Source organism: bacterium (assembly GCA_023150945.1).
Classification (GTDB): domain Bacteria; phylum Zhuqueibacterota; class Zhuqueibacteria; order Zhuqueibacterales; family Zhuqueibacteraceae; genus Coneutiohabitans.
Genome location: JAKLJX010000001.1, coordinates 784378 through 899720, shown reverse-complemented (window position 1 = coordinate 899720; position 115343 = coordinate 784378). Strand labels below are relative to the sequence as shown.

General features: G+C 58.0%; 76 protein-coding genes and 1 pseudogene (2 of these 77 only partly in view). 33 read left to right on the top strand and 44 right to left on the bottom strand.

Features of this window, described 5'->3' with window-relative positions; all coding sequences use genetic code 11:
* Window positions 1-717, top strand: partial view of a hypothetical protein gene (locus L6R21_03310; GenBank protein ID MCK6558203.1) — the 3' portion only. Its footprint begins 195 nt before the window's first position; the window shows 717 of its 912 coding nt (coding positions 196-912); the start codon falls outside the window, past its left edge; it ends in the stop codon at window positions 715-717.
* A 258-nt stretch (window positions 718-975) separates the two neighbouring features.
* On the opposite strand, the gene L6R21_03305 is transcribed toward L6R21_03310, so the two are convergent.
* Together L6R21_03305 and L6R21_03300 are read right to left on the bottom strand one after the other, a co-directional pair.
* Window positions 976-4755: an SBBP repeat-containing protein gene (locus tag L6R21_03305; GenBank protein MCK6558202.1), complete on the bottom strand. Its 3780-nt coding sequence runs from the start codon at window positions 4753-4755 to the stop codon at window positions 976-978.
* A 364-nt stretch (window positions 4756-5119) separates the two neighbouring features.
* Window positions 5120-5746: a response regulator transcription factor gene (locus L6R21_03300; protein ID MCK6558201.1), complete on the bottom strand. Its 627-nt coding sequence runs from the start codon at window positions 5744-5746 to the stop codon at window positions 5120-5122.
* Between the two features lie 231 nt (window positions 5747-5977).
* On the opposite strand from L6R21_03300, the gene L6R21_03295 reads away from it, so the two are divergent.
* Window positions 5978-6214, top strand: coding sequence for a DUF433 domain-containing protein (locus L6R21_03295; protein MCK6558200.1), 237 nt, complete (start codon window positions 5978-5980; stop codon window positions 6212-6214).
* A complete protein-coding gene (locus L6R21_03290) occupies window positions 6211-6567 on the top strand; it encodes a DUF5615 family PIN-like protein (protein MCK6558199.1) in 357 nt (118 codons plus the stop codon). Before L6R21_03295 ends, L6R21_03290 begins: the two co-directional genes overlap by 4 nt.
* 74 nt (window positions 6568-6641) lie before the next feature.
* Here L6R21_03290 and L6R21_03285 read toward each other — a convergent pair whose 3' ends face one another.
* On the bottom strand, window positions 6642-9731 hold the full coding sequence (locus L6R21_03285) for a histidine kinase (GenBank protein MCK6558198.1): 3090 nt from the start codon (window positions 9729-9731) through the stop codon (window positions 6642-6644).
* Window positions 9732-10149: 418 nt separating this feature from the next.
* Window positions 10150-11394 (bottom strand): MFS transporter, encoded by a 1245-nt coding sequence (locus L6R21_03280; GenBank protein ID MCK6558197.1) that lies wholly within the window; start codon window positions 11392-11394, stop codon window positions 10150-10152.
* Between the two features lie 247 nt (window positions 11395-11641).
* Between L6R21_03280 and aroC the strand changes: the two genes are divergently transcribed.
* From aroC to L6R21_03200, 16 genes and pseudogenes are all read left to right on the top strand, one after another.
* A complete protein-coding gene (gene aroC, locus L6R21_03275) occupies window positions 11642-12817 on the top strand; it encodes a chorismate synthase (GenBank protein MCK6558196.1) in 1176 nt (391 codons plus the stop codon).
* Window positions 12787-13332: a shikimate kinase gene (locus tag L6R21_03270; protein MCK6558195.1), complete on the top strand. Its 546-nt coding sequence runs from the start codon at window positions 12787-12789 to the stop codon at window positions 13330-13332. Before aroC ends, L6R21_03270 begins: the two co-directional genes overlap by 31 nt.
* A gap of 56 nt (window positions 13333-13388) precedes the next feature.
* Window positions 13389-13799, top strand: a pseudogene (gene aroQ / locus L6R21_03265) (type II 3-dehydroquinate dehydratase).
* Window positions 13773-14261: a GAF domain-containing protein gene (locus L6R21_03260; protein MCK6558194.1), complete on the top strand. Its 489-nt coding sequence runs from the start codon at window positions 13773-13775 to the stop codon at window positions 14259-14261. Before aroQ ends, L6R21_03260 begins: the two are co-directional and overlap by 27 nt.
* 277 nt (window positions 14262-14538) lie before the next feature.
* Complete coding sequence (lon, locus tag L6R21_03255; GenBank protein ID MCK6558193.1) at window positions 14539-16968, top strand: endopeptidase La; 2430 nt, start codon at window positions 14539-14541, stop codon at window positions 16966-16968.
* 165 nt (window positions 16969-17133) lie between these two features.
* Entirely contained in the window at window positions 17134-18576 is a 1443-nt protein-coding gene (locus L6R21_03250) for a glycoside hydrolase family 125 protein (protein MCK6558192.1), read from the top strand.
* Window positions 18577-18595: 19 nt separating this feature from the next.
* Window positions 18596-19540, top strand: coding sequence for a DUF3592 domain-containing protein (locus L6R21_03245; protein MCK6558191.1), 945 nt, complete (start codon window positions 18596-18598; stop codon window positions 19538-19540).
* A gap of 623 nt (window positions 19541-20163) precedes the next feature.
* The gene (locus L6R21_03240) at window positions 20164-21633 is read left to right on the top strand and encodes an amidohydrolase family protein (protein ID MCK6558190.1); all 1470 of its coding nucleotides are present in this window, start codon (window positions 20164-20166) and stop codon (window positions 21631-21633) included.
* 279 nt (window positions 21634-21912) lie between these two features.
* The gene (locus tag L6R21_03235) at window positions 21913-22635 is read left to right on the top strand and encodes a hypothetical protein (GenBank protein MCK6558189.1); all 723 of its coding nucleotides are present in this window, start codon (window positions 21913-21915) and stop codon (window positions 22633-22635) included.
* Window positions 22636-22645: 10 nt separating this feature from the next.
* Window positions 22646-23236 carry a phosphatase PAP2 family protein gene (locus tag L6R21_03230; GenBank protein MCK6558188.1) on the top strand — a complete coding sequence of 197 codons (591 nt, stop codon included), beginning with the start codon at window positions 22646-22648 and terminating at the stop codon, window positions 23234-23236.
* A gap of 17 nt (window positions 23237-23253) precedes the next feature.
* The gene (locus L6R21_03225; protein MCK6558187.1) at window positions 23254-24165 is read left to right on the top strand and encodes a bile acid:sodium symporter family protein; all 912 of its coding nucleotides are present in this window, start codon (window positions 23254-23256) and stop codon (window positions 24163-24165) included.
* Window positions 24166-24360: 195 nt separating this feature from the next.
* Window positions 24361-25329: an SDR family oxidoreductase gene (locus L6R21_03220; protein MCK6558186.1), complete on the top strand. Its 969-nt coding sequence runs from the start codon at window positions 24361-24363 to the stop codon at window positions 25327-25329.
* Window positions 25304-26113, top strand: coding sequence for an SDR family oxidoreductase (locus tag L6R21_03215; GenBank protein ID MCK6558185.1), 810 nt, complete (start codon window positions 25304-25306; stop codon window positions 26111-26113). Before L6R21_03220 ends, L6R21_03215 begins: the two co-directional genes overlap by 26 nt.
* 319 nt (window positions 26114-26432) lie before the next feature.
* Complete coding sequence (locus L6R21_03210) at window positions 26433-28595, top strand: S46 family peptidase (GenBank protein ID MCK6558184.1); 2163 nt, start codon at window positions 26433-26435, stop codon at window positions 28593-28595.
* 34 nt (window positions 28596-28629) lie between these two features.
* The gene (locus L6R21_03205) at window positions 28630-29979 is read left to right on the top strand and encodes a glycoside hydrolase (GenBank protein ID MCK6558183.1); all 1350 of its coding nucleotides are present in this window, start codon (window positions 28630-28632) and stop codon (window positions 29977-29979) included.
* A gap of 257 nt (window positions 29980-30236) precedes the next feature.
* The gene (locus L6R21_03200; GenBank protein MCK6558182.1) at window positions 30237-31415 is read left to right on the top strand and encodes a hypothetical protein; all 1179 of its coding nucleotides are present in this window, start codon (window positions 30237-30239) and stop codon (window positions 31413-31415) included.
* Between the two features lie 179 nt (window positions 31416-31594).
* On the opposite strand, the gene L6R21_03195 is transcribed toward L6R21_03200, so the two are convergent.
* Both L6R21_03195 and L6R21_03190 read right to left on the bottom strand, forming a co-directional pair.
* A complete protein-coding gene (locus L6R21_03195) occupies window positions 31595-32038 on the bottom strand; it encodes a hypothetical protein (GenBank protein MCK6558181.1) in 444 nt (147 codons plus the stop codon).
* Window positions 32038-34899, bottom strand: coding sequence for a S8 family serine peptidase (locus L6R21_03190; GenBank protein ID MCK6558180.1), 2862 nt, complete (start codon window positions 34897-34899; stop codon window positions 32038-32040). Before L6R21_03190 ends, L6R21_03195 begins: the two co-directional genes overlap by 1 nt.
* A 413-nt stretch (window positions 34900-35312) precedes the next feature.
* Here L6R21_03190 and L6R21_03185 point away from each other — a divergent pair, with 413 nt between their 5' ends.
* On the top strand, window positions 35313-35765 hold the full coding sequence (locus tag L6R21_03185) for an MOSC domain-containing protein (GenBank protein MCK6558179.1): 453 nt from the start codon (window positions 35313-35315) through the stop codon (window positions 35763-35765).
* Between the two features lie 23 nt (window positions 35766-35788).
* Here L6R21_03185 and L6R21_03180 read toward each other — a convergent pair whose 3' ends face one another.
* The 4 genes from L6R21_03180 to L6R21_03165 form a co-directional block, all read right to left on the bottom strand.
* Window positions 35789-36481, bottom strand: coding sequence for a methyltransferase domain-containing protein (locus L6R21_03180; GenBank protein ID MCK6558178.1), 693 nt, complete (start codon window positions 36479-36481; stop codon window positions 35789-35791).
* A gap of 60 nt (window positions 36482-36541) precedes the next feature.
* Window positions 36542-37861 carry a RagB/SusD family nutrient uptake outer membrane protein gene (locus L6R21_03175; protein ID MCK6558177.1) on the bottom strand — a complete coding sequence of 440 codons (1320 nt, stop codon included), beginning with the start codon at window positions 37859-37861 and terminating at the stop codon, window positions 36542-36544.
* A 161-nt stretch (window positions 37862-38022) separates the two neighbouring features.
* Window positions 38023-40986, bottom strand: a complete 2964-nt coding sequence (locus L6R21_03170) for a SusC/RagA family TonB-linked outer membrane protein (protein ID MCK6558176.1) — start codon at window positions 40984-40986, stop codon at window positions 38023-38025.
* Between the two features lie 155 nt (window positions 40987-41141).
* Entirely contained in the window at window positions 41142-41636 is a 495-nt protein-coding gene (locus L6R21_03165) for a ferritin (GenBank protein ID MCK6558175.1), read from the bottom strand.
* Between the two features lie 211 nt (window positions 41637-41847).
* Here L6R21_03165 and L6R21_03160 point away from each other — a divergent pair, with 211 nt between their 5' ends.
* The 13 genes from L6R21_03160 to L6R21_03100 all read left to right on the top strand — a co-directional run bounded on the left by L6R21_03160 (window position 41848) and on the right by L6R21_03100 (window position 59526).
* A complete protein-coding gene (locus L6R21_03160; GenBank protein MCK6558174.1) occupies window positions 41848-42552 on the top strand; it encodes a uracil-DNA glycosylase in 705 nt (234 codons plus the stop codon).
* Between the two features lie 108 nt (window positions 42553-42660).
* The gene (locus L6R21_03155; GenBank protein MCK6558173.1) at window positions 42661-43518 is read left to right on the top strand and encodes a DUF429 domain-containing protein; all 858 of its coding nucleotides are present in this window, start codon (window positions 42661-42663) and stop codon (window positions 43516-43518) included.
* Window positions 43519-43967: 449 nt separating this feature from the next.
* Window positions 43968-46523 (top strand): DUF3160 domain-containing protein, encoded by a 2556-nt coding sequence (locus L6R21_03150; GenBank protein ID MCK6558172.1) that lies wholly within the window; start codon window positions 43968-43970, stop codon window positions 46521-46523.
* Window positions 46524-46560: 37 nt separating this feature from the next.
* Window positions 46561-47991 carry a T9SS type A sorting domain-containing protein gene (locus L6R21_03145; GenBank protein ID MCK6558171.1) on the top strand — a complete coding sequence of 477 codons (1431 nt, stop codon included), beginning with the start codon at window positions 46561-46563 and terminating at the stop codon, window positions 47989-47991.
* A gap of 24 nt (window positions 47992-48015) precedes the next feature.
* A complete protein-coding gene (locus tag L6R21_03140) occupies window positions 48016-49440 on the top strand; it encodes a T9SS type A sorting domain-containing protein (protein ID MCK6558170.1) in 1425 nt (474 codons plus the stop codon).
* 166 nt (window positions 49441-49606) lie between these two features.
* On the top strand, window positions 49607-51403 hold the full coding sequence (locus L6R21_03135; protein MCK6558169.1) for a hypothetical protein: 1797 nt from the start codon (window positions 49607-49609) through the stop codon (window positions 51401-51403).
* A gap of 146 nt (window positions 51404-51549) precedes the next feature.
* On the top strand, window positions 51550-51978 hold the full coding sequence (locus L6R21_03130; protein ID MCK6558168.1) for a hypothetical protein: 429 nt from the start codon (window positions 51550-51552) through the stop codon (window positions 51976-51978).
* Window positions 51979-52004: 26 nt separating this feature from the next.
* Entirely contained in the window at window positions 52005-53225 is a 1221-nt protein-coding gene (locus tag L6R21_03125) for a serpin family protein (GenBank protein MCK6558167.1), read from the top strand.
* Between the two features lie 20 nt (window positions 53226-53245).
* Window positions 53246-54478, top strand: a complete 1233-nt coding sequence (locus tag L6R21_03120) for a T9SS type A sorting domain-containing protein (GenBank protein MCK6558166.1) — start codon at window positions 53246-53248, stop codon at window positions 54476-54478.
* Window positions 54479-54504: 26 nt separating this feature from the next.
* Entirely contained in the window at window positions 54505-55074 is a 570-nt protein-coding gene (locus L6R21_03115; GenBank protein ID MCK6558165.1) for a hypothetical protein, read from the top strand.
* Window positions 55075-55168: 94 nt separating this feature from the next.
* Window positions 55169-56290, top strand: a complete 1122-nt coding sequence (locus L6R21_03110) for a hypothetical protein (GenBank protein ID MCK6558164.1) — start codon at window positions 55169-55171, stop codon at window positions 56288-56290.
* Window positions 56291-56455: 165 nt separating this feature from the next.
* Window positions 56456-57550 (top strand): dipeptidase, encoded by a 1095-nt coding sequence (locus L6R21_03105; protein ID MCK6558163.1) that lies wholly within the window; start codon window positions 56456-56458, stop codon window positions 57548-57550.
* 191 nt (window positions 57551-57741) lie between these two features.
* Window positions 57742-59526, top strand: coding sequence for a hypothetical protein (locus L6R21_03100; GenBank protein MCK6558162.1), 1785 nt, complete (start codon window positions 57742-57744; stop codon window positions 59524-59526).
* A gap of 365 nt (window positions 59527-59891) precedes the next feature.
* Here L6R21_03100 and L6R21_03095 read toward each other — a convergent pair whose 3' ends face one another.
* From L6R21_03095 to L6R21_02930, 34 genes are all read right to left on the bottom strand, one after another.
* Window positions 59892-60236: a PIN domain-containing protein gene (locus L6R21_03095; protein MCK6558161.1), complete on the bottom strand. Its 345-nt coding sequence runs from the start codon at window positions 60234-60236 to the stop codon at window positions 59892-59894.
* The gene (locus L6R21_03090; protein ID MCK6558160.1) at window positions 60233-60475 is read right to left on the bottom strand and encodes a hypothetical protein; all 243 of its coding nucleotides are present in this window, start codon (window positions 60473-60475) and stop codon (window positions 60233-60235) included. The genes L6R21_03095 and L6R21_03090 overlap by 4 nt, the downstream gene beginning before the upstream one ends.
* Entirely contained in the window at window positions 60472-60684 is a 213-nt protein-coding gene (locus tag L6R21_03085) for a hypothetical protein (protein ID MCK6558159.1), read from the bottom strand. The genes L6R21_03090 and L6R21_03085 overlap by 4 nt, the downstream gene beginning before the upstream one ends.
* Window positions 60685-60787: 103 nt before the next feature.
* On the bottom strand, window positions 60788-62959 hold the full coding sequence (gene cadA / locus L6R21_03080) for a cadmium-translocating P-type ATPase (protein ID MCK6558158.1): 2172 nt from the start codon (window positions 62957-62959) through the stop codon (window positions 60788-60790).
* Between the two features lie 4 nt (window positions 62960-62963).
* Entirely contained in the window at window positions 62964-63380 is a 417-nt protein-coding gene (locus L6R21_03075; protein ID MCK6558157.1) for a metalloregulator ArsR/SmtB family transcription factor, read from the bottom strand.
* A 264-nt stretch (window positions 63381-63644) separates the two neighbouring features.
* Window positions 63645-68486 (bottom strand): DUF1939 domain-containing protein, encoded by a 4842-nt coding sequence (locus L6R21_03070; protein ID MCK6558156.1) that lies wholly within the window; start codon window positions 68484-68486, stop codon window positions 63645-63647.
* A 519-nt stretch (window positions 68487-69005) separates the two neighbouring features.
* Complete coding sequence (locus L6R21_03065) at window positions 69006-69386, bottom strand: hypothetical protein (protein MCK6558155.1); 381 nt, start codon at window positions 69384-69386, stop codon at window positions 69006-69008.
* 335 nt (window positions 69387-69721) lie between these two features.
* Complete coding sequence (locus L6R21_03060; protein MCK6558154.1) at window positions 69722-72271, bottom strand: protein kinase; 2550 nt, start codon at window positions 72269-72271, stop codon at window positions 69722-69724.
* 242 nt (window positions 72272-72513) lie between these two features.
* Window positions 72514-73680, bottom strand: coding sequence for a hypothetical protein (locus L6R21_03055; protein ID MCK6558153.1), 1167 nt, complete (start codon window positions 73678-73680; stop codon window positions 72514-72516).
* A 347-nt stretch (window positions 73681-74027) separates the two neighbouring features.
* A complete protein-coding gene (locus L6R21_03050) occupies window positions 74028-76025 on the bottom strand; it encodes a peptidoglycan DD-metalloendopeptidase family protein (GenBank protein ID MCK6558152.1) in 1998 nt (665 codons plus the stop codon).
* A 234-nt stretch (window positions 76026-76259) separates the two neighbouring features.
* On the bottom strand, window positions 76260-79487 hold the full coding sequence (locus L6R21_03045) for a T9SS type A sorting domain-containing protein (GenBank protein ID MCK6558151.1): 3228 nt from the start codon (window positions 79485-79487) through the stop codon (window positions 76260-76262).
* 273 nt (window positions 79488-79760) lie between these two features.
* The gene (locus L6R21_03040; protein ID MCK6558150.1) at window positions 79761-80261 is read right to left on the bottom strand and encodes a gluconokinase; all 501 of its coding nucleotides are present in this window, start codon (window positions 80259-80261) and stop codon (window positions 79761-79763) included.
* 140 nt (window positions 80262-80401) lie between these two features.
* Entirely contained in the window at window positions 80402-81664 is a 1263-nt protein-coding gene (locus L6R21_03035; GenBank protein ID MCK6558149.1) for a lactate racemase domain-containing protein, read from the bottom strand.
* Window positions 81665-81671: 7 nt separating this feature from the next.
* Window positions 81672-83123: a decarboxylating NADP(+)-dependent phosphogluconate dehydrogenase gene (gnd, locus tag L6R21_03030; GenBank protein MCK6558148.1), complete on the bottom strand. Its 1452-nt coding sequence runs from the start codon at window positions 83121-83123 to the stop codon at window positions 81672-81674.
* 237 nt (window positions 83124-83360) lie between these two features.
* A complete protein-coding gene (locus L6R21_03025; protein MCK6558147.1) occupies window positions 83361-84194 on the bottom strand; it encodes an SDR family oxidoreductase in 834 nt (277 codons plus the stop codon).
* 167 nt (window positions 84195-84361) lie between these two features.
* Entirely contained in the window at window positions 84362-85912 is a 1551-nt protein-coding gene (locus L6R21_03020) for a tagaturonate epimerase family protein (protein ID MCK6558146.1), read from the bottom strand.
* A gap of 51 nt (window positions 85913-85963) precedes the next feature.
* Window positions 85964-87385, bottom strand: a complete 1422-nt coding sequence (gene uxaC, locus L6R21_03015) for a glucuronate isomerase (protein ID MCK6558145.1) — start codon at window positions 87383-87385, stop codon at window positions 85964-85966.
* A gap of 2 nt (window positions 87386-87387) precedes the next feature.
* Window positions 87388-88680 (bottom strand): MFS transporter, encoded by a 1293-nt coding sequence (locus L6R21_03010; GenBank protein MCK6558144.1) that lies wholly within the window; start codon window positions 88678-88680, stop codon window positions 87388-87390.
* A gap of 145 nt (window positions 88681-88825) precedes the next feature.
* Window positions 88826-89587: a 2-dehydro-3-deoxy-D-gluconate 5-dehydrogenase KduD gene (kduD, locus tag L6R21_03005; protein MCK6558143.1), complete on the bottom strand. Its 762-nt coding sequence runs from the start codon at window positions 89585-89587 to the stop codon at window positions 88826-88828.
* A 101-nt stretch (window positions 89588-89688) separates the two neighbouring features.
* Entirely contained in the window at window positions 89689-90519 is an 831-nt protein-coding gene (gene kduI, locus L6R21_03000) for a 5-dehydro-4-deoxy-D-glucuronate isomerase (protein ID MCK6558142.1), read from the bottom strand.
* Window positions 90520-90671: 152 nt separating this feature from the next.
* Window positions 90672-91961 carry a DUF4861 domain-containing protein gene (locus L6R21_02995; GenBank protein ID MCK6558141.1) on the bottom strand — a complete coding sequence of 430 codons (1290 nt, stop codon included), beginning with the start codon at window positions 91959-91961 and terminating at the stop codon, window positions 90672-90674.
* Between the two features lie 427 nt (window positions 91962-92388).
* Window positions 92389-93426: a GHMP kinase gene (locus L6R21_02990; protein ID MCK6558140.1), complete on the bottom strand. Its 1038-nt coding sequence runs from the start codon at window positions 93424-93426 to the stop codon at window positions 92389-92391.
* Between the two features lie 519 nt (window positions 93427-93945).
* Window positions 93946-94950, bottom strand: coding sequence for a galactose-1-phosphate uridylyltransferase (gene galT, locus L6R21_02985; GenBank protein ID MCK6558139.1), 1005 nt, complete (start codon window positions 94948-94950; stop codon window positions 93946-93948).
* A gap of 131 nt (window positions 94951-95081) precedes the next feature.
* Entirely contained in the window at window positions 95082-96836 is a 1755-nt protein-coding gene (locus L6R21_02980) for a sodium:solute symporter (protein ID MCK6558138.1), read from the bottom strand.
* A 99-nt stretch (window positions 96837-96935) separates the two neighbouring features.
* On the bottom strand, window positions 96936-98162 hold the full coding sequence (locus L6R21_02975) for a glycoside hydrolase family 88 protein (GenBank protein ID MCK6558137.1): 1227 nt from the start codon (window positions 98160-98162) through the stop codon (window positions 96936-96938).
* 15 nt (window positions 98163-98177) lie between these two features.
* Window positions 98178-99869, bottom strand: coding sequence for a glycoside hydrolase family 28 protein (locus L6R21_02970; GenBank protein MCK6558136.1), 1692 nt, complete (start codon window positions 99867-99869; stop codon window positions 98178-98180).
* 117 nt (window positions 99870-99986) lie between these two features.
* Window positions 99987-101459 carry a right-handed parallel beta-helix repeat-containing protein gene (locus L6R21_02965; protein ID MCK6558135.1) on the bottom strand — a complete coding sequence of 491 codons (1473 nt, stop codon included), beginning with the start codon at window positions 101457-101459 and terminating at the stop codon, window positions 99987-99989.
* A 63-nt stretch (window positions 101460-101522) separates the two neighbouring features.
* On the bottom strand, window positions 101523-102548 hold the full coding sequence (locus L6R21_02960; GenBank protein MCK6558134.1) for a pectinesterase family protein: 1026 nt from the start codon (window positions 102546-102548) through the stop codon (window positions 101523-101525).
* 225 nt (window positions 102549-102773) lie between these two features.
* Window positions 102774-107036, bottom strand: coding sequence for a T9SS type A sorting domain-containing protein (locus tag L6R21_02955; protein MCK6558133.1), 4263 nt, complete (start codon window positions 107034-107036; stop codon window positions 102774-102776).
* 332 nt (window positions 107037-107368) lie between these two features.
* On the bottom strand, window positions 107369-109018 hold the full coding sequence (locus tag L6R21_02950; GenBank protein ID MCK6558132.1) for a T9SS type A sorting domain-containing protein: 1650 nt from the start codon (window positions 109016-109018) through the stop codon (window positions 107369-107371).
* On the bottom strand, window positions 108996-110462 hold the full coding sequence (locus L6R21_02945; GenBank protein ID MCK6558131.1) for a YjbH domain-containing protein: 1467 nt from the start codon (window positions 110460-110462) through the stop codon (window positions 108996-108998). Before L6R21_02945 ends, L6R21_02950 begins: the two co-directional genes overlap by 23 nt.
* Window positions 110463-110545: 83 nt before the next feature.
* The gene (locus tag L6R21_02940) at window positions 110546-111592 is read right to left on the bottom strand and encodes a PorV/PorQ family protein (protein MCK6558130.1); all 1047 of its coding nucleotides are present in this window, start codon (window positions 111590-111592) and stop codon (window positions 110546-110548) included.
* Window positions 111593-111731: 139 nt separating this feature from the next.
* A complete protein-coding gene (locus tag L6R21_02935; protein MCK6558129.1) occupies window positions 111732-113948 on the bottom strand; it encodes a T9SS C-terminal target domain-containing protein in 2217 nt (738 codons plus the stop codon).
* Between the two features lie 161 nt (window positions 113949-114109).
* Window positions 114110-115343 carry the 3' portion of a TonB-dependent receptor gene (locus tag L6R21_02930; GenBank protein ID MCK6558128.1) on the bottom strand. It continues 1709 nt past the right edge of the window, so only the last 1234 of its 2943 coding nucleotides appear in the window; its start codon lies off the right edge, out of view; its stop codon occupies window positions 114110-114112.

The window sequence follows — 115343 nt, the reverse complement described above, 5'->3', positions numbered from 1 at the left end:
GATTCCGGTGATAACAGCCGGCTGTTCGCGCTCAGCACCAACGGCAAGCATCTCGGCACCTTCACGCTCGCCGGCGTGACTGCGCGCGATTGGGAAGATCTCGCCCTCGGTCCGGGCCCGGTGCCGGGCGTGGATTACCTCTACATTGGCGATCTCGGCAACAACTATTCTCCGCATCCCCTCAAATACATTCATCGCATTCCCGAGCCGCGCGTGCGGCCGCAGCAGTCACCCCTCGATACCACCCTCACTGGCGTGGAAACGATCACGGTGCAATATCCCGACGGCAGCCGTGATGCGGAGACGCTCATGCTCGATCCGCTCACCAAAGATCTCTACCTCGTCTCCAAGCAAGACACCGTTGGTCAGGTATACCGCGCCGTGTATCCGCAGCCGACTTCGGGTACGCTCACCCTCGAGCACGTCGCGACCTTGCGTCTGGGCGGCGTGGTTGCCGGCGACATTTCGCCGTCCGGCGACGGCATTTTGATCAAAACCTACGTCGCGATTTACTTTTGGCCGCGGCAGCCGGATCAAAATCTGTGGCAGGCCTTCGCTCAACCGGCCACGCCCGTGCCCTACATTCTCGAACCGCAAGGCGAAGCGGTGGCCTGGCAGGCGCAGGGCAAAGGCTACTACACGCTGAGTGAATCGCTGCGCGGCCTGCCGGTGCATTTGTATTACTATCCCAAGCTCGGCACTTCGCCGCGGCCGTAAGCCGCAGTTCGCGCCTCCTCTCAAATCACCTCCGGCCAACGCCGACTGATACCGATTCTTCAATCCAGATGATCCCCGGCTCGCGCAGCCCTGAAACCCTCCCGCTGCGAGCGCTGCGCCGGCTGTCACTCCAGCCAAAACAAAAACGCCGCGCCGGCAGGAGGCCGGAAACACGGCGTTTCGGTTGGAGCATGTTGCGGGTTGAGTCGTTCGGCAACCTGAATGCAATTCGAGAGGCCGGTAATGCAGAAGCGGGCGCTATTTGAGCAAGGTCATGCGCTTGGTTTCGGTAAATGACACGGCGCCGGTTGCGTCACGCACCACCAGGCGATACAAATAGACGCCTGCGGCCACTTGTTCGCCGGCGGCGCTGCGGCCATCCCAATTCACATGGTGTTCGCCCGCGGCAAACTTGCTGCTGGCCACTTGCTTTACGAGTTGGCCGGCGGTATTGTAAATCTTCAGTGTCACCTCGCCCGCCTCGGGTAGTGCAAAACCAATCATTGTACTCGGATTGAAGGGGTTGGGGTAGTTTTGCGCCAAGGCAAATTGCGCAAGCACAGCGTTCTGTTTGGCAATTGAGGTTCGTTCATCTTCCTCGGTTTCATCTACAATCTTGCTTTCGATCTCTGCCACTTGGGCATTGGCCGCAACTACACTTGAAGCGGAATACTTGATCGTGACATAGTCCGCCTGGCCGTTGGCCGCAATGCTATAACCTGTCACGTAAGCGTCTCCGCCAGCATTAACGGCAATGTCTCTAACCTCATCAAGATTGTTGGCCTGGGCGTTAAACCGGGCAATCCATTGCTGCACACCGGTATTGTTGTACATAATCGTAGTGTAGTCCAGGCTGCCAGTTGAGCCAAAGCTGTGACCGGCCACGTAAACATTGCCGCTGCCATCGACAGCCAGATCACTGGCGATATCTTCACCATTGCCCGGTCCATTGTAACGCGCGCTCCACAGCTCAACTCCTGCACTGTTGTACTTCACGGTGAAGTAGTCATGATTCCAAATCACGCCAGGGCTGTAGCCGGTCACATAAACATTCTCGGCAGCGTCCACGGCAATGTCTCTTGCTTCGTCAGTGCTGTTGACCGGCGAATTATAGCGCGCCACCCATTGTTGCACTCCTGAGCTGCTATACTTGATCGTGGCAAAGTCTGGGCTGCCACTTGTGCCAATGCTATGACCGGTGATATAGACATTACTTGCGCCATCGAGAGCCATGGTGTTGGTAATGTCATCTCCATTGCCCGGCCCATTGTAGCGCTGAACCCATTGTTGCGTTCCACCACTATTGTATTTGATGGTCAAATAATCATGATTCCCTTTCGCCCCATAGCTCTGCCCGGTTACGTAAACATTGCCTGAGCCATCAACGACAATGTCCTTGCCTTCGTCGTGATTGTTGGCTGGTGCATTGTAACGCCTGATCCATTGTCTTGCGCCGGCGCTGTTGTACTTGATGGTGGCGAAATCCGCACTCCCGCCTGCGCCAAAGCTGTGCCCGGTGACATAGGCGTTGCTTGCACCGTCGACCGCCAAGGCATTGATTTTGTCATTACCATTGCCCGAGCCATTGTAGCGGACAGACCATTGCTTCATGCCACTGCTGTTGAATTTGATTATGAAATAATCCGGATTCCCTTTTGCCCCCACGCTGAATCCTGCGACCAGGATGTTGCCAGAAGCATCGACAGCAATGTCCCTGGCTTCGTCGATATTATTCACAGGCGTATTGAATCGGGCGACCCACTGCCGCTCGCCGTCAGAGTTGTATTTCAGCGTCAAAAAATCACGGTTGCTGCTGGAACCGAGACTAAAGCCGGTTACATACACGTTGCCGGCGCTGTCGAGCGCGAGGGCATTGGCTTCATCTGTGCCGTTGGCTGGGCCATCGTAGCGCACGACCCAGGCTTGCAATGAGGCAATCTTGAAGTTACCGGGGTTATCACCAAACACACCGGTATTCGCCACGGATTCCACACGAACACGGCACGTGCTCGAAGGCTTATCCGGTACGATCACGTTTTCGCTGCCGTCATTAGCGGTGTTTGAGGCAAGCGTAAATGGGAAAGTCACACCACCATTAGTCGAGAGTTTGATGTTCACATTCCCGCTGACACTATTCGAGTTCCATAGAATGGTTTTCGTTGAATCAACTGGCCACGTAGCTCCGGCTGCTGGCAGGGTCACAGTAAGAGTTGGGGGCGATACTATCGTAAAGCTTTGTTCTGGCGCAAATGCAGAACCTGCGAACGCATTATCAATCGCCTGCACACTCCAATAATACGTGCCTGGCGACAAATTCTTTATCGTCCAACTGTTCCGGTGATTTGTGTTGCCCAATTGGGGAACCTTCCGATAGGCCGTGGCCGTGTTTGACATTGGCGAAAGGATTTGTGCGCCTCCCGGAGTGTTTCCAATTCGTAAATTATAGGTCAAAGCATTTTGCGCCGTTTGGCTGTCAGTGGCTTTGTTCCAGTTGAACGTGACGGCATTGCCAGAGACAGAAGCATTAAGGTCGGCCGGAGCCGTAGGGGCAGTATTTGCAATGGTAGTATTGTTCCGATATACCCTTGCAATCGTACTATTTGAACCATTGGTGCCTGTAAGAAGAATATCAAGATCTCCATCGTCATCATAATCACCCCAGGCGACGGAACCACCTGACACACCAGGTAAGCCTGCATTTATATCAGTGAAACCATTGAGATCATTGCGATAGATTCTTGTGACGAATCCCTCATCTGAGTATCCCGTTAATAGAATATCCAAGTCTCCATCATTGTCATAGTCTCCCCACGCAGCCGCACTGCCCTCAACTCCTACCAGTCCGGCAGTTATCGGGCTAAAAATGCCATTTTGATTCTGATAGATTTCGGCAATTCGGTTTGTTCCTGTACTACCTGCAAGCAAAATATCCAAATCGCCGTCATTGTCGTAATCTCCCCAAATACATGGGCCAGTGACACCTGGTAGCCCGCTGAGTATGTCAACGAAGTTACCCTCATCGTTGCGATAGACAATGGTTATACGTACCTCACTCGAGGTTAGGCCAGTTGTTATGAGGTCTGAATCGCCATCATTGTCGTAGTCTCCCCACGCCGCGGAACTATGGTCAAGAGGTGTTAATCCAGCTACACTATCCACAAAATCTTCACCATCATTTCGAAAGATTTTTGCAGTGGGCTCGCCCGAATTGCCAGTTCCTGTGAGCAAAATATCTAAATCTCCATCATTGTCATAGTCATTCCAGGTTACAATGCCCGCTCTGACCGCTGCTAAAGAGGTATTGATTTCATTGAAATTAACTCCATCGTTACGGTAAATTTTCGTGACTCCCACCAAGCCGCCGAATGATAACTGTCCGGATAGCAAAATATCCAAGTCACCATCATTGTCATAATCACCCCAGGCCATGGAGCTTTGAGAAACATGAGTAAGGTCGAAACTAATTTGAAAGCTGGTACCCTCATTTCTGTATACGTTGCTCCTAAATCCTCCTAGCTGCAACGCAGTACCTGCGAGCAAAATATCCAGATCTCCATCATCATCATAGTCGCCCCAATCTCCTGACGAGTAATTGTCGTAAACTCCGATCAGATTCGTGGCAATGTCGGTAAATGGCTCAGTCGGCAAAGCAGAATTAATGGCATTGAGAGCGTCAGCCCTGCTGCTGCCGATTATAGGATCGAACCCGGCAGCCACCCCTTTCGACACACCCTCATTCATTCCTAGCAACAAGGGATTCTGCCCAGACGCATGCGTAGCTGTCATCTCTTTTTGCCCTGATATTTTTTGCCTGCCTGTCTGCTGGTGCCAATTTGGCCCACGATCTTCATCCTCCGGGCGATCGCCAAACCGGCCCGTGGGCAACCCCATTTCCGTTTGATTGCGCTCCTCTGCAACACCAGTAAAGAATACGTGGTCGCGTGTTCTCAAATTTTTCGTATCAGCCGTTTCTTGCGTTTGTGCAGGTGCAATGGTTAGCAGCGTTGCCAATAACAAGAGAGTCGCCAAATTTTTCATGATGTTTCTCCGTCTGATAAAATTCAAAGTTACAGATCTGGGCATCTGCTCCAAAGATCAACTTTTCTATCAATCGCGGTGAGACAAACTTATTGTTGTGGCCAAAACAGCCATTCATGTTATCAAACCTCGAAACGCCACTTACCCCCGGGACTTCAGTCGTGGCGTTTCGAGATGTGTCTATGGGTCACCCAACAACGCAGACCTGGTAAGGCGATCACCAAGATTCCCTGCGAAGTTGCTGGAGCAATGTAGTTGAAATCACGTGGAGATTCAATCACACGAAGGTTGTATTTTGGATCGGAGGGGAAAGCAGGGAGAGTTGAATTGGGTTTCAAGCGCCTGAAGGCGCGACTACGAACCCTCACTTCTGCAAGTATTTCAACACCGCTTCGGTGCGATTGTGCACGTGCAGCTTCTCGTAAATCTTGTGTAAGTGTGTGCGCACGGTTTCTATGCTGATGCCGAGAGTTGTTGCGATTTCTTTATATAAAAATCCCTTGGCGAGATAGCTCAGAATTTCCTGCTCGCGCCGGGAAAGATGTTCCATCTCTTTCGCCGGGGTTCGCATCTGTTGAAAAATTTGCACGACTCTGCGCGCAATCTGGCTGGACATGGGCGAGCCGCCGTTGTGCAAATCTTGAATCGCCTCCAACAGCCTGGCGGGTTGCGTCTTTTTCAGAATATAACCGCTGGCGCCGGCCATCAGCGAATCAAAGATTTTGTCGTCGTCTTCGTAAATCGTGAGCATCATGATCTGCAATTGGGGATAATCCGATTTCAGGCGGCGAATGCATTCGATGCCGGACATGCCGGGCAGCTCGATGTCCATTAAGACGACGTCTGCCTCCAGCGCCGCCAACTCCTCTAAAGCAGCTTCGGCGCTGCTGCATTTGACCACGCAACGAAAGCCCTCTGAGCCGTTGATGAGATAGGCCAGGCCGTTGCGAATGTCATCGATGTCTTCGACGATGGCGACGTTGATAGGCATATGACTTTATGAAATTGACAAATCAGACACGAATGACTGTGCCGGGTTGTTCAAAAATAAAAAGATTGTGCTGCCGATCAATCACACGAAAGTAGTAGGGCTCGAGCCACTTTTCCAACACTATACCCGATTCCATCGGCTGAGAGCAAATAAAAAGCTTGACCGGCGGTTTTACTGGTTTTATATTGGGCCATTCTTTTGGATCTATCGGTCATGGAATGGAGGTGAGAAATGAAAAATCAACTGATACAGTCTGATCCCAATGTTATGATGGGTAAGCCGGTTGTTGCAGGGACACGTATAACTGTCGAGTTGATCCTGGAAAAACTGGCTGCCGGTGAAACGATCGAGCAACTGATGGAAGCACACCCCCGTTTAACGAGGCCGGCGATACTTGCCGCTCTAGAGTTTGCAGCGTGCGCTCTCCGTGCTGATGTTCTTTATCCCATTGCCGAGCACGCCGCATGAACCTGTTGGCTGACGAGGGTGTTGACAGGCCGATTGTGGAGCAACTTCGACGAGATGGGCATGATGTTATTTATGTCGCAGAAATGGAGCCCGGCATCCCCGATGATATTGTGCTTCAGCAGGCAAATGAACATCAAGCCTTGCTTATCACGCAAGATAAAGATTACGGCGAGTTGGTGTATCGTCGAGGTTTGGCTCATCGGGGTGTTATTTTGATTCGTCTCGCTGGTCTGCCGCCACAAACGAAAGCTGCCATTGTTGCAAAGGTGCTTGCTGCGCGCCTAAACGAAATGCCCGGGGCTTTCAGTGTCATTTCACCGGGCATCGTTCGTATACGAAGCAAAAAGAAGTAGCCGCTTCGCACGAAAGATTTTTACAGAGACAACCCGTTTGTCGAGGAAATTCTCGCAACCGGCATCCGGATTGTCTAAACGCATTTGATCTTCGCCCAAATCCTCACCCGCGTTCCTCCGTTCGGCTGCGATTGAATCTCGAATTCGCCGCCGATATCTGCCATGCGCTTGCTCATGTTGCACAAGCCGTTGCCGCAGCCGTTGACGGTTTCCGGCACAAAGCCCTGCCCATTATCCCGAATTGAAATCTCCAGCGTATGATCGTAGGAGATGAGCTGCATCTCCGCTTCCGTTGCCCCGGCATGCTTGACGATGTTGTGAATGGCCTCTTTCACCACCAAAAAAACGTGACGCCGGAACTCCGCGGAAATCGAATGGCCGGGCACGGCCTCTGGAAAATGCAGACGGTAGTTTATCGCTGTCAGCTCGAAGCAATCCGCCGCACATTTGCGCAGATACGCCGCCAGATTGTCGAGCGAGTTGTTTTTCGGATTGATCGCCCAGATGATCTCACTCATGCTGTCGATGGTGGCGCGCGCGGTGGCGGAGATTTTTTGCAGGTCGCTGCGCAATTTTTGAGGATTGGCGAAATTTTGTTGCGCCAGCTCACCGAGAATGGCGATTTTGGTCAAATTCGCGCCCAACTCATCATGCATGTCTTTGGAGATGCGTTCGCGCTCGCGGCTCAATGCTTGCTGGCGCTCGATCGCTTCCAAACGCTGCTTGAATTTTCGCATGGAAACATACTTTGCCGCGGCGGCGACGGCGGCAAGCGTCGCTGCGACCGTCAAGATTTTGAACCACCACGTCATCCAAAATGGCGGTACGATGGCAATGCGGAGCGCCGCGCCCTGCGGGTTCCACACCCCGTCGTGATTCGTCCCCTTCACCCGAAAGGTGTAGTCACCGGGATCGAGATTGGTATAGCGCGCGAACCGGCGCGTGCCGCAATACACCCAGTCCTGGTCAAAACCCTCCAGCATGTAGGCGTATTGATTCTTCTCCGGATGGGTGTAATCCAATGCGGCAAATTCGAAGGAGAAGACATTCTCCTCATAATCGAGTTTGAGTTTGGTGGCATTGGCGATGTCGATGTCGAGCTTTACTGGCAGATCGAATTTTTTGAAATCCGTCAACACGATGGGCGGCAGAAACGAACTATCTTTCACCGAATCCGGATGAAAAAGATTGACGCCATTGATGCCGCCGAAAAACATTTCGCCGGTTCGTTTGCTGCGATGATACGCGCCGGTGTTGAACTCGCGTGATTGCAGGCCGTCCTTCAAGGCATAGTTGCGGAATTTTCCGGAGACGGGATCAAGTTTCGAAATGCCGCCATTGGTACTCAACCAGAGAATGCCGTGATCATCGCCGAGAATGCCGTAAATAAAGGTGTTGGGCAGCCCTTCTTTTTCGTGGTAGCGCGTAAACGTTTTTCTCCCGGGATCGAGCTTGTTCAAACCATCGGTTGTGCCAATCCAAAGATTGCCGTCGCGATCTTCAAAAATGCTTTTGATGTAGTCGTTGCTCAAGCTGCTCGGGTTGGCAGGATCGTGGAAGTAGTGCGTGAAGTTTTGACTGGCGCGATTGAATTTGTTCAAGCCGCGTTGCGTGCCGGCCCACAGAACACCCTGCCGGTCTTGATAAACAACGGTCACGGGTATGCTGCTCAGGCTGGTGGGATCATCCGGTTGGTGCTCGTAGGTAATGGTTTGCCGGGTTTGCTTGTCATACATGCTCAACGCGTTGCCGCCGACCCAAATCTTGCCCTCTTGATCTTGGCAGATCGCATCAGCACTATGCCGGGGCAGGGCCAGGCGCTTGCCTTCGTCGTTGAGCGGATTTGCAAAGGTTTCATGTTCACGATCGAGGCGATTCAAGCCCTGGCTTCCCAACCACAGGATTCCTTCACGATCTTCATAAATTGCCACGACGTCGGTCGCGTTTAGCGTCCGTGGATCGGCGGGATTATGCGAATAACGGGTGATTTCTCCGCTGCGGCGATTGACGCGGTTGACGCCGGAACTGATCATGCCGATCCACAAATCGCCTTCGCGATCTTCCCAGATCGCTTTCGGCAGGCCCAGACTGAGACTGTTGCGATTATCCGCCTCGTGTTTGAGGTGCGCGAATTTGGGCGGGCGCGGATCGAGTTTGCTCAAACCGCTGCCATCGGTAGCAAACCACATCAATCCCGAGCGGTCGCGATACATTCTGGTGCAATTGCCAAAACTGATGCTGGCAGGATTTTTAGGATCGTGGCGGAAGCGCAAGAATTTGCCGTTGGTGGGATCATGGCGGCTGACCCCGCCGCGGTCGGCCAGCCACAATGCGCCGGTAACATCTTCGCAAATCCCCACGACTTCATTATCCAGCAGCGACGTGGAATCGCGAGGGTCATGTTGAAAATGGTGCGTGACCTGCTCTTTATGGCGGTCGAAAATCATCAACCCACTGCGCGCCGTGCCCAACCAAAAAGTGCCACGACTGTCTTCGTGAAGCGCCACCACGCCATCGTTCGTCTTGCGCAGACCAAAATCATAACGCTTAAAAAAACCGGTGGCGCGATCGAACTTGTGCAATATCCACCCGGCAATAATCCAGAGCGTGCCCGCGCGATCTTCATAAATGCGCCGGACATAGGGATGGCTCAGACTCTGCGGATTCTGCGGATCGTGCCGGTAGCGAGCGAACGTCTGCGTTTCGGGATTGAAGGAATTCAAACCATCAAAGGTGCCGATCCAAAGCACGCCGTTGGCGTCAAGATTAAGACTAGAGATATGATCACTCGAAAGGCTGGAGGAATCGGCAGGATTATGCCGGTAACGCGTGAACGTGCCGCGCTGGCGATCGAATTTGTTGAGTCCTGCTTCAACCGTGCCGAACCACAGCATGCCGTCACGGTCTTCCACAATTGCCGAAACGTTGTTGTGCGAGAGGCTGTTGCTGTTGCCGGGATCGTGCTTGTAATGCTTGAAGCTGTAGCCATCGTAGCGGTTCAAACCGTCCGCGGTACCGAACCAGAGGAAGCCCTGGCGATCTTGAAAAATGGCACCCACCGTACATTGCGACAAACCCTGCTCGACGGAGACCTGCTCGAATCTGAAGTCGCGCGGCTGGGCGCGATTTGTCGCGACATTGCCGAGCAGCGCCGTGAAGATCAACCAGCAAGCTGCCCGGCTTGGCGGTGATTGGCATTTGCGAACCCGTGCAGAACGTATGACCATTTTCCACCCATGAAGCCCGAGGAGACACAAAAAACTCGCCGGCGAAGCAATAAGCCTGACAGCTCAGCGGGCAGGCTTGCGAAGGCAATCCGGCGCGACGGCGAATGCTGCCAAGGCGAATCCGGCACCGCGCAAGAAATCTCGATCTTTGAAATTTCTATGTGAGTTTGGAGAACCCCGTTGCAAGGCTGTGCTTGCAGCAGTGACTATACCGGCAAGGCCGGCATAGTGGCGAGAGAGGACTGGCCCAGAGCGGGGCAAGGCGAGTGTCACGTGCAATAGACAGGAAGAGGAGGAAAGCGCCGGATCAAAACCTCAGGCGCGAGAAGGAGATACCGGCACAGGCTGGCTGCATTCAACGGTTTGAGAAGCTCGCGGCCTTTTCGTGGCGGCGATCCCAAATCACCAGAATCAAAACCATTGCCATGGTCACGCCGGAGAGGCCGGGCACGGCCCAGCCGAGGTAGCCGAGCGTTTCCATGACATCGATGGCGAAAGCCGCGAGAATGGGACCGAACAGCGAGGCATAACCGTAGAGCATCGAGAAACGCGCGTTAGTCACCGGCAACTTGCCCGGCGGCGTGCGGTCGCCCAGAATCTTCAGGCTGACGGGATAGACGCCGCCGACGCCCACACCAATGCCGACGAACGCCAGCGTCGCCCAGATTTTTTCTCCGGCAAGGACTTTCTGACTCATGATCCCGGCTGCGAGGCAGCAGGCCATGCCGAATACACCGATGCCCGCCATGGTGCGTCGCACGCCGAATTTGTCCGCCAGCCAGCCGCAAATCGGCTGGGTGAATACCATGCCGAACGCGGTGAAGCCCACGATTTGCATGGTTTCACTGCGGCTCAAGCCCAGGCGCTGGCCCTCGACGGGATAGGTGCCGGCAATGGCCATGTCGAGCGCGCCGAAAACAATCGCGCCAAACAAACCCAGCCACAGGCTTTGCCAATCGATGCCGCCGGCGCTCTGCTGCTCGAAGTGGGATTCCAGCTTGGGCGCGGGCTGGCCAATCTCACCGCGCAAGCCCCACCAGGCCAGCGGCGCGATGAACAGCGCGGCCACCGCAACCAGTCCAAAACACCACAGGCCGACCCAATCATACGCCCAGTCGCTCACAAAAACGCCGGCGGTGAATCCGGAGGCCAGTGAGGCGCCGTAGGCCGCCATCACCCGGCCACGCACGTGAGCGGCAACGCCGCGCAGCAGCGAGACCTCGGCGGCGACGAAAGTCATGGTGGCGGCAGCACCCAGCGCAAAGCGGACGATAAACAGCGCCGGTTCGTAGAAGGCCAGCGCCATTCCCAATCCGGCGAAGCCGAGAGCCTGGCCAATCAAGCCCAGGAAGTTGATGCGTTGCGTGCCGTGGCGCTCGACCAGCCTGCCGACGCGCGTGCTCAGCAGAGCGACGGCAACCGCCAGCATGGCGGAAACACCGCCGGTGAAATACTCGCTGAAACCGCGCTGCTCCAGCAACGCCGAAACCAGCGGCGCGACCGCGCCAAAGCTGGTGCCCACGAGCAGCATGGAACTGATGAGCGCGATCACTTCCGCAGGGCGAAGAGGGGAGTCGGGAGAAGGCTGGAGGTTTGGCATGAGGTGATTCGGCAATTAGACCGCGAGAAACACGAACCAGGCGAGACCGGCGCGAAGCACGAAAAGGGGTTCAAGCGCTTTGGCGCAGCCTGCCGGTGGCGATGAAAAATTTTTGCCGCAATGTAATGCTGGCTCGGGCTGGAAAGCAAGGCCAGTCTTGATTTACAAACTGCAAATCGCTATTATGACTGCCGCTTGACCCAGAGATGACGCCCGTGTTTCATGACTTTCATTTCGCATGAGCCAGATTCGATATTTCACCGCCGGGGAGTCGCATGGCCAGGCCCTGGTGGGTATATTGGAAGGCATGCCCGCCGGCCTGGAGATCAGCGAGGCGGAAATCGCCCAACAGCTCCAGCGCCGCCAGCGCGGTCACGGCCGCGGCGGCCGCATGCGCATCGAACAGGATCACGCCCGCATTCTCAGCGGCGTGCGTTTCGGCAAGACGCTCGGCTCGCCGATTGCGTTGCAAATCGAAAATCGCGACTGGTCGAATTGGCAAACCCGCATGGCCGTGGCGCCGGCAACCGGGGAGGTCGCGCCGGTGGAGATTCCGCGGCCCGGGCATGCGGATTTGGCCGGCGGCATCAAGTATCAAACCGATGATTTACGCAATGTGCTGGAACGCGCGAGCGCACGCGAAACCGCGATGCGCGTGGCGCTGGCGGCGGTGGCGCGAAAATTCCTCGCGGCTTTCAGTATTCACATTCTCAGCCACGTGGTGCAAATTCAACAGGCGCGCAGCCGCTACACCTTTTTGGATATCGGACAAGCGGCTTTCGACATTCCTGTGGCGGAAATCGCTGACCGCACCGAGGCCTCGCTGGTGCGCTGTTTGGATGACGAGGCCGGCCGGGAAATGGTCGCGCTCATCGATCAGGCGCGGGCGGAGCGCGACACGGTCGGCGGCGTTTTCGAAGTGGCGGCGCTCAATGTGCCGGTGGGACTGGGCAGCCACGTGCAGTGGGACCGCCGCCTCGATGCCCGGCTGGCAGCCGCCTTCTTGAGCATTCCGGCGGTCAAGGGCGTGGAAATCGGCAACGCCTTTGCCGGCGCGGGGAGCTGGGGCAGTGCATTTCAGGATCAGATCTATCACACCGCTGAACGCGGTTTTCATCGCGCTTCCAACCAGGCCGGCGGCTTGGAGGGCGGCATCACCAACGGCGAACCGCTGGTGGTGCGCGCCGCCAAGAAGCCGATTTCCACTTTGATGCGGCCGCTGGATTCGGTCAACCTGCGCACCAAGGCGCCGGCCGCCGCGCATCTCGAGCGCTCGGATGTGTGCGCCGTGCCGGCAGCGGCAGTGATCGGCGAAGCGGTGATGGCGCTCGTGCTCAGCGACGCCCTGTTGGAAAAATTCGGCGGCGATACGATGCAGGAAATTCTCGGACGATGGACAGCTTGGTCACGCTCAAACCGGTAAAACATGTTTTCTTGATTGGCTTCATGGGGTGCGGCAAAAGCACGATCGGCAGGCTGCTGGCGCGCGAGCTGGGCTGGCAGTTCGTGGATTTGGATGAGGAGATCGTGCGGCAGGAACGCATGCCGATCGAGCAGATTTTCGACCAGCACGGCGAGCCCTACTTCCGCGGCGTGGAGGTGAATCTCTTGCAGCAGTTGCTCGGCCGCGAACGGGCGGTGATTGCGCTGGGCGGCGGCACGCCCACGCAGGAAAGCGCCTGGCCGATTCTGGCGCAGGGCTTGGTGATCTATCTGCGCTGCCTGCCCGACGAGCTGTACCGGCGGCTGAAGGATGAAGCCGGCCGCCCCATGCTCAGCCGCATCGCGCCCGCCGAGCGGCCTTTGTTCATTCGCGCACTGTTGAACGCGCGCGAGCCGTATTACCGGCGCGCCGCTCTCACGGTTGACAGCTTTGCGCAGCACACGCCGCAGGAAACCGCGGCGATCATCTCACAGCTCATCCGCGAAAGCTTGTGAGCCGCCCGGCCACGCCAGGATCGCTAAACGCTCTCACGTCACCTTCATCCCAACGCATGCAGAAAATACTCGTTCTTCACGGTCCCAACTTGAACCTGCTCGGCGAGCGTGAGCCGGAAATCTACGGCCGCTTGACGCTGGCGGAACTGAACGCCGAACTGGCGCGCTTCGCCGCGGCCTCGCATGCGCTGGTGGATTGTTTCCAATCGAATCACGAGGGCGCGCTGATCGATTTCCTGCAGCGCGAGCGCCATGCGGCTGCCGGCGTGGTGATCAATCCGGGCGCGCTCGGCCATTACAGCTATGCCTTGCGCGATGCCCTCGCCGCGGTCAATCTGCCCGCGGTGGAAGTGCATCTTTCCGACATTCATCAGCGCGAAGCCTTCCGGCGCGTGTCGGTGCTGCGCGAAGTTTGCCGCGATCAAATCTCCGGTTTGGGAGTGACAAGTTACCGCCGCGGCCTCGAGGTGGTGTTGGGAGAAGTGCTGCAGCAGGAACTGCGGGAGTTCATCGCCACAGCACCCGGCCTGAATGAGACTTACACTTTCTTGGTGGAAAAACTGAAATTCCATTTTCCCAAATATGATTGGGTGGGAATCTACCTGGTGGCGGGTAATGAGCTGGTGGTACACAACTATCTGGGCGCGCCCACGCCGCATGTGCGCATTCCGATCGGCAGCGGCATTTGTGGCGCCGCAGTTGCCGAAGAACAAACCATCGTGGTGCCGGAGGTGAACGCCGACCCGCGCTACCTGGCGTGCAGCCTCGAAACCAAATCTGAAATCGTTGTGCCCATCAAAGGCCGGCGCATTTACGGCGAGATTGATATCGACAGCCACACTCCCGATGCCTTTTGGCGCAACGACACGCGCATGTTGGAGGCGATGGCCGCGCAGCTTGCAGCCTGGAACGATCACCTGACGTCTTGACTTTCCTGACAATTTTGCCAGCACAGCGATCTGACATTCTGCCAGGAGATCGCCGGACTCTCAGGCAGTTTTCAGAAAGTGGCGAGCTAAAGTCTTTCGGGCGGCATGATCTTCGTGGAGCCATGTTTGGGGAAAGTGGCACAACGTTTGTACAATCTGCGCAGTGCGAAGTCGGGAGCAGTGTCTCCCGGCCAGATTTTTAATGAGGGAAAACGGTTTCCGGCGTGAAACCTCTTGAGTTCGAAAGTCCATCAACAAACCCATACAGGGATTGCATATGAGCACAGAACGAGATTCCGATGATCTGGGAATCGAGATTAGAATTCCGAAAGTCCTGCCGCTGCTGCCGTTGCGCAATACCGTCATCTTTCCGCAGCAGATTTTGCCGTTATCCATCGGGCGTGAGAAATCCGTGCGCTTGATCGATGCCGCCATGCGCAGTGATCGTCTGATCATGGTGGTGGCGCAAAAGGACGGCTCGGTTGATGATCCGAGTCCGGAGGATCTCTATCGTTGGGGCACAATTGCGCAGGTGATGAAGATCTTCAAAATGCCGGACGGCACGCAAAGCGCGATGGTGCAGGGTGTCACCCGCGCGCGCCTGCTGGATTTCGTGCAAACCGATCCCTACCTGACGGTGGCGGTGCAGCCTTATCCCGAAAGCAAGGTCGAGGGCATGGACATCGACGCCATGGTGGTCAACCTGCGCGCGCAATTTCAAAAAGCGGTCGATCTCGCGCCCTACCTGACGCCCGAACACACCATGCTGGTGATGAATACGGAAAGCCCGGGCCGGCTGGCGGACGTCATTGTGTGGAATCTCAACATTCCCATGCCGGAGAAGCAGGACATTCTTGAGATCACCGATATTCGCCGGCGCTTGGAGCGCACCACTTTTCTGCTCAGCAAGGAGTTGCAGATTCTCGAACTGGGCAGCAAGATTCAAAGCGAGGTGCAGGGCGAGATTTCCAAAAACCAGCGCGAATACTATCTGCGCGAGCAGATGAAGGCGATCAAGCGCGAGCTGGGCGAAGACGAGGATGAGCGCACCACTGAGATCAACGAGCTGCGCCAAAAGCTCGACGAGGCCAAGCTGCCCGAGGAAGCGCGCAAAGTCGCGGAAAAGGAGTTGGATCGCCTGGCGCGTATTCCGCCGGCCGCCGCCGAGTACACCGTTTCCCGCACCTATCTCGATTGGCTGATCGAACTGCCGTGGAGCAAGGAAACCGAAGACAATCTCGACGTGAACTATGCCCGCGTGGTGCTGGATGAGGATCACTACAACCTGGAAAAGGTCAAGCGCCGCATTTTGGAATATCTCGCGGTGCGGCAACTGAAGCCGGACATGAAAGGCCCGATTCTGTGCTTCGTCGGCCCGCCGGGCGTGGGCAAAACCTCGCTGGGGCGCTCGATCGCGCGTGCCATGGGCCGCAAGTTCGTGCGCATCTCCCTGGGCGGCGTGCACGACGAGGCGGAAATCCGCGGCCATCGCCGCACCTACATCGGCGCGCTGCCGGGCCGCATCATTCAAGGCTTGAAAAAGGCCGGGGTCCACAACCCGATCTTCATGCTCGATGAAATCGACAAAGTCGGCGCGGATTTTCGCGGCGACCCTTCTTCGGCCCTGCTCGAAGTGCTGGATCCCGAGCAGAACTTCTCCTTTAGCGATCATTACCTGGAAGTCGCCTTCGATTTGTCCAAGGTCATGTTCATTGCCACCGCCAATCTCGAAGACCCGATTCATCCCGCGCTCAAGGATCGCCTGGAGATCATCGAGCTGCCGGGTTACACCGCGGAAGACAAGATGCGCATCGCGGAGAAGTTCCTGGTGCCCAAGCAACTCGATGCGCACGGTTTGAAGCACGAGCAGGTCACCTTCGAGCCGGAGGCGATCGAGCAGGTGATCTCCGCCTACACCCGCGAAGCCGGCGTGCGCAACCTCGAGCGCGAAATTGCCAACATCTGCCGCGGCGTGGCGCGCGAGATCGTCGAGAGCAAGGGCCAGGAAGAGGCCGCGGCGCCCAAGCGCACCGTCACCCGGGAAAACGTGCACAAGTATCTCGGCGTGATCAAGTATTTCTCTGATGCCAAGGAACGCACCAGTCGCACCGGCGTGGCGACCGGCCTGGCCTGGACCGCGGTGGGCGGCGACATTCTCTTTGTCGAAGCCACCAAAATGCGCGGCAAGGGCGGACTGACCCTGACCGGCCACCTCGGCGATGTCATGAAGGAATCGGCGATGGCGGCGCTGTCCTACATTCGCAGCAAAGCCAAGCAATACGAAATCGACGAGGATTTCTTCGACAAAACCGACCTTCACATTCACGTGCCGGCGGGCGCCATTCCCAAAGACGGCCCGAGCGCGGGCGTGACCATGTTCGTCGCCCTGATGTCGCTGCTCAGCGACCGCACGGTGGCACATGACTACGCCATGACCGGCGAAATCACCCTGCGCGGCCTGGTGTTGCCGGTGGGCGGCATCAAGGAAAAGGCGCTGGCGGCAAAACGCGCCGGCATCGACAAGGTGATTCTGCCGGAGAAGAACCGCAAAGACATCGAGGAAATCCCGCAGCACGTGCGCGACCAGATGCAATTCCATTTCGTCAGCGAGATGGATGACGTGATCAAGATCGTGCTCGGCAAGCGGTCGCGCAAGCCCAAGCCGGAGGCGCCGGGCGTGATCGACCAACAACCCGCGATCGCGTGAACCACGCTGCCGTCTTTTCCTCTCGCCGCAATTCTGCCACAGGCCGTGAGCTTTTTCACGGCCTGTGTGTTTTCCCGCCTGCCCGCCACCAAAATCCATTTGACAAAGACTGGCTATTTGGCTACCATTGCCGCACCATTTTCATGCACGCAATGTCAAACGCCCATGCCGACACGCAGAGAATTTCTCACCACCACCTCCCTTGCCGGCGCAGCCGCATTGCTGCCGGCCGCTCCCTTCCCGCTTTTCCCGGACGCTGCCCAGTCTTCGGCTTTCGTCAGCCGGCGGCCGCCATTGGCGCAACGGAAATTCGTCAGCCCGGCGGTCGAGCAAACGATCGCTGCGGTTGCCGCCGCCATCGCCGACGCCGAACTGGCCTGGATGTTCGAAAACTGCTTTCCCAACACGCTCGATACCACGGTTGCTTTCCGCCAGCAGAACGGTAAGCCGGATACCTTCGTCCTCACCGGCGACATTCCGGCAATGTGGCTGCGCGACTCGAGCGCGCAAGTGTGGCCCTACCTCCCGCTCGCTGCCAGGGACGATGCGCTGCGCGCTTTGCTCGCCGGCGTGATCAATCGCCAAACGCAGTGCATTTTGATCGATCCCTACGCCAACGCTTTCAATGATGGTCCGGCTGCCAGTCCCTGGCAAAATGATCTCACCGACATGAAGCCGGAGTTGCACGAACGCAAATGGGAAATCGATTCGCTTTGCTATCCCCTGCGCCTGGCCCATGGTTTCTGGCGAGCCACCGGTGAGACCGCGCCGTTTGATGAAGCCTGGCGTCACGCCATGGCTCTGGTGGTGCGCACGTTCAAAGAACAGCAACGCTGGCACGGTCCCGGACCTTACAAATTCCAGCGGCGCACGCCGGTTGCGTCGGACACCGTGCCGCTGGGCGGCTACGGCAACGCCACGCGGCCCAACGGCATGATTCATTCCATATTCCGGCCTTCGGATGATGCCTGCCTGTATCCGCTGTTCGTGCCGGGCAATATGTTCGCGGTGACGGCACTGCAGCAACTCGCTGAGTTGATTGACGCGGTTCATCACGATGCCGCTTTTGCCGGCGAATGCCGCGCGCTGGCGGCGCAGGTGCAGCAGGCAGTTCAGCGCGAGGCCGTGGTCGCGCATCCGAAGTTCGGCAGGATTTTCGCCTATGAAATCGACGGCTTCGGCAATTCTGTCTGCATGGATGACGCCAATCTCCCGAGCTTGCTGGCGCTGCCCTATCTCGGCTGCTGCGCGCTCACCGATGCCGTCTATCAAAACACGCGGCGCTTCGCATTGAGTGAAGACAATCCCTACTTTCATCGCGGCGCCGCGGCCGAGGGCATCGGCAGCCCGCACGTGGGTTTGGGCATGATCTGGCACTTGAGCGTGATTGTGCGCGCATTGACCAGCGCCAGCGACGCCGAGATTCGGCTGTGCCTGCGCATGCTCAAGGCCACGCATGCCGGCACCGGCTTCATGCACGAGAGCTTTCAGCGCGATGATCCTGCCACGTTCACGCGGCCGTGGTTTGCCTGGGCCAACACCCTGTTAGGTGAATTGATTTTGAAACTGCAGGCGGAACGGCCGCAGCTCTTGCACGATCGTCTTTGATAAAGAAGGCCCCGGCACAATGGCGGAACTCCAAACTTTCATCTTGATCGGCGCGGCGATGTTCACCGGCGTGCTGGCGTTCGCGGTGGTTTACAAATTAGTCGAGGTCTCGGCGGCGCGGCGCTGGCCGGTCACGACGGGAAAGATCCTTTCGTCCGGTATCGCCGCACGGCGCAAACCTTCTCAGCCTCACGGCGACCGTGTGGCAAACTATCCGCAGGTGGTTTACGAGTACCGCGTCGGCGGCCGGCGCTATCGCGGCGAGCGCTTGAGCATCGGCGAGGCCGTTGGCAACTTTGGCGTCGAGGAAACACTGGCGCGTTATCCCGCCGGCGCGGCCGTGCAAGTCTACTACAATCCGGCGAATCCCGCCGAGGCCGTGCTGGAGCGCGAGCTGCCGCCGCAATTCGCCAAGGGCATCACCTATGCTTTTTTGATTTTCCTCGGCGGCGCGGCGATTTTGTTGTTCAGCGTCACGAATGTGCCGAAGCTGTTGGCGGGGGTGTTGCCGCGGCCGGCGCACGCGCTGTTTGTGACGCTGGCTGGCGGTTGCGGCCTGTTCGTGCTCACGCTGGCGCTGGTGCTTCACCGTCAAGTTGCCGCGGCACGGCGCTGGCCGGCAACCCGCGGCGAGATTGTTTCCGCCACGCTGCCTGCCAGCCGCGAATTCGGCGGCAGCAAAGGAAGCACACAACAGGGCGCACAACTCGTTTACACCTACACCGTCGCGGGCCGGCGCTACACCGGAAATCGTTTGGCATTTGGCGGGCGAATGAGCTGGTGGGCGCCGGGGCAGCCGCAGGAACAAAGCGAGAATGACTCCGAAGGCGGGGCCGTGCAAGTCTGCTACGATCCCCGCAATCCCGGCGAAGCAGTGCTGGAGCGCCGCGCCATTGGCATCACGTTGCTCTGGATTGTTGGTTTGGGATTGCTGGCATTGGCCGCGGTGGTCGGCGGCCTTTAGTCAGTGTTTGTCCAGAAAGGGAATGACCGCCCGGGCGCTTGACTTCGAAGCGTGTACCAGTCGAATAAAACTCGCTCCCGTTCATCACGAAGCGCCCGGGCGGTGGTGTTTTCGGACGGACACGAATACTGCAACGTTAAGCATACACTCTCATCGTTATAAAAGGCCTGCTTGACCCTAACGGGGTCGCATGTAATAGCCCACGGGCAGCGCCCTGGGAACCGATAGGATTTGTCGCATTTAGCCCTGCAGAGGCGGTATTCCTGACGTGGTTCTATGGCGCCCCGGGGCTTGGTGATATCTCATGATTACTGATCTTCCAGGGCGTTGCCCTTCGCTTCTACCTTTCGCCCCCTTGGGGCTGCTTGTCTGTGCAAGAGAATTCGACTTAACGTTGTAGCACCAATGAATCGTATGCGTCAGAGAAACTTGCTTCTTGATGAGAGTGTTCCTGCAACGCCGAGCAAAGCAGCGCCCGGCTCCATTGATCCGTCACCCCCAAAAATCCTGTTGCCCTTGTTGATCATGTCAAATCCGGACGCATGAAGCAAGCGTGAGGGAGTTTGAAGATGCCGCAATCGCATTGCGATCCGTGCTCGTCGAGACCGGCAACCACAGCCATCATGTGCGGCCTAAGTTGGCTGCTGGTGGCACTCGTGCTGCCCCTGTTTGGCCAAAACCAGTTGCCCCAACATGGCCGGCGGCCGGCGCTGTTGGTGATCACCGATGCCATGGTCATCACAGGCAATGCCACGCCTGCCGAGGGGCCGGTGGACATCATCATCAAGCACAACCGCATCGAGCGCATCACCCGCAGCCGTGCGGACGCCGGCTATCGTCGCGATGCCGAGGCCGTGATCGAGGCAAGCGGCAAATACGTGCTGCCGGGATTCATCAACCTGCACGGCCATTTGCAGGATGAGCGCGCCGGCAAACCCCTGCCCTTCGATTATCAATACAAACTCTGGCTCGGCTGCGGCATCGCCACCGTGCGCGACGTGGGCAGTGATTACGACAAAGCGCTCGCGGAAAAGCGCAAGAGCGCGGCCAATACCACCGCGGCGCCGCGGCTGTGGCTTTACTTCTGGTGTCCGGGCGGCAATACCGAGGCGGAGATCCGCGCCAAAGTGCGCGAGCTGAAAGCCAAAGGCGCGGATGGCTTGAAGTGCCATCAAATGGATCGCGACACCTATTTCATCGTCGCCGACGAAGCGAAGAAACTCGGGCTCAAACTCGCGCATCATGCCGGCGTGGAGGATGCCAATGCCTGGCACGATGCGCAAGCCGGCACCGCCACCATCGAGCATTGGTACGGTGTGCCCGATGCCGCGCTCGACGGCGTGCAGCAGTTCCCGCCGGATTTCAATTACAACAACGAACTGCACCGCTTTCGCTATGCCGGCCGGCTGTGGCGCGAGGCCAATCCCCACAAACTGCAGGAAGTGTTGCACGCCCTGGTGCGGGCGGGCGTGGCCTGGGATCCGACGCTGTGCATTTATGAAGCCTGCCGCGATTTGCAGCGCGCGCTGACCCAGCCGTGGTTCAAAGATTATCTGCATCCAGCACTCGCCGCTTTCTTCCAGCCCAATCCTGATTATCATGGCTCGTTCTTCTACGGGTGGACCAGCACCGATGAGGTTTATTGGAAGGAAAACTATCGTCTGTGGATGCAAGCCGTGCGCGAATTCAGCCGGCTGGGCGGGATCGTTACCACCGGTGAGGATGCCGGCTTCATCTATCAAATGTACGGCTTTGGTTATCTGCGTGAATTGGAGCTGCACGAGGAGGCGGGCTTTCATCCGCTCGAAGTGATCCAGCATGCCACTGCCAACGGCGCGCAGGTGCTGGGGCAGGCGCATGAACTCGGCCGCCTCCGGCCCGGCTATCTTGCCGATGTCATCGTGGTGAACGGCAATCCGCTGGAGAATTTGCATGTTCTGTTTCCCGCCGGCAGCGAGGCCACGCTCGATCAACAACGCCAGGGCGGCGGCATTGAGTGGACGATCAAGGACGGCATTCCTTATCACGCGCCCACGTTGTTCGCCGAAGTGAGGGAGATGGTGAAAGCCGCGCGCCAAGCCGCAGCGCAGTGACCGCCCGTGGCAGAATCAGAATCTTCCCAACCAACAGTCACCGTGTTTGTGTGATGTTGCTTTACTGCATTTTTTGTTTGGATGAAGAGTCGTTGCCTGCTCTGTCATGCCGCAGGCATCTTTTGGGGCACTGGAACGCCCCCCAATTGCAGAGGATTCCTGTGCCCGGAACGATTCTCTGCAGAATGACAAGAAGCGGGGTTCGCTTCATCCGACCAGCAAATGCCGGACTATGCAGCAGTTATTCATCTGGCCGATCGCTTCACCGGAGGAGAGGAAATGGAATTACGTCGCAACCGCATTTTCAGAATCATGCTGGCATGGCTCGCGCCACTGGCGCTGGCGGTGCCGGCGCACAGCCAGCCCGTGTCTTGGGATTTCACCTTTGGCGCGATTTATCCCGCGGAAATGGCGGGCGGCGTTTACGGCAGCGCCTGGTTGGGCACCAGCCTTGATCGCGCCGGCGTGTGGAAATGGGATCTCGCCGCGGGTGCCGCGGTGCATCGCCGCAGCTTTCGCGACCTGGCTTTCGTGATCGGCAATGAGGCGGCCGGTGCGCGGCCGGCCGCGGAAATCGATTTCACCCGCACCATGCTGCCGCTCATGGCCGGGCCGGTGCTCAAGCTGTCGCTGCTCGAAATGAATCTGCCCAATCTGCCCGGCTTGGGCTGGGCGGCCAAAACCGGCGTGGACAAAGTGACTTCGCTCAAAGACACCGGCCTGCTGCTGCGGCCGTTCGTCAGTCACACCATTCTCTGGAGCCGGGAATCGAATGGCAATGGCACTGCGAGCGAGAAGCGCCGGTATCGCGATTGGGGCTGGGGCGGCGAAATCGGCATCTACTTCACCACCGATGACGGCATCACCTCCACCCTCTCGGTGTTGTACCATCACGTGAGCGTTGACCGCAAACAGGGCAGCGAGGCCGCGGGCCTGCCGGACAACCGCCAAGTCAATTTGAATGGCGTGGCATTCCTGCTGACCATGGGTTTCGGAATGTGAGCGTGCCGCCATGTTAGAATTTCTACTGCGTAGCGATGTTGCGCTGTTCTTCTTCGTCAATCACTCGCTGCAGTGCGGCTTGCTCGATTGGCTCATGCCGATCGTCACCAACCAGCGCAACTGGTTTCCGCTGTTTGCAGCGGTTTATGTCTGGCTGTGGTGGAAGGGCGGCAAAACCGGCCGCACCGCAGCGCTGCTCATCATCCCGGTGATTCTGCTCAGCGACCAAATCGCGGCCTTCGTGCTCAAGCCCTATTTCCAGCGGCTGCGGCCGTGCGTGGCCCTGGAGGGCGTCAACATGATCCTGGGCAAGAGCACGTCGTTCTCCTTCCCCTCCAATCATGCCGCCAACTCGTTCGCCGCCGCGGCGCTGTTCACGCATTTTTATCCCCATCAGCGCGGGCCGCTGTATGCCTGCGCTTTTCTTTCGGGTTTTTCGCGCATCTATCTCGGATTGCATTATCCTTCCGACGTTGCCGGCGGCGCGTTGTTCGGCATGTTGTGCGCCTGGCTCGTGCTGAAGACCCATCAAATCGCGCTGCAACGCTACCGCCATTTCCGGCAGCAACCGGCGGGCGTGCAGCCGTCCCGCAAAGAATGAAGCCGGAGAGGCCCCGCTTGCCCGCCCTCGATGCGATTCATCTGAACTTCAATCCTGCCACGCTGACGCTGCTCAATGTGATACTCGGCATTGTGATGTTCGGCATCGCGCTGGACCTGAAGCTCGACGACTTCAAAACGATCTTGCAGTTTCCCAAGGCCATTTTGATCGGCTTGTGCGCGCAGTTCGTGCTGCTGCCGGCCTTGTCGTTTCTGCTGGTGAGTGCATTGGCGCCGGCAGCGAGCATGGCGCTGGGCATGCTGCTGGTGGCCGCCTGCCCAGGCGGAAACATTTCGAACTTTCTCACCTATTTCGCCCGCGGCAACACCGCGCTTTCCGTTGGCATGACGGCATTCTCGACCGCCACTGCGCTGGTCATGACGCCGCTCAACTTCGCCTTCTGGGGCTCACTCTATCCGCCGGCGCAGGCTTTGTTGCGCAAGATCGCGTTGAATCCGCTCGATCTCATGGCTACCGTCTTTCTGCTGTTGGGCCTGCCGCTGGCGTTGGGCCTGTTGCTGGCGCATCGCCACCCGCGCCTGGCCGCGGCTGCCAAGAAACCGATGAAAATCCTCGCGTTGATCTTTTTCGGCGGCTTTGTCATTGCGGCGCTGCTCGCGAATTGGGACAATTTTGTGAATCACGTTGGCCGGGTGGCAATGGCAGTGATGCTGCAAAACGCTCTGGCCTTGCTGGGCGGCTACGTTGTTGCCGCCCTGGCCCGGCTGCCGGAATCCGATCGGCGCGCCGTGGCCATTGAAACCGGCATTCAAAACTCCGGTTTGGGCTTGCTGCTGATCTTCAACTTCTTCGACGGCCTGGGCGGCATGGCCTTGGTGGCGGCATGGTGGGGCATTTGGCATATCCTCAGCGGCAGCACGCTCGCGTGGTTGTGGTCACGGCGGCCACCCGCCGCTGGCCAAGCATAACAGCCGCGCACGGATCCTCTGTTGCCTCGCATGGCGTGTCCCCCACCACTGTCATCCCGGGGGATGATGTGAAGCGGCTGGCGCAGTGCCGGGTATATCACCACTTCCACGGCGCGGCGTTCCAAATGAACGGCGCGGCTGAACTGGTGCGAAAGTGCTTTGACAACAATCACGAATGCCCGTGAATCCACACGAATGAAGAACATTCTGATCACCGGCGCGTCCGGCTATCTCGGCAAGATCGTGATGGCGGAATTGGCGCAACGCCGGAATCTTGACGGCCATCCGCCCTTCACTCTCGTCGGCCTCGATGTGCGCGAGACGCCGGCAGCTCAACGCACGGCTGGGGTGGAATACGAACAAGCCGACGTCCGCTCGCCGCAGCTCGCGGCACTGTTGCGCCGGCATCGCATCAACGTTGTCGTACATCTCGCGGCGATCGTCACGCCCGGCCGCCATGATGATCGCACCCAGGCCTATTCCGTCGAAGTCGAAGGCACGGGAAATTTGCTCGCGGCCTGCCGCGCTGCCGGCGTGGAAAAACTCATCGTCACCTCCAGCGGCGCCGCGTACGGCTACCACGCCGACAATCCTTCCCTCATCCAAGAAGAGCAGCCGCTGCGCGGCAATGTTGCATTTGCCTACGCCCACCACAAGCGCCTGGTCGAGGCAATGCTGGCAGAGTGGCGGCAGCAGCATCCGGAACTGCGGCAGGTGATCTTTCGCGTGAGCACGATTCTCGGCGAGACCACCAACAACCAAATCACGGCGCTGTTCGAAAAGCCGCGGCTGCTGGCGGTCGCAGGCGCCAGCAGTCCGTTCGTTTTCATTTGGGACAAGGACGTTGCTGCGTGCCTGAGCGCGGCGATCTTCTCGGAGAAAACCGGCATCTACAATCTCGCCGGCGACGGCGCGCTCACCATTACCGAAATCGCGCACATGCTGGGGAAGAAAACGTTGACTTTGCCGGCAGGTTTGTTAAGATGGGGATTGGCCGTGTTACGCAAGCTGCGGCTGACGCAATACGGTCCGGAACAGCTCGATTTTCTCCGCTACCGGCCGGTGCTCGACAACACGAAATTGAAACGCGAATTCGGCTACACGCCGGCGATGACTTCCCGCGAGGTGTTTGCTTACTATGCCACAGCGCGACTTCAAAGATAAAGTCGTGATCATCACCGGCGCGGCCGGCGGGCTGGGCCGCGCGCTGTGCCGCAGTTTCGGCGCGGCCGGCGCGCTGGTGGTCGGCATCGACAAGGCGGCGCTGGAGTTGGAGCTGCTCGGCCGCGATTTCAAGCAGACGCCGGTGAATTTCACCGGCTATGCCGCTGACGTGAGCGATTGGGAAGTCACGCAAAAACTCGCGCACAGAATTCTTCAGCAATTCGGGCGGATCGATTTGTTGATCAACAACGCCGGCCTCAGCCATCGCAGCCGCTTTGCCGCCACCGATATCGCCGTGATTCGCCGCGTGTTGGCGGTGAATTTCTTCGGCGCGCTCAATTGGACCGCAGCCGCACTGCCGGCATTGATCCAAAGCCGGGGCATGATCATCACGCTGTCGAGTGTTGCCGGCTTTTCTCCGCTGCTCGGCCGCACCGGCTATGCCGCGAGCAAACACGCTTTGCATGGCTTTTTCGAAAGCCTGCGGCCGGAGCTGGAACCCGAAGGCGTTGCGATCATGCTGGTGTGTCCCTCTTTCATCGACACGCCCATCAACAAGAATGCGCTGGGCGCGGACGGCAATCCCGTGCAGCACGAGCAGGTGGTGGTGGGCCGCAAGCTGGATCCCGCGGTGGCAGCGCAGCGCATTTTGCAGGCTGCCCGCCGCGAGCAGAAGTTGCTGTTGGTTGGCAAAACCAGCAGGCTGGCTTACTGGCTCAACCGGCTGGCGCCCCGCCTCTATGCCGCCGCGATGGCCAAACGCTTGCGCGCTGAGATTGAGTGAGGCTTTGCAGGAATTGCAGCAGAGCGGCAGTCATTGAAATTTCAAACCCGGCTCGTGGTATCCTGCGAGCATCTGCCCCACCCTGGGCACAATGCAGCACTGAGAAAGATGCTGGCAGCATGACAGGCTAGCGGTCTGTTACCTTGAAATGTACAGCCACCACCCATGTCATCCTGCAAGGATCCTGTGAAGATCTGAGTACGGTGCCAGGTGCCTCACAAGATTCCTGCTGAATGACACTCGGAATCACTTATACAAATCAAAGCAACAAAATATTAGAATACAACCCGCATTCTCAGAGAGCAACGAGGAGCCTTCCATGAGACGTTTCCCATCCGTTCTGGCCTTTTGCCTGGCGCTCGCGGTGCAGGCGGCGCCCGATGAGGGCATGTGGCCGATCAGCGACATTCACAAATTGCCGCTCAAGGACAAAGGCCTGTCGATCGATCCCGCCGCGATCTACAATCCCAACGGCGTGAGTCTGATCGATGCCATCGTCATGGTGGGCGGCTGCACCGGCTCGTTCGTTTCGACCGAGGGGCTAATTCTCACCAACCATCATTGTGCCTATGGCGCGGTCACTGCCGCCAGCACCGCGGAAAAAGACTATCTGCAAAACGGCTTTCTCGCCGCCACCCGCGGCGAGGAAATTCCGGCCAAGAGCCTCACCGTGCGTTTGATCGAGTCCTATCGCGACGTTTCCGCGGAGGTGCTGGCCGCGGTCAACGAACAAATGGATTACAGCGCGCGGGCCCAGGCGATCGACCGCAAGATCAAGGAGATCGTGCAAACCGCAGAACAGGCGCAGCCCGGCCGGCGCGCCGAAGTCGCAGAGATGTTCATCGGCAAAACCTACGTGCTGTTTCTCTACACCAATCTCAAAGACGTGCGGCTGGTGTACGTGCCGCCGCGCAGCATCGGCGAATTCGGCGGCGACGAAGACAACTGGGTGTGGCCGCGCCACACCGGCGATTTCTCCTTCATGCGCGCCTATGTGGCGCCGGACGGCTCACCGGCAGAGTATTCGCCCAACAATGTGCCCTATCATCCCAAAACCGTTCTGCGCGTCGCGCCCGAGGGCGTGAACGAAAACGACTTCGTCTTTCTGCTCGGTTATCCCGGACGCACTTACCGCCATCAGACCGCGGCTTATCTCGCCTTCGAAGAAAAGATCCGCATGCCCTACGTCGCCGAACTCTACGAATGGCAGATCCAGACGATGGAAGAGCAGGGCCGCACTGACCGCAGCATCGCGCTCAAGCACGCCAGCCGTATCAAGAGCCTGGCCAACACCATGAAGAATTATCGCGGCAAGCTCAAAGGGCTGCAGCGTCTCGGCCTGGTCGAGCAAAAGCGGGCGCAGGAACAGGCGCTGCAGGCGTTCATTGCCGCTGAGGCCGAACGCCAGCAGAAATACGGCACGCTGCTCGCGGAAATCACGCAGGTCTATGATGAAATGACGGCAACGGCCGAGCGCGATCTGCTGCTGCAACATCTCACCAACGTCTCGCTGTTCCGCTTTGCGTTCGCTGTCTACGAAGCCGGCCAGGAACTGCAAAAGCCGGATTTGGAACGCCTGTCCGCCTACATGGAGCGCAACTTCAGCGCCTCCAAACAAAACCTGCAGCAGGCCGTGACGAACTATCACGAGGCCACCGACAAGATTTTTCTGCAAGAGATGCTGCTGCGCGCCGCCCGGCTGCCGGCGAATCAACGCCTCGCGGCGCTGGCCGATATCGTGGCAACCGGCGATCCGCAAAAGTCGATCGCAAAATTCATCCAGCAGGCGTATGCCAAGAGCAAACTCAACGACGAACGCTTTCTAATGGCCTGCCTGGAAAAATCGCCGCAGGAGTTGCAGAAGCTGAAGGATCCGTTCCTCGCATTGGCACAATCGCTTTATCCCGCGTATCAGGAGATGCGGCGGCAGACGCAACGCCGGAACGGCGCGCTGGAAAAATTGCACGGCCAGCTCATCGAAGTGAAAAAGGAATTCAGCCAGGCCGATTTCATTCCCGATGCCAATCGCACGTTGCGCTTCACCTACGGCCGCATTCGCGGCTATTCCCCGGCTGATGCGGTTTACTACAAACCGATCACCACTTTGTCCGGCGTAATCGCCAAGACCACCGGCCGGGAGCCGTTCGATACGCCGGAGAAGCTCATCAAGCTGTATCGCGCGAAGGATTACGGCCGCTTTGCGCCTCCGCAATTGCAGGAGGTGCCGGTGGCGGTGCTCTACAATCTCGACACCACCGGCGGCAATTCGGGCAGCCCGCTGCTCAATGCCCGCGGCGAGCTGGTGGGCGTAAATTTCGATCGCGCTTTCGAAGCCACGATCAACGACTACGCCTGGAGTGAAGACTACAGCCGTTCGATCGCGGTGGACATTCGCTATGTGTTGTGGGTGACGCAGAAGTTCGCCGGTGCCGATCATCTCCTGCAGGAGATGGGAATTGCGCCGGTGCTCGAAAACCATTGAGCGGTTCTTTGCCGCTCACCTCGCGAGGGCATTCATGCTTGCCATGCAACTGGGCTTGCTGTTGACTTTGGCGCTGGCGCCGGCGGCGGCGGCGCAATTCGTGGCGCAGCCGGCAGTGCGCGTCAACACCAGCGGCCTCAATCCCAACGAAGTGGCGATCGCCATCAATCCGCTGAATCCGCGCAACGTCGTGGCGGTGTCGCATGCCAGCGGCAGCCGCCTGGGGGCGCGCGTCACCAATCTCGCCTACACGTCGTTTGATGGCGGCCGCACGTTCTTCGAGCAGCATTTGCCCAATCCCGAAAAACGGGCGCAAGGTGATTGTTCGGTGCGCTTCGATACCGAGGGCAACGCCTACAGCGTTTACATTTCTTTCACCGGCTTCAAGCGGGAGAATGTCTCCGGCATCTTTTGCATCAAGTCCGTGGACGGCGGCCACAGTTGGCTCGAGCCGGTGGCGGTCTACGATCTCAACACCGCCACGCCTTTCCAGGACAAACCCTGGTTCGCGATCGACAACACCAACAGCGCGTATCGCGGCAACCTCTATATCGCGTGGACGGAGTTCACGACCTACGGCAGTGCCGCGCCGGAAGACAGCAGCTTCATCCTGCTTGCGCGTTCCAGCGATCGCGGCACCTCGTTTCGCGCGCCGCTGCGCGTCAATGACGTGGCGGGCGATGCGCGCGATGATGATGCGACGGTGGAAGGCTGTGTGCCGGCGGTCGGGCCTAACGGCGAAGTGTATCTGGCGTGGGCCGGGAGAGACGGCCTCTATTTCGACAAGTCACTCGACGGCGGATTGACTTTCGCAAGCGATGTCGTGGTGAGCGCGATGCCGGGCGGATGGAATTTCGAGGTCAATGGGATTTACCGCTGCAACGGCATGCCGGTCACGGCCTGCGATGTCAGCACCGGCCCCGATCGCGGCGCGATTTACATAAACTGGATCGACCAGCGCCACGGCGACCCGGATGTTTTTCTCGCCTGCTCGCGCGATGGCGGCGCGAGTTGGAGCGCGCCGCGGCGCGTGAACGATGATTCGCTGCAAAACGGCAGGGAGCAATTCTTCACCTGGCTGGCGGTCGATCCGCGCGACGGCGCGATTTACATTCTGTTTTATGATCGCCGCGAGGCAGGCAGCGATCCCACCGCCACGCATGTGTATCTGGCAGCTTCATTCGATGGCGGCGAAACCTTCAGCAATCACCGCCTCTCGCCGCACAGTTTCACCACCAAGCAGCCGGTGTTCTTCGGCGACTACACGGGCATCGATGCGCACGCGGGCCGCATCATGCCGATTTGGACGGCGTTCAGCAGCGCGGATTCCCTGGAGCTGCGCACGCTGCCGCTGCACAAAAGCGACTTGCTGCCGATCAGGTGAAGCCGTCGGGACCGGCAAGCACAAAATGCCTGACCGCCACCGCCCGGGCGCTTCGTCATGAGCAAGAGCAGGTTTGATTCGAAGGGTGCATGCCTCGGGGCCGGGCGCCCGGGCGGTTTCTTCATTTCTGGACAGACACGAACACCGCCGTCATCCCGGAGGACCTTGTGAAGATCTCGGCTCAGCGCCGGGGCTTCGCCAGATTCATTTGAATTGCATCGAGCGAGACGTGTCATACAAACCAAAGGGAGTTCATTGTGAAACATGATTATGCTTGGCTGGCGCCGGCGGAATCGCTCCGGCGCATGATGAGGGCCACAAGTTGGCTCGTGCTGCTGGCAGGCTGGTTTGGCAGCAGTCAGGCGCAGACCAGCGGCAAGAGTATTGATTCGCTGCGCTACACCGGAGAGGTGCATCTGCGAAATTTGCGGCAATTGACTTTTGGCGGGAATAATGCCGAGGCCTATTGGAGCTTCGATGACAAACAGCTCATCTTTCAGAGTGACTGGACCAAGATCAACCCGCAGGGCTGCGACCAAATCTTTGTGATGAATGTGAACGGCAAGCCCTTGAAAAGTGGAAAACAGTACGAGCTGCTTTCCACCGGCAAGGGCCGCACCACGTGTAGTTACTTTTTCAAAGACGGCCGCTGGCTCTATGCTTCCACGCATGGCGGCAGCCCGGATTGCCCGCAAGGCATGATGTTCTCGGGAGGCCGCTACGTTTGGGCGTTGCTGCAGGACTATGAAATCTATGTCGCAAGCTCGAAAGATCCTTCCCCCAAGCTGTTGATCGGCGGGCCGGGCTACGACGCCGAGGCCACCATCTCGCCCAACGGCCGTTACCTCGTTTACACATCAGTGCGCTCCGGCGATTTGGAACTGTGGCGCTATGATTTGAAGACCGGGGAGGATCTGCAATTGACTTCCGAGCTGGGGTATGACGGCGGCGCCTTCTTTTCGCGCGATTCCAGGCAAATCGTGTGGCGCGCCAGCCGGCCCACGGGTGAGGAAGCCACCGCCTACCGGGAATTGCTGGCCCAGGGCCTGGTCGAACCCAAAGCGCTCAACGTCTTCATCGCCGACGCCGACGGCAAAAGCGTGCGCCAGGTCACCAATCTTCCCGGCGCGAATTGGGCGCCGTTCTTTCATCCTGACGGCAAGCGCGTGTTGTTCTGCTCGAATCATCATTCGCTCGACAAAGGCGGCCGCAACTTCGACGTGTTCATGATCAAGGTCGACGGCACCGGCTTGGAGCGGGTCACGCACACCGATACCTTCGACGCGTTCCCGATGTTTTCCTACAGCGGCAAGCAGATTGTCTTCTGCTCGAACCGCAACGCGCAACGCACGCCCACGCGCGACACCAATGTGTTCGTCGCCGATTGGGTGGAAAAGCCCACGCGCGCGGATTCGAGCTTTGTGAGTTGGAAATAAGGCAGGTATCACAGTAACGGCACGGTTGGCAACCATCTCCTGCTGCCGGGCGAGGCAATCCGAAAAAAAATCCCACTGCGACAGCATGACAAAGCTGCGGCAGTGGGATTTTCAGTTTGTGTCAGGGCCGCATGGCGCCGAAGGCTTCGCCTTTTCCAGCGTTGCCTGCGGCCGCCGCTTCACGAACGGCGCCACCAGGTGAAACGCCGCGCGCTCTCCGGCTTGTCATAGCCCCATTCCTGGGCCAACGCATCAGCGGCATCTTCCGGGTCTTCCGCCGCGGTGCGGCCGCGATTGCGCAAGTAGGCATGCGCGAACTCATGCGCGATGACGTAGTTCGCAAACTCCAGCGGCGCGGTGCTGAGCGAGGACTTCCACGCGATCATGCGGCTGCCACTTTTGCCCACGCCCGGCGGCGCAAAATGCAAGTAGCTGTTGGCCGCATCGCGGACATCGAACACCGCCATGCGAAAGCGATCGTCGTTGACAATATCCTGCCGCACCTCCGCCGGCAAGCCGGCCAGCACCGCGCTGATGCGTTCGCGCAAGGCCGGCTCGCGAATGAAGCGACTCACGAACGCCACCGCCAGGCTGTGCCCATCGGCTTTCTCCCGCTGCGGCATCAGCGCATCACCACCAGCTTGCGCGTTTGCACGAAGCTGCCGGCCGTGAGACGGTAGAAATAGACGCCATTCTGCACCAACCAGCCGGCGGCGCTGCGGCCGTCCCAAGTTATCCGGTGAAAACCGGCAGCGCGGCGGTCGCGCACCAGCGTGCGGACTTGCTGCCCGAGCACGTCGTAGATTTCGAGCGTCACGGTTTCCGCCACGGGCAGTTGAAACGCGATGGTGGTGTTGGCGCCGCGCTCTTCCTTCACTTGAAAGGGATTGGGAAAATTCTGCGCCAGGCCAAAGGCGGTGGGCAGGCCGGGATCGCGCGGATCAGCCACCTGCGTGGCAAACAGGCTGCGCCACAACTCCTGCGCGGCATCGGCATTGCTCTGCAAATCAGCGAGATTCTCGCCGGCGAGCAGCGCGAAGCCCACGGTCATCGTGCCCCGCGCCGGAATTGTGAGCGGGCCGGCTGCAATCACGAAAGAAATATCCGCCGGGCCGGCGCGCTCCAGTCCCACACCGCCGCTGATCGCAGTCCATTTCTCCACATCCGTGAAGCCGTCGTGCAGCGCAAAACCGGTGAAACCCGGGGCAGCGGGATCATTGTAGATTGCGGTGTAGTTGAAATTGCCTTCGCTCACCAGCGACATGCCGACGTGAGTTTTCGGGCCGGCGCCGCTGTCGAAAGCATAGCCCAGCCGGCGCGGCGCATCGTGGTCGGTTTTGTTGGTGGCAAACGAGCCGCCGTCAATATCCCAATCAAAGAAAACGCCGAAATGAAAATTGTTCAGCGGTTCGGCATTGAGATTCTCGAGGTTGTAGAGCAGCAGGATGAAGTCATCGTTGGGCGCATCCTTCTGCGCAAAGGATTCCTGCGTGACGCGGATATTCATGGGATTGTTGGCGGCCCGGTCTTCGAAAATGCCGATGCTCTCCTGATCGGTGCGATTGCCCGGCGTGCTCACGCGCAGATCGCCGCCGGCGGCCGCGGTGAAATCCTGATCATTGAGCTGTTGATTGCCGGTGATGAGTCCGCGCGCCGCATTGGAAACTTGCGTGGGGCCGGTGCCGGCGATGAGACTGCCTTCGAACAGCAGGCTGGGGCCGCCGCGAAAACGAAAGCCGAGGCCGCTGCCGGCGTCGGAAGGATCGAGACCGCCCAGACGGCCGACATTGGTGACGGTGGTGGCAATGTTGTTGATGTTGGCCGCGCCGGCGGCGGGCAGAACCGTCAACGTGAAGCGATCGACATCTTGATATCCCGCCGAGGCAATGTTCAAAGTGAATTCAATGGGATGGCCGCTCGGCGCATTGCTCGCCACCGCAAAGCGCAATGCCTCGGGCGCCGCCGCCTGCTGCAGCGTGCCCAAACCGGCGAGCGTCGCGGTGGCGGTGGTCACCGTGGCGTAATTGTCGCTCTCGCTGAGCGTCAGGCTGAGGTTGCTGGCGGGCGCGAGATAGTTGCGCAGGGTGACCGTCACGGCAACCGTTTCGCCCGGCTCGATGACGCCGTCGCCGTCGGTTTCGGTGAAGCTAAAAGCCGCCAGCCGCACGGCCGGCGAAGACTCGGTGACGGCGCGTTCCGCGTTTATGCGGCCACGGCCCAACAAACCGGCGTACGCCGGATTCTTGGCGTCGAGGTTGTCTGCGGTGATGCGCACCTGCTCCGCCGCCTGCAGGCCGTTCCAAGCCGGATGCTGCGTGCGCACCAGCGCCACCAAGCCCGCCACCAGCGGGCAGGACATCGAAGTGCCGGAGTTATTGACATAGTTGCCGTTGCTGATCGTGCTGAGAATGCCGGTGCCGGGCGCCGCGACATCCACCCAGGTACCGTAATTGCTGGCCGAGTACTTGAGATCATCATTGGTGGTGTTGGCCACCGCCAGCACGTTGCGATAGGCCGAGGGATAGTGCAGTGCCGCCGAGTTGCCATTGCCCGCGGCCGCGACTACGGCGACGCCCAAATCAGCGACATAGTCGATGACATCCTGTTCGTAAGCGGAATTGCCGTAACCGCCCCAGCTCAAACTGATGACGTCGGCGCCGTTGTTCGCGGCATACAAAACGCCCTCAAAGCCGAAAGTGATGTAGCGATCGGTTTCCGAATCGCCGGCGCAAATCGGCATCAGCTTGGCGTTCCAACTCATGCCGGCAACGCCGGTGTTGTTGTTGGTCACGGCGGCGGCGATGCCCGCGGTGTGGGTGCCATGATCGGCGTTGCTGGGCGTGCTCGCCAGTCCGGTGGGATCGGGCGAGTTATTCGCGAAGTTCCAGCCGTGCACATCGTCAACGTAGCCATTATTGTCGTCATCCAGGCCGTTGTTGGCGACCTCACCGGGATTGCGCCACAGGTTGGCCGCGAGGTCGGGATGATCGATATCCGTGCCACCATCGACGATGGCAATGACGACATTGCCCTGCTCGCCCCTCACCGTGTCCCACGCTTGCCGGGCGCGCACGACATTGAAGAAGGGTTGATTCAAGTACAGCGGATCATTCGGCGTCGCAGCAATTTGGTGAATCTGCTTGGGTTCGGCATAAACCACTTCCGGGCTTTGGCGCAAGGCCGCGGCCACCTGCTCCGGGGCGGCGGAATGGTTGAAATAAGCAAAATAGATGTTTGCGATCGGCACCGCCGGCGAGTGCCGGCGCTGCTGGTGGGCAGGCAACACGGGTTGCAGTTGGTGAATCCCCTGCGCCTGCAAAATGGCGGCGAGCGCGGTGTTGCCGGGGGCAGCGGATCTTTCGCCGGCGTGCTGGCCGGCGGCAAATCTGACCACCACTACGCCGGGCGCATAGATGGCATTATTCTGCTGCACAGGCCGCCCGCTGAAGGCTCCCTTTCCGGCGGCAAATGTGATCGTTGCCATTGCCAGGCACAACACCATCCCTCTCCAGGCCGCTGTTGCTGAGAATCGAGTCCGAGGCATGCATTGTCCTTTGTCTTGGGGTTGAAATTGAATTGGGGCACTGCTATCTTCGCGCGTCAGGAAGTGGGCAAGAATAGCGCCCTGCCCCCGGAAAAGCAAGGGCTTTTTGCGCGAGGCGAGAAGCGTTTGGCGTTTCAAACACAAAACGAAATCATCACTCGAACGAGCCGGAACCCATGTAGGCAGAAGCACTCACCAGAACGAGAAGACGCAAAGGCGCGGGAAGAGAAGGGTTGAACCGCGAAGACGCGGAGATCGCAAAGCCGTAACCTCCGAAAAGCGATTCTCAGCGTTCTCCGTGACTCTGCGGTTCCATCGATGGCTTTGTGACCGCAATAAGAAAAAGGAACACCATGCAACCAAACGGCAAGCTCGAAAGAATTTGGATCAAACGCGGCAAACGCGGCCCGATGGATCCGCGCACGGCCGCGCAACTGGTGGCAGGCTTGGGCCTGATCGACAACGCCAATCAGGGCGGCAAACGTCAGGTGACGATCATAGCGGCGGAACGCTGGGCGGAGCTGATGCAGGAGCTGGGCGCGCAGCTCGATCCGGCGGCGCGCCGCGCCAATTTGATGATCAGCGGATTACCGTTGCAGGACAGCCGCGGCCGCCTGCTGCAAATCGGCGGCTGCCGCTTGCGCATTCTGGGAGAAACCCGGCCGTGCGAGCGCATGGACGAGGCCCTGCCCGGCCTGCGCGCTTGCATGCAACGCAATTGGGGTGGCGGCGTGTTCGCGGAAGTTTTGGACAGCGGTGAGATTGCCGTGGGTGACGCGGTGAGCTGGATCACCGCGGCCACCTGAAGGTGACGGCAGAAAGGACGCCGTTACCAGGCCGGGCTTTGCGCTGCACCAATGAACAGAATCGCGGCAGGTTTGAGTGTCTGCGGATGCAGCGGCTCACGGCATTCCGCCAGGCGCAGGCCGCAGGCATGAAACAGGTTGATCCACGAGGCAATGGTGCGAAAGTACCACGGCGCGGGCTGGGTAAACTCCGGCCCGAATCCCTCCCACGAGCCGGGCCGCCAGCCGTCGCGATAAGGCTGATCCCCGCAGGCCACCACCGGATGCAGCGTCTGCACGAACAAGCGGCCGTGGCGGCTCAGCAGCGCCGGAAGCGCACGCAGCAGTCGCTCCACCGATTCCTTCCCCAACAATGAAAAATTGCAGATCAGTGCGTCGAAGGGGCCGGCCGCCGCCAGTGCGCCTGCGGCAATTTCCTCATAGGAACAAATTTCAAACTCGGCGCCGCCGCGCTGCCGCGCCTGCTCGATCAACGCAGGAATCGCATCGACACCCATCACCTGCATGCCCTGCTCCGCAAGACGACGCGCCAGCCAGCCTTCGCCGCAGCCAATATCGAGCACACGCTTCGGTTGGTGTTGCTGCACCGCAGCGAGAATCGCTTGATCGGTGACCAGCTTGCGGCTGGCGATTTTCCCCTCCTGCACTGCCGCCGTCCAAGCCGCGGCATTCACCTGCCAGGAAGACAAAACCTCTGCTTCGAGTTCATTGCTCATGCGGTGATGCTCTCCGAAAAAGCAAGGGCATGGCGGAAGGCCATGCCCCTGCAATTCGCTTCAGATGTTGGGATCCGGCGGCGTGTTGGGATTGTTCAGCCGTTCCTGATCAGGATAGGGATAGAAATTGCGATTGCGCTCAGGGTTGGCCTCCAGCGGGCCGGGACGGCTCAGCCGCCGGCTGTCTTCGAGATGCAAGCCGGTCATGAACAGCTCGGCGCTGCGCTGGCGATAGATTTCTTCCAGCAATGCCGTTTCGGTCACCGCACCGCTGTAAGCCGGCAATCCGGCAGCGACGCCGAAGGGATCGGTGGTTTTGGTGCGTACCGCGTTGATTTCATTCACGGCCTCGGGCAAGCGGCCCAGCCGCACCAGGGCCTCGGCTTTGATCAAATTCATCTCACCGGGCAAATACACCGGAATCGCCTTGGAGATGGCATCGAAGAAGCCTTTGAGATCATCGATGGGCAGATTGTAAGGCGAAGGATTGGTTTTGTCCGCCGGGGTGAGATAGAAACCCAGCCGGCCGTCACCAGGTTCGACCAACGCACTGCCGAAATTGTCCCGCGCCGCATAGTTCCGGTTGAGAAACACGAGCTGGTAGATCGGATTCGGATTGCGATCATCGTAAGTGAAAACCGATTTGGCCGCAGGATTGACGCTGCCGGCAATATCCAACGCCGGTTGATGGCGGCCGGCCATCAGATTGTAGCGCGCCCGCATGGCATTGATGGTGTTCACCAGATCGAAATTCCTTCCCAGAATCTGGGTGTTGAACTCGTTGCTCGCCGGGGTGGCGGCCAGCAACTGGGCGGCGGCATCGAGCAGGCCGATCGCGCCGGCCAGCACTTCCTGCCGTGGCCGGAACAGTGCGCGGCCGTCCTTGTCCAAATCAATGGGCGCCTGCTCGAAGGCCTGCGCCAAAAAGCCCATCGCCATGGCCTTGTAGAGATGCGCCAGGGCAATGATGCCGCTGCGCGTGCCGGGATCGAGCGTCACTTTCGGCGCGCTCGCAATCAAATCATTCGCCATGCTCATCACCCGGATCGGCCGCGCCCACAGCGCCAGCACGTTGCCGTTGCCGGTGGTGACTTGATTGCCGCCGTCCTGCAGCTCCAGCAAATTGGTGAAAGTGGAATTGATCGCGATTTCACCGCTGGTGACGCCAGGCGTGAGGATCACCGGTTCCATCACGCTCACGGCGTAGTTTTGCTGCAGGCCCACGGCCAGCGCGATCACGCCGGTGCGCGTGGTCAACACTTGATCTTCCGAGGCGCTGTTGGGGTTGGTGACGTCCAGCGAGCAGGCGGTGATCACCAACAGCAGCATGCTCGCCAACGCCAGCGCCAGTTTGGGTCTATTATGAAGAGAACGCTTCATCAGTTGAATTCTCCCAAATGAGTGTTTCCTGCAAAACGTCCTGCAAACATCCTGTGAAGAGCTGGGCGCCGTGCCGAGTGCTTCACAAGATTTGTCTGAATGACAGGTGGTCGCAACTGTGCCCCGCACGGGGCAAGACGACGAAACGAAAGGAATTGGTACTAGTAATTCAGCGTCACGCCGAAAGAAAACGTGCGCGGAATCGGCACCTCGACGAAATCAAAGCCGCGCACGCCCGTGCTCTGGCCGGCGGTGTTGATTTCGGGATCGTAGCCTTGGTAATCGTCGATCGAGAACAGGTTGCGGCCGATCACGCTCAGCCGCAGGCTGCGCAGGCCGAGCATTTTCGGATGCAGGTCATACGATACTGCCAGCTCGCGCAGCTTGATGAACGAGCCGTCTTCGATCCAGGCATCCAAGATCGAGAACAGCGCGGTGTTGTAGCCGGCGGGCACTTTGCCCTCCAGCTCGCGCTGGTAATCCACCAAGTTGCCGTAGAGCGGCCCGCGCGCGCCCACGCGCCGCGTGAAGTTGAACACGTCGAAACCCTGCACCGCGTCGACTTGCGCGCGCACGGAGAAATTGCGGCCGATCTCCAGCTCGTTGATCCACGAGAAGGTGAAATCGGGATTGGGATCACCGGTGACCGTGCGAATGGTGCCACCGGTGGGCTGGCCGGTTTGCGGATTGCGGCTGCGCTGTTCGGGTTGCGGCAGGCCCGCGGGCGTCAACAACAAGCTGCCGTCGGGATTGCGCGCGTAATACGTGGTGTAGAACACGCCCAAGGGTTCGCCATTCTTCGCCGCGACCTGGCCAAAGGCATCCGCCAGCAGCAGAATGTCGCCTTCGATACCATTCACCTCGTTTTTGTTGGTCGCATAGGTGAAGGTCGTGCTCCAGCGCAGATTGCGGGTTTGCAACGGCAAGGCGCGCAGCAACACTTCCCAACCGGTGTTGTCCAGCGTGCCGACGTTTTCCAGGCGGCTCAAGAAGCCGGTGGAGGGTGCGAGCGAACGGAACAGCAGCAGGTCGGTCACGTGCTGATCATAGTAGGAAAGTTCCACCGCGATCCGGTCGCGCCACAGGCTGAAGTCCACGCCCACCTCGTATTCGCGCTGGCGCTCGGGCTTGATGTTGGCGGTGCCGAGCTGGGTGCTGGGCACCAAACCGGATTTGCCGTCATAGGAAAACGGGCTGTAATTGGTGAATCGGTCGAACGCACCAATGGCGGTGAGATTGCCGGACTCGCCCCACGAGGCGCGCAGCTTGAAGCTGGGGAAGAGGTTCGCGAGGCCGCCATTGCGCCAAAAGCTCTCTTCGGAAATCAAGTAGGAAGCGCTGGCTTTGGGATAAAACTGCCAGCGTTCATCCTTGCCGAAAACCGAAGAGGCGTCGATACGGCCGGCAGCGGTGAGAAACAAGCGGTTGAGCAGGCCAAACGTTTGCTGCGCAAATGCGCCGTAGATCGTGTTCTCGCTGCGGAATTCGCCGATGGTCTGCGAAGCGCCGCTCGGCACGATTTGCGACACCGGACTCAACTGCGTGGCCTGGGCAGTGAAGTTGCTCGCCTTCTCGAACTGCAGCGTGCCGCCCAAAACCGTGGTCGACTGCAGCGAAGTGGAGAGATCGGTTCGGTAACGCACATTGAGATCGTTATTCAATTGCAGAAAATCACGCTCGCCGCGGCGCGCGAGCCCTTGTGGATAAAGCGCGGCGGTGGTGCCGGAGGGAATGAAACCCGTGCCGATTTGGCCGTAGGTATCATACCCGACGGTATAGTCCACGCTCAGGCCGCGCCAGGGCGACAGATTGAGCTGCAAATCGCCGATGAAGCGGCTGGTCTGCTGGCCGAATTTAAACAGATCAATCGCCTGCACCGGGTTGGTGCGGTTGATGGCGGCGGTGTTGGGATACACGCCATTGACCGGCCGCGGATCGGTGGTATTCGGCGAGAAGATAAAGCCCGTGAGTGCGCCGTAGGCTTCGATCAAGCCGCCGTTGGGCACTTCGTCGCTTTCACTGTAGGTGTAATTGGCGCCGGCAGACAGCCGCGCCCAGTCATTGAGCGTTTGATCGAGGCGCGCGCGGCCGCCGGTGCGATGGTAGGAAGTCGCGTTGACGATACCCTCATTACCGAGATAAGAGCCCGAAAAATAATACTGGGTATTGGAGGTGCCGCCGGTCACCGAGAAATTGTTCTCCGTGCCGTACGCGCGCCGGAAAATGAAATCTTGATAATCATAGCGCGTGACCGGCTTGGCGGTGGGATCGCTTTGCGGCTTGTCAAACGGATACTTGTTGACCTCCAGGGTCTTGCGAATCGCGCTGGTGGTGAAGCGGGAGGTGATGCTGATGCGCGGCTCACCGATGCTGCCGCGCTTGGTGAAGATTTGCACCACGCCGTTGTTCGCGCGCGAGCCGTAGATCGCCGCCGCCGCCGCGCCTTTGATCACCTCGATGCGCTCGATGTCCTGGGGATTGAGATCAACCAGCCGGTTTTGCCGGTAACCGCCGAGATCGATCAACTGCGGCGAGTCGTTGTTGACAATCACGCCATCGACAATGTAAAGTGGATCAGCGTTGCCCAGCACCGTGCTTGCCCCGCGCAGCCGCACGGTGATGCCGCCCGCCGGGTTGCCGGAGTTCTGACTGATTTGCGCACCGGCAATTTTGCCGGTGAGCGCGGCATCAATCGCGGTGGCGCCAGTCGCTTCCACCGCGCGAACATTTACCGTCGAAATGGCATTGCCGAGCTGCCGTTTCGAGGTGGCCACGGAAGTGCCGGTCACCACGACCTCGTCCATTTGCAGCGCATCGACGGTGAGGGCGAAATTGACCTCGGCGAGGCCGCTGGTTTGTGTGATACTCTTTCGTGCGGATTTGTAGCCGATCAGGCGCGCTTCCAGCACCGTTTCCGCGCCCGGTGACGGCACCAAGATGGTGAATTTGCCGTCCACATCGGTCGCAGCGCCGCGCGTCGTGCCGGGAATCAACACGTTGGCGCCCACCAGCGCTTCGCCACGCTCATCGGTGACCGTGCCCTGGATGGTCAACTGGCCGAAAGCGGCCAGCGGTATCGTCGCAAGCAACACCAGCATCGACAAACAACGTCGCAGGTTGAACATGAAACTCCTCCCTGACGGGTTTTTGAATTACCAAATTTCGACACATTCTGCCGTGGCATCAGAACAAACAGCTCGTCCGGTTGCACCTCCTTTCTGCAGTATCTTTCGCACGCTTGCCGCCACCGGTCCGGCAGCGCAACCAGTCTTCGGCCGCGTTATTTTTCGCTGCGCTGGCCCATCTGGCGATCCAGCATCAGCAGGCCCGGCGTGTGATTGCCGATCATCCGGAGTTGCTCGACGATCTCCTGCGCCGTCTTCTCCTCCTCCACCTGCTCGGTGATGAACCACTGCAGATGCGCCTGGGTGGGATAGTCGCTTTCCTTGAGGGCAAGTTCATAAAGGCGGTTGATCAGCCCGCTGACTTTTTGTTCGTGGTTGAGCGTGTGTTCCATCATGTCGAGCGCCGATTTGTAATCCGCCGGCGGCTGCGCCAGCGCCTGCAGCGTCACCCGGCCGCCGCGATCATTCACAAAATCGAACAGCTTGAGCGCGTGCCCGAGTTCCTCCTGGCTTTGCCCCCGCATCCAACTCGCAAAGCCGCGCAGATTGACCGATTCGCTGTAGGCCGACATGGCCAGATAAACATAGGCGGATTCCAACTCGGCCTTGATCTGCTCATTCAGCGCGTCTTGTACAGTTTGCTTCAACATGGGAATCTCCTTTCGGGATGGGAACAGAGGAAAACACCTGCTGAGTTTCTTAAAAAAAGAGGGCTGAATATGTCTTTTTTGCGGCAAATGCGCAAGTAGATGTTTGCGAAGGCGCGCGCCCCGTGGTTGTGCCCGACCGCGGAATTGCTTAGATTACGCCAAATCCTGCGAGAGCTGCGAGCTGAATTACGTTCAGGAGAATTCCATCGGCATGGCTGCCATTTCCACTCGGCAAAAACTGCTGCGTTTGCACCGCGACCTCGTCGCCTGCCGGCGCTGTCCCCGCTTGGTGCATTGGCGCGAACGCATCGCACGCGAGAAAACTAAACGGTTTGCAACGGAAGAGTATTGGGGCAAACCCGTGCCTTCCTTCGGTGATTTCAATGCGCGCTTGCTGATTGTCGGACTGGCGCCGGCCGCGCACGGCGGCAATCGCACCGGCCGCACGTTCACCGGCGACCGCAGCGGCGACTGGCTGTATCGCGCCTTGCACAAAGCCGGCTTCGCCAATCAACCGGTGTCAACCCATCGCACTGATGGTTTGAAGTTGAAAGATTGCCTGATCACGGCGCCGTGCCGCTGCGCGCCGCCGGCCAACCAGCCGACGCCGGCGGAATTCGCGAATTGCCGTGGTTTCATTCTCACCGAAGTCGCGCTGATGAAGCAAATCAGAGTCGTGATTGCGTTGGGCAAGATTGCCTTTGCCACCGCGCTTTCTGTTTTTGGAGAGGTTTATGGAATCGATCACTCTCCCAAGCCGAAATTCGCGCATCGCGCTGAAGTCAAGCTGACCGGCAAGATCACGCTGCTTGCGTCGTTTCATCCCAGCCAGCAAAATACTTTTACCGGGAGATTGACGGAGGCGATGTTCGATGGAGTGTTTCGCCGCGCGCGGCAGTTGCTCGATTCTGAATAAGGCCGGCTCCGAGCTCTCAAACCGCCCGGGCGGTTCTCATGGGATCTTATAAACTCAATTAATATTTAATATCTCAGCAACAACCGCCCGAACGGGACCATCACAATTATGCCTGCACACATTCTCGGCATCGACGCGGCGTGGACGGCGCATCAACCCTCGGGCGTGGCGCTGTTGCGCGCACGCAGAAATGCCAAACCAAAATTGATCGCGCTCGGAAGATCCTATGACGAATTTCTCACCAGCGGGCCGCATGCAAAAGTCGATTGGCGCACTCGCGTGCGCGGCTGCCTCCCTCCTATTGATGCGTTGCTCTCTCACTGCAAAAAACTCACTGGCGAGTTGCCGCAAATTGTGGCGTTGGATATTCCTCTGGCGGCCAAACCGCTCAACGGCCGGCGGCCATGCGACAATGCCGTGACTGCGGCCTACGTGAGCCGCGGCGCCGGCACGCACACGCCCAACGCCCAGCGGCCCGGCCCGATTTCGGCATCCCTCTTCCACCAGCTTTGCGCTGCCGGTTACCACTGGCACACGCACGGCGCCGCGCCGCGGGCGAAGCGCGTGTTTCTCGAAACCTATCCGCATCCCGCCATCATCGAACTGATGCGATTGCCGATGCGCCTGGCTTACAAAACTGCGCGCCTCTCGCAGTATTGGCCGGAAGCCTCACCAGACTTGCGCCGGCGCCGCCTCTGCCGGAATCTCGAAGCTTTGCGTGCGGCACTGGCCGAAGAGATTGCGGGCGTAACCAGCCTGGTGCCGGCCGCGCACGCGGTGCGCCGTCTTGGCACCGCCGCGCGACTGAAAGGCCTGGAAGACTGCCTGGATGCGCTGGTTTGCGCTTGGATTGGGTATCAATGCTGGATCGGCCGCGCCCGGGCTTACGGCAGCAAGGAGGCCGCTATCTGGATTCCCTCGCCTGATTTCCGCTCCAAAAAACTGGTGAAGCCCTCAGAAAACTGATGGCCAGAGCCGGCAGCCGGCATTCCTCTCGCCAAACCCGCCAGGTCGCCTCTCCTCCACTGCCCTTTTGGACTTTTCAAGATCAACATTTTCAAGCAGGAAATTCCCGGCATTCCGGCGGCACCGGCGTGACCGTCCGAGCGTTGGTTAACTGATCACTGGCACTACATTTGAAATAAGGTGATAAGCGACAAAAGAGCCTTTTCCCAAGCAGATTCTTGACGAAGTAATCCGGCCTGGCAGAGCGCAGCAGAATCTCAATCAAGGCCAGTTTTAGACAGCACCATCGCCTCCGCGGTTGATGGTCGGGCCTGAATTCATTGGCAACCTTTCCGGCAATTCCGCTGCCCCAGCGCAGCATTTTCATAAAAGAGAGTGAGGCGGCGCAGAGGAAAATCTGCGCCGCCCGCTGATTTCGTGAGCTGACTTCAAGCTCGGGAGTATGAGATATGCGCTACTTTGTGTCGATTCTGCTCGCGCTGGCTCTGCTGCCCTCCATGCAGGCACGCGCCCAAGCCGGCAGTGATTTTGACCTGCAGGCTTACACCAGTTTCCTGGACGACCATCGGGATTTGACCGGCGCACAACTGCGCAGCCTTCATCCCACTCCCGCTTTCCGCACCGCGCTCTACCTTCCGCTCAAAAAAATCGCCTATCTGGACACGATCATCCAAATCTACCAGCTCACCGCCGATGAACGCGCCTTGCTCTCGGATAACGGCTTTGTGGTGAGCGAGCGGCTGCAGCGCGAAAACTTTGGGGAGGCCTTCTATGAAATCTACAAACATGATTTGCCGGTTTTCGTCTCCAGCGATGCCATCTTGCACGCGCTGCATCGTTCCTATGATACGATTCTGGAGGACATGGAACGCGGCCTCCTGATTCCGCGCCTAGAAGAGTTGCTGCTCAAGCTGCGGCGGGAATGGCCGAACCTGGCGAATCGCTCTGCCGGTCAGCCAGCCATGCAAACGATGCTGAACGACATGGACGTCTACCTCACTGTCGCGCTTCGACTGCTGGGATTGGCGTATACGCCGCAGCGCGCGGAGAACAGCGCCACGGTCGAGGCCCTGCTGAAGCTGATCACGGATGAGCAGCCGGCGCCTTATGCCCTGTTCGCGGCTACGCCGCGCCTCATCGATTTCAGCCAATTCCGGCCGCGCGGCCATTATACCAATGAAGCGATTCTCAAGAATTACTTCCGCGCGATGATCTGGCTCGGCCGCACCGAGTTGATGCTCAGCCCGCCGCAACAGCATGGCATGCCGGCGCCCAGCGCGGCTGACATCCAGCGCCAGACCATCATGGCCTACCTGCTCTGGGAGGCTGCTAAAAGCAGCGGCGCGCTGCCGATTTGGGAGGAAATGGAAGATCTCATTCGTTTTTTCGTCGGCGAGAGTGACAATGTCACACTCGCGCATTTGCAGCTCTTGGCGGACGAAATCGGTCTGACTCAGGCCGCCGAATTGCTCGACGCCGGCCGGTTGCAAGCGCTGCAGCAAGCGCTGGCAACGAAGTCTTATGCCATTCAGCGCATCAATTCCCAGATTCTGCTCTCTGATCCCGCCGTTCCCGAGCAAGCCATGCCGCCCACCGCCTTTTTGCTGCTCGGCCAGCGCTTCGTCATCGACTCCTATGTGATGGGCAATGTCGTCCATGACCGCATCCTCTATCAAGGCGAAAAAATCCTGCGCATGATGCCCTCCAGCCTGGATGTGCTGTTCGCCCTGGGAAATGAGGCCAGCGCGATTTTGTTGCAAGATGAGCTGGGGCGTTATCCCTATGCCTCCAACCTGGCAGCGGTGCGCTATCTGGTCGATTCCTACGAGCCGGCGTTCTGGAGCAGCTCGTTGTATAATGCCTGGCTGGCCGCCATTCGCGCGCTCAATCCGCCCGGCAATTTGGCGCCCTTTCCGGCATTCATGCAAACCGGTGCATTTTGGCAGCAAAAGATGAACACGCAACTCGCTTCGTGGGCACAGTTGCGGCATGACAATTTACTGTACGCCAAGCAGTCCTACACCATCGGCGCGACCTGCTCCTTTCCATACAGCTTCGTGGAACCGTTGCCGGCGTTCTATCGCGCCCTCGAGCGTTTTGCCCGGCAGGCTGAGGCCAAATTCGGCACGCTTGCGTTTGCGGAGGAATGGCGCAAGACCTACCTCACGCGCTATTTCTCCGGTATGGCCGGCATCATGGACACGCTGGCGGTGATCGCGGGCAAGCAGCTTCAGCACACGCCGCTGGATTCCGCTGAAACTCGTTTTCTGCAGAGTATGCTTTATGAACGCGACGGGTGCGTAACGGAGTTTGACGGCTGGTATGTCGATCTCTACTACAACGGCTCCGGTCAAGTGGCCGAAAAAGATCTGGTAATTGCGGACGTGCACACGCAACCGACGGATGAAGCGGGAACGCCGGTCGGCAAGGTCCTGCATGCCGGCACCGGGCCGCTCGATCTCGGCGTTTTCATTGCCGAAAATCAGGCGGGCCAGCCGATGGCATTCATCGGGCCGCTGCTGAGTTACTACGAACACGTGACTTGGAATTTCCAGCGCCTGACCGATGAGGAATGGCAGCAACTTTACCGGCAGCCGCCTTCGTTTCGCCCCGCGTGGGTGAATGTTTATCTCGCTGATGCCGAAGGCCGGCGCCGCACCGCGGGTCCACAAATCGCGACCGCGGTCACGGAGCCATTGCAGGAAAAGGCGCTGCCACAAACGCCGGCGTTGCACCAGAATTTCCCCAACCCCTTCAATGCCAACACGCTCATTCGTTTTGAGATTTCACCGGCGTATGCTCATGCCCCGGCTCAGTTGGCGATTTACAACCTGCGCGGTGAGCTGGTGCGCGAGCTGCTCGATCAACCGCTGCCCGCCGGCGACTATCTCGTGCGCTGGGATGGGAAAGACAACACCGGCCGCGATGCGGCCTCCAGCATTTATCTCTGCCGGCTGCAAGTTGGCAAGTCGGCGGCCACACGCAAGCTGACGATGTTGCGCTGAGAACCGCGGGATTATCACAACCGGATTAATCTTGAACATGCGCCTCTCTTCTTCGCTGTTGGCCTGCTGCTTGATCGTGACGCAGGCTGCCCTCGCCCAACAATTCGAGCAATTCGGATTGGAAGGCAAGTCCGTGACCGCTATGCACGAGTTCTTCGGCACGCTTTACGCCGCCACCCAGGACAGCGGCGTCTACCGCCGCTATCTGGCAGATCCGGATTCGGGCTGGAAGCCTCTCGGTGTGCCGGCAAGGACATTGACTTCGATCTTCGCGTTTCACACCGTCTGCCCGCTGATCTGCTGGAAGGGCATACTGGCCGGTACCGCTGCTGACTTGACCGCGGGCGATTCGACTTTGATCTACTTTTACCAGCAACGTCCCGACACTTGCCAAAAGCCGGGCGCGTGGCTGGCAGCGAGCAAGGGAATAGATGCCGTCTCCGTGCGCCACATCCAGGCCCTGGCGGGAGTCGCAGTGTGCCAGCCCATCGGCCCGGAATTCGTCACTGCCTTTGCCGCCGGCCAGGGTGCAGTCTTTCGTTCCCTTGATCGCGGCCAAAGCTGGCAGCCGGTTTGGCAGAGACGATTTGATTTCTTCCGCGTTTTGGCTGCCAGCCAACGTTCGTGGTTCGATCCTCTGGGCCAGGAAATCTGGGCGGGCGGCCATTCCCTCCCGGATACGCTGGACAATGCCTGGCGTCCCCTGATCATGTTGTCTCGCAACTCCGGCGAACAGTGGGAAGACCTCAGCCCCGCGCACCTCAACTGGAACGAAAAGTGCGTTGCCCTGGCGCCTGATCCCGCCGACACCAACCTCATCTATGCCGCCTTGACGCACACGATTCTGCGCTCATGGGATCGCGGCCGGAGTTGGCAGGCGGTGTTTCCCACCTCACCTGCGATAACTTTCACGGCGCTGGCGGTTGATCCACAAACGCCGCAACACCTGCTTGCCAGTGGCAGCGCCGGCAACAATGCCGCCGTACTCTACGAAAGCCGGAATCGCGGTGACGAATGGCAGATGCTGCCGCTCCGGCCGCTGCTGATGGTCATCGGCAGCATGATCTTCGATCCCTTTCTCGCGGACCCTCCTGCGCTGCCACGATCGGTTTATCTCGCGACCTTTGGCAGCGGCGTCTGGCGCTATACCTTTGCGGCGACGAGCGTCCACGACACGCCTGCGAAGCCGGAAGATTTTCACCTCGAAGTGACTTTCCCCAATCCCGCCAGACAGACAGCGGGCGCAGCGCTCACGTTTCGCGTTCTGGCGCCGGTGCCGGAGCCTCTTACTATTCGGCTGTACAACACCCTCGGCCAACAGCTCGGCATTTGGCGTGTGCCGGTGCACAGCGGCGGGCAGAGCTTCACGCTGCCTTTTTCTCCCGCCAGTCTCACTGCCGGCGTTTATTTCGTGCATGCTGAATGGCGCGGCCGGGTGATCGTGAAGAAGTGGACGGTATTGCCGTAACACGCAACACGCGGAGAAGATTTTATGAAGGGTTCAGTCAGACTGAGGGTACTCTTTTTCGCCGGCTTGCTTGCCAGTCAAGCCCTGGCGCAGCCGGGAACCGCCGGCAAGTTGGAGGCCTTTGGCCTGCCGGGCAAGCGCGTCAGCGCGTTGGGCGTGGCGCAATATGCCTCGCTCTCAGCGGCCCTGCTCTATGCTGCCACCGCAGAGGAGGGTGTTTACCGTCGCAATCTGGCAGCGCCTGATTCCGGCTGGGTCGAGCTGGGCTTGAAAGGCAAAAGGCTCACCGCGCTCGATGTCCAGATTTGGGGCGCTGGTCCCGCCGATTTCCACGCGCCCGTCGTCGGCCTGTTTCCCAACTACAGCGCCGGTGATTCCACGCGGATTTACCGCTTTGAAAACGGCGTTTGGGTGCCGGCCGATTCCGGCCTGCCGTGGCCTGATCTCTTCCTGGTCAAAGCCCTGGCGAGTTTTCGTTCCACCGGCCATCTGGCGCCGGGCCCTGCCTTTGCCGGCGGCAACGGCCTGGTCTACCGCTCGCGGACTTTTGCTCGCTGGTGGCAGCCGGCGTTCAGCGTCGGCCTGGGCGTCACCAACGCGTTGGCCGTGCATCAGCGTGATTACTTCAGCGGCACAATTTGGGCCGGCGGCGAAAATGGAATCTTTGCGCCGTGGATCGCGAAGTCGCAGGATCACGGCGGCACTTGGGAAGTCTTCATGCCGAATCTCCGCGGCGACAATGCCTGTAATTCAATTGCCATTCATCCGGAGCATCCTGACACCGTGTATGCCGGCATGGAGGGCGCGGTGATCAAAACCATTAACGGTGGCGCGACGTGGGACTATACCGGCTTGCGCGATACGCCGGTTTATTTCTACGGCCTGACGCTCGACTCCTCGAATCCAGATCACATTTACGCCGGCGGCTTGATTGCGAATCCCGATACCTGGGCGTTGTGGGAGAGCCTGGATGCCGGCGCGACCTGGCAGGAGATTGCCGCGCCGGTGCTGGACCCGCCCGCGGTGGCCGCAGGCATCACCAGCATTGTTGCCGATCGGCAGGCGCCGCGCATGATTTACATTGCGACGCACGGTCACGGCGTGTGGCGCTATCAAAGCGGTCCTGCCGCGATTGGCGATCGCGAAGAAGGGAGACTGCCGAACGGTTTCTGGCTGGCGCAGAATGTCCCCAATCCATTCAATCCTGAAACTCTGATTCGCTATCGCCTCGCTGCCAGCCGTCACGTCAAATTGGAAGTGTTCGATTTGCTCGGGCAGCGGATGGCTACGCTGGTTGACGAACGCCAACCTGCCGGCGAACACCAGGCGCGCTGGGAAGGGAGAAATGCAGCGGGAAAACCGGCGGCCTCCGGCGTTTACCTCTACCGTTTGTCTTTGGATGCCAAAGCTGTGGCCACGCGCAAGATGCTACTGAGGCATATCCCGTAGTGGCCATCGAGGAAGCCCTTACTCTTACTCTTACTCTTACTCTTACTCTTACTCTTGCTCTTACTCTTGCTCTTCATCGCAATGAGAAGCGCAGGAGCGGAAACGAAACAAGGCAACACTTGATTCGAATCAGCCAACCCCAATATGCTCCTTCGGAGGGTCATCCATGAAACGCCTTTTGCTGCTTGCCGCTATGGTGTCGGGCCCCCTGTCTCTGCAGGCCCAATACTGGAACGATTATGTGCTGGAAAAGGGCTTTGACGCGCGCGACTATTTTCTGCGTCCGCACCGCATTCTCTCGCTCAACTTGAAAAACATCGACAGCGGCTTGCTCGGCGTGTTGCCGGATTACTTGAGCGAGATGTCCTTTCAACCAGCAACGCTTTCCTCGCTGGAGGGCAGCCGGCTTTATATCGACCTCAAGGGCAGCGCCGAAAAGCCCAAAGCACCGAAGTATCGCGTTTACCCGGTGTACTTCTACGACAACTCCTACTTCGCGCCGCCCTTTTATGCCCGGCCTGTGGAACGCAAGCTCGAGCCGCTGCTTTCGGCGATCTATCTCGGCGACGTTGCCGCGAAATACCTGCCGGGCTTAAAATACGCCCTCAGCTATGAGCTGACCCATCATTCCGGAACATTTTATGAATATGTTCCCTATTGGTATTACGGCGCCTATGACGCCTTCGGCGTGCGCACGGCGGAAAGCAGCCGGTTCCCTGAAATCGAACCGAACATCAAACAAGACGGGCTTGATGAAAAAACTGAAACCGCGCACATGATGGAAGCTTATCTTTCGTTCAAACTCGCCAAGTTTCTAGCCGCCGGTGCCAAAGTGAGCCGCACCATCACGGACATTGCCGGCGATTACGTGCGTTTCAATGACTACAGCCGGGATTTCGATTATCCCTATCAGTCGCGCTACCTCAACGAGAAGAACGCCGGCGCGGCCCTGCGCCAAAACGAATTCAGCGCCGGCGCGGTGTTCACGCTGCCGGCGGCGCGGCAAATCGGCTTTTTTGGCGGCGGCATTACCGGCCATCACGCTCAATCCAGCGGCGATCGCGACAGCAGCGCTTACACCTATGGCTCCGAAACACAGTCCGAGTATTTCAGCCGCTCCTACTACTCCCACCAGAGTGACAGCCGCTGGCGCCACGAAGGCACAACGCGCTTCGCCGGCATTCATGGCGAATTGCCCATGCAAAACAACATCGCTTTCCGCTTCCGGCTGGAGTATCACAAATCCGATCTCGACCTGACCAACACCGGCGCGGTGCTCGACACCAGCTTTCACCGCTATCGCTACCGCAATTATCCCGACAGCGTGATTTACGAGCCGGCCTACAATTCCAAATTCAGCGACAATCGCCAGGGCGCGGGCGAAGAGACCCGCACGCGGCGAAGCGGCAGCGCCGGACTGGTGATTCCCATGTACAAAAACAGTGAAGCCACCGTGGCCGTGCACCTCGAGCAGGATGAAAGCAAGGCTCTGGTGTATGAAGATGCGCAAGTTTACCGCGCCAGCCGGCAATTGGTCTCCACACCGTGGTCTCCGGCACAGACCACCATCGGCATCGAAGACAAGACGCTGCGTCTTGACAAGCGCCTCAAGACCACGCGCGTCGCCCTGCCGGTGGCCATGACCTTCGGCATTGGACCGCACTGGTCGGTGCATCTGGCGGCGATCAAACAGTTTCTCAGCATCAAGACCGACGAGGTGGTTGACATTTGGTTTCGTACCGATTCCACCATCGTCATCCGGCCGGAAGGTTCGACCCCGCAGAATCCGCCGGAGCGGGTTGATCGCTATCGCGCCGTGCCGGTGCGCCGCAGCGAAGCCTCTTTGAATTTCCGCGCCGGCGCGAGTTTCCAGCCGGTGAAGGCCGTGCGCATCGACGTGGGGCTGGGCGCTTCACCGACGGATTTGGAAACCTGGCAATTCGCCGTGCTGTTCAACCTCTGACATTTGCGATCGAGAATCCCGCCGGCCACGTTCAGCAGAAAAACAGAATGGTGCCCGGCAGATTCTCATAGAACAACTGGCATGACGGTGCTGGCCGATTCTCGAGTGGCGCGCCGTCTGCCGTTTCTCAAATCGTGAGGCTGATCATGAAAGGGCTGTTCATTCTGGGCGCGCTGCTGGCCGCGGCCTGTGATTCCAACCTCACAACCCCGGTGGCAACGGTGGACACGCCGTTCTGGCTGCATTATGGCGAGCACCGCCGCCTCGCGGCAGACGAGGTCACGATCGGTTTTCTTCAGGTTCTGGGCGATTCCAGATGCCCCAGGAAATACCGATGTACGATACCGGGCAGCGCGGACATTCGTCTTTCGTTGAGTAGCAGGAAATTCGGATCGAAATCTGTGACAGTCGCCATACCCGGTTATGTTGCGCAAGCCGACACCTGCTGCCATTTGCCGATCGCCACGCTCGGATACGAAATCACTCTGCTGCAGCTCGATCCCTGGCGGGCAGCGAGTGAAACAATCCAGCCTTCTGACTATAAAGCGCTGCTACAGATTACAAGAACGCCCTGAACGCAACACACAGAAGCGAGGCACACATGAAACTCCAGTTTTTGCGGCTCCTGCTCTTGCTGGGTCTGAGCCTGTGGTTGGTACAATGCGAACACAACGTGGTCACGCCCGACAACCGCAGCTTCCGCGAGCTGACCTCCTTCGAAAAGAAATTGGTGGTCTCGGGCAATCGCTTCGGCTTGCAGCTCTTTCGCGAAGTCGTGCAGCAACGGCCGGGCGAGAACCTCTTCCTCTCGCCGTTGAGTGTGGCCATGGCCTTGGGCATGACCTTGAACGGCGCCAACGGCGAAACTTACGAAGCCATGCAAAACACTTTGGAACTGGCCGGTTTGTCGCAGGAGGAGATCAATCAATCCTATCAAAGCTTGATCGCGCTGCTCATGCAACTCGACCCGCGCGTGGAATTTCAAATCGCCAATTCGATCTGGCACCGGCAGGAAATGGCATTCGAGCCCGAATTCCTCAAGCGCAACCAAACCTATTTCAACGCGCGCGTCAGCGGCGTTGATTTCAGCGCGCCGGCCACCCTCAATCTCATCAACACCTGGGTGAGCGACAACACGCACGGCCGCATTCCGAAAATCATCGATGAAATCAAGCCCGAACATGTGATGTTCCTCATCAATGCAATCTACTTCAAGGGCAAGTGGACATACCAGTTCGACCCCGCCAATACGCGGGACGATTGGTTCATCACAGCGAATGGCGCACAGCAGCCCTGCAGAATGATGCACCAAAAAGCCGGCGTGCGCTATGCTCAGCATCCGACCTTGCAGGCGGTTGATCTGCCCTACGGCGACGCCGGTTTCAGCATGACGATTCTACTGCCTAACCCCGGCATCTCGCTGGATTCACTGATTTCAGCTTTGAACGCGGAAACCTGGGCGGAGTGGATGAACGGCTTTGCCGAACGCGAGTTAATGATTGCCATGCCCAAGTTTACGATGACTTTCGACATCACTTTGAACAGGGCACTCCAAAGCCTGGGAATGGGAGTTGCTTTTACGGAGCGCGCAGACTTTTCGCAAATGTGCAAGTCGCAACGCTTGCTGATCAGTGAAGTCAAACACAAGACATTTGTGGAAGTCAATGAAGAAGGCACCGAGGCCGCCGCCGTCACTTCCGTGGGCATCGGCGTCGTCTCCGCTCCTCCTCAATTCCGAATCGATCGTCCGTTCCTGTTCGCCATTCGCGACAGCCATTCGCAAACGATTTTGTTCATCGGCAAAATGGAATATCCCCAATAACACCTTCACCCGGAGATCTCATGTCTGCAAGAAAAGTGTGCTTGTTTGCCGCCTTTGCCTCCTGGTTGTTCCTCTACGCCGAAGATCTATCGGCTTGCACCTGCCGACAGCCGCCACCGCCGTCGCGCGCCTTTGCCGAGGCGGACGCCGTTTTTCTGGGCAAGGTTCTTTCGTTTGAAGCGATCCCCGCCATCCATCAGCGGCGTGCCCATCTTGACGTCTTGAAGACATGGAAGGGCAACAAGAGCGCGGCGGACACGCTGTTCACTCCCTTCGATGAGGCGGGCTGCGGTTATGACTTCCGGGTCGGCGAAACCTATCTCATTTACGCTTACCAATATGGGGAGGAACCGCTGTCGACCAACCTCTGTACCCGCACGCGCCATGAGTCCTTCGCGCAGGAGGACTTGAACTATTTGGACTCGGTTGCCTACCTGCCACTGACAATCGGCAACGCGTGGACGTTCGGCTCAAACTTTCCGGGCACGACGACTGAGACTATTCTCGACACCACGCTTACGGCCGGGCATTTGTACTACCAATTCGATCAATTCCGTGAATTTCCCCGCCCCCTGCTGCGCATGAATGATTCGCTGGAACTGATCGTGCGCCACGAGAATGAGGAACAAATTTGGCTCAAATTCAGCGCGAAGATCGGCGAGAGCTGGCACGTTTACGGTCCCCAACACCTGGCCGAATGGACCGTGACGCTCGAAAGCACAACCGACACCATCCGGGTCGAGGCCGGGCACTTCTTTCCGTGTTATCGTTTCTATTTCAGATTCCCCGGCGCGGATAATGATTGGATCGAATGGTATACTCCCAACCTCGGCCCGGTGCGGCGCGAGCTGCTGGGCTTTGCCGTGATTGAATATCCCCTGGCCAGCGCCATCATCGACGGCCAGAAGATCCCCACCGGGATTGATGCTCCTTCTTCGCCGGCCTTGCCTCAAACGCTCGAGCTGAGGCAGAACTATCCCAATCCCTTTGCGCCGGCCAGCGCTGAGCCGTTTTTGAACACGACTGCGATTCACTATCGTTTGTCGCGGGAGACACAAGTGACATTGACGATTTACGATATCCTCGGCCGTGCGCTCAACACGCTGGTGCAGCGCCGGCATGGCCCGGGCGATTATGTCGTCACCTGGAATGGCCGGGATCAGCGCGGCGAACGCGTGCCCAGCGGCGTTTATTTTTACAAATTGACGGCGGGCAGCTTCGCGCAAACGCGCAAGCTGGCGGTGATACAATAACTCGGCCTTCGCCATGAGATGAGACAATGAACAACAAGACTTTCATTTCCATGTTGGCGGCATTGGTGATGATCGCCGCTGCCTCACCGGCGCAGCCCTGCTCCTGTGTGCCGACACCGCCACCGGCACAGGCCTTTGAGCAAGCGGAGGCCGTGCTCACGGGTATGGTGATTGACATCCAGGAGGGACCGGCATCATATTCTCTCACCGTCAGGATCAGTGCCTCAGAAGTTTGGAAAGGCAAGAAAGATCTCACGACCGAAATCATTACCGCCTCCAACAGCGCCATGTGCGGCTTCTATTTTCAAAAGGGCAAGACATATCTGATCTATGCCTACGAAAACCCGGAGGGCCGGCTGGCAACCAACAATTGCACACGCACCAGGTTGATCGACCGCGCCGGCGAAGATTTGGCGTTCTTGACGACACAACCCGGTGTGACGCGCCGTGCGAGGGGCTGCGGCTGCGACAATATTCTTGCCAGCGACATTTACTTGTTCGCGGGTGTCTTCGTCTGTTTGTTCCGGCAAAGAGCGTCCCGCAAATTGCCGTGCTGCAAGCATCTTGTGAAGCACAATCACGAGGTGAAACACTAAAAAGCCTTTCCAGATGACGAAGATTATGGACGCTTTCGTGCAACACAACTTTTCTTGAGAAATCATCACGAAACCCAAGATCCTCAGCAGACCTATGCGACCTTTTGCAAATCGACTCGCGTATGCCGCCGCTTTGTTGTTATTGCTGGTGGTCACGGCTTGTGATCACACCGCCACCGGGCCGGTGGAGGCCCAGCTCAACCAGCCCTTTGCGCGCCGCGGTGCGCTGGTTTGGGTTGAAACCATGCCGTTACAATGCTTGAGCAATCCCTGGCAACAGGAATGGTTGCAAGGGCATGGCAATGATCCCTCACAATATCCGCATGAACGTGAACGCGATATCTTGCGCTTGTACTTTCTCAAGCGCGGGGTGGATTTTGCGGAGTATCGCGCCGAATCCGTGGCAGACGCCGTTTGCGCCGCATGCACATGTCCAGCCGGCTATGCGGCATTCCTGCAAATCAGCCAGCAAGACTTGCCGGTGTTCGAGCAGCACGGTTTCAGGCTTTCCGGCATGAATCTGCGATTACAGGCCGACAAGCCTGCCTTTGGCATTGATGAAGCCATCAACTTTCAACTGATCAACCCGAGCTCGTATTCCTTCACGGCAACCGGCGCCGATCGCATGGGCGGCGACTGGCTGCTCGCGGCGCAAGGCAGCGGTTTCATTGTACAGCAGAAGCAAAACGACTATTGGACGAGCGTACGCTTGCCCATTGCCTTGGAGGGTGTGCGGCAGTTCACGATTGCGCCCAGCGCCAGTTTTCATGGTTACTGGTTGAATTATGAAAAACTATCCGGTATCTTCCGCCTGCTGCTGCAAGTCCATCCCGCAGGCGACAGCACACAGATGGCGCACGTGATTTCGGAGAGCTTCACGGTGGGTGAGGATCTGATTCCCTTCGATCCGCAGCCGCGGGAATTGGATTTCGGCGACGGCTACTCTTTGCATGCAGATTCCACCGCGCTCGCCGGCGAGGTGTTGCGCACGGCAGTCTCTTACAGCGGCGGCTGCCGGGTGCATGATTTTACCGTTCACTTCAACCGCATTGCAAACGACACCGCGTTCGTCTTTCTCCGGCATGATGCCAACGCGGACGCTTGCGAAGCGTATCTCACCCGCACGCTGCGCGCCAATCTGCAGCCCCTGCTGGTGCGCGACGATTTTGCCAAGCTCATGCTTGTGACACCCACGGGCGGGTCGATTCCCTTATAGCGGCCTTTGCCGGCATGCCGCCTCGCCCTGTTGCCTGTTCTTCTGCAAGAATCCTTCCCGGCGCCGGTCTCCTCGCCCGGTCGAGGATTGGCCCTGCGCTCAAGAGGATTCTTGCAGAAGGACAACCAACGGCCTGCCCTTCATTCGAATCGAAGAAGCTGCCAGATGATCCTGCGAGCCGCAATCTCCACCCTTCTCCTTGCCACTGCGCTTTCTGCCCAACCGGCGCGGCCGGGCGCGGCCAGTGCCGCCGAGCGCGCCGCGAGCATTCATGCCCAATCGCTGGTGCTCGACGCGCATATCGATGTTCTCTATCACCTGACGAGAACGAAATCCCGCGCGGAGCTTTCCCAACGTCTCGCTTCGGGCCACTTTGATTTCATTCGCGCCCGCGCAGGCGGACTGGATGCCTCCTTCTTCGCGATTTTTGTGTCGAACCGTTTCAGTGCCCAACCGGACGGCGCTTTCCACGAGGCGCAACGCCTCATCGAAATGCTCACGCGCATCGTGGCCGCCAATCCGCAACTGGCGGCATTCGCCGACACCCCCGCCGAGGTGCGGCGCCTCGCCGATGCCGGCAAGCACGCCGTCATCATGAGCCTGGAAAACGGCACCCCGATCGGCCGTGACCTCGCCCGCTTGCAACACTTCTATCAACAGGGCATTCGCTACCTCACGCTCTGCCACAATCAGGATAATCAAATCTGCGATTCTTCCTATGACAGCCGCCGCACCCATCGCGGTCTGAGCGCGTTCGGAAAGCAGGTCGTGGCGGAGATGAACCGCCTCGGCATGATGATCGACGTTTCGCATATATCGGATCAGGCCTTTGGGCAGGTGTTGCAGCTCTCGCAATCGCCGGTGATTGCTTCGCATTCGAGCTTGAGAAGATTCCGCACGTTTCAACGCAACCTGTCGGACGAGATGCTGCTCGGCTTGAAGAAAAACGGCGGCGTAGTCTGCATCAACTTCGGTTCGATGTTCTTGAGTGACGATTATCGCCGGCGCCGGCAAACGCTGCAAGACGTCATCAAGCACATCGATTATGCTGTGAAACTGATCGGCATCGATCATGTCGGTTTGGGCAGCGACTTCGACGGCGTGGACGAGATGCCGGCCGGCCTGGAAGACGTGAGCTGTTATCCCCAACTGACAGCCGAGCTTTTGAAAAGAGGCTACACCGCGGAAGAAATCAACAAGATCAACGGCGGCAATCTGCTGCGTGTGTGGCAGGCAAATCTCGACCGCCGCCAGCCTTGAGTATCATCCGCCGTTCGCAGCCTGCCCGGGCTGCGGGTATAATCACGCCGTGCTGCAGCCGGCCGGGCGCCGGTGGCGCGGTCACGTGTGGTCGACCTGACACCTCGGCTGTTTTCCTGCTCACCTCCCGCTATTCCCGAAGCATACAATTCCGGCTGTCTCAATCCCATTTTGCAACGCGAGTCCTGAACATGAATCGATTCACCGGCACGGCGCTTCTCTTCACGCTGATGTTTACCGGCCTCTCGGCCCAGTCCTCCCGGTTGGGCCGTGCGCCTGCGCAGGCAGCAACGGCCGCGAGTCTCATCAAACAAAAGCTGAACCGCGGGCCGGCCCTCGCGACGGCCACCGCCGCGACCAGCGCCTCTGATTCCGGCATTGTGAAAGGCGCGGACTGGCTCAAGACGCAGCAGACTGCCAGCGGCGCGTTTCCCTGGGAAATCAACGGCCGCCTGCAACCCGACATTCAAGGCACAATTGCGCGCGGCGAGTTGGTGGCATACGACGTCACCCGCGTGACGAGTTATCTCAATACGGCCATCAAGACCGGTGACTATCTCCTCAACAGCTATCCGCGGACCTTCACGGATGGCGATCCTGATTTCGCCTCACATGATGCCATGTTTCTGGAGGAACTCTCGCGCTTGACCAATGATCAGAAATATGCGCAGTTCGTGCAGACGCACTTCTGGGACAAACTCAAAGCCGGCACCTATGGCGAGAGCAATGATCAAAACGCGGGCGAATGGGCGGCGAGTTATCAGGGTTTCGCGGACTATGCCCACTGGGTGGCCTTGCAGCCGTGGTTTCTGGCTTCCCCGGCCGTTGCGGCGCATTACACCGGCGAGCATGCCATCCGTGACAGTTTGATGGCAGGCATTGTCAAGAGGCTCGAGGCCACAACCAGCTCAGATGAGGATGGCGACATAACCGGACTCGCCGGCGCGATATGGGCCGCGGCGCACACTGGCGTCAGTCTCGATCCCAAAGCCGGGCGCTGGGCCAGCAGCAATTCGACGGCGGACTTGGTGACGCAATTGGTGAGCTTTCAGCGCAGCGAGGGCGACTGGCCTTATGATACCGGCTCGCGCGCCGCCTCACACGTGGGCGATGTCAGCACCACGACCTGGGCCGTGATGGCTTTGAAGGCTTGGGATGCGGTGACGTATGCTTCGAACATCGATAGCGGCCTGCGTTTCATCGAAAGCAATCAGCAACCGAATGGCCAAATTCTCACCAATCCCGGTTATGCGCCGGAAACCGAAACCGGCGTCGAAGTTCACGCTGAAGCACTGCAGGTGCTCGGCACGGATGGCGGCATGCTGCCGGTGCCGGAGACCGCGGTGGCGGTCAAGGTCTTTCTCGAAGGTCCGTATGATACGAACACGCACAGCATGACGACGGCGCTGCGCGGTTTGTTACCGTTGACTTCGCCCTATTCGCAAGATCCGGTCACGGTTGACAGCGTTGGCGGGGAAGTGGTGGATTGGGTGCTGGTGCAATTGCGCAATTCCGCAAGCGGCGCGGTAGTGGCCTCCAGGAGCGCGTTTCTGCACAAAGACGGCCGCATCGTTGCACAGGATGGCCGCACCAACAAGATCACCCTGCCGGCGGGCACGGGCAATTATTCGGTGGTCGTGCGGCATCGCAATCATCTCGCCATCATGAGTGCCGGCGCAGTCGCGACCCGCCGTGATTTGCCCAGTCGGTATGATTTCACCACGGCGCAAACCAAAGCCTACGGCACCAACCCGATGAAACAGGTCGAAGCGAATGTGTTTGCTATGCTGGCCGGTGACGGCAACGGCGACGGCAGCGTGAACAACACTGACCGCGACAGTGTCTGGCGGCCGCAGCATGGCGCAAGCTGGAGTTATGACAAACGCGGGGATTTCAATCTCGATGGCGGGATCGATGCGGTCGATCGCAATCGTTTCTGGCGGGCCAACAGCGGGAGCAGCACCAGGGTGCCGTGAGGTGAATGGAGGTCGGGCGAGAAGAACGATTTCTGCGCGCCAGCCTTTGCCCTCTCTGAGTCCTTCAGCCAACACTGACGCAAAAGCCGAGCAGCGGCCCATTCTCAGTTGGAAGTCACGGTACCCAGGACAGTTTCGCCTGGTCCGGAGACGAGGCTCAGTGAATGCCACCCGGCCTGAACCTCGCCAGGCGCATGGCGTTGCCGATCACCGCCAGCGAAGCGCCCATGTCGCCGCAAAAACCTGCAATCACCAGCGGTGTCCAACCTGGAAAAACGGCAAGGCTGAGCGCATGCTTAAGGCCTCATAACAAATCCCATCTGCTCAAAATGATGATCAAAACTAAAAACTTCGTTATGGGTCACTCAATCCATAATGACTCTGCTCGTACAATCTGTGAAAGACCAACTTTTGTCGCGATTAAAGCGCTCGAAAATCTCCCAAGCTTCGTATTCAATATCAGGCGTAATATGAAGGACAACGATGACATTCTGACGGATCAACCGATCAAGCGCGTGCTTGAAGCTTACCGTCCTTGCATAACCTGAATTCAGCAACATCAATGTGTAGGTTTCATCAAGAATGTAATTAGTCGTAATCAGGCGAGTTTTTGCCGCAACCAGCTCATACTTGAGCTTGAGCGCTGCTATGTGATGGGAATCACGCTTGTCCTCGAGCGCCACCCATGCCCCAGTATCGACGAAGATCATCTATCCTTCCCATAAATGTAGGAATCGTGATTTTGAGCCGGCTCGTCGAGCACGCCCTCGATGGCGTCTTCACCCAACTTCGCCAGTGCTTGCCATCCTTTTTTCTTAGCAACAGGCAAAATGATAATCGCGCCTTTTTGAATAGTGATTTCAACATTCGTTCCCAACTTGGCCTCGCTCAGAAGGGATTGCCCTAAAATAAGCTGTTTGGCAACTTTCTTTTTTTGAATTTTTCTCATATCGTACTCCGAAAGCTTGGATCGATTTTTATGACCGCCTGTTCAAAAGGAATGGCCTCGCCGCTGGAAGCTTTGGCCTCATCGTATGCGCGTAGCGTCTCCAACTCCTCCAGTTCCTCGAGCAGCTTATGGTAGATTTCGAGGTCCAAAAGCACGCTGAGGCGCCGCCCGCTTTCATCAACCACAAAACGTTCTTTTAGTGAAATCATTTGTGAACTCCAGGGTATTATCACCGACTAGACGTGTAGACGAAAATCGTGCAAAACTTGCCTGGTCTAATCATTTCAAAGTACATACGAATTTCTGACAGAGTCAAGCAACCTTTCGTCCGCTGCCATTCGGCCTGAACCTCGCTAGGCGCATGGCGTTGCCGATCACCGCCAGCGAGGCGCCCATGTCGCCGCACAGCACGGCGATCACCAGCGTCGTCCAGCCCGGAAACACTGCCAGGCCGAGCGCCAGCTTGAGCAAAAGCGAAGCCCACACGTTTTGTTTGATGATCGTGCGCGCCCGCCGGCTCAAGGCGACGAGATAAGGCAGCTTGCCCAGATCATCTCCCATCAGCGCGATGTCCGCGGTTTCCAGTGCGGCATCGCTGCCGGCCGCGCCCATGGCAATGCCCACTTCCGCCGTGGCCAGCGCCGGCGCATCGTTGATGCCATCTCCCACCATTGCCACCTTGCCAAATTGCGCCTGCAGCTTCTTGATCTCTCCGACTTTCGCCTCGGGCAGCAGCCCGGCGTGCACATCCGCAATGCCGGCCGCCTGTGCGATCGCCCTGGCGGTGACGGCATTGTCGCCTGACAGCATGACCGTCTTGAGGCCGAGGCGGTGAATGTCCGCCACGACCGTGCCGGCATTCTCGCGCAAGCGGTCGGCCACTGCAATGATGCCGGCAATCTCGTGATCAATACCGACCAACATGGTGGATTTGCCCTGCGCGTGCAGCGCCTGCAATTGCGCGGCCGGCAGCGCAAGATTTTCACCGGCGAACATCTCGGGCGCGCCGATGCGATACTGCGCGCCATTGACCCGGCCGCGCAAACCCCGGCCGGCCGCACTCTCAAACTCGGACACCAGTTGCAGCGGCATGCCGGCGGCCGCCTGCGTGATGGCCTGCGCGATGGGATGCTCGCTGCGCTGCTCCAGCGAGGCAGCGAGTTGCAGCAAATTCTTCGGCGCGATGCCGTTGAGCGGCAGCACGTCGGTCACCACCAGCTTGCCGCGGGTGAGCGTGCCGGTTTTGTCGAAGGCAATGGCCTGCACCTGCGCCATGTTTTCTAGATGAATGCCGCCCTTGATGAGCACGCCGTTGCGCGCCGCGCCGGTAATCGCCGAGATCACCGCCACCGGCGTCGAGATCACCAGCGCACACGGACAGGAAATCACCAGCAGCGTGAGCGCCTTTTCAAACCACAGTTTGAAATCGCCATTGAAAAAAAGCGGCGGCACGATGGCAATCACCACCGCCAGCAGCACCACCGTAGGCGTGTAGACGCGCGCGAAGCGGTCGATGAACTTGGCGCTCGGCGCCTTCTGGCTCTCCGCCTCCTCCACCATTTCGATGATGCGCGACAGGGTCGTATCTTTCGCCGGCTTGGTGATGCGAATCTCGAGATAGCCCTGCTCGTTGAGGCTGCCGGCGTACACTTCGTCGCCCGGCTGCTTGTCGAGCGGCACGGATTCGCCGGTGATCGGCGATTGATTGACACTGGAGGCGCCGGCCACGACGATGCCATCGAGCGCGATGCGTTCGCCCGGCCGTGCAATGAGGGTCTCGCCCACTTTGACTTCGTGCACGTCGACCGTCTGCTCGCGGCCCTCCCGCTTGATCACCGCCTGGGCCGGCGCAATTTGCGTGAGCATTTTGAGCGAGCGGCGCGCGCGTTCCACCGCGTAACCTTCCAGCAATTCTGCCAGCGAATACAAGAAGGCCAGGCTCGCGGCCTCGACATATTCTTCGATCAGAATCGCGCCGAAGATGGCGAGGGTCATGAGGAAATTGATATCCAGCGCCAGGGTGCGCACGGCGCGCAAACCTTTGGGCGCAAAAAACCAAGCGCCGGTGAGAAGCGCCAGCAGCAAGATCGGCGCGGACACATGAAACTTGAAGTCAAAAACATAAAAAAACGAATCGCGGGCAAGGAAATCGACCAACAGACCGATTCCCAGCAGCACGCCGGAAATGGCCACGGCCAGCACTTCGGGCGTTTGCCAAAACGGCAGCCGCGCCTCCTGCTCGGCGTGGCGATGCTCATGTTTGACCTGAAAGCCCGCGCTCTCGATGCGTTCCTTGATGCGCGCCAGGTCCTGCCGGCTTCTGTCGAAGCTGACTTTGACCTTGCCGCTCGCAAAATTGACGGCAACGGCATCGACGCCCGGCATTTGCGTAACCGCGGATTCAATCGTGCGGGCGCAGCCGGCGCAATGCACGCCGACCACGTTGATTTCTTCGTGGGTGAGAGTATTCGTCTTCTTGTCCATCGATTCACACCTTTGCGGCTTTGACTTTTTGCTGTCTGTCCCTGGCGTCAGCGCGCTCGGTTTCCGCTACATGCTCGGTTGCGACTTTGATCAGGCGCTCGATATGCTCGTCATCAAGCGAATAGTACGCCATCTTGCCCGCGCGGCGATATTTCACCAGCCGCACTTCGCGCAGGAAGCGCAGATGATGTGAAATCGCCGGCCGGGTGACGCCCAGCAGGCTGGCCAGATCGCAGACGCACAGCTCGGCGCGCTGCAGCGCGAGGATGATCTTGAGACGCATGGGATCGCTCAGGATCTTGAAAATCTCCGCGAGATTGGCGATGCGGCGGTGATGGGCAATCTTTCTGGCGGCTTTTTGGACATGGGCTTGGTCGACATATTCGATCTCACAAACCGCATGGCCGTCGTCGTGCAACATGCGCAGCTCCAACGATTAAGCAATTGTTGAATCGTAAAGTAAACGTTTAATCGAATTTTGCAAGAGGTTTTTTGCAGGCCACCCGGCGGCGCGGCCGCAGAGCCCGGCCCGCGACTGGACCCGCCTTGCGCCGGAACCTCTCCACCAAGAAGCCGGCATCATCTGCGGCACGCCTGCAGAAAAAAACGCCACCCCTCCGCAGAATGCGGTGGAGTGGCGTTGCATTCGCCGCGCGCACTGGCGGCTGGAAGCACGCGGGCAGCCCTACTTCAACAAAGTCATCCGCCGCGTCTCCGTGAAGACCGTCTCACCGCTGTTGCCTTGCACGATAATGCGGTAGAAATACAGTCCGGCAGCAACGACCTGGCCGGATTCGTTGCGGCCATTCCACGATACCTCATGCTGGCCGGCCGCCATCTCGCCATCGAGCAGCGTCCGCACCTGCTGGCCGGTTTCGGAATAGACTTGCAGCGTCACTGCGCCGGCTTGCGGCAGGGCAAAACTGATCAGCGTGGCCGGATTGAAGGGGTTGGGATAGTTCTGCGCCAACTCGTAACCCGCCACGGACAACTGCTCCTGACTCTCCTCTTCTTCCTCATCCTCGCCGGGTTCTTTCGGGAACACCGCGGTCGAGGTGTGGAACTGAAACTTGACATTGGCGTCGAGCGTGATGCCGTCGGCGATGACTGCGCCCTTGAATTTGGCCTCGCTGGAGAAATGTACCTCGGCGTGTTGCGCCACCAGCGTGCCGCGAATGAGCGCCTTCTTGCCGATATCGACCTTGGGATCCTGCAGCGTCACGAACGTCACTTGCTCGGTCGTGCCGCCCACGATCAACACCTGCACCTTGGTGTCAAAGTCCAGATCAGTGACGACGTAAATATTGATCGGACCGTTGGCAACATTGAGCGACAGCACGGCAGAGGGGTCGGTGTTCAGGAGGTCGATGAAATAGTCACCGGTGGAAAGGGACAAGGTGGCTTTGTCGTCAACCAGAATCGTGCCGTAGGAGCCTGGCGACAAAGTGCGGGAGGTGCCGGGTTTCACCGTCAGGCTCGGCCCACCTGCGCTGAAAGTAAAGGCCGGCAACGTGACCGCTGCCACCGTCGCATGCGCGTTCTTCGCGCCGGTCACGATCGCCGTCTTCAAGAGATAAAGCTCATCGCCGGCAGTGACATCGCCGATGATGGTGTTCTTCTCACGAATGGTGATGTCGTCAAGGGCAGTGAGATTGCCGGTGTGCGTGCCGGGCGCGCCCCGGCCGAATTCAATCCTCGCATTGCTGTGGATGTTGCCGTCCGACTGTTTGTTCTTGTTGATCTTCACATAATCATTCGAGAGAAAAACGTACGCCGCGACGGTGACGGTCACCTGGTCGCTGCTGCTGCAGCCGTTGGCATCGGTCACTGTCACCGTGTAGGTCGTTGTCGTCAGCGGCTTGGCTTGGGGATTGGCGGCCTCCGGTGGATCGAGCAGGCCGATCGCCGGCGACCAAAGATAGGTGAATGGCCCGTTGCCGCTGGCAGTGGGGCTGCCGCCCAGCGTCGTAGTCAGGCCGTAGATCAACTCGCGATCACTGCCGGCTTCGACCAGGGGCAGCGCGTGCACGGTGATCGTCACCTCGTCAGAAACCGGCGTGTTGACGCCGTCATCGACCGTGAAGCGCAGCACATACTCGCCGGCCGTGGTGGGCGTGAACACCGGATCTTCCAGCGCCGGATCGTTGAATTGCGCGTTGCTGGTGTTGGGGCCGGACTCCACCGACCACGCCAACGTGTAGGTGCCGTCGCCGCCGGCGGCCTCGCCGTTGAGCGTCAAGGACGAATCCGCACAGATCGCTTGATTCTCACCGGCATAAGCCGTCAAGTTGCTGGCCGTCACGGTCACGTGTTTACCGGCACTGTCGCTGCAAGTGGTGTTGCCGTCCGTCACTCGCACGCGCACGATCATCTCACCAATGGTACCGGCGGTCACGCTCACCGCACTCGAGGTGTTGCTGCCATTGATGGTGCCGCCGGTGACACTCCACAGGTAGTTCGGATTGGCGGCATCGGTGTCCGCCGAGTAGGTGTGCGTGGTGCCGGTGTTCACGGGGTCGGCGCCGTTGATGCTCACCGCCGGCGGTGCATTGACTTCGAGCGCGACTTCACCAAAAACCGGCAGACACACGCCATCCTCAACGGTGAAGTGCAGCACGTAGTCGCCCACAGCCGCAGGCGTGAACTGCGGATCCTCGGCCGTGGGATCATTGAATTGCGCAGGGCTGAGATCGGGGCCTGATTCCACGGTCCACGCAAAGGTGTAGGTCCCGCTGCCGCCCGCGGCGGTGCCGTTCAACAACGCGGCAACACCCAGACACGCCGCGGCATTCTCACCGGCAGCGACAGTAACGGTATTGGCGTCGACCTGAACATTTTGCGTTGCGCTGTTGCTGCAGGAGGTTGTGCCATCCGTGACGGTCACCTGTAAGATCATCGTCCCCGCGCTGCCGGCAGTCACACTCACTGGGTTATTGGTGGCGCTGCCGTTGATCGTGCCGCCGGTGATGCTCCATGAGTAGCTTGGACTGGCCGCATTCGTCGTGGCAGTGTAATTGTGCGTCGTGCCCGTGCACACCGCATCATCACCACTGACCTCGGCCGTCGGTACCGGCTTGACCGTCACGCCCTGGCTGGCGCTGTTGCTGCAGCCGTTGCCGTCGGTGAAAGCATACGTCAAAGAATGCGTGCCCTCTCCTGCTGCCGCGGGATCAAAGGTGCTGCCGGATATGCCCGGTCCGGAAAAAGTGCCGCCACCGGGCGAAACCAACGCCGACAAATCCACCGGCGGGTCGTTCAAACAAAGAGCGCCAACGGCATCAAACGTAACCGCCGGCAGCGGATTGACCGTCACGGTGACGTCATCGGTAACCGTGAGGCCGGATGAACTCTCGGTCACTGTCACCGTGTAGGCGGTTGTTGTCGCGGGCCAGGCCTGGGGATTGGCGGCGTGAATGTCGCTGAGCGAGCCATCATTCGGCGCCCACGTGATGACATACGGCCCGCCGAAAACACCGCCCGCGGCCGTGGGATTGCCGCCGATCGGCACCGTGTCGCCGGCACAGATGGTTGGTGGCGAACCGGCATTCGCAAACAAGAACTCGCGCGGCGCGCCCTGCACCCACACGGCATAGCTGCGCGGCGGAATTTGAAACTGCACGCTGCCGGAGTTGTCGACCACCATGTAGGGCGCGGTTGATTTCCCCAACATATCAGTCAACGTATCGCCGCTGGCGAGATTCATTGTCGAGGTATTGACGCCGTGGGTAACGTGCAACGTCAGGCCGGCATAGTTGATGGCGACCAGGACGTCGCGGCCCGCGGGCGTTCCGCTCAGTTGAAAGAACAAGGTCGTGCTGGCCAGGCCGGAGGTGAAACTCTGCGGGTATGGCGTACTGAGGCGGCTGAGATAGTCGCGCTGTGAGGCCCCGGAAATGTGGTCTTGGTGAATCCGGATGAGCTTGTCGATCTCGGTGCGCAAGCCGCGATTGTAATAGTCGTAGTAATAGACACTCGGCAAGCCGACCTGATTGTTGGTGAGAATGTAGGCATAGGCCAGGAGGGGATCGTTGTCAATCGGCTGACCGCTGCCGCGGAAATCGTGGTTGTCGGTGAAGGTCACGACATTGAAGCCGCTGGCGCCTTGCGCATCGACGATGCTGGCGTTGAACACATTGCGCGCGTCATAACCGAATTGATCGGAAGCGGCTTCCAGGGCATAGCGCAGCGAGAAGTCGAACACGCGCGGCGCAATGGCGCTCTTGGTGTCGCCGTCCATGTTGGCCAGCACGTTGTCGATCCACTGCTTCAGCACGAAAGAATTGCCGTCAAAGAACTCGCCCACCACCATTCCCGGGTCGATGCCGTAATCATGCAGGTTTTCCAGCAGATCGCCGGTGAACTTGGGCTCGAAATGCTTCACGGCATCCAGCCGGTAGCCGCGGATGCCGGCGCCGTGCCACAGCCAGCGCGTCCAGGCCTGCAGGGTGTCGATGGTGCTGGCGACATTCTTCTGGTCATAGTCATAGAAAAAAAACATCGCGTCGTAGTCGCCGGCCAATTGCGTGGGATTGCCGTTGGGCTTGAAGTTGGGATGATTCATGTCGCCGCGGCCGCTGGCCAGACTGCGAAAATCCGTCCAGGTTTGATACGCCAGCGCGCCTTCGATATTGCCGCCGCCACCGGAGTAGTACAGCTCGAGCACGGTGTGATCGGAATAATCGCCCAAACCGCCGACATTGCGGTTATTGAGATAAATAAAGACGGTATCCCCGGCAGCGTTGAAATCATTGCTGCTCAAGGTCAGGGCGAATTCATCGATCTTGCACCCCAAGCCATCAACATTGGCAAACAGGTCCACACCCAGGGAAATGGCGTTGTTCGGCTCACCGCACCCGCCGCCGCCGTTCGGCTCGAACTCAAACTGATTCGGCTGCCCCTGATACCCGACCTTGCGGGTTTCCATGTAGACTTTGTATGGCTTATTGAAAAAGTTCGGGTGCTGCGATTTCGATCCGAATTTGAAGTAATAGGTGCCGGCGCCGCGGCCGGTGCTGCCGCCGATGGGCAGGATTAAGCGAAAGCGGTCGGAGGGATAAGGCTGATCGCCGGCAGCGATTTTGGCGTAGCTCATGTTGCGGATCCATCCCGCCACCGAGGGATTGTTCTCCGGCAGGCCGCCGTCGCGATGGTTGTAGACGACATCAGCCACCGCTTTGAGGCCGACACTGTTGAACTCGGCGATCAACGCGTCGTAATCGGCGCGGCTGCCGAAACCCGTGGCGCCCAGGCCGTATTCCCCCAGATCAAACAGGTCTTTGGGATCATAGCCGTTGCTGTTGGCGCCGGAGGCGGCGCGCGACAGCGGCGGCAGCCAAACATAGGTGAAGCCGGACTCGTGCAGTTGCTGCGCGCGCAACCGCAGCGTGTCCGCCCACAAATAGCCATTGGCAGTTTTGGGATAATCCCAATACCAGCCCTGCAACATGAAATCTTGTGCCGAGCCGGAACGTGGCCAGCCGCAGGCCACCAGCAGCAGTAACGTGATCCAACGTGACGCGGCGCGCATGAGCATCCTCCTTCATTTGCCAGAAAATTCGGCCGCCGGCTGCAATGAAGTTGCGCGGGGCGGCCAACAAGAGAAGCCGCTCCAACCGTGGAATGGAAGCAGTCAATCCCTGACGGGAAAATGAGAATCGAAGAGGAGATTGGTGGCAGGTGTCACGTGCGAAAACATCGCGCCGGCTGGTCTCCTCGCAGCCGCACACGGTCGGGGTTTGCTGGGCAGAACTTGTAAGGAACTCTCCCGGTTCACAGCCTTTCCTTTGTGCCAACGGGTTCTGCGCTCGCCCTGGTCATCATATCAAAATGTCATATTGCAGAACTCTTCGGATTCACAGTTCATTCCAGACTACCGGCAAGTCGCGATGGCTGCGAAAATTGTTGGAAAATAGTTTGCTGCTGTCCAGCCGGCCTGTCAGGCCGGCAAGATCCATCCGCAGCGACGGAAGACATTGTGCGCCACCGCCTCGAACAGTTCCCGTTTTCTTGAGGTGACGTCACGCGTGCGCCTGGCCTCCGTGTGCATTTATCGATCTTCCTGTTTCAACACCCACCCGCCGCAGCGATCACATTTTCCGGTCGCGGAAGCAATGCGCTCGGACATCCCCAGCAGCGGGAGGCCGCACTGGGGGCAGCGGGGAGAGTGGACGCGGAGGTTTCGCTTCATGCGCCACAGCAGGAAGCTGACGAGCGCCAGGTAGGCAAGAACGGCGCTGAGTGCGATCACCTTTCGCGGCGCGCTGGCCATGTGTGCCTCCGCCCAGCGCAGGAAGACCAACTGCACCGCGCCGAGGCCGACACTGAGAATCGCTGCCAGGCGGCCATCCTGGCGGGCGGTCCGTTTTGCCGCGGCCCGCTGTTCATCGAATTCCGTCCGCGTCAACCATCTTGCCTGTCCGGCCTGCATGGAATTCCTCTGCTTTGCAGCCCTCCTCCGTGGCCGCAGCAATGGTCACGTGCGATCAGCCAAGGCGAGGGCGAATGAATCCGGCAACCATTCGCTATCTATCTTGATCAGTGCGCGGCCTCATGGGGAAATTGATCGACGAATACGCCCCATTCTCCCAAGACGGCACTTGCCCTCGGCAATTGCCACCGCCGCGCAGCTTGCGCCAGCAGAATCGTGGCACAACTCGCAATCTCGTGTGTGACGCACCACAGAACTGCCCTCTCAGTTGAGAGAGCCTTGTTCTCCGTGGTCTTGCGAATTGCCCTCGCACTTGAGGAAAGCCTGCAGTTCAATCAAGTCCTGCGTGCCGCTTCGGTTCTCGCGATAATCTTTTGAAAGCGGGCATCGCCGCGAAGCGCGTCCAGGCGAGGATCACGCCGCAGCACCGCCGGCGAGGGTTCCCGGGGTCTGGAAATGCACTTTTCCAAATACTGAAGTGCGGCTTCGTTTTCGCCGTTCAATATGTGAAAATAGGCAATTTCCAATCCCTGACCGATTCGGGAGAGACTGTCAACCTGGGCCATTTCCTGTTGTGCCCGAACTCTTTCCCCCAGCCCGGCATAGGCGATTGCCAAGGACAGCCGCGCCGTTTGGTTGTTCGGACTGGCATTCAACACGCCGCCAAAGGCAAGCCGGGCGGAATCGAAATTCGCTCTTGCCTCTGCCGGCCGGTTCAAGAGATTCAGCAGCAGGGCGCGCAGCAAATAGAAACTCGGCTGTTGCGATCCTGCCAGAGTTGCCAGCGCGCGGGCATAGTCCCGCTTGTAAGCGAACAGCAAGCACTCCGGACCCAGTAGGTGATCCTTGTCCCTGGTCACCAAAATGTCGGCTTCTTGTGCAACCAATTCCGCACGATCGATCGCACCAAATCCCCGCAGCAGGAAGCTGATCTTGGCGCCATAGCCTGCGCCGCCTTCCGGGTCATTCGCAATCATGATGTCGGCCCAGCGCTCCGCCTCAGCAAACCGTCCCAGACTAAAGGAATGCCAGGCCGCGTAAAACGGCCCGGAAATGCCCTTGGGATCCAACCGGTAAATCCGTTCCGCGAGGCGCAACGCCCCCGCCAGATCCTGCTTACTCGACAATAAGTCGGACATGAAGGAGAGAACCCACGTATCATTCGGCCGCTTCTGATTGGCGATCTCAGCTTCGCGCAAAGCCCCATCCGCATCGCTTTTCACGTAGGCGAGGTAGTTTCCCTTGGCGAGGTAGACTTCCGGCAAATCCGGAGCGAGGGCAGCGGCTCTTTGCAGCGCGGCTTTGCTCTTGTGATCATATGCGCTCTTGCTGGCGAGATTGGGCGTGGTGAGATAAACGACGCTATAGGCGATGGATTGCCAGGCATAGGCCAGCGCAAAGGTGGAATCCAACCGGCACGCCTCTGCAAACCTCTCCGCGGCCATGAGATTGCCCTCCCAGTCATAGGAGATGCTCCAGAAGTACTTGCCTTTCTGGTAATGCTCGTACGCCTGCAGATTGCGCGTGGGCGGCGCTTGAATCGAGCGCAGTTCTTCCTGCCCGAGTCGGGCTTGCAGAGCTGCGGCAATCTTCTGCGCGATGTCGCTCTGAATCGCGAAAATGTCGGCGTACGGCCGGTCGTAGGTGTCTGCCCAGAGGCTCTCTTCGGTTTTGGCATCGATCAACTGCGCGGTCACGCGGATGGTATTGCCGCTGCGGCGGGTGCTGCCTTCCAACACCGTGCGCACGTCCAATTCTCGGGCGATTTCCTTGATTGATTTCGGCGAATCCTGATACCGCAGCACCGAAGTCCGGGCAATCACCTTCACCTCGCTGATCTTCGAGACTTGGGTGAGAACGTCGTTGTGAATACCCGCGGCAAAACTCCGGTCCTCTTCGGATTTGGTGATGGGCACGAACGGCAGCACCGCGATCGATTTGCGCGTTTGCGCCACCTCTGCCCCTGGTTGCACCAACAGCCAGAGCGCGCCGCCCAGCAACGCCAGGCCCACGATTCCCCACCGCAGCGGCGCAGTCAGGCGAAATCGTCTGGTGGGAACACCAACCGGCGCGCCCGCTTCCATTCTCTGCAAATCGGCCAGCAGCTCGCTTATGTGCTGGTAGCGTTCCGCGGGGTGCTTGGCGAGTGCCTTGCGCAGGATGCGATCCAGCGCCGGCGGCAACTCGGCGCGCAGACCGGTGAGCGGCTGCGGTTCCTCATTCAAAATCGAATAGATCACCGACTGTTCATACTCGCCGTTGAACGCCGGCCGGCCGGCGAGCGCTTCGTAAAGCACCGCGCCCAGAGACCAGAGATCAGTGCGTTGATCGATCGCTTCGCCGCGTGCCTGCTCGGGCGACATGTACTTGGGCGTGCCCAGCGTCGCGCCGAGTCTGGTGACGTGCGCCTGGCCGGCAAGCTTGGCAAGGCCAAAATCCAAAATCTTGGCCACGCCCTCGCTGGTTATCATGATGTTGGCAGGTTTAATGTCGCGATGGATGATGCCGTGCGCGTGCGCTTCCGCCAGGCCCTGTGCAATTTGTCCGGCAAGATCAAGCGCCTCTGCCAACGGCAGACGGCCGCTGGCCAGCTTTTGCTTCAGCGTTTCGCCGTCATAATATGCCATAACGATGAAGAGCCGGCCGTCTTCCGTTTCACCAATTTCGTGAATATTGCAGATGTTGGGATGGTCGAGCGTCGAGGCGGCTTGCGCCTCGTTGAGGAAACGTTCCTTGGCTTCCTCGTCGCGGGTCAACTCCGGCGGCAGGAACTTGAGGGCAACGAAGCGTTTGAGTCTGGTGTCCTCGGCCTTATAAACGACTCCCATGCCCCCAGCGCCGAGTTTTTCGAGGATGGTATAGTGGGAAACTCTGGTACCAATCACTTCGCACCTCTCGTCTCAACGCATGCGCGAGCAACCGTGCGCATGCGCCCGCGGAACGGGCCGGCAATTCGCAAGTATTTCACCCACGAGCGCACAACGTTCAAGTTCGCCGCGTTCCACCACGGAAAACCACACGCCGTCCGCCGGCCAAGCCGGGAACCAGCGCGCCCAGCGTTCAGCGCAGTGCCTTTTTCCTGCGTTGCCCCGGCTGGCAGGGCGAGTGCCGGCGCAATGACCACGGTTCACAGTTCACCGTCCGGCACAATGCCCGCGCGGAACTTTGCCACTTGTTCAGCGGTGAACGGCCGCGCAAACAATGCGCTTTCCTCCGCCAAGGCCCGGAACAAATGCAGGATGTAATGCATGCGCTGCGGTAAATCACACCAATCCTGCGCGCCGCAATTGCTGCTGCCGGGAGCACAGGGATCGTATAGCTTCACCAACGCCTGCAGCGGCGCATGCGGATTGTCGATGAAAACGGGCGGCACCGGTGCCGCCAGATTCTCTCCCAGCGAAAGCACAAGATGGGGAAGCTTTAGAACCATCATCGCCTTGGTCACGGTTTCGCGGGTGAGCGTAATCGCGGCCTGGTGCAGCTTCTTCGCCAGCCAGCCAATCAGGAAGACGAGCGGCCGGTGCGCCCGCCCCGCCCACTGGTGTGCGCGCGGAAAAAGCGCGCGCAGGAGGCGAACCCCAAGCTCCGCCGCCGTGACCAGCGGCGCCTCCACGGCCGCAGCGATTTGTGGCTGCAGCCGGGTTTGCTCGTGCAACCCGATTTTCAGATTCGCGAGCAACACCCAAGCCGCCTGCGCCGCCCTGTCCGCCTCCTGGCGTTGTTGTTGATAATGCGTGAAGGCTTCCTTCAAGTAATCCTGCCCATCGGGAGGCGGGCCGGAGCGGAACTCCTTGACAAATGCGCGCAACGCCGGAGAATCGGGGCGGGCCTCCGCGGGCACCGTCGCGAGGAAGCGTGCAAACTCACGGCCGATCTCGGCGAAGACTTTCAAGTTGCCGGTGGCCACGGCCTCACTCGCCCGCTCGAAAGCGTCAAAGGGCGTGTGAATCGCGGCAATGGCCTTGCCGAGCCTGGTGTCAGGCTCGAACAGGCCTTTGCGCAACAGCATGCGATAGAAGGACTGCAGCGGTGCCAGCCAGCGCGCCTTCTGACCGAGATCCCTGGCGAAGCGCGCGAGCAGATCTTCTCCGCGAATCGTACTGCCGGCTTGCCGCGAGGCCCAGGTGGCAAACGTGCACCAATTTGCCGCAGCGCCGGTGCGGTCGCGCATCGCCTGCGAGAGGTTCGCATAGCATTCGGTGATTTCTAGATTGCGGATCACGCGATTGCCGATCGCGACGATCCGCTCCACCTCGGCGAGGCTGGGCGCCGGGTGGGCGATGACTGCATTCAATGCGTCTCCTTATTTCCGCGGTTCAAGCCGGTCACGCGCCATTGGCCACTCCGGTTTTCACGAAACCCTGACAATACTCGTGCACTACATGGCTGTGCGTTCTGCCAATCCCCGACTGCGCGCCAAATCATGGCAGCACCCCGGATTCACTGTTCTGCCTGCTGCGCCAAGCCCGCCATCAAATCGGCAATCTCGCGGCCAAAGTCAAGGGGAAATGTCTTGCTCAATGGTGTATTGCGCCGCGGGATCCGGGACAACGGCCTTCAGCAGCGACTGCTCGCGAACCTCATTACGATTGTCGTCATTGTCACGGACGAGCAGGTCGCTGCCGCAACCGCCGTTTGATATCAGCGCAGCAACAGCAGTCTGCCGGCGCTGCTGCGCTCGCCGGCCTGCAGGCGATACACATAGATGCCGGAAGGCACTGCCTCGCCGCGCTCGTTCCTGCCCTCCCAAGTCACCACGTGCTTGCCCGGCGATTGCGTCCCGCGCACCAGCAGCTTCACCGGCTTACCCAATAGATCATGGATCGTCAACGCCACCGCCGCCCGCTCGGGCAAATCGTAGGTGATTTTGGTTTCCGGGTTGAAGGGATTGGGATGATTGGGATAGAGACGAAATGCGCGCGGCAGCGCAGCGGGGTTTTCGGCAACGCCCACGGTCGCCGCCACGGTGAACCGGAACGATCTGATATTGCGCGTCGCGATTTTGCCGTCGCTCGCCGCAACCTGCCAGGCATAGGAACGGCCCGGCTTGAGAAACTCGCTGCCGTCGAAATCAATGAACGTCGTGCTAATCGTGGTGATGGCCGTGTCGGCGCGGTTGGCGCCGCTGATGATCAGCGAATAGATGAGCGTATCATCATCGACATCGTGCGAGGCTTCCCACGAAAAGCGTATCGGCGCGCGCAGCGAAGTCAGCGTGTCACGATCCGCTGGTGTCAGCAAGGCAAAGGCGGCAGGCGCATCATTGACCGGGGTCACGGAAACGTTGAAGGCAAGGGAGTCACTGCCCAGCGCATTGCTGGCGTGCACTTGCACGAGATGGTTGCCATTGTCGGGATCATCCGGCGACCAGGTGATTTCTCCGGTCTCGGCATGGATCGCCATGCCCGGCGGTGAAGCCAGCAGGGAAAACGCTGGCGCGGGATTTCCCAAGGCACGCACCTGCAGTTGATAGGCTCTTCCCTCAAAAGCGGCATGATCACGCACCGCGCTCAAGCGCGGCGCCGCCGCACCCACGGTAAAACGATGCCGGTGCGTAACGCCCGCATACTCCGCGGTGAATTCCCACATGCCGTGCGGCGCATCGGCCGGCAGCGTATGATACCAATACCAATAGGAGGCCACATAGAAAGGATCAGGCGAGGTGTGATTCCACTGCAAGAACGTCGAACCGTCGGGCCGCGTGACGTTGAAATAGCTGGTTTCGGTATTGACCTGATCACGATAGTAGATGACAAAGTAAATCGTTTGACCGGGCAGGAAACTGTTGGTGGCATTGGTCACATCCGGATTGGGGCAGCCTTTGAACTCCGGCGGGGCCGCGTGCGTCATCAGCGCGTTGATGGCCGTGTCATAATATGGCCTTTGTTCGATCCACCATGACGTGGTCGTGGTCTGGTTGCACGGCCCGGCATAAGGGTCGACCAGATTGCCGTTGCCGTCATACAACTCGAAGTGCAAATGTGGCCCGGTGGAATTGCCCGAGCTGCCGACCAGCCCCAAATACTCGCCCGCCGCCACGTGCTCACCGACACCCTTGGGCGTGAGCGAATTGTTTTTCATATGGCCATACCACGCAATCGAGCCGTCTCCGTGTTCCACGTACACCGCGTTCCACGTGCCGCTGCCAAAGCCGCAATTGCGGTCGAATTGCCCGTCTTGTTTGAAGACGATGACGCCCTCTGCCGCCGCCACGATCGTCACGGCGTTTTCGTCCATCTTGTTCCAAATGAACGGCGACAGGAAATAATCGGTCCCCTGGTGATTGTAACCCTCCGGCAGATCATAGCTGCGCCTGCCACAATTGTAGTCCAGCAGTTGATTGGGAAAGGCAGGATTGAGATCCACGAAATTGGACAAGCCGTGATAGCCGTAATCTGTCAACGTTGGCGCGGCTTGCAACGGCCACGCCAGCTTCACCACTTGTTGTGTACGCTTCGGCAATTTGAGCACGGCGCGGTTGCGCGCGATCTCTGCCTGAATCTCCCGGCGCTGCGCCTCCGTCAGGCACGGCTGGTCGCGACGCGGCACATAGACACCGAAGCCCATGTTACTCTCTTGCGCGTGCAGCAGGACGGCGGACAGCAAGAACAGCGGCAGCAGGAAAAAAATTCGCTTCATATTGCTCCTTCAAGAATTCCTGAAAAAATGCGTCTGGTGGCCTCGCTGAGATTGTGGTGCCACAGCGTTTGCTCGAAACGTGCTTCTCCAAACCGATACCACTTGGTGACGGCTTTGCCGGCCGGAATCGCGCCAAAGTGAAGCAGCAGGCTACTCGAGCGAGTGGCGCCGTGCCGCGCCACTCTGCCCGAGCGGTTCAGCAAACCAAGACACATCCATCTGCGCCGTTGACGGCTACTTTGCGAGCAGCATCTTTCGCGTTTTCACAGTCTCACCTGCCCGGAGTTGATAGACGTACACGCCGCTCGCTAACTGATCGCCCTCGCTGTCTCTGCCATCCCAGGTGACGGCGTGCACGCCCGCTGCCACTTCCGCATCAACCAGCGTCCGCACCAATTGCCCGAGCATGTTGAATATCTGCAGCGAGACTTGTCCCGCTTGCGGCATTTGGTACACGATCGTTGTTGCCGGATTAAAGGGATTGGGATAGTTGGCGAACAGTTCGTAGCTCGCAGCCCGCGCTGGAGAATCGGTCTCTGTCAGCGGCACGGATGATTTCACCAGACCGAGCGCGCCGTAATAAGCAATGCGCGTGCTGCTGCCGCCGGAAGCCGCGGAGGAAGTCTCGGCGTCTAGCGAGAACAATTGCGTGTTGCCGGGCAGATTGACCGTCATCGCGCTCACCACATCCGAAGCGGCCGAGTTGGCCATCACGCCGGTGCGATAGAGGCGCGGCACATACGACCCGCTGGCACCCGTGTAACCGGCGAGGTAAAGCCGCTGCGTGTTCGCATTCCACGACACGTCCCACACCGACATGCCGCTGGGCAGACCGCTGCTCGCGACTGCGGAAAACGAGGTGCCGTTGGTGGTTTGATAGTATTTCGAAGAACTGCCGACCACGTAGCCCCAACTGCTGTTGATCATTTCGATGCTATAGAAAGGAGAGGCGGTCGAAGTGCCGCTCCAAGCCGGTGCAGGGTTGGTGCCATTCGCGGTGTAGTAGATGCTATTGCCGCCGGTGCCGTAGGTGCCGCAAAGATAGACGATATCCGCGGTGACGACATCAATGCCATAGAACGCTGTTGAAGAAGTCGTGCTGGTGCTGCCCATCGCGCCGCCATCGATGCGCGTCCACGTTGCGCCGCCGTCGGTAGAGCGCGCCACGCGCACGCGCCGCGCGCCGGAAGTCACGTGACCAACCGCGTACAGCGTGCTGCCGATGCCATCGACGTTGCGCCAAGTCGGCGTGGGCGACATGCTCGGCGCCACCGACACCCAGGAAGCGCCGCCATTCGTCGTACGGCGAATCGTGTTGCTGGCACCGACGACCACGACGGTATTCGCATCCACCGCTTTGACGCCGTACAGCGCGTTGGAAGTCCCGCTCGTCACTGCGCTCCAGTTGATGCCCCCGTTCGTTGTCTTCGCAATCTTGCCGCTCGTCGCCACCGCCCAACCCGTGTCTTTGTCGAGCATATCGATTTCATTGAACGTGTACGTCGAACCCAAACCACTCACACCGGCTTGCGCCCAACTGCCGGCATCTTCGATCCACACCGCATAGCTGCGTGCCGGCAATTCGAGATAAACTTGATTGCTGGCATTCACGGTCAGAGTGGCGGTCGTCGAATTGCCTACCGCATCGATCAGCGTCGCGCCCACCGGCAAGCTGGTCGTGTTGACGCCGTGCGTGACTCTGAGCTGCTCGCCGGCAAAATTGATGGCGACGATCACATCGCGTCCGGAAACCGCGCCGCGCAATTGATAGAGCAGCGTCGTGTTCGGATAGCCGCCGGTGTACGTCGCGCTGTACGGCGTGCCGAGGCGGCTGAGATAATCGCGGCTGCTGGCGCCATAAATGTAGTTCTTGTGAATCTCGATGAGCTGATCGATCTTGCTCCTGAGGCTGCTGTAGTAATCCGGATAAAACACGCTGGCAACGCCAAGTTGGTTGTTGGTGAGTGTGTAAGCGTAAGCGAGTATCGGATCGTTGTCCACCGGCTGGCCGGGATCACGGAAATCATGGTTGTTGACGAAGGTGACGGCATAATCGCCGCTGACGCCTTGCGCATCGACGAGACTGGCGGTGAAAACGTTGCGCGCGTCATAGCCGTAAAGATCGCACGCTTTCTCCAGGGCGTCGCGCAGGGCGAAATCGAACACGCGCGGCTTGATCGCGGCTTGCGTGCCGGCGTCCATGTAACTCTTCACGTCCTCGACCCAGTCTTTGAGAATGTATGAATTCGAGTCGAACCATTCGCCCACGACCATGCCGGGGTCCATGCCATTCGCGTGCAAATTATCCAGCAAATCGCCGACAAACTCCGGGGTGAAATGCTTGACCGCATCCATGCGCAGGCCGCGCATGCCGGCGTTGCTCCACATCCAGCGCGTCCACGCGAACAAAGTGTCGCGTGTGCTCGGCACGGTTTGGTCATAATCGTAGAAAAAGTACATGTAGTCCCAGTCGCCGCACAGGCAGGTGGGATTGCCGTTGGGTTTGAAGTTGGTGTGATTCATGCCGCCGCGGCCGCTGGCAACACCGGTGAAATCGGTATAGGTCTGATACTTGATCGCGCTTTGATGATTACTGCCGTTGTACCACACTTCATAGACATAGTGATCGGTGTAGCCGCTGGAATTGCCGGTGTAGATCCAGATGGAGTCGCCCGTGGCATTGAAGTCGCTGCTGCCGAGGGTGAGCGCGAACTCGTCGATCTTGCAACCGAGGCCGTCGAGGTTGGCCTGCATGTCGATGCCGAGATGAATCACGTTGTTCGGCTCGCCGCAACCGCCGCCACCATTCGGCTCTGCTTCGTTCTCCGGCGGTTGGCTTTGATATCCGACAGCGTTGGTTTGCATATAAACCTTGTAAGGCTTGCCATGAAAATTCGCATGCTCAGAGGCGGATTTGAATTTGAAATAGTAAGTGCCCGCGCCGCGGCCCGTGGCGCCGCCAATGGGCAGATAACAGCGGTAGCGATCGCTGGGAAAAGGCTGATCGCCGTTGTTGACTTTCGCCGCCGTCAAGTTTTCAATCCAGCCTTCCACCGAGGGATTGTTTTCCGCCTTCCCACCATCGCGATGGTTGTAAATCATATCCGCCACGGCCTTGAGGCCGTAGGTGTTGAACGTGGCGATGAGATCGTTGAGATCGGTGCGCGTACCGAAGCGCGTCGGGCCGCCGCCGAATTCGCCGAGATCGAACAGATCTTTGGGATCGTAGCCGTTGCTGGTTTGCCCAAAGCTGGCACGCGAGAGCGGAGGCAGCCAAACATAGGTGAATCCGGCATTCGCCAGCGCCTGCGCTTTGGCGTTGAGCGTGTCCGCCCACACGTGGCCATCAGCAGTGCCCGGATAGTTCCAATACCAGCCTTGCAGCATGAAGTCCTGCGGCAAGGCCGGCTGGCTCCAACTCAGCAACAAATACAGAACGATGCCTAACCCTGGTTTTCTCATGGTCGCGCTCCTTGTGAATAAGGTGTTTGATTGTGATTCTGCCGGCTGCGTGAGGAAAAAGGGTGGAAAGAATAAACAGAACCGGATGAAATGTCAAGGTCGATTTGCAGACGGGCAGTGACGCGCAGGTTGCACTGGTGGTGGATTTGCTTTTCCAGGTAGCCGTGCGCTGGGCGGGAGTTTCGCGGATGGAAGTGGATACCTGCCACAACAGACTTGGGAAGGTGGCCCGGCGACAACAACGATGGCGCGTGCCGGTCCGGGCTTGAACGCCTAAACGACCTGCTTGGGCAACTGCAATGCCGACCTGATGTGCGCCACGATCGCCCCGGGCGTTTGTGCTATGTCGACGGCGAGCGCGTCGCGCGGCTCTTCCAGCGCCTCGAATTGGCTGGCAAGCAGATTGGGATCCATGTAATGATTCGTGCGTGCTGCCAGGCGTTTGGCGATGGTGGCAAAATCACCCTGCAGAAAAACGAAGCGCACTTTCAGCGGATCGACCTGCAGCCAGTCGCGATATTTTTGCTTCAACGCCGAGCACGCCAGAATCCCGGATTGGCTGGTATTGAGCTTTTCGCGAATCAAGTTTTGCAGAGTCGCCAGCCAGGGAGCACGATCGTCGTCCGTCAACGGAATGCCGGCGCGCATTTTTTCCACATTGGCGGCAGGATGAAAATCGTCGCCGTCGTAAAACGGCCAGTTCAATTCTCGCGCCAGTTGCTGGCCGATGGTGGTCTTGCCGCAACCGGTGACGCCCATCAGAATGATGATCATATCTCACAATGCGGGACAAGTCGTAACAAAAAGCCTCTCAACAGGAGCGAACGGAGAAAACAGAGATTTTTCCCTGCTAACTCCTGTTCAAAAAAGTTGGAATTTTTCCAGCTTTGGTACACATAATGATCAAAGCCAGACTATTCAAAGGGATCGTCCTTCAACCGATAGAGAATTTCACCGGCCTTGGGAACAAAGAGAATATCCTCGTCTTCGCGATCTTTCCATTCATCGAGATCGATCGAAGCCGGATCGCGATACCCGAGATTGATGCTGCGGCACACCTTTTCCGGAATCTGCGTGGCGAGCACGACGTTCATGCGCGGTTTTTCCACGCCGTTCTCGAACGTGCCCACCCCTTTCACATGCGTGGAATGCGCCATGATGCCGCCGGGCACATCTTTGAACTTGTCCATCTGCTTGAGAAAATAATCGCGCACGTGATAGCCGATGCGTTGGATTTCTCTGCCGTGCGACACCGAGATTTCCCTGATATGCGGCGCATAAATGATCAACTCGCCGCCCTCCGCCACCACCGGCTCCAGCTTGTAGGTGCATTTGCCGCCCACCCACAAATCGTCATACATCGCCGGCGCGCAAGAGAGAACCCTGGCAAAGGGGCGCTCTTTGTAAATGATGTGAATTTCCCGGGACAAATCTGCGGCGGCACTCCACGCCTCTTCCGGTGTGCCGATATACAAGCCGGCGAGCTCGCGTCCTTGCACCACCAGGCTCAAGCACATGCGCTCGACCGGCACGAATGAAGCGGCGCGATCAACCACGCGGCGCACCGGCGTGTGCTTCGTGCCGATGATCACCGGACTGGTGATGAGCGCGCCCAGCCAGTGAAACATGTCGATGATCTCACCACCCGCAATGCCGGGAAAGAGATACTTGTTGCCGCCGGAGAAACCCACCACTTCGTGCGGAAACGTGGGCCCGATGATCATCAGCAGATCATAGTCAAAAATCATCTTGTTTATCGTGACCGGCACGGGCGCGCGCATCATGCCGCGGGAAATCTCCGCGACTTCCTCGGCGGAAATTGTGCCGAGCCGGCGAAGCTGCCGCGGATCGTTCCAGGCATGATTGAAGATGCGCGCCTTGGGATATTTTGTGTGCAGTTCTTCCGTGGCGACGCCGAGTCGCTGTGCGATGCCGGCCGCGGACAGCGGCGGATGCGTGCCGAGCGCGATGAGAAAATCCAGCCGCGCGGCGCGTTCTGCCAGCAATTGATACACGCTGCGAAACATCAAGTCAATCGGCGCGCTGCGCGTGTTGTCGGGAATGATCGCCAGGATGCGCTTGCCGGTGAGATTTCTCGCTGCGAACGCCTGGCCGCACAGTTCCAAAACCTGGGCCGCGCTCAGCGTTTCTTGGGGAGAGCCTTTGCCGATGATCATGATTGTTTCAATTGTTGTACTTGCCGGCCGTCACCTCACCGCCACGGCCGGTCCAGTTGGTATGGAAAAATTGACCACGCGGCTGGTCGAGGCGTTCGTAAGTATGTGCACCAAAATAGTCGCGTTGCGCCTGCAGCAGATTCGCCGGCAGCCGTTCCTGGCGGTAACCATCGAAGAAGTTCAACGCCGAGGCCATGGCGGGAATGGCAATGCCGAGCTCGGCTGCCTGCCTCACCACGCGGCGCCATGCGGCCTGCGCTGCCAGCACTTGTTCACTGAAGAAAGGATCCAACAGCAAGTTCGTCAGCTCGGGATTGCGCTGAAACGCATTGCGAATGTCGCCCAGAAAAACCGAGCGAATGATGCAGCCGCCGCGCCACATCAAGGCAATGCCGCCGTAATTCAAATTCCATTTGTGTTCCTCGGCAGCGGCACGCAGCAACATGTAGCCTTGCGCATAGGAGATGAGCTTGGCCGCGTACATCGCCGCTTCAATATCGTTGATAAATTCTTCCTTGTTGCCCGTGAAGTTCGTCGCCGGTCCCTTGAGCAGTTTGGCGGCTTGCACGCGTTCATCTTTCATCGCAGAAAGTGAGCGCGCATAAACCGCCTCGCTCACCAGCGTAATGGGAATGCCCAAATCCATCGAAGAGATGACCGTCCACTTGCCGGTGCCTTTTTGCCCGGCGGCGTCGAGAATGAGATCGACCACGGCGGCGCCGTGTTCGTCGCGATAGCCCAAAATGTCGCGGGTGATTTCGATGAGATAGGAATCGAGTTTGCCTTTATTGAAGCGCGCGAAGACGTGATGCATGTCTTCATTGCTCATGCCCAAGCCGCGCTTCATCAGATCGTAGGCTTCGCAAATGAGCTGCATGTCGCCGTACTCGATGCCGTTGTGCACCATTTTCACGTAATGGCCGGCGCCGTTTTCGCCGACCCAATCGCAACACGGCTCGCCACTCACCTTGGCCGCGATGGCTTGAAAGATCGGCTTCACACTCTCCCAGGCTTTCGGGCTGCCGCCCGGCATGATCGAAGGTCCGTGGCGCGCGCCTTCTTCGCCGCCGGAAACGCCGGTGCCGAGGTAGAGCAAGCCTTTGCTCTCCACGTATTGCGTGCGGCGAATGGTGTCTTGATAATTCGAGTTGCCGCCATCAATGATGATGTCACCCGCTTCGAGAAGCGGCAGCAGCCGCTCGATGAAATCGTCCACCGGCGGCCCCGCTTTGACCATCAACATCACCCGGCGCGGCTTTTGCAATTTGCCGATCAGTTCTTCCATCGTGTGCGTGCCGATCACCTTGGTACCCCTGGCGCTGCTCTGCAGGAATTCATCAACCTTGGCGGTCGTCCGGTTGTAGACTGCAACGATGAAGCCGTGATCATTCATGTTCAGAACGAGATTCTGGCCCATCACTGCCAAACCGATCAAGCCAATATCGGCTTTCTCACTCATGCTGAGTTGTCTCCTGAAAGATGTTTATAGGATTTTGTTCAAGGTTCTTTTCAGAAATAAGAAGACAGATAGAGGGAGAATAGAAAAATGTTTGCCTGGCATTGCTGGATTCAACTCCGTCAGCGCCTGGCATGATATCAAGCTCAATTTTTTGTCCTTCATTTTTCCGTCCTGGCTTTTGAGCGCTTCATGATTTTGCCCAAAATCACTTTGCCTTTTGCGAACTCACCGTATCGTTCAAACCCCACTGTATGCCGAGAATCCGCCATCCACCGGCACCACGATACCGGTGACAAACTGCGAAGCTGGTGAGAGCAGCCAAAGGACCGTCCCCAGCAAATCCTCCGGTTTGCCGAAGCGTCCCATGGGGGTATGCTCGACGATCTTTCTTCCACGCGCGGTCAACTCACCGGTGCCTTTGTCGGTCAGCAAAAAGCGATTTTGCTCGGTCAGGAAAAATCCCGGTGCAATAGCGTTGACGCGAATATGGGGAGAGTATTCTTGCGCCATATGAACGGCGAGCCATTGCGTGAAATTGCTGACCGCGGCTTTGGCCGCGGAATAAGCCGGAATGCGGGTCAACGGCCGCAAGGCATTCATCGAGCTGATATTCAAAATCACGCCGGATTTTTGCTCTGCCAGGTACTTGCCAAAAATCTGACTCGGCAGGATTGTCCCCATCAAGTTCAGCCTGGCGACCCATTCCAACGCTTCCGGGGACAATTGAAAAAACGATTGCTCGGGATTGGTGGTGGCGCGCGGATTGTTGCCGCCGGCGGCGTTGATCAGGCAATCAATTCGACCGAACGCTTTGATGACTTCTGCCGCACAAGTCTCAAGCGTGTCCGGCTTGCAAACATCGCCGTAAACAACAATGGCGCGGCCGATGCTCGTGTCCAGCCGATGAATCAGCCGGTCTGCCAGCGCCGGGTCACGATCCATGATCGCTACACTGGCATGACAACCGACCAGCGCGCACGCCATTTCACCGCCGAGAACGCCGGCGCCGCCGGTGATCACTATCGCGCGTCCTGAAAAATCATACAACCCTTTGAGTTCTTCCAGATTCATCGCGAGTCTATTTCCATTCAAAGTTGAATCATTGTAGAAAACAAAGTTTTCAACATGGGATAACGGAGCCAACTGAACTTACAGGTCAAAGAGATTTTTCAAAAACTGCCTTCTCTGTTTGCTCTGTTCTCTCATGTTACTTTTTGATTTCGGCCAGTCTGCAGGTATCAGTGCAAAAAAGGCTCAATATGCCGGCGGAAATGGCGCACCAGATTCTCATAATGCGTTTCTTCGTGCTGCGCCAATGCGCGCAGGATGCGATCCTTGAAAACGAGTTTGCCGGCGCTGTCTTTCGCGGTGAGCACCGAACCAAACGTCACGTGCAACACTTGCCTCGCATTGGGGTCATCGAACAGGCGCAGCAACCGCTCCCCGGTGCAATTGTGCGCGGCCGGGACCCGCTCGAGCTGGGCGGAGACATGATAAGTCGCTTTGTCGGTTTCATAACGGCCGCGCGCAAAATCGAGAATCTCGCCGAACAGCTCCGGCGCTTTGGCCGCGAGGGTGCGCAGCGCCTCGAGATAACTCGTGCCGGCGGTTTTCACGTGGACGCGACCGAGCTGCAATGCACCAATTGCCTGATAGACGCTGAATTTGTCGCTGCCCGAGTGTATGCTGATCTTGTAAGGGCCGAGTGCCTCCGCGATTTTGACGTGTTTGACAAACTCGCTTTGGAACAAGGCCGTGTCACCCTTGAAATCAATACCCTTCTCAAAATCGCCGACGAAGCGCGGCGCGAGACTCACGAGCTTGACGCCCAAGCGCTGCAATTCATTCGCAACCAAGAAATGCTCGAAGGGCGAGGTGGGCGAATCGGTTTCATCCACGGAAAGCTCGACCTCATACGGCCGGCCGCGATATTTGTCTTCGAGATGACGGTAAAGCGCAGCGGCGTGCGCAATGACGGCGCCGTACTTCACCAACGCGCGGCGGGTTTCATCGATACTCGGGTGAATCTCGAAATCCTCCGCAAGGCGGAAGGCTTTGCCTTCATAGCGGGCAAGGAAACCTGCCGGCGTGTCGGCCAGCGCGTTCCACGGCAGCGCATGGAGGCGGGCAGACAACTCACCCTCAGGAAGTTGCGCGGCCTCATTCACCACGTAAGCGCTGGGGTCCAAGGTGAAAAATGTGAAGCCCGCCTGCATCATACGATCGATGTGCTCGGTGGTTTTGACGTGATCGGCGTCCGCGCCGAAGCCCTGGCGGTAGTCTTCCTGAAAAACCGCCCAGGTGGCGGCAGCGAGCACCTCGTCGGCGGTGCGCTCGGTGCGCTCGAGCTCACGAATGGATTGCTGCGCCAGAATGGCGCGCCACGGCGTGTCCGCGAGGGCGCGCAAATGCGCGGGATTCGCCAGGCCCAGCCGGTCACCCAAGCCAAAGGAATTTTCCAAACCGATCAACGCCGGCCGGGTAAAGTCGAACAACTCGCGCAACCGGGCGGCGTTGTGAGGGGAGAGCGGACAGCATTTGAGCGAAGGATATGCCTTCAACTCCTCTCCCTCGAATCGCGCCTGCGCGGCATGAGCATCTTGGGTGAGCGAGATGAACAAATACTTTCTTTCTCCCCGCCGTGCCATGAAAAAATGCGTGTGCTGCAGTTGATGAATCGATTTCGGGTAAATGCGAATGGCTTCACCTTTGGCGAACTCGACCAGCACGGGTTGATTGCCGCTTCTGGGAGCAGCCTTCAGCTTTTCGATAATCGGTGTCAAGCTCATGGCGAAATCATCTCACAAAAAGGAAGTCGCACAGGCGTCCAGCCGGCATGGCTAGCGACTGAGGCCAAATTCAAAATATTCATTCGCGTTGTTAAAACAAATGTCGGCGATCATGTTGCCAACCAGCGCCGTATCGTTCGGCATCAAGCCCTTTTCCATCTCCTCGCCAAGCAGATTGCACAGCAAGCGGCGAAAGTAATCGTGGCGCGAATAGGAAAGGAAACTGCGGGAGTCAGTGAGCATGCCGATGAAACGGCTCAACAATCCCATGTTCGAAAGCGCTTCAAGCTGTTTTCGCATGCCCTCCAGTTGATCGAGAAACCACCACGCGCTGCCGTACTGCATTTTGCCGGCAACGCTGCCGTCTTGAAAATTGCCGATCATGGTCGCCAGCAACTCGTTGTCGCGCGGGTTGAGGTTGTACAAGATGGTTTTGGGCAGCCTGTTATTGTCATCCAAACGATTCAGCAATCGGGCCAGCGGCCGCGCGATCTCAAAATCGCCGATGGAATCGAAACCCGTATCCGGCCCGAGCGTGCGGAACATGCGGCTGTTGTTGTTGCGCAGCGCGCCCAGGTGAAACTGCTGCACCCAGCCTTTCTCATGATACATCAAGCCCAGCTCGTAGAGCATCGCCGATTTGAATTTGAGGATCTCCGGGTGATCGAGATGAATGCCGGCCAGCGCTTTACCAAAAATGTTCTTGATCTCGGCCTCGGTATATTCTTCCGCGTACGCCGTCTCGATGCCGTGATCGGACAGGCGACAGCCTCGCGCGTGGAAAAAGTCGCGCCGCCTGCGCAGCGCAGCGAGGTAGTCGGAAAAGTTGGTGATATCAACCGCGGCGGCGGCGGCCAGCTGGCTCACCCATTCTCGAAACGCAGCGCCGCTTTCAATGAACAAGCCTTTGTCCGGGCGGAAGGCCGGCAGCACACGAATGTTGCAGCCACTGTCGTGGCGAATCGTTTGATGATACTGCAAACTGTCAATTGGATCATCCGTGGTGCAAACCAGCTTGACATTGAATTGCTGCAAAATGCCGCGAACCGAAAAATCATCCTGCGCCAGCTTGGCGTTGCAGATTTCCCAAATCTCCCTGGCCGTGTCCTTGTTCAAGAGTCTGTCGGAAATGCCAAACGGCCGCTTCAGCTCCATGTGCGTCCAATGATACAGCGGATTGCGCAGCGTTTTCGGCACGGTCCCGGCCCAGGCGAGAAATTTCTCCCAATCGGAAGCCTCGCCGGTGATGAACCGCTCATTGACGCCGTTGGTTCGCATCGCGCGCCATTTGTAATGATCGCCATGAAGCCAAATCTGGGTCAGATTGTCGAACGTCCTGTTTTCCGCGATTTCCTTCGGCGGCAGGTGGCAGTGATAGTCAATGATCGGCTGGGCTTTGGCGTAGTCATGATACAGCACAACTGCGGCTTTGTTGTGAAGCAGAAAGTCAGCACTGATGAAAATGTCTTTCATGGTCATTCCGCAATTCTGGCCGGTTCCAGCTTGGGCACGAGCAGATGAATAATCAACAAGGCCAGCAAATAAACCGCGCCGGCGATGATGAAGAGCGACACGTAGCTGCCGGTGAGTTCGAGAATGAACCCCGTGGCGGTGGAGATCAGCATGCCGCCGACGGCGCCGGCCATGCCGCCGAACCCGACAATAGAGCCCACCGCCCGCCGCGGAAACATGTCGGAAGTGGTCGTGAACAAGTTTGCCGACCAGCCTTGATGCGCCGCGGTGGCGAGACCCAGCAGCGCGACCGCCAGCCACATCTCCTTCGCCTGGGAAGCATACATAATCGGCACGACACAGAGCGCGCAAATCAGCATTGCCATCTTCCGCCCCTTGTTCACGCTCCAGCCGCGCTTGATGAAAACCGAAGAGAGCCAGCCGCCGCCTATGCTGCCGACGTCCGCCATCAAATAAATGATGACCAGCGGCAATCCGATTTTGTCCAACGTCAGTCCGTAATTCGCATTGAGAAATTTGGGAACCCAATACAGATAGAACCACCACACCGGATCCGTAAGAAATTTTCCAATCGCAAACGCCCAGGTTTGGCGGTGCGGCATGAGTTTCAGCCACTTGATTTTGGTCTCCGGCTCGGGCGGATCGCTCAGAATGTATGACAGTTCCCGTGCCGACAAGCGCTTTTGCTGCTCGGGCTTTTCATAAAGCCAGTGCCAAAAAATCAACCAGACAAATCCGATGGCAGCGGTGAAGATGAAGGCTTCCTGCCAGCCGTAGGTGAGCGTCAGCCACGGCACGACCAACGGCGCGACCACCGCACCGACATTGGAGCCGGCATTGAAAATCCCCGTGGCCAGGGCGCGTTCTTTCTTTGGAAACCATTCCGCCACGGTCTTGATTGCTGCCGGGAAATTGCCCGACTCTCCCAAGCCGAGAGCAAAGCGGGCTGCGCCAAATCCAAAAGCTGATTTCGCCAGTGCGTGCGCCATCGCCGCCAGACTCCAAAATACCATGGCAACGGAATAGCCGATCTTGGTGCCCAGTAAATCCATCATGCGGCCAACGACCACCAAGCCAATGGCATACGCTCCCTGAAACGCGGTGACGATAAAACCGTATTGTGATTCACTCCAGCCGATTTCCTTTTCCAACACGGGCGCGAGAATGCCGAGCACCTGGCGATCGATGTAGTTGATCGTGGTGGCGAAAAACAACAACGCACAGACTGTCCAGCGATAATTGGCACCCTTTGGTCTCTCAACCTGCGTGGGAACCGTCTCGTTTGCAGCAGTCATTTGCTCGGTCTCCATTTTGATCCAGCAGTCATGCGGTGGGACAGGGTTCACACTTTCCGTGAATTGGGCTGATCGTGATTTCCGCTGGCACTCGAGGTGTTTTAGAATTCGCCATTCTCATTCGACGCGAGAATCATGTTGCGCGTCAACGGCTCAGCCAGCCGCCGTCAACGACCAGCGTGTGTCCGTGCATGTAGCTCGACGCTTCCGATGCCAAAAACACCACCGCGCCCATCAGATCATCGGGTGTGCCCCAGCGGCCTGCCGGGATGCGTGCGAGAATTGCGGCGCTGCGCGTGGGATCTTCGCGCAATGCCTGGGTATTGTCCGTTGCCATGTAGCCGGGCGCGATCGCGTTCACATTGATGTTGTGCCGTGCCAACTCGTTGGCAAACGCGTGGGTCAATCCCTTGACCGCGCTTTTTGCAGCCGTGTATGAGGGTACCAGGATGCCGCCTTGAAAGGAAAGCAACGAGGCGACATTGATGATTTTGCCGCCGCGGCCTTGCGCGACCATTACCCGCGCCGCCGCCTGACTGAGAAAAAACAGCGCGCGCAGGTTGATGTTGATCACCTCATCCCAGTCTTTCTCAGGGAACTCGAGCAGCGGCGCACGCCGGATGATGCCGGCATTGTTCACCAGTATATCGATTGTGCCGAACTTGTCGACTGTTGCGCGCACGATGTCGCCGACACAATTTGCATCGCTCAAGTCTGCCGTGAGATTCAAACAACGCCGGCCGCGCTTTCCCACGGCCTGGCAGGAGGCGGTGGCATCGCTTCTATCGACGAGCACAATATCCGCGCCGGCCTCCGCCAGCGCGACAGCCATGCCTTGACCAAGTCCCCGCGAAGAGCCGGTGACGATTGCGACTTTGCCGTCGAGCTTGAATTTGTCCAAAATCATATACCGATGTCCTTCTTTAAAAAAAGGTGAGTTTGTAATTTCGCCTTTAGGCGTCGGATGTCCGTCAGAAGTTGAACGCCTGAAGGCGTCACTACGAACATTCAACGCAACTGCGCCATGCCAACCGCATCCATATCTTCAAACGCCTGATTCTCGCCGCCCATGCCCCAACAAAATGAATAGGCCGCCGTACCGGCGCCGCAGTGGATCGACCAGCTTGGCGAAATGACTGCCTGCCGGTTGGCAATGACGAGATGGCGCGTTTCTTCCGGCTGCCCCATGAAATGAAAAATGCGCGCATTGTCCGGCACATCAAAATACAAGTAAACTTCCATGCGACGGGAATGCGTGTGCGGCGGCATGGTATTCCAGATGGAGCCGCTTTGCAGTTGGGTGAAGCCCATCACCAACTGGCAACTTTGAATGCCGCCGGGATGAATGTACTTGTAGATCGTGCGCTGGTTGGCGCCCTCCGGCGAGCCGAGATGAACCGCTTGCGCCTCGGCCTGGCGCATGAGCGTAGTGGGATGGCTTTGGTGCGCCGGGAAACTCAGAATAAAAAACGCCGCCGGCTCGGCTTCCTTCTTACTGCTGAAAATAATCTCTCGAGCGCCTTTACCAATGTAAAGCATATCGCGGTTCGCGAGATCACAAACTTTTTTGTCGACGCTAATTTGTCCCGCGCCGCCGACGTTGAGCACACCGATCTCGCGGCGCTGCGCAAAATAATCCGCCGCCAATTCTTTGGAAGTCGGCAGAGAGAGTTTTTCTTTCACCGGCACGGCAGCGCCGATCACGGCACGATCGATTTCCGAATAAACCAAATTGATTGCCTCCGGCTGGAACAAATCTGCGAGCAAATAAGCCTCGCGCAACTCGGAAGTCGTCAGGCCTTTGGTGCGGATGGTATCTACGGCTGGCAAGATTTTCATTGTTTCAATCCTTCATTTGAAAACATCATAACTGACTTCCAGCACCGCCAAACACGCGAAATACACCCAAAAGCCTTTCGTGTCCTTTCGTGTGTTTCGCGGGCAATAATGTCAAATGCGACAAGTTGAAACAGATGCGAGCCGGCAGTGGCCTACTCGATCATCAGTGGCGCATTCAACGCGGCGCTAGTCTCATTCAAATAAGCTTCGAACTCCTCCTTGTTTTTGATGCCGTCAGGCTCTTGTTCCCAGGCCCCCAGGAAATAGTAAGTCAACCGGCCATTCTCCGGTTTGAGAACCACAACATGGCTGAGTTGGTCTGCAGTTACTTCAATCAAATCGCTTTTGCGATAGAGAACCGCCATGCCGAGCTTGTCATTCGCCAGACTCTGCTTGCCATAAGTCGCCAAGTAGGCCCAACCCTCACTCGATTCCGGCGAAACAAGCAACACAGTGCTGTCGAGCTTGACGATGCCGGTGCATAAGTTGTCTGGGTTGCCGTCGATCTCAACCTGATGCTTGGTCAAACCGCTGCCGGCGGTGATGGACAGATTCGAAACGACATTGAAAACGCCGTCGCCGACCTTCCACCCAAAATACTTCGTTTGAATTTGCGAGTACACAGTGCCGTCAGCAAGAATGGCACAAGTGACGCTGTCGGTCTGCGCCACGCGCTGGGCTTTGCCTCCGTACCACATCGCGAGCGAACCAATGCCAAGCGCGTCGCCGACTTTCAAAATATCCATGCCCCAATCCGACATCTCGTGATAGGAATCGAAGCCATCCAGGCCGACATTCTGCAAAACCATGTCCGGCGTTTTCTTGCCAAAAATGTCGATGGCATTGCGCCAGTCGAGATAAAAACGGTAACCGATCTTGTCGGATTCCAAGCCGGGACCTTCGTAACGGATATAAAGGGAATGATCGGTATGCTCCGGCGGTACGCGCAAGTACTGCACATTTTGAAACGTGCCGCCCTCGTACTTGCGATTGACAAACTTGCCGCCGACCTTGTGTGAAAGCTCGGCTTGCGTGCGCTTGGGATACTCTCGTCTCAGCTCGCCCGATTTCGCGTAGCGAACGGTAAAGGTCTTCGTCTCGTTCGGAGCGAAATCGGCAACGCACACAATGTGATCGGTGTTGCCATCATTGTCACGATCAATGGCCTGACTCGCCAGCTCCCTGCCTTCTGCCAGAATCACAAAAGCATTGCTGTTGAACTCCGGCGCTTTGGCTTTGAGCTGCATCATCTCCACAACGATCGCGGCATCCCGGCGCGCGCGTTTGACACCCTGGCGCTCCATCGCCACCGGATTTTTTACCGTTAGGGTAATGGCTTCGGGATAGGTTTGCTTCAGTGTGTTGCTGACTTCATCTTTCTGGGCACATCCCAGCAGAATCGCGACAACGATCAGGACCGGAAACACGCGTGCGGACCTCATGACTCTACTCTCGAAGTTTGTGATTTCTGCGCCATTTCTCATTCAACCGCGGGTGCATCGGTTTTGAATTTGTAAATCCAGGTCAGATCTTTTGAGCCCTGCAACTCCGCTTTCAATCAGTGATCTTGACTGCCAAACCATCTTGTCAAAACCCACTCCGCTGCCCTGTAAATGGCCGGGCATCCTGCCGGCAGCGTTTTTCTGCGCCAGTGTATACTTCTTTCCGGCCAGAAGTGTTGGTGATTGCCTGGGTCGCGGCCGTGGCGTTGGCCAGCGAATAGAGAGCCACCTACTGACCCTGGAGATGACGCCAAGAGGCCGCAGCGTGATGCTCGGCAATTGGGTTGATCCGCTGGGATTGGTTTGCATGACCAAGAGACTTGTCCGGAAAATCAGTTGCGCTTCGCGTAATCGCATCGTCAATCCACTAGCTGTTTCTCAAGCGCACAAAGCCAAATTCCTCTGCGCCGGGAGATGAGCCGCTGAAAAGTTGCGGAGCATGGTCGGTCTCTTGCGCGTAACGCTCACAGAGCTCGGCAACAGAATGGTGTGCGTTGGCGCCACCCAGAACTGCGACCGTACCGCCGCTGCCGCCGCCGGTTATTTTGGCGCCATATATCCCTTTTTGGGTACCAAGCTCTCGAGCAAGCGCAACCAGCCTATCGGTGCCTTCTGATCCCAGGCCGCATGCTGAATAGCTGCTGTGCGCTTGGTACATCAATTCACCCAGTTGTTCCAAAGTCCGCTCGCTCATTGGATTTTGCAGCAGCTCGGCAAAAGTGCGCACCCGAAAATGTTCATAAATGGGATGCGCAGTCGGCTTGGCGACTCCATAAACCGTGTCCGGCTCGATTTTGGTTACAGCATCAGTTGTCCCTTGATAACGCGCCAGAAATTCACTGCCCCGAATTTTGTCCGGCAAATGCGGCGCAAAATGATGCTCGTAGAACGACGGTGTGATATTGGCCAAATAGCCATTCCACTTGGTGTCGTTTATGCAAACCAGCCGATCACTTTTCCCGGTCGCGACCTCGCAGCCGGCCAGCGCGGCGATGATTCGGTATCCCATGAACGCGCCGACGCGCACAGAAACATAGTCCGCGCCGGAAACAGAATGCCGGAGACCGGAATCAATTCCCCAAAACGAAACCTCGTTCGGGACTTTGATCGGTTCCTGCAAAACAGCGGGCTGACAAAGCAGCGACAAGAGCTGCCCGACTTTGCCGCACACCGCGGTCATTTGATCCATGACGCCACATGGCGCACCAACCACCAGGTTCTCGACTTTCTGGCACAAAAACGCCATCTCATGCGGGCGTATTTCAACGCTGTACGCTGCAGCCACCGCGGACATGACGGCCACTTCCAGCGCTGCCGAAGAGCTGACACCTTTGCCCTCCGGCACTTCGGAGTGAATCAGAATGCGGGCGCCCTTCTTGAACGTCGCCGCCTTTTCTTTCAGCAAAACCAGAAAGGCACCGGCAGCATACGCGGCCCAGGCAGTCGCGGGGTTCTTTTGAAAATATGTTTGCGCCGCGGGATAGTCGAGCGGAGCGCCCGCCTTCTCGAAATCATCCAGGTTCATTTCAAAATGTGGTGATCTGCCATTTCCTTTTGCGTTCAAACTGACAATGCTGAGCTTCCGGTCCGGCGCCAATTGCAGCGCCGCCAGCGTCGCTTCTTTAAGCGGCAACTGCAGCACCAACGATCCGGAATAATCCGCAATGCCGCCCATCACATCCAGCCGGCCCGGCGCGCGCGTAACGATGATTTCCTCTTCAGGATCGAACAAGGTCCGGGCCTCGGCCACGGAGTTTTGATCCAACGTATTCATGAGCGCAAGAAAACGATCGACATCTTCCAAATCAGGCGTTGTGCTGTGAACAATCCGATACATGCGTCAACTGATTTCTTTTATGGCAGGATGATTTATCGACAGAATAATTGTTGCAAAAATTACTTCGTCATTCAATCATTCCGTGCCCTAATTGTTGCGCTTTTGCGTCGAGAGTTTTTTGTAATGGACATTCGCCTGCCTGATTAATTCCAGCGCCTTTTCTTCCGGAGAGGTATCACTCAAGAAATTTCCGCCGCCGATCTCGGGGCCGGCGAGGTACTTCAACAGATTCGGTTTGCGCAGAGGCGGGTGAAATTCGACATGAAAGTGAAAGCCACTGTAATCCTCCCCGTCGGTGGGCGCCTGATGCAGCGGCATCACATAGGGAAAAGGCATTAGCCAGAGATTGTCGAACTTAATCAAGATCTGCTTGAGGACGGTGGAAAAATCCTGCAGCTCGTCGTGCGACAGATCAGCCAGACTCGAATGGGTCGCTTTGGGAGCGACATAGACTTCATAAGCGTAGCGCGCAAAATAGGGAACAAAAGCGATGGCAGAATCATTTTCACAGACAATGCGCCGGCCGTCGGCTTTTTCTTGTTTGAGAATGTCCTGAAAAAGCGGCCGGCCATTCTGCAAAAAGTATTCGCGCGCGCAGCGGGCCTCGGTTTCAATGAACTTGAATACAAAGTTCGTTGCATAAATCTGGCAGTGCGGATGCGGATTCGACACACCGACGACTTCGCCCTTGTTTTCAAAGATCAGCACATGATTGATTTCCGGGTGGCCGCCCAGCTCACGATATTGCTCCTGCCATACTTTGAGCAACGTGACGATTTCCGGCACTTCAAGCTCAGCCAGCGTGAGATTGTGTTTAGGACTGTAGCAGACGACGCGCGCTACGCCGCGCGCCGGGCTGCTTTTGTAAACCCCCTGTTCTTTTGGTGGCACGGCGGGAGCTCCCCAGCTCACGCACGCATGGTCGTTATCAAACACAAAAGTCTGTTCATATTCAGGGTTTTGCTTTCCGCTCACGCGCTTATTCCCGGGACACAAATAGCATGCAGGATCATATTCCGGTAATTCCGGCGCTGCACTCCGAATCGTCTCGCCGGTCCAGGGACGATTCTGCCGGTGCGCGGCAATGATCACCCATTCCTCGCGCAATGGGTGCCATCTTTGTTCCCAGACCACTGCAATCTCCTCAAATGGCAGAATGTTGGTTTGGCAGAATCAATAGAATCGAAAGATCATTTTGTCGACTAATCATTCTGTCTTACTTCTCATCCCGCAAAATAGAGGTACGCCATCAGAATCAACACCAATACGGTGCCGGAAGCGACGACATCCCCCCTGCTCCAACTGGCGCGGGATTTTTCCCGGTCTTCGTGGGAAGTCGTGGCGTAAGTCAGGCCGTTGATTTTTTCATACGCCGGCGCTTCCGTCATGTAACTGACGACGAGCATCACCGCCACGCAAACCAGGAAAATGAGCAGACTGTAATACTGGAAGAAAATGTTATTGATGATCCAGAAGAATGAACCTTCAGCATAAGTGAAGCCCTCGACCAGCTTCACCGGCGTATCGATCGCCAGGCGGAACAGACCCAACGCGAAGCCGGTGATCAGCGCCGCCAGGCAACCTGTGGCATTCAAGCGCTTGTTGAAAACGCCGAGAAAAAAGACCACAAAAATCGGGGGCGCGAGATAGGCTTGCACGCCTTGCAGATAATCATAAAGGCCTTTGCCGCCTTGAATCACCGGAATCCAAATCAACCCGATCACGACCATGGCCGCCGTCGCCACTCTGCCCATCCACACGAGTTGGTGTTGCGTGGCCTGCGGCCGCAATCTGGAATAGAAGTCCATCGTGAACAGTGTCGAGGAGGCATTGAAGACGCCGGCCAGCGAGCTCATCAACGCCGCCAGCAGGCCGGCCACGACGATGCCGCGCACGCCGATCGGCAACACCGCCGCCACCAGCAAAGGAAAGGCTTTTTGCGCATGGTCGCGCAACAACATGCCGTCGGCGCTGAAGAGCTGCTCGCGCAAGGCCGGTATTTTCCCGCTTTGCGCCAGCGCAAAACAGATGAGGCCGGGTATGATGAAGATGAAGACCGGCAGCAGCTTGAAGAATGCGGCCATGATCGTGCCGCGCCGGGCTTCCGTTTCATTGGGTGCGCCCAGCGCGCGTTGCACGATATACTGATCCGTGGTCCAATACCAAAGGCCGATGATCGGCGCGCAAAACAACATGCCGAGCCAGGGATAGGCGTCATTGAAGTACCAAGCCATGCGGCCCGCCTCACGCACGGGCGCCCACGTGCCTTCAATGCCCGCAGGCACCAGCGGCTTCCAGAGGTTGAGCATCTCCGGTCCCACGATCGCGCGCAGCTCGCTCCATCCTCCCAAGGCCTGCAGGCCGAAGACGGTGACCAAGGCCGAGCCGAAGATGAGAATGATCGTCTGCAGCGCCTCGGTATAGGCCACCGCGCGCATGCCGCCGAAAATGGTATATAGTCCGGTCAGCACGATAACCAGAATGGAGCCTGTCCAAAAACTATCAAGGCCGAGAAACCGGAGATCCGGTAGCAACACGCTAAAAACGATCCCACCGGCGAAAATTCCCACGGCGATTTTGGTCAAGACATACGCCACCAGCGAGATGAGTGAAAGCACGGTGCGCGCCGTCGGTGAAAAACGCCGCTCCAAGAATTCCGGCATGGTGAAGACTTTGGAACGCATATAGAAGGGAATCATGACCCAGCCCAGCACGAGCAGACACCACGCGTGCAATTCATAATGCGCCATCACGACGCCGTCGGTGGCGCCGGTGCCGGCCAAGCCCACGAGATGCTCGGAGCCGATGTTGGAGGCAAAGATGGACGCGCCGATCACAAACCAACCGAGATGGCGGCTCGCCAGAAAATAATCAGCGGGCGTATCCTGCCTTTGCTTGCTCACCCACCAAGCCACTCCGAGAATGACGAGAAAATAGCCGGCGATCACCACCCAGTCGAGCGCAAATAGTGCTGTCATAATCTGCCCGTTCGTTGAATTGTCCGTCCACTCTTCAGTTTTGTGGTACGAATCTTGTGATCCGATTTCGAACGCGTTGGGTCTTTGCTTTGCGCTTTCTCACCTGGCCTCTTGCTGCTTCTCCATTTCCACGCTGGCCATGATGAACGGCCCCACCCCTTTGAGATCGTTGCTCACAATCGGCGTACTCACGTAATACTCATAGGAGCCGTCCCGATAGGGCTTGCCGCCGAGCCCGGCAACCTGACAAACCTGCGTGAGCGTGACAAGGCCGTCCGGCTCCACTTTGATCAAGTTTTCGATGATGCCGCGGTAGCCTTTCTCCGCCACCGCCAAATATGCTTGATCAAGATAACCATTGCGCACCGCTTTGGCAAGAGCGTACACGAACATTGCCGAGGCCGAAGCCTCCAAGAAATTTCCCGCGCGGCCGCCTTGATCCAGCACTTGATACCACAGACCGGTTTCTTCATCTTGATATTTTCGCACCGCGCGCGCGAGGTTGCGAAGAATCGCGATGATCTGTTCTCGTTTGGGATGATCGTTCGAGAAGTAATCGAGCACATCCACAATGCCCATGGCATACCAACCGATCGCGCGGCCCCAAAAATTCGGCGAGCAGCCCGTCACCGGATCGGCCCACTCTTGCTGCTTGCTCTCATCCCAGCCGTGGTAGTACAAACCAGTGGTGGAATCATAAGTATGATGCGCCACAAAGATGATTTGATTCGCGATATCGTCGAATGCCTCAGGACGATCGAACATTTTCGCGTACTCGGCATAAAAGGGTGCGCCCATGAAAATGCCGTCGAGCCACATCTGCCACGGATAGATTTTCTTGTGCCAAAAACCGCCCTCCCGAGTGCGCGGATGCGTCTCCAGTTGCTTCATGTTCAAAGCCGCTGCGTTCTTGTACTTTTCATCGTGCGTGGCATTGTACAACATCAGCAGGACTTTTCCGGGGTTCACGTGATCGATGTTGTATTCTTCCAACTCATAGGTTTTGATGTTGCCGTCCGGCTCGACATAGGAATCGGCGAAGGCTTTGACATAGTCAAAGTATTTCTGTTCGCCGGTTTGCTGCCAGACCTGTTCGAGCGCTTTCATGAAAACCGCGGTCTCGTAAACCCACGACGTTTTCGTGCTGTCATTGAACAAAAACGAATTGCCCCGGCGCTGCATTTCCGACGTCGCCATGCGCACCGACCACGGCGTGTGATTCGGGACCGCTGCTTGTTCGCGCGGTGACTGGGATTGGCACGAAAGCGTTAGAATTATCGTTGCTGCGACCACGCCGTGCCACAATCTTGAATGAAAGTCTGTCATGCGTTCCGTTCCTTTTCAGTTTCCCCAATGCAAAACAGTCGCATTTACTTCGGGAGCCAATTTCAAATGTTTCTTTGCATCAAGCGCGCCTATTTTGCACAGATTGATGCCGGCCGTTTTTTTGCCGGATAAAGACAAGAGTGTTTCCAGTTCTGCCGGAAAACGCGGCGCGGCAATGGTAACATTCGTGCTGTTGTGAAACGCCAGCACCGGCCCGGCTTGCGGAAGAATCTCAACATTTGTCAGCCTGATATGATCCACATTCATTCCGAGCAAGCCTTTTTGCGCAGAGATTGAAATGTTCGTCAATTCGATATTGTGCAGCGGCATTTCCGGCAAGCCGAGCATTTCCACGGCCTGCGCTGCTCCGCGGGCAATCACCTCGCTGATGAAAATGTTCCGAAATTGCGGCGTTGCGGCGCTGACCGGCGCGGCCTGTTCGCTATCGAAACTGCTTGCCTGGCCGGGCTCAACAATCGGCGATTGGCCGCTGTAATACAGGTTGAAAGTGATGACTGCTGCGGGAATGTCCTTCATGAAAATGCGTTTGACGTAAATGTTCTCAACCACGCCGCCGCGGCCGCGTGTGCTCTTGAAGCGCAAGCCAGTGTCGGTGCCGATAAACGTGCAATCGCGCACCTCGATGTTGCGCACGCCGCCGGACATTTCGCTGCCGATCACGAAGCCGCCGTGGCCGTGATAAACGATGCAGTCATAAATCTGCACGTTCTCCGTCGGCATGCCACGCCGCCGGCCGGCTTCGTCTCTTCCTGATTTCAAACAGATCGCGTCGTCGCCGACATCGAAATTGCAGTTGTAAACCGCGACGTTACGGCAGGATTCCAGATCGAGACCGTCGCCGTTTTGCGAATACCACGGATTTCTGACCGTGACGTTTCGAATCGTAATGTTCTCACTCATCAGTGGGTGCAAATTCCACGCGGGCGAGTTTTGGAACGTGGGGCCGTCGAGCAGGACTTTGTTGCAGCGGCTCAATTGCAGCAGCACCGGCCGCAAAAAGTCACGCAATTTTTCAAACGCTGCACGCACCGGCGGCTTGTTGCTTTGGCGCAGAATCTCGATTTCGTCTGCGCCGTTCATCGCTGCGGCAGAGGGCCACCAGGTGCTGCCTTTTTGATCCACCACACCGCCGGAAGCGACCAGCTCTTTCCACTGCATTGCCGTGAGTTTGAATTTCTTCACCGGCCGCCACACTTCGCCGGAACCATCGAACACACCTGCGCCGGTAATGGCAATGTTCTCCAAATTCTCTCCGAAGAGGGGCGGCATGCAGCGATATTCCAGCCGGCCTTCATACCAGGTTTCGATAAGCGGGTAGTCGGTGCGCTGCGGACTGAAAATCACCAGCGCGCCTCTTGCCACATGCAGATTGAGATTGCTCTGCAGTTGAATCGGGCCGGTGAGCCAGATACCTGCGGGAATCACGACCTTGCCGCCGCCGGTAGCGGCGCACGCGGAGATCGCTTTGGCAATGGCTTCCGTATTCATGGTCTTGCCGTCGCCGACCGCGCCATAATCAACAATGTTGAACTGCTTGTCCGGGAATGAGGGCAAAGGAATTTCAGGAAAACGAAGCGAGGTTTGATCTGCTTCATTGCCGGAATACAGAGAATGGGGAGATACCGTCAGGCTTGCAACGAGGAACAATACGCCAACACAGATGCTGTACTTGGAAAGAGTTTTCATGAGATCCGCTCAGTCTATGTTTAGCAAAACAGATGCGCCGGAATTGCTGTAATTTTTTTGCGTGATTATAGCGTCTCGGTACCTTTGCGTGAAAGTCTTTGCGTTACGAATGCCGTTTCACCTCATCAACAGCATCCTTTTCGTCTGAATAAAATCCGAAGTCTCAATTCTGTAGAAGTAAGCGCCGCTCGATAGATTGCCGGCCTCGAAGGCAATTGCATGCGAGCCTCGTTCCAGGTTTCCATTCACCAAGATCGCCGTCAACCGGCCGGTGGCATCATAAACGGCAAGCTGAACTCGACCCGCTCCGGCCAACTGAAATTCGATCTTGGTCACCGGGTTGAAGGGATTGGGGTAATTTTGCTTCAGGTGAAAGCCTGCCGGTTGAAGATCGTTCTCCCTCACCCTCGTGCCAAAATCGCTTTCGAACGCGCCGAGATCAGGCGCCTTGCCTTTAAATGGCAGGCCAAGATCGACGCCGGCATCGATCAAATCACTGCCGGCGGCCAGGTGCATGAATTCGATCTCCGGCAAGCTGCCGTCCGCGTAGCGTGGCGACTCGGCCAACGCCGGGTTCAGGCTCAAAAAATCCTCCGCGGTGACCACGAAAGGACTCTTCCAACTGTTGGTTTCCTGCACCGCAAAACTTCCCAACTGACCCAGACCGTTAAACGAAAGGCTATTCTTCACGGTCAATGCTTGGCCGGGATTGAGTGCGCGCTGAATTCTGTAATTCGCTTCCCGGTTGCCATAGCCGGTGCAATGCAACAACGTCATTGAACCGACATTGTTGTTCTGATCGAATCCTTTATTCTTGTTATCAAAAGCCACGCAATTGATCAAAATGGCGTGATGCATCAGTTGTTCGCTGTTGCTGTTGTCGCCGCCGCCCATTTTGAAGCCATTGCCGTTTGCTTGGGGTCCGGGATCGCCGCCATCTTTGAGATAGCCATTGCCCCACGTCCAACAATTTTCGAGGGTGGTGGTCACATCGTCTGCGCCGCGCAGATAGCCGTCCCAACCGTCATCGACATTGCCCCACGCGCGGCAGCCGTAGAAATAATTGCCTGAACCGACAGTGAGTTTCGGAGCAAAGCCGTCGGCGTCCGCGAAATCCGGCGGATCGGCATTGTAATACGAATCGCAATTGATGATGCGATTGTTTGCCGAGCCATTGCTCAACTGCAGGCCGGAATCCCGGTTCTCAAAAAACGCGCAATTCTCAATGAGGTTGTGCGAGCCGAAGTTGATCTCCATGCCGTTGTCGCCCGCGCCTTTGATCTGCAATCCGCGGATATGCCAGTAATTTGCGCGCAGACTGATGCCTCTGGACCCGAACGACTGCCCGGAAAAATCAAGAAGGGGGATTTCATCCTGGAACGAAGTCAGGGTGATGGGCTGGCTTTCCGTTCCGCTTTTTGCCGCGGAGATGGTGACTGTGCTCGTAAGTGCATAAAGGCCGCCGCGCACATAAATCGTGTCACCGGGCAAGACCTCGGCAACGGCTTTCGCGATGGTGCCGAACGGTTGCTCGAAGGTTCCGGGGTTGGCGTCATCGCCGTCGGAGGCAACATATTTCTGCGCAAGCAAGGGCGGCGTCAAAACAATACACGAGAGACAGAGTAAAACTATTTTCATCAAGGAATGGCCTTTTCAATATGCTCGATGCGGACAAGCGGGCGACCAACCATTCAACACGTTTGCAGCAGAATAGTACGCCGCTTCTTTTTCATCGAGCGTCGGACGCTTTGCGCTTTTGATCGCGCCAGGACCGTGACTTTCGAATTCAAAGAAACGCGAATCAGGTTTCACTTCGAACCAAATGCGCTGGCCGGTGGAATCACGTACAGAAATCGCGGCGTAGCCTTCCAAGCCGAGGTGATCATCCATGAAGCAGCGCACAAAAACCGCGCTGCCCTCGACACGCGGATCACCACCGGGATGCCACGGCCGGCCGAGCCGCACCGAGCCGGCAGGCAAATCCTTCTTCTCTTTCAACAGACGGCAGGCGAGAAACAAGAAGCCGAACGGATATGCCATCGCGGTGCTGGGCGCGGTGATGTAACCGGTGGGATCCTTGCCTTTGCGGTCGCGAGAAACGATTTCACAATTTTCGAAAACCGCCTGGCCCGCGCCGAAGATGAAATCAACGTGACCGAGAATGCGACAGCCGTGAAAGTAGTGGCGGCCCGCGTCGGCGTACAGTGTGTCTTGGAACCCTCTGATCACGCAATTGCAAAACACGGCGCGGTCGCTGGCCGCGGTCGTCATGAGCGCGACGGCCTGCGGATTTTGCGCTTTGGCCGGGTCGTCATCCGCCCTTGCCGCATTCTCGGGATAATCGAAGCCGTTTTCAATCGTAAGATTCTCCGCTCTGAAATCCGGCGCGGCGATTTGTAGTGTGAAGCTGCCTTGCGTTCCAAGTTTGCCGCCCCGCGATGCCGGCGTGTCGCCGCAATCATCGTGTGTGATGATGGTGCCGTCACGGCTCTCGCCAATGAAATGAACGAACGGTCGATCGACAATCAGCTTCTCGTCATAGCGTCCCTCTTTGATGAAGATAACGAACCGCTGCGCGTTGTCCTTCGGAACAGCAGCGAGCGCGGCGCCAATCGTGGCGAAGCGCGGCGCGCCCTCCACCAGCGCGCCGGGCTTGCCGGAATACCTTCCCTCAACCACTGCGTTTTGCGCAAAGGCAACATTCGCAAGGGTGCATAAAGTTAGAGCGATAATTCGAAACATGAGATTTGTTAAACCGCGAATCAGCGCGCATGAACGCCAATGGTTTTTACTCACAGCCATTGGCGTTCATGCCCGACAGTTCCCTTCCGCTTGAAGTGATCACCATCAACTGGTGGTTTCGAAAATCATCCTGCGAATAAGTTCTCCAGCTTGGGCGCTGCGCTATTTCAGCAGCACGAGTTTCTGCGCGGCGGTAAAATCACCGGCGGAAATGCGCAGGTAATACACGCCGCTGGTCACTCCCTTCGCATGCCACACGAAATCAAAAGCGCCGGCCTCGTGTGGCTTGCCGTTCATCAACTCCGCGACTTCGTGACCCATGACGTCATAAATCTTCATGGTGACGCGGGCCCGCGCGGGCAAGTGATAACGAATCGTGGTGGAGGGATTGAACGGATTGGGATAATTTTGGAACAGGGCAAATTCCTTCGGAAGTTCCGACTCGCGTTCCTCGACCGAAACCGGCACCTTGAGTCTTCCGCCCTCATACGAAATCGCGCCGTTGGGGCCGAGCTTGAATGGAATGGTATTGTCGAACTCACCTGCCATGAGCCGCAACACACCGTTGATCACCGTTGTCTGCGAAAGCACGACTCCTGCTTCGTTGTTGATCGCCAACCCATTCACCGTGTCCGGCATGAGCGTGCTGGTGACTTGCGCAACGGTTCCATTGAAGAGGTAGCTCGCTCCCGCGTTGAAGGTGAGCGCCCCGGTGGACTGCACGGCGCCGGCAATACCGCCGGCGTGTGCCGTTGCCAGAGTGGCTTTTTCGCTCAGAATGAAGACGCCATTGCCGCCAACGGCAGTCGTGTCCATGTTCAACGTTGTTGAACTATCGACCTGAATCGGCAAGCCGCCGCCGCCGTACGTCACATTCGAGAGCGTCAGGTTCTGGGTACCGTCGTCTTTGGCGAAAACGAATTTGGCATTGCCGGGAGTGGGATTGGAATTCTGCGTGGTGGCGTTCGCCATCGAGAAATTGCCTTCGTGCAGATTCCAAATCGTCGTGCCCGTGCCGCTGCCTTGCGAACCTCTGCCAATGGAAAAATTTCCGCCGGTAACGTTGACATCACCATAATGCTCAACCACAACATTCGTCGCGCTGCTGGTGCCTTGCGTGGCAAGCTGGCCGCTTGCCATGATGACATCGCCCATGATCGTCACCGTGCCCGATGAGCCGCCCACGAGTTGCCAGCGCGACAGGCCAGTGTTGATGACCGTGAGATTGCCGTGTATGGTGTTGCCATCCAAAGCCAGATCGCGATTCGAAACCAGTCCCGGTGTGTTGAGCGTGAGATGGTAGTAATCTTGCCCGCGATTCTCGGGCGCGGTGGTGGTGATGCCGGTGAACAATGCGGTCGAGCCTTCATTCCATGCGCCGCTCGGAACGCTGCCGCCGTCGCGCGCATGCTCGTAAACAGAGCCATTTCCGAAGTTCAATGGCGCAATCGCAGCAAGCGCGCCTGCATTGACGACGGTGCCGGCAACCGATCCGGAATCAGCAGTCATGCTGCCCAACGAATCAACCAGCATGATTGTGCCGGAATTCACCAGCAATTCGGCACACTTCACGGTGTCGTTGAATGCGACGCCGGCAGGATTGGACAGCGTCAGCACCCCGATCGTGTCCGGCAGCAGCACGCCGGGCGCTTGAAGTTGGATGCCGTTGAACGTGAAGTTGGCTGCTTTGCTGAGTGTAATGACGCCGGTTGTGCCAATGGCGCCGTCCAATCCGCCCGCGCGCGCGGTTTGCAAAGTCGCTCCGGCAGAAAGGATAAACGCGCCATTGCCACGCACGGCGGTCGTGTCCATGTTCAACGTTGCTGAGCTATCGACTTGAATCGGCAAACCGCCGCCGCCAAATGTCACATTCGAGAGCACCAGGTTTTGCACGCCGCCATCTTTGGTGAAGACAAACTTGGCATTGCCGGGCGTGGGATTGGAATTCTGTGTGGTGGCATTCGACATTGAGAAATTGCCTTCGTGCAGATTCCAAAACGTCGTGCCCGCGCCACTGCCTTGCGAGCCTCTGCCGATGGAAAAGTTGCCGCCAGTGACAGTGACATCGCCAAAATGTTCAACCACGACATTGGTGGCGCTGCTGGTGCCATGCGTTGCTAACTGGCCGGCTTGCACGATCACATCGCCTTTGATCGTCACCGTGCCCGATGAGCCGCCGACGAGCTGCCAGCGCGCCGAGCCGGTGCTGACCACCGTGAGATTGCCGTGAATGGTGTTGCCATCCAGAGCCAAATCGCGATTCGAAGTCAGTCCCGGCGTGTTGAGCGTGAGATGGTAATAATCTTGCCCGCGATTTTCCGGCGCTGTGGTAGTAACGCCGGTGAACAATGCGGTCGAGCCTTCATTCCACACACCGCTCGGAACACTGCCGCCATCGCGCGCATGCTCGTAAACAGAGCCATTTGTGAAAACCAAAGGCGCAACTGCGACAAGCTCTCCTTTGCTAATGACTGTGCCGGCAACCGAACCGGAATCGGCAGTCACGCTGCCCAGGGAATCAATCTGCATAAGCGTGCCGGGCGAGACAACTAGTTTTGCGCTTCTGACCGTGTCGTTGAAAGCAACACCGGCAGGATTCGCAAGCGTCAGCACGCCCAACGTGTCCGGCAGTAGCGCGCCGGCAACTTGCGCCTGCGTTCCGTTGAATGTGAAGTTGGCGGCTTTGCTGAACGCGACGACTCCGGTCGTAGCAATTGCCGCATTCAATCCGCCGGGATGAGCAGTTTGCAGCGTTGCTCCGGGAGAAAGAATGAATGCGCCGTTGCCGCCGACGGAAGTCGTGTCCATGTTCAACGTTGCCGCGCTATCGACCTGAATCGGCAAGCCGCCGCCGGCATACGTCACGTTCGCGAGCATCAGATTCTGCACGCCGCCATCTTTGGTGAAGACGAACTTGGCATTGCCGGGTGTGGGATTGGAATTCTGTGTTGTGGCATTTGACATTGAGAAATTGCCTTCGTGCAGATTCCAAATCGTCGTGCCCGCGCCGCTGCCTTGCGAGCCTCTGCCGATGGAAAAGTTGCCAGCGGTAACATTGATATTGCCATAGTGCTCGACCACGACATTGGTGGCGCTGCTGGTGCCATGCGTGGCCAATTGGCCGGCTTGTACGATCACGTCGCCCTTGATCGTCACCGTGCCCGACGATCCGCCCACGAGTTGCCAGCGCGCCGAGCCGGTGCTGATCACCGTGAGATTGCCGCTGATGGTATTGCCATCCAAAGCCAAATCGCGATTCGAAGTCAGCCCCGGGGTGTTGAGCGTGAGATGGTAGTAATCCTGCCCGCGATTCTCCGGCGCAGTAGTGGTGACGCCGGTGAACAATGCGCTCGAACCTTCCTGCCAAACAGCCGAGGGCACACTGCCGCCGTTGCGGGCGTGTTCATAAACCGCGCCGTTGGTGAAGGTCAGCGTGTCCTGCGGCACGACGGCGCCGCGATTGACCAGATTTCCGTTGACGACAAAAGGCCCGACGATTTCCATGGTGCTCGTATCGGCAACTTCGAAATGAATCCGGCCGCCGGCAAAGGTCACATTCTTGAATGTCACCTGCTGCGTGTCGTTTTTCGCAAACACGAATTTTGCATTCCCCGGTGTGGGATTGGAGTTTTGCGTCGCGGCACTGTCCATCGCGAAATTACCCTGATGCAAATACCACGTCGTGGTTCCCGAGCCGTTGCCTTGCGAGCCTCTGGCCAGTGAAAAGTTGCCGCCGGTGACATTGAGGTTGCCGTAGTGATGGACAATGAATGTTGTCTGCGCATTGCTGGTGCCCTGCACTGCAAATTGGCCGTCTTCGACGATCACATCGCCCATGATCGCGAACGCCGCCGTGTCGTTGGCGGCAATGGAAGTCAATTGCCATCTGAACGTGCCGGTGTTGATCACTCGCACAACGCCGCCGATGACGATGTCATTCCACCCCATGTCGCGGTTGCGGCCCAGGTTGGGCGTGTTAAAGGTGACATGATGGAAGCTTTGATTTCTGTTGCCCGGGGCATCCTGAACCGTCCCGGTCAGCAGAAATGTAGATCCCGGGCTCCAGGTGGCGAGGGGTACGCTGCCGGCATCTCGAGCATGCTCGTAGGTGCTGCCGTTGCCAAACTCCAAAGAACCCGAGCTGATCTCGACGATGCCGGTTTCTTCCACTTTGACATAGCCGGCAACACTCACCGCAATATCCACGCGCACGGTGTCATCACCACGCACGGTGATGGTTTCGCTTCCCGCCGGAGCAGTGGCCGCTACGACCCAGTTTGCGCCATCGAACGTTTCCCAGGTTGAGGCATCGCCCCAGTTCCCGCTGGCTGCGGAACGATAATCTCCCGCTTGCTGTGCCAGGGCCGGGCTTGAAATGAATACCGCAATTGCAGCGGCGCAAATTGTTCGTTTCAAAATTTTCATGACACCCTTCTCCATTTTTATGATGGTTTACAGGGTTGATACTTGACGCATGCAAGTTCACAATGGAACAGCTTGTCACTCAGCCTGTTGCACTGTTACCTTGAAAAATCTCTTTGCCTGTCATCTCGAAGGGACCTTGTGAAGTATCGAACACGGCACCCAGCACCATACAGGATTCCTACGGATTGACAGGCCGCGACGCCTTCTGGAAGATCGGTAACAGAATGCTGGCTACAATGATTCTCCCAAAATCAATGCACTGGCCCGGGCGTTGCCCTTGCGAACCAGCCGAAACCACATGATACCCGCACTGACCGCAAAGCCTGTCCAGGTCACTTCATCAAGACCATGCGTTTCATACCCACAATTTCTCCCGCCTGAATTCTACACAAATAAACGCCATTGCTGAGATGGGCGGCATCAAACTGCACGTTATGCACGCCAGCAGCTTTGCGACCATCGAAAAGCGTGGCGACTTTCTGCCCGAGCGTGTTGAATACTTCAACAGTGACCCGAGAGGCAGAAGGCAGTCCGAATCTTATGGTCGTAGATGGATTAAAAGGATTGGGATAATTCTGTTCGATGAAGAACGATACCGGCACGTCCTGTTGCCGCTCGGCAACCGAAACCGGAACTTTGAGGCTTCCGCCTTCAAACGAAATCGATCCATTCGGGCCGAGCGTGAAAGGGATGGTATTGTCGAACTCGCCGTTCACAAGTCTGAGCACACCGTTGATGGTCGTGGCTTGCGACAGCATCACACCCGCGGCGTTATTGATGATGAGATCAGTGACCGTCGTTGGCATGCGAGCACTCGTAACTTGCGCCGCGGCGCCGTTGAATCCATAGCTGGATCCTTCGGCAAGCGTCACCACACCGGTGACCGCGCTGAGCATCTCTGCTACGCCGCCGGGAAGGGCGGTCAGCAAGGTTGCACCTTCATGTACTGTGAACGTGCCGCTGCCCGCCAGCACGCCCGCGCCCATATCGAGCGTCGTGCCGCTGCTGACTTCAATGGGAAGAGCCGTCAACGTGTTTCCCGTTCCCAACGTCAGCGTTTGCGTGCCGGCTTTGGCAAAAACGAATTTGGCGCCGCCTGGGGTGGCGTTGGAGTTTTGCGTCGTCGCATTCGACATGGAGAAGTTGCCTTCATGCAGATACCACGTTGTCTTGCCGCCTGCTTGTGAACCGCGCGCAATCGAGAAGTTGCCGCCGGTCACCACGATATTGCCGTAATGATGCACTTCAAAGACGGTTTGCGCGTTGCTTGTTCCTTGCACGGAAAACTGACCGGCTTCAACCAACACGTTGCCCATGATCGTCACGATTGCCGTATCCGTGGCGAGCGCGGTGGTGAGGTACCAACGATTGGTGGTTCCGGTGGTGATGATGCGGACATTGCCGCCAATGGTGTTGCCGTTCAAGTTCATGTTGAGATTCGAGAGCAAACCGGGAGTATTGAAGGTGAGGTTGTAATAATCTTGATCTCTATCGTTGGGAGCAGTTGTCGTCACTCCCGTCAACAAGAGAGTTGAGCCCTCTGCCCAAATTGATTGCGGAATACTGCCGCCATCCCGGTCATGCTGGTAAGTCCCACCGTTCGCAAAGGTGATGGTGAGACTGTCAACGGGTTCTACTATTCCTTGATTGATGAGCGTGCCGGTGATCGAAACCGGAGCGTTGACGAATATTGAATCCGTGCTCAGGATCGTGATGGTTTCAGACCCGCTCGGCGGCGTGGCAACGTTGGCCCAGGTGGAACCGTTGAACCGCTGCCAGTTCTGCGCCACACTCCAATTACCGCTGGCACGCGTGCGATAATCTCCCACGGATTGGGCTAAAAGAGATGAGGATAAGATCAACATGAAAGTAAAAGCGAGCATCATCGTAACAGTTTTTTTCATGATGCGCCTCCTTGTCATCGGTTGTGGGGTTGAGATGATGGAACTATGTCTTTTGTTAATGTTGCCAGGGTATCTCATATGAGAGTTGTGCGATGAACGTGTGACACCGTTCGCGATTCTTGCTGATGGCGCTGGCCCAAATGTCTTGGTACTTCATCAAGGCGTTTTCATACGTCACACTCAAGTGCAGGGCCGATTGCGTGATTCCGACGCCGGCTGAATAAACCGTGTACGCCACCGGCTCGCCTTCGATCTGATTTCCTTCCGGTTCGAATACTTCCGCCTCGCCGCGCATGCCGCCGCGCAGCGCCAGCCAGGAGGCAATTCTATACTCTGCGCCGATGCGAAAGAGCGAGGTGGAAAGCCAGGGCGAGTTTTCGACGCCGTTCGCATCGACATACTTGGCGGAATCATAAGGACGAAACTCATACTCCAAGCCCAGGGTCAGATTCTCATTTGGCGTGAGCGCAAGGCCAAGCCGGCCGCGCCAGGGCAGCTGCAATTCGTCTTCGCCTTGAATCGTCGCAAGGGAGGGCGTGCCGGTCGTATCGGTTGCAACCTGCATGGTGTAGTTCCGAGTGATTGTTGCCGGCGGTTTGACGGCAAAACCGACGCTGACGAACCGCCCGGTGAGAATGCTGCTCAGAGTAAATTCCGTGCCGCTGAAATCCGAAGTGCCCGTCTTGGTGATTCTGTGGTAAATCGAATCCGCGCGAAAAGCATTCGAATAAAACGTGAGTCTTCCTCTGGCCACCTCTTGTTCAACGTCGTCACTGCTGCCGTCCAGGATCATTCCGCTGAAACCAAGGGAAACATTCTTCATCACGCTGCCGGCCAGGGCGATGCCGTAACCTTGCAGCGAGCCGGCGCGCGAACGCATTGCCTGCGACCAATTCACCGGCAGGGGATTATCATCACCCGGGCGCAGCGTTGGCAACGGACGTTGCGACAAGATGTTGGGAGAAAGGACATTGTTGTTTTGATAATAATGATTCAAGTCGGCGTAATTGACCGCACCGATTCCGGCAACGAGCTTGATATTTCCCAACGAAAGCGGCACGGCAAGAAACGCCTGCAGTGGTGTGTTATGATTTTTCGAACGTGTCCAATTTGGCCCGATGCTGTCATACGGTCTCTGCACCGTGTCCTGTGCCGTGAAGCCGACAAGCGTGGTATCCGGATTCGGTATTTTGGCGGTCAGGCCTTCCAACAGCAGGCTGAGATTCGAGTAATATCTCACCGGCGCATAATTCTGCTGTTGTTCCAAATCCTGGGAGAACCAAAGTCCGCCAAGTGCCGCCTGTATCCCGGATATTGAATGCAATGCCGCCGGATTCTGAAACATCAATCCGGCGTCTTGTTTGACGCCGATGATGACGCCGCCCATGGCCCGGCTTGCGGCGGAATGCAGCGAGTAGTGATTAATTCCCTGAAACGTCAGCGCGCCGCCGTAGCCTTGCGCGAAAAGTGCTCGCGCCAAAAGGAAAAACAGCACGCAAAACCGCAGAGCGGCAGAGAACACGCAAAATTTTTCCTTTGCCATTTCTTTGCGTCTTTGCACATTTGCATGGGAGCATTTCCGTTTTCTGCAAACGATGAAATTTTTCATGGTAGCGCAATCCCTAAACTGATCCGCTGAACATTGCCGAGGTAAGTACCCATGGCGCCATAGCTGTAGTCTGCCGACAGCCGGACGCCCTCGAGTGCGTGCTTGACGCCGCCGCCGAGCGTCAATCCGTCGAAATCGTAGTTGAACTTGTAACCGCCGCGCAACGCAAACGAACCGGCAAACTCATATTCCACGCCGGCGTGTATCTGTTGCGCGTAATCGTTGGGATGAAAGATGTCCAGCGCCGCACTCAACCGGTTCTCCGAGCTGCCGGAGCGCAACAGCCCTTCCGGCCCGACGAGATCCGCGCCAATGCCGAAGCGAAACAGCAGCTGCACAGGATTCGATTCCTTGGCATATTTCACATCCGCTCCAAAATTCTGCACGGCAGATCCGATATGAATCGAGCGATAACCGGTGTTGTAGCGAATGCCGAAATCAAACAGCAAGCCGTTCGCCCAGGTGTCGACCTCTTCGAACACGCCCTGCCGCACTTGCGCCGTGAGCTTGCGACCATCGTAGAGCGACTCATGCACGTACTTCATGCCCAAGCCCACGGAAAACTTGTCGGTGAGATCGCGGCCATACGATACGCCGACGACGTAGCTGTAAGGGCTGAAGGTTCTTCCGGTCAGTCCCGGGCCTTCGGGATTGCTGATGTAGGGGCGCGCGTTGGTGGTTTCTTCGAACTCGCCGAAATCGACATATTGGACTTGCAAGCCGAGCGCGCCGAATCCTTCAATCGCAAGCGCAAAGGCGAGAGCGCCCTGTTGGGAATCAAAGAGCCAGTTGGTGTAGGTGGAAGTCAATTCCATGTTGTCGAGCCGAGCGAGGCCCGCGGGATTCCAAAACATTGCCTCGGCGCCGGTGGCCCGCACGGCATAAGCCTCGCCCAGCGCCGTGGCGCGCGCCGAGGGCATCACTTTCAGAAACTGCATCGAGGTGCTGCCCACCTTCTGCGCCAAAGACTCAGAAGAAAAGATATTGCCTGCCAAAATGATTGCAGCGAGAAACCGGATTTTCGTTTTCAGAGAATTCATCATGATTCTCCACTTTCAAGCATCCAATCGGAAAATTTCAAGCATCCAATTGACAAAAAGATGTTTGACAGAAATATGTTTGCACCCAATAATTTCAAACACGATTCTTCCGCCATTCAGTTTCCTGTCATAATTCTTTGCTTCAGTGAATGACCACAAACTTGCCGCTGGCCCGTGCGCCGGTGTCGCGGTCTTCGACGACAAAGTAATACACCCCAGAAGCAATGATTTGATTGTTGATGCTGAGCTGGTACCAGGGATTGCCGTACGTTTCCCGGTCATGTTCGCGCGTGATTATTAACTGCCCGGCGTAAGAGAAAATTCTGATGGTGCAGCGATTCGTCAATCCCAGAAACTGAATGCGATCGTTGATCTCTCCACCGGGATCAGAACCCGTCAAGCCGCTCGTCACAATCAGCGGATTGGGCACGACATAAACCTTTCCGAGAGATTCAGCCGGCGGCGCTTGCGTTTCGTGCGATGTTAGATTGGTCATGCCGCTTCTCCCGCCCAGTTGATCCACCGAGACTACGGCATATGCAACATTGTCGCCGAGATTGCTATTGGGATCGAGAACATCATATTCGCCGTTGTGAAAGTAGCGCGGATCTCCCGCCGACACGGAATCGATAACCGTCCAGGGACCCAAAGGATGGGGCGCGCGCATCACCTCGTAGTGACTGAAGGCCGCGTGCAAGCGCGGTGCAGTGAAGGCTTCGACCTGCGGCCCCCAAATGATCCGGTTGGCGGCGGCGCGCGTGTCTTCAATGCGAATGGCAGGCGCCGGAAATGGGATCGAAACGGTGTTGTAGCGGCCGGTTGCCGGCGCTGCTTCGGGTTTGTATTGCAGCGTATCGTGCTTCACCAAAGGCCTGCCGGTGTACATTTCAATCGCGCGGTCCGCGACATCGCGGATGGAAACCACGCCCGGCGTTACGTACCACGGCAGCGGATGATCCTGCAAATAAGTGCTGCCGATATAGTTTTTGCTGCCCAGATTCGCATATTGCAGCGTGTCGAACCAACTTGGCACAGGACTGAACCACGCGCCGGCATCAACGCCCGCCCGCACTGTTCCGCCGAGATCTTTGTATTTCCTGTCGCCTGCCGCGCCGGGCCCATAGCCTGCAACTTCTGCCACTGCAAACCGCATTTTCCCGCCCGCGGGGAGCAGGTAGGGATAAAAACCGTAGCCGCGCGAAACCGGCTGCCACCACGAGAGATTCGCTGAACTTTTTGTGCGCCCTTTCCAGTATGGCCAGAGCTCCGCTTCAAACTGATTGCGAAAACGGGTTGAATCTGTGACGCCCTGCCAAATGCCCGTTTTGCGTTGCACTGTCGGATCCATCCAGGTTGCCGTTTTCGCCTCGGCTGGGAGGTTGCCATTTTCATAGCGGAGCAAAAAGGGCTGCTTCGCCTTGCCGTTCGCATCCCACATTCCCGCGCTGTCGGCCGCCGTGAGAAAAACCTGCTGCGTCCGATCTCTGGGACTCAAATGCTCATAGTCAAAATGCAGCACCAGCAAGCCCACAGCCTGCGGCGAGTTCAAGCCGCCGCGATTGCCCGGCGTGGACCAGGTTTCGAAGAAATCAGGATCCGGAAGGCCGTCGCGTTCATGATTGTAACTCATCCAGCGTTTGAGATCGAAGCGCGTGAAATGATCGCCCAATCCCGCCGGCGGCTGGCCGCGAAATGCGCTCTCCGACCACGCGCCGTGATTGCGTTGATAGCCGAACATTGAAGGGCCAAACGTATTCGCAAAGGTGATGAACACATCAGCAATCGTTTCGTTCGTCACGTTCTCAAATTCATATTCATAGATGATGAAGCTGTCGTAACTGGGATAACTCCAGGCGCGGCTGGTCCGCGTTACTCTAATGCCGACCGGCGTGTCCCAGCGCGAGATGATGACTTCCTCCGCTTCGTCGGGATTGAAGGCTGAATTCAACTCGCCGCTTGCCAGCACCGGGAAATTCTCGATCTTGCGCAGTTCGAGGGGCGTGCTGTACACGCCGACAACGGTAATGGGGTCGCCGTTGGTGTTGGAAACAGCGCCGCAGAACGCGTAGCTTCTGCCGCTTGCGCGCGTGCCGGCGAGCCAAATGCCGCTGCCGAAGGAATTGTGCTGGCCCGGATAATTCACCCGATCGAGCACAATGCTGGAATTCGGCGGATATTCCATGGCGGGGCTGCCCGGCTGCACGGTGCCGCCGGCATTGTAAGCTCTTCCCAGCTCGCCGGTGTTGTACACGGCTTGGTGCAGCAGGCCGCGGCGATGCACGCGCCAGTCACGCTGCTGCGCATTGCTATCGCCGAGCGCGACGGCCAACAACAGGATCATGAATCCGAGGTGTTTCATGTTTTCTTCTACCATATTTTGTGGCAGGATGATTGTTGGACAGAATGATTGCCTTTGGGCTTGGTTGACTGTGATTGAATCTGAGTCATCGCAACGAGTCCAAATCCATGGCCAGAGAACTGGATCATTCTGCCGTTCAATTATCCTGTTATGATATGTTCTTAGAATTCGAATACAATTCCAAAACTGAACGATCGTGGCTCATTGCTGTAAATCAAAAACGATTGATCGACGCTGAACGGACCCTGCCTGCCCTTGTCCCACCAATAGCGAATGCCGTTTTCTTTGTCATCGATGCCCCATTCTTCATAATATTGCAGCGGAAGATTGGGGTTGGTGGCCGTGGGCCGCTCGAACAGATAATCGTAATTGAGGATCTTGTTGTCAAAGAGATTGAATACTTCCGCGTACAAATTCGCCGGTATACCGAAGAAATTGCGGATTGACTTTGTTATCCGTAAATCCGTGTTGTACTCCATGGGCGCGCGTTTCACATTGATCAACCGGATGTCGGAGGGCGAGGTGTAGGGCCTGCCGCTCCGAATCAAAGAGTACACCGAGAAGTTCATATCTGCCAGCGGGTGAAAACCGGAGACTGACGGGCCCCAGTCATTTCGCGTCACGTAGCCTGCGGTGATCACGACATTGTGCGTGCGGTCAAAATCCAATAGAATATCGCGCGTGGGCACGTTGGTCAGGTCAGTCGTCACGACCCCCAGCGTATCACGATTGAAAATGGGCGTGGCAGCAGTGGCGGTCGCGCTTTTGCCAGTGGCATAGCCGTATTGATAGTTAATCGAGCCGGTGAGCGCGCCGCGCCGCTTGCTCAACGCGATGCGAAAGCCGCGAATGTCGGCGTAATCCAAATTGAAGTAGGAGCTGACTTGATAACCCGCCCGGTCGTCGATGAAATTCGATTGCTGGATGAGATTCTTGACATCCTTGTAGTAGCCGCTGACATCCAGTGTAAATCCTTCGCCTAAACCCTGCACCACGCCGATATCGTAACTGTTCGTGGTTTCGGGCTCGAGTTTGGAGTTGCCCAAAATGACGGGATCGTGCAAGCGCTGGCCGAGGCGCTGTGAAACAATGTACTGGAACGACGGCCGTTGCATGAAAGAGCCGTAGTTGAGATGAAACACGGTATTGGCCGAAATCGGAAAAGAAAAACCCAGGCGTGGTTGCAGACGACCATAAACCGGCGGCTTTTTCCGTTGCGCATTGTTGGGACTGAATCTGCCCAATGAATCGGGATCGCCAAACGGCGTGTAGAAATCAACAAAGTAATCCACGCCCGAGTACCACATATCAAAGCGCAATCCGACGTTGGCGATCAATCCCTCGAATTCCATCTTGTCCTGCGCGAAGGCCGCCGCTTCGAAAGGATGCGCGGTG

Excerpts from the sequence above, each read along its gene's own strand:
- L6R21_03180 (MCK6558178.1), bottom strand. The coding sequence starts at position 36,481 with ATGAGCAATGAACTCGAAGCAGAGGTTTTGTCTTCCTGGCAGGTGAAT.
- L6R21_03270 (MCK6558195.1), top strand. The coding sequence starts at position 12,787 with ATGGACAGCTTGGTCACGCTCAAACCGGTAAAACATGTTTTCTTGATT.
- L6R21_03135 (MCK6558169.1), top strand. The coding sequence starts at position 49,607 with ATGAAACGCCTTTTGCTGCTTGCCGCTATGGTGTCGGGCCCCCTGTCT.
- L6R21_03155 (MCK6558173.1), top strand. The coding sequence starts at position 42,661 with ATGCCTGCACACATTCTCGGCATCGACGCGGCGTGGACGGCGCATCAA.
- L6R21_03165 (MCK6558175.1), bottom strand. The coding sequence starts at position 41,636 with ATGTTGAAGCAAACTGTACAAGACGCGCTGAATGAGCAGATCAAGGCC.
- L6R21_03105 (MCK6558163.1), top strand. The coding sequence starts at position 56,456 with ATGATCCTGCGAGCCGCAATCTCCACCCTTCTCCTTGCCACTGCGCTT.
- L6R21_03100 (MCK6558162.1), top strand. The coding sequence starts at position 57,742 with ATGAATCGATTCACCGGCACGGCGCTTCTCTTCACGCTGATGTTTACC.
- L6R21_03095 (MCK6558161.1), bottom strand. The coding sequence starts at position 60,236 with ATGATCTTCGTCGATACTGGGGCATGGGTGGCGCTCGAGGACAAGCGT.
- L6R21_03140 (MCK6558170.1), top strand. The coding sequence starts at position 48,016 with ATGAAGGGTTCAGTCAGACTGAGGGTACTCTTTTTCGCCGGCTTGCTT.
- kduI (MCK6558142.1), bottom strand. The coding sequence starts at position 90,519 with ATGAAAATCTTGCCAGCCGTAGATACCATCCGCACCAAAGGCCTGACG.
- L6R21_03190 (MCK6558180.1), bottom strand. The coding sequence starts at position 34,899 with ATGGCAACGATCACATTTGCCGCCGGAAAGGGAGCCTTCAGCGGGCGG.
- L6R21_03045 (MCK6558151.1), bottom strand. The coding sequence starts at position 79,487 with ATGAGAAAACCAGGGTTAGGCATCGTTCTGTATTTGTTGCTGAGTTGG.
- L6R21_03305 (MCK6558202.1), bottom strand. The coding sequence starts at position 4,755 with ATGAAAAATTTGGCGACTCTCTTGTTATTGGCAACGCTGCTAACCATT.
- kduD (MCK6558143.1), bottom strand. The coding sequence starts at position 89,587 with ATGATTTTGGACAAATTCAAGCTCGACGGCAAAGTCGCAATCGTCACC.
- L6R21_03150 (MCK6558172.1), top strand. The coding sequence starts at position 43,968 with ATGCGCTACTTTGTGTCGATTCTGCTCGCGCTGGCTCTGCTGCCCTCC.
- lon (MCK6558193.1), top strand. The coding sequence starts at position 14,539 with ATGAGCACAGAACGAGATTCCGATGATCTGGGAATCGAGATTAGAATT.
- L6R21_03025 (MCK6558147.1), bottom strand. The coding sequence starts at position 84,194 with ATGAATCTGGAAGAACTCAAAGGGTTGTATGATTTTTCAGGACGCGCG.
- L6R21_03230 (MCK6558188.1), top strand. The coding sequence starts at position 22,646 with ATGTTAGAATTTCTACTGCGTAGCGATGTTGCGCTGTTCTTCTTCGTC.
- L6R21_03050 (MCK6558152.1), bottom strand. The coding sequence starts at position 76,025 with ATGAAGCGAATTTTTTTCCTGCTGCCGCTGTTCTTGCTGTCCGCCGTC.
- L6R21_03070 (MCK6558156.1), bottom strand. The coding sequence starts at position 68,486 with ATGCGCGCCGCGTCACGTTGGATCACGTTACTGCTGCTGGTGGCCTGC.
- L6R21_03215 (MCK6558185.1), top strand. The coding sequence starts at position 25,304 with ATGCCACAGCGCGACTTCAAAGATAAAGTCGTGATCATCACCGGCGCG.
- uxaC (MCK6558145.1), bottom strand. The coding sequence starts at position 87,385 with ATGAAAGACATTTTCATCAGTGCTGACTTTCTGCTTCACAACAAAGCC.
- L6R21_03210 (MCK6558184.1), top strand. The coding sequence starts at position 26,433 with ATGAGACGTTTCCCATCCGTTCTGGCCTTTTGCCTGGCGCTCGCGGTG.
- L6R21_03295 (MCK6558200.1), top strand. The coding sequence starts at position 5,978 with ATGAAAAATCAACTGATACAGTCTGATCCCAATGTTATGATGGGTAAG.
- L6R21_03280 (MCK6558197.1), bottom strand. The coding sequence starts at position 11,394 with ATGCCAAACCTCCAGCCTTCTCCCGACTCCCCTCTTCGCCCTGCGGAA.
- L6R21_03020 (MCK6558146.1), bottom strand. The coding sequence starts at position 85,912 with ATGAGCTTGACACCGATTATCGAAAAGCTGAAGGCTGCTCCCAGAAGC.
- L6R21_02940 (MCK6558130.1), bottom strand. The coding sequence starts at position 111,592 with ATGATGAATTCTCTGAAAACGAAAATCCGGTTTCTCGCTGCAATCATT.
- L6R21_02970 (MCK6558136.1), bottom strand. The coding sequence starts at position 99,869 with ATGAAAACTCTTTCCAAGTACAGCATCTGTGTTGGCGTATTGTTCCTC.
- L6R21_03185 (MCK6558179.1), top strand. The coding sequence starts at position 35,313 with ATGCAACCAAACGGCAAGCTCGAAAGAATTTGGATCAAACGCGGCAAA.
- L6R21_03120 (MCK6558166.1), top strand. The coding sequence starts at position 53,246 with ATGTCTGCAAGAAAAGTGTGCTTGTTTGCCGCCTTTGCCTCCTGGTTG.
- L6R21_03130 (MCK6558168.1), top strand. The coding sequence starts at position 51,550 with ATGAAAGGGCTGTTCATTCTGGGCGCGCTGCTGGCCGCGGCCTGTGAT.
- L6R21_03170 (MCK6558176.1), bottom strand. The coding sequence starts at position 40,986 with ATGTTCAACCTGCGACGTTGTTTGTCGATGCTGGTGTTGCTTGCGACG.
- L6R21_03090 (MCK6558160.1), bottom strand. The coding sequence starts at position 60,475 with ATGAGAAAAATTCAAAAAAAGAAAGTTGCCAAACAGCTTATTTTAGGG.
- L6R21_03075 (MCK6558157.1), bottom strand. The coding sequence starts at position 63,380 with ATGTTGCACGACGACGGCCATGCGGTTTGTGAGATCGAATATGTCGAC.
- L6R21_03145 (MCK6558171.1), top strand. The coding sequence starts at position 46,561 with ATGCGCCTCTCTTCTTCGCTGTTGGCCTGCTGCTTGATCGTGACGCAG.
- cadA (MCK6558158.1), bottom strand. The coding sequence starts at position 62,959 with ATGGACAAGAAGACGAATACTCTCACCCACGAAGAAATCAACGTGGTC.
- L6R21_02975 (MCK6558137.1), bottom strand. The coding sequence starts at position 98,162 with ATGACAGACTTTCATTCAAGATTGTGGCACGGCGTGGTCGCAGCAACG.
- L6R21_02935 (MCK6558129.1), bottom strand. The coding sequence starts at position 113,948 with ATGAAACACCTCGGATTCATGATCCTGTTGTTGGCCGTCGCGCTCGGC.
- L6R21_03160 (MCK6558174.1), top strand. The coding sequence starts at position 41,848 with ATGGCTGCCATTTCCACTCGGCAAAAACTGCTGCGTTTGCACCGCGAC.
- L6R21_02950 (MCK6558132.1), bottom strand. The coding sequence starts at position 109,018 with ATGAGATACCCTGGCAACATTAACAAAAGACATAGTTCCATCATCTCA.
- L6R21_03110 (MCK6558164.1), top strand. The coding sequence starts at position 55,169 with ATGCGACCTTTTGCAAATCGACTCGCGTATGCCGCCGCTTTGTTGTTA.
- L6R21_03175 (MCK6558177.1), bottom strand. The coding sequence starts at position 37,861 with ATGAAGCGTTCTCTTCATAATAGACCCAAACTGGCGCTGGCGTTGGCG.
- L6R21_03205 (MCK6558183.1), top strand. The coding sequence starts at position 28,630 with ATGCTTGCCATGCAACTGGGCTTGCTGTTGACTTTGGCGCTGGCGCCG.
- L6R21_03125 (MCK6558167.1), top strand. The coding sequence starts at position 52,005 with ATGAAACTCCAGTTTTTGCGGCTCCTGCTCTTGCTGGGTCTGAGCCTG.
- L6R21_03010 (MCK6558144.1), bottom strand. The coding sequence starts at position 88,680 with ATGACTGCTGCAAACGAGACGGTTCCCACGCAGGTTGAGAGACCAAAG.
- L6R21_03035 (MCK6558149.1), bottom strand. The coding sequence starts at position 81,664 with ATGATCATCGGCAAAGGCTCTCCCCAAGAAACGCTGAGCGCGGCCCAG.
- L6R21_02980 (MCK6558138.1), bottom strand. The coding sequence starts at position 96,836 with ATGACAGCACTATTTGCGCTCGACTGGGTGGTGATCGCCGGCTATTTT.
- L6R21_03115 (MCK6558165.1), top strand. The coding sequence starts at position 54,505 with ATGAACAACAAGACTTTCATTTCCATGTTGGCGGCATTGGTGATGATC.
- L6R21_03250 (MCK6558192.1), top strand. The coding sequence starts at position 17,134 with ATGCCGACACGCAGAGAATTTCTCACCACCACCTCCCTTGCCGGCGCA.
- L6R21_03240 (MCK6558190.1), top strand. The coding sequence starts at position 20,164 with ATGTGCGGCCTAAGTTGGCTGCTGGTGGCACTCGTGCTGCCCCTGTTT.
- L6R21_03220 (MCK6558186.1), top strand. The coding sequence starts at position 24,361 with ATGAAGAACATTCTGATCACCGGCGCGTCCGGCTATCTCGGCAAGATC.
- L6R21_03290 (MCK6558199.1), top strand. The coding sequence starts at position 6,211 with ATGAACCTGTTGGCTGACGAGGGTGTTGACAGGCCGATTGTGGAGCAA.
- L6R21_03245 (MCK6558191.1), top strand. The coding sequence starts at position 18,596 with ATGGCGGAACTCCAAACTTTCATCTTGATCGGCGCGGCGATGTTCACC.
- gnd (MCK6558148.1), bottom strand. The coding sequence starts at position 83,123 with ATGAGTGAGAAAGCCGATATTGGCTTGATCGGTTTGGCAGTGATGGGC.
- L6R21_03085 (MCK6558159.1), bottom strand. The coding sequence starts at position 60,684 with ATGATTTCACTAAAAGAACGTTTTGTGGTTGATGAAAGCGGGCGGCGC.
- L6R21_03065 (MCK6558155.1), bottom strand. The coding sequence starts at position 69,386 with ATGCAGGCCGGACAGGCAAGATGGTTGACGCGGACGGAATTCGATGAA.
- L6R21_02995 (MCK6558141.1), bottom strand. The coding sequence starts at position 91,961 with ATGAGGTCCGCACGCGTGTTTCCGGTCCTGATCGTTGTCGCGATTCTG.
- L6R21_03040 (MCK6558150.1), bottom strand. The coding sequence starts at position 80,261 with ATGATCATCATTCTGATGGGCGTCACCGGTTGCGGCAAGACCACCATC.
- L6R21_03195 (MCK6558181.1), bottom strand. The coding sequence starts at position 32,038 with ATGCCGCAGCGGGAGAAAGCCGATGGGCACAGCCTGGCGGTGGCGTTC.
- L6R21_02955 (MCK6558133.1), bottom strand. The coding sequence starts at position 107,036 with ATGAAAATTTTGAAACGAACAATTTGCGCCGCTGCAATTGCGGTATTC.
- L6R21_03235 (MCK6558189.1), top strand. The coding sequence starts at position 21,913 with ATGGAATTACGTCGCAACCGCATTTTCAGAATCATGCTGGCATGGCTC.
- L6R21_03300 (MCK6558201.1), bottom strand. The coding sequence starts at position 5,746 with ATGCCTATCAACGTCGCCATCGTCGAAGACATCGATGACATTCGCAAC.